The 115,343-nt window shown below is 46.6% G+C and carries 75 protein-coding genes (2 of these 75 only partly in view); 45 read left to right on the forward strand and 30 right to left on the reverse strand.

Annotated features, from left to right (window positions below):
- Positions 1-2,654, forward strand: the 3' portion of a protein-coding gene (locus tag H6F73_RS16685; protein ID WP_190759897.1) for a DNA-directed RNA polymerase subunit beta'. It extends 1,405 nt beyond the left edge of the window; the window shows 2,654 of its 4,059 coding nt (coding positions 1,406-4,059); its start codon lies beyond the left edge, outside the window; the stop codon is at positions 2,652-2,654.
- Positions 2,655-2,803: 149 nt separating this feature from the next.
- Here the strand turns inward: H6F73_RS16685 and H6F73_RS16690 are convergent, their stop codons facing one another.
- Positions 2,804-4,336 carry an ATP-binding protein gene (locus H6F73_RS16690; RefSeq protein WP_190759898.1) on the reverse strand — a complete coding sequence of 511 codons (1,533 nt, stop codon included), beginning with the start codon at positions 4,334-4,336 and terminating at the stop codon, positions 2,804-2,806.
- Between the two features lie 26 nt (positions 4,337-4,362).
- Complete coding sequence (locus tag H6F73_RS16695) at positions 4,363-9,696, reverse strand: ATP-binding sensor histidine kinase (protein WP_190759899.1); 5,334 nt, start codon at positions 9,694-9,696, stop codon at positions 4,363-4,365.
- A gap of 280 nt (positions 9,697-9,976) precedes the next feature.
- Here H6F73_RS16695 and H6F73_RS16700 point away from each other — a divergent pair, with 280 nt between their 5' ends.
- Entirely contained in the window at positions 9,977-10,198 is a 222-nt protein-coding gene (locus H6F73_RS16700; protein ID WP_190759900.1) for a hypothetical protein, read from the forward strand.
- Here the strand turns inward: H6F73_RS16700 and H6F73_RS16705 are convergent.
- Entirely contained in the window at positions 10,191-11,393 is a 1,203-nt protein-coding gene (locus H6F73_RS16705) for an HhoA/HhoB/HtrA family serine endopeptidase (protein ID WP_190760056.1), read from the reverse strand. The two genes, H6F73_RS16700 and H6F73_RS16705, sit on opposite strands and share 8 nt — an antisense overlap.
- Positions 11,394-11,644: 251 nt before the next feature.
- Here H6F73_RS16705 and H6F73_RS16710 point away from each other — a divergent pair, with 251 nt between their 5' ends.
- Positions 11,645-12,079, forward strand: a complete 435-nt coding sequence (locus H6F73_RS16710; protein WP_190759901.1) for a metal-sensitive transcriptional regulator — start codon at positions 11,645-11,647, stop codon at positions 12,077-12,079.
- 47 nt (positions 12,080-12,126) lie between these two features.
- Here the strand turns inward: H6F73_RS16710 and H6F73_RS16715 are convergent, their stop codons facing one another.
- The gene (locus tag H6F73_RS16715; RefSeq protein ID WP_190759902.1) at positions 12,127-14,064 is read right to left on the reverse strand and encodes a CHAT domain-containing protein; all 1,938 of its coding nucleotides are present in this window, start codon (positions 14,062-14,064) and stop codon (positions 12,127-12,129) included.
- Positions 13,994-15,724, reverse strand: a complete 1,731-nt coding sequence (locus H6F73_RS26070; protein WP_347239555.1) for an S-layer homology domain-containing protein — start codon at positions 15,722-15,724, stop codon at positions 13,994-13,996. Before H6F73_RS26070 ends, H6F73_RS16715 begins: the two co-directional genes overlap by 71 nt.
- A gap of 591 nt (positions 15,725-16,315) precedes the next feature.
- On the opposite strand from H6F73_RS26070, the gene H6F73_RS16725 reads away from it, so the two are divergent.
- Positions 16,316-16,594: a hypothetical protein gene (locus tag H6F73_RS16725; protein ID WP_190759903.1), complete on the forward strand. Its 279-nt coding sequence runs from the start codon at positions 16,316-16,318 to the stop codon at positions 16,592-16,594.
- A gap of 244 nt (positions 16,595-16,838) precedes the next feature.
- Here the strand turns inward: H6F73_RS16725 and H6F73_RS16730 are convergent, their stop codons facing one another.
- Together H6F73_RS16730 and H6F73_RS16735 are read right to left on the reverse strand one after the other, a co-directional pair.
- Positions 16,839-17,477: a glycoside hydrolase family protein gene (locus H6F73_RS16730; protein ID WP_347239556.1), complete on the reverse strand. Its 639-nt coding sequence runs from the start codon at positions 17,475-17,477 to the stop codon at positions 16,839-16,841.
- A 94-nt stretch (positions 17,478-17,571) separates the two neighbouring features.
- Complete coding sequence (locus tag H6F73_RS16735) at positions 17,572-18,231, reverse strand: SDR family oxidoreductase (protein WP_190759904.1); 660 nt, start codon at positions 18,229-18,231, stop codon at positions 17,572-17,574.
- A gap of 350 nt (positions 18,232-18,581) precedes the next feature.
- On the opposite strand from H6F73_RS16735, the gene H6F73_RS16740 reads away from it, so the two are divergent.
- On the forward strand, positions 18,582-19,325 hold the full coding sequence (locus tag H6F73_RS16740) for a DUF1997 domain-containing protein (protein ID WP_190759905.1): 744 nt from the start codon (positions 18,582-18,584) through the stop codon (positions 19,323-19,325).
- Between the two features lie 226 nt (positions 19,326-19,551).
- Here H6F73_RS16740 and H6F73_RS16745 read toward each other — a convergent pair whose 3' ends face one another.
- A complete protein-coding gene (locus tag H6F73_RS16745; protein WP_190759906.1) occupies positions 19,552-20,022 on the reverse strand; it encodes a DUF4079 domain-containing protein in 471 nt (156 codons plus the stop codon).
- A gap of 665 nt (positions 20,023-20,687) precedes the next feature.
- On the opposite strand from H6F73_RS16745, the gene H6F73_RS16750 reads away from it, so the two are divergent.
- From H6F73_RS16750 to phaC, 4 genes are all read left to right on the forward strand, one after another.
- A complete protein-coding gene (locus H6F73_RS16750; protein ID WP_190759907.1) occupies positions 20,688-21,734 on the forward strand; it encodes a hemerythrin domain-containing protein in 1,047 nt (348 codons plus the stop codon).
- 233 nt (positions 21,735-21,967) lie between these two features.
- Entirely contained in the window at positions 21,968-22,333 is a 366-nt protein-coding gene (locus tag H6F73_RS16755; RefSeq protein ID WP_190759908.1) for a cupin domain-containing protein, read from the forward strand.
- A gap of 260 nt (positions 22,334-22,593) precedes the next feature.
- On the forward strand, positions 22,594-23,268 hold the full coding sequence (gene phaE / locus H6F73_RS16760; protein ID WP_190759909.1) for a class III poly(R)-hydroxyalkanoic acid synthase subunit PhaE: 675 nt from the start codon (positions 22,594-22,596) through the stop codon (positions 23,266-23,268).
- A gap of 98 nt (positions 23,269-23,366) precedes the next feature.
- A complete protein-coding gene (gene phaC / locus H6F73_RS16765) occupies positions 23,367-24,437 on the forward strand; it encodes a class III poly(R)-hydroxyalkanoic acid synthase subunit PhaC (RefSeq protein ID WP_190759910.1) in 1,071 nt (356 codons plus the stop codon).
- Between the two features lie 11 nt (positions 24,438-24,448).
- On the opposite strand, the gene H6F73_RS16770 is transcribed toward phaC, so the two are convergent.
- The gene (locus H6F73_RS16770) at positions 24,449-24,985 is read right to left on the reverse strand and encodes a vitamin K epoxide reductase family protein (RefSeq protein ID WP_190759911.1); all 537 of its coding nucleotides are present in this window, start codon (positions 24,983-24,985) and stop codon (positions 24,449-24,451) included.
- Positions 24,986-25,351: 366 nt separating this feature from the next.
- On the opposite strand from H6F73_RS16770, the gene H6F73_RS16775 reads away from it, so the two are divergent.
- Positions 25,352-25,765, forward strand: coding sequence for a response regulator (locus tag H6F73_RS16775; RefSeq protein WP_190759912.1), 414 nt, complete (start codon positions 25,352-25,354; stop codon positions 25,763-25,765).
- Between the two features lie 4 nt (positions 25,766-25,769).
- On the opposite strand, the gene H6F73_RS16780 is transcribed toward H6F73_RS16775, so the two are convergent.
- Complete coding sequence (locus H6F73_RS16780) at positions 25,770-26,966, reverse strand: HAMP domain-containing sensor histidine kinase (RefSeq protein ID WP_242072516.1); 1,197 nt, start codon at positions 26,964-26,966, stop codon at positions 25,770-25,772.
- Between the two features lie 528 nt (positions 26,967-27,494).
- Positions 27,495-27,758 carry a hypothetical protein gene (locus H6F73_RS16785; protein ID WP_190759914.1) on the reverse strand — a complete coding sequence of 88 codons (264 nt, stop codon included), beginning with the start codon at positions 27,756-27,758 and terminating at the stop codon, positions 27,495-27,497.
- A 385-nt stretch (positions 27,759-28,143) separates the two neighbouring features.
- Here H6F73_RS16785 and phaA point away from each other — a divergent pair, with 385 nt between their 5' ends.
- The 9 genes from phaA to H6F73_RS16830 all read left to right on the forward strand — a co-directional run bounded on the left by phaA (position 28,144) and on the right by H6F73_RS16830 (position 41,290).
- The gene (gene phaA / locus H6F73_RS16790) at positions 28,144-29,337 is read left to right on the forward strand and encodes an acetyl-CoA acetyltransferase PhaA (protein WP_190759915.1); all 1,194 of its coding nucleotides are present in this window, start codon (positions 28,144-28,146) and stop codon (positions 29,335-29,337) included.
- Between the two features lie 109 nt (positions 29,338-29,446).
- Positions 29,447-30,169, forward strand: a complete 723-nt coding sequence (gene phaB, locus H6F73_RS16795) for an acetoacetyl-CoA reductase PhaB (RefSeq protein ID WP_190759916.1) — start codon at positions 29,447-29,449, stop codon at positions 30,167-30,169.
- A 71-nt stretch (positions 30,170-30,240) separates the two neighbouring features.
- Positions 30,241-31,095 (forward strand): alpha/beta fold hydrolase, encoded by an 855-nt coding sequence (locus H6F73_RS16800; protein WP_190759917.1) that lies wholly within the window; start codon positions 30,241-30,243, stop codon positions 31,093-31,095.
- A gap of 168 nt (positions 31,096-31,263) precedes the next feature.
- The gene (locus tag H6F73_RS16805; RefSeq protein WP_190759918.1) at positions 31,264-32,208 is read left to right on the forward strand and encodes an SDR family oxidoreductase; all 945 of its coding nucleotides are present in this window, start codon (positions 31,264-31,266) and stop codon (positions 32,206-32,208) included.
- A gap of 218 nt (positions 32,209-32,426) precedes the next feature.
- On the forward strand, positions 32,427-33,443 hold the full coding sequence (locus H6F73_RS16810) for an SDR family oxidoreductase (protein ID WP_190759919.1): 1,017 nt from the start codon (positions 32,427-32,429) through the stop codon (positions 33,441-33,443).
- A gap of 118 nt (positions 33,444-33,561) precedes the next feature.
- Positions 33,562-34,959 carry an ankyrin repeat domain-containing protein gene (locus H6F73_RS16815; RefSeq protein WP_190759920.1) on the forward strand — a complete coding sequence of 466 codons (1,398 nt, stop codon included), beginning with the start codon at positions 33,562-33,564 and terminating at the stop codon, positions 34,957-34,959.
- A 358-nt stretch (positions 34,960-35,317) separates the two neighbouring features.
- Positions 35,318-37,246, forward strand: coding sequence for a sugar phosphate nucleotidyltransferase (locus H6F73_RS27295; protein ID WP_190759921.1), 1,929 nt, complete (start codon positions 35,318-35,320; stop codon positions 37,244-37,246).
- Positions 37,247-37,676: 430 nt separating this feature from the next.
- Positions 37,677-39,248, forward strand: coding sequence for an N-acetylmuramoyl-L-alanine amidase (locus H6F73_RS16825; RefSeq protein WP_190759922.1), 1,572 nt, complete (start codon positions 37,677-37,679; stop codon positions 39,246-39,248).
- A 677-nt stretch (positions 39,249-39,925) separates the two neighbouring features.
- The gene (locus H6F73_RS16830) at positions 39,926-41,290 is read left to right on the forward strand and encodes a tetratricopeptide repeat protein (protein ID WP_190759923.1); all 1,365 of its coding nucleotides are present in this window, start codon (positions 39,926-39,928) and stop codon (positions 41,288-41,290) included.
- A gap of 70 nt (positions 41,291-41,360) precedes the next feature.
- On the opposite strand, the gene H6F73_RS16835 is transcribed toward H6F73_RS16830, so the two are convergent.
- Positions 41,361-42,263 (reverse strand): 2OG-Fe(II) oxygenase, encoded by a 903-nt coding sequence (locus tag H6F73_RS16835; RefSeq protein ID WP_190759924.1) that lies wholly within the window; start codon positions 42,261-42,263, stop codon positions 41,361-41,363.
- 91 nt (positions 42,264-42,354) lie between these two features.
- Positions 42,355-43,923, reverse strand: a complete 1,569-nt coding sequence (purH, locus tag H6F73_RS16840) for a bifunctional phosphoribosylaminoimidazolecarboxamide formyltransferase/IMP cyclohydrolase (RefSeq protein WP_190759925.1) — start codon at positions 43,921-43,923, stop codon at positions 42,355-42,357.
- 727 nt (positions 43,924-44,650) lie between these two features.
- Between purH and H6F73_RS16845 the strand changes: the two genes are divergently transcribed.
- Positions 44,651-47,659, forward strand: a complete 3,009-nt coding sequence (locus tag H6F73_RS16845) for a DUF4347 domain-containing protein (RefSeq protein WP_190759926.1) — start codon at positions 44,651-44,653, stop codon at positions 47,657-47,659.
- A gap of 57 nt (positions 47,660-47,716) precedes the next feature.
- Here the strand turns inward: H6F73_RS16845 and H6F73_RS16850 are convergent, their stop codons facing one another.
- Positions 47,717-50,422: a DUF3536 domain-containing protein gene (locus H6F73_RS16850; RefSeq protein WP_190759927.1), complete on the reverse strand. Its 2,706-nt coding sequence runs from the start codon at positions 50,420-50,422 to the stop codon at positions 47,717-47,719.
- A 649-nt stretch (positions 50,423-51,071) separates the two neighbouring features.
- Here H6F73_RS16850 and cax point away from each other — a divergent pair.
- The 5 genes from cax (at position 51,072) to H6F73_RS16875 (ending at position 60,305) form a co-directional block, all read left to right on the forward strand.
- The gene (gene cax / locus H6F73_RS16855; RefSeq protein WP_190759928.1) at positions 51,072-52,190 is read left to right on the forward strand and encodes a calcium/proton exchanger; all 1,119 of its coding nucleotides are present in this window, start codon (positions 51,072-51,074) and stop codon (positions 52,188-52,190) included.
- A gap of 184 nt (positions 52,191-52,374) precedes the next feature.
- Entirely contained in the window at positions 52,375-53,895 is a 1,521-nt protein-coding gene (locus tag H6F73_RS27300; protein WP_190759929.1) for an RDD family protein, read from the forward strand.
- A gap of 698 nt (positions 53,896-54,593) precedes the next feature.
- Entirely contained in the window at positions 54,594-56,675 is a 2,082-nt protein-coding gene (locus tag H6F73_RS16865) for a protein kinase (protein ID WP_190759930.1), read from the forward strand.
- Complete coding sequence (locus tag H6F73_RS16870; RefSeq protein ID WP_190759931.1) at positions 56,660-56,857, forward strand: hypothetical protein; 198 nt, start codon at positions 56,660-56,662, stop codon at positions 56,855-56,857. Before H6F73_RS16865 ends, H6F73_RS16870 begins: the two co-directional genes overlap by 16 nt.
- Positions 56,858-58,151: 1,294 nt before the next feature.
- Entirely contained in the window at positions 58,152-60,305 is a 2,154-nt protein-coding gene (locus H6F73_RS16875) for an FG-GAP-like repeat-containing protein (RefSeq protein ID WP_190759932.1), read from the forward strand.
- Positions 60,306-60,818: 513 nt separating this feature from the next.
- On the opposite strand, the gene H6F73_RS16880 is transcribed toward H6F73_RS16875, so the two are convergent.
- Positions 60,819-64,835 (reverse strand): EAL domain-containing protein, encoded by a 4,017-nt coding sequence (locus tag H6F73_RS16880; protein ID WP_190759933.1) that lies wholly within the window; start codon positions 64,833-64,835, stop codon positions 60,819-60,821.
- Positions 64,836-65,260: 425 nt separating this feature from the next.
- On the opposite strand from H6F73_RS16880, the gene H6F73_RS16885 reads away from it, so the two are divergent.
- From H6F73_RS16885 to H6F73_RS16900, 4 genes are all read left to right on the forward strand, one after another.
- Positions 65,261-66,730, forward strand: a complete 1,470-nt coding sequence (locus tag H6F73_RS16885; protein WP_190759934.1) for an isochorismate synthase — start codon at positions 65,261-65,263, stop codon at positions 66,728-66,730.
- A gap of 430 nt (positions 66,731-67,160) precedes the next feature.
- Positions 67,161-68,927, forward strand: a complete 1,767-nt coding sequence (gene menD / locus H6F73_RS16890) for a 2-succinyl-5-enolpyruvyl-6-hydroxy-3-cyclohexene-1-carboxylic-acid synthase (RefSeq protein WP_190759935.1) — start codon at positions 67,161-67,163, stop codon at positions 68,925-68,927.
- Between the two features lie 450 nt (positions 68,928-69,377).
- On the forward strand, positions 69,378-71,264 hold the full coding sequence (gene ftsH2 / locus H6F73_RS16895) for an ATP-dependent zinc metalloprotease FtsH2 (protein WP_190759936.1): 1,887 nt from the start codon (positions 69,378-69,380) through the stop codon (positions 71,262-71,264).
- 329 nt (positions 71,265-71,593) lie between these two features.
- Complete coding sequence (locus tag H6F73_RS16900; RefSeq protein ID WP_190759937.1) at positions 71,594-72,670, forward strand: M28 family peptidase; 1,077 nt, start codon at positions 71,594-71,596, stop codon at positions 72,668-72,670.
- Between the two features lie 51 nt (positions 72,671-72,721).
- On the opposite strand, the gene H6F73_RS16905 is transcribed toward H6F73_RS16900, so the two are convergent.
- Both H6F73_RS16905 and H6F73_RS16910 read right to left on the reverse strand, forming a co-directional pair.
- Positions 72,722-74,182: a hypothetical protein gene (locus tag H6F73_RS16905; protein WP_190759938.1), complete on the reverse strand. Its 1,461-nt coding sequence runs from the start codon at positions 74,180-74,182 to the stop codon at positions 72,722-72,724.
- A gap of 20 nt (positions 74,183-74,202) precedes the next feature.
- Positions 74,203-74,655, reverse strand: a complete 453-nt coding sequence (locus tag H6F73_RS16910) for a hypothetical protein (RefSeq protein WP_190759939.1) — start codon at positions 74,653-74,655, stop codon at positions 74,203-74,205.
- A 58-nt stretch (positions 74,656-74,713) separates the two neighbouring features.
- Here H6F73_RS16910 and H6F73_RS16915 point away from each other — a divergent pair, with 58 nt between their 5' ends.
- The 6 genes from H6F73_RS16915 (at position 74,714) to H6F73_RS16935 (ending at position 83,184) form a co-directional block, all read left to right on the forward strand.
- Positions 74,714-78,991 (forward strand): caspase family protein, encoded by a 4,278-nt coding sequence (locus H6F73_RS16915; RefSeq protein ID WP_190759940.1) that lies wholly within the window; start codon positions 74,714-74,716, stop codon positions 78,989-78,991.
- A gap of 54 nt (positions 78,992-79,045) precedes the next feature.
- Positions 79,046-79,357, forward strand: coding sequence for a PDZ domain-containing protein (locus H6F73_RS16920; protein WP_190759941.1), 312 nt, complete (start codon positions 79,046-79,048; stop codon positions 79,355-79,357).
- Positions 79,358-79,601: 244 nt separating this feature from the next.
- The gene (locus H6F73_RS27055) at positions 79,602-79,736 is read left to right on the forward strand and encodes a hypothetical protein (protein WP_277882621.1); all 135 of its coding nucleotides are present in this window, start codon (positions 79,602-79,604) and stop codon (positions 79,734-79,736) included.
- A 12-nt stretch (positions 79,737-79,748) separates the two neighbouring features.
- On the forward strand, positions 79,749-80,045 hold the full coding sequence (locus H6F73_RS16925; RefSeq protein ID WP_190759942.1) for a hypothetical protein: 297 nt from the start codon (positions 79,749-79,751) through the stop codon (positions 80,043-80,045).
- An 829-nt stretch (positions 80,046-80,874) separates the two neighbouring features.
- Positions 80,875-82,191 (forward strand): response regulator, encoded by a 1,317-nt coding sequence (locus H6F73_RS16930; protein ID WP_190759943.1) that lies wholly within the window; start codon positions 80,875-80,877, stop codon positions 82,189-82,191.
- Between the two features lie 633 nt (positions 82,192-82,824).
- A complete protein-coding gene (locus H6F73_RS16935) occupies positions 82,825-83,184 on the forward strand; it encodes a hypothetical protein (protein WP_190759944.1) in 360 nt (119 codons plus the stop codon).
- Positions 83,185-83,392: 208 nt separating this feature from the next.
- Here the strand turns inward: H6F73_RS16935 and H6F73_RS16940 are convergent, their stop codons facing one another.
- The 3 genes from H6F73_RS16940 to H6F73_RS16950 form a co-directional block, all read right to left on the reverse strand.
- Complete coding sequence (locus H6F73_RS16940) at positions 83,393-84,376, reverse strand: aldo/keto reductase (protein WP_190759945.1); 984 nt, start codon at positions 84,374-84,376, stop codon at positions 83,393-83,395.
- 257 nt (positions 84,377-84,633) lie between these two features.
- Positions 84,634-85,590, reverse strand: coding sequence for an SMP-30/gluconolactonase/LRE family protein (locus tag H6F73_RS16945; RefSeq protein WP_347239557.1), 957 nt, complete (start codon positions 85,588-85,590; stop codon positions 84,634-84,636).
- A 124-nt stretch (positions 85,591-85,714) separates the two neighbouring features.
- On the reverse strand, positions 85,715-86,080 hold the full coding sequence (locus tag H6F73_RS16950) for a hypothetical protein (RefSeq protein WP_190759947.1): 366 nt from the start codon (positions 86,078-86,080) through the stop codon (positions 85,715-85,717).
- Between the two features lie 312 nt (positions 86,081-86,392).
- On the opposite strand from H6F73_RS16950, the gene H6F73_RS16955 reads away from it, so the two are divergent.
- Entirely contained in the window at positions 86,393-86,920 is a 528-nt protein-coding gene (locus H6F73_RS16955) for a 2TM domain-containing protein (RefSeq protein WP_190759948.1), read from the forward strand.
- Between the two features lie 104 nt (positions 86,921-87,024).
- On the opposite strand, the gene recJ is transcribed toward H6F73_RS16955, so the two are convergent.
- The gene (recJ, locus tag H6F73_RS16960) at positions 87,025-89,451 is read right to left on the reverse strand and encodes a single-stranded-DNA-specific exonuclease RecJ (protein WP_190759949.1); all 2,427 of its coding nucleotides are present in this window, start codon (positions 89,449-89,451) and stop codon (positions 87,025-87,027) included.
- Between the two features lie 232 nt (positions 89,452-89,683).
- On the opposite strand from recJ, the gene H6F73_RS16965 reads away from it, so the two are divergent.
- Both H6F73_RS16965 and H6F73_RS16970 read left to right on the forward strand, forming a co-directional pair.
- Positions 89,684-90,979, forward strand: coding sequence for a chemotaxis protein (locus tag H6F73_RS16965; RefSeq protein WP_190759950.1), 1,296 nt, complete (start codon positions 89,684-89,686; stop codon positions 90,977-90,979).
- A 20-nt stretch (positions 90,980-90,999) separates the two neighbouring features.
- A complete protein-coding gene (locus tag H6F73_RS16970) occupies positions 91,000-91,215 on the forward strand; it encodes a hypothetical protein (RefSeq protein WP_190759951.1) in 216 nt (71 codons plus the stop codon).
- On the opposite strand, the gene H6F73_RS16975 is transcribed toward H6F73_RS16970, so the two are convergent.
- The 6 genes from H6F73_RS16975 to H6F73_RS17000 all read right to left on the reverse strand — a co-directional run bounded on the left by H6F73_RS16975 (position 91,216) and on the right by H6F73_RS17000 (position 98,896).
- Entirely contained in the window at positions 91,216-93,051 is a 1,836-nt protein-coding gene (locus H6F73_RS16975; protein ID WP_190759952.1) for an APC family permease, read from the reverse strand.
- A gap of 286 nt (positions 93,052-93,337) precedes the next feature.
- A complete protein-coding gene (locus H6F73_RS16980; RefSeq protein ID WP_190759953.1) occupies positions 93,338-94,948 on the reverse strand; it encodes an NAD(P)H-quinone oxidoreductase subunit 4 in 1,611 nt (536 codons plus the stop codon).
- A gap of 151 nt (positions 94,949-95,099) precedes the next feature.
- Positions 95,100-97,187: an NAD(P)H-quinone oxidoreductase subunit 5 gene (locus tag H6F73_RS16985; protein ID WP_190759954.1), complete on the reverse strand. Its 2,088-nt coding sequence runs from the start codon at positions 97,185-97,187 to the stop codon at positions 95,100-95,102.
- 244 nt (positions 97,188-97,431) lie between these two features.
- Positions 97,432-97,686 carry a hypothetical protein gene (locus H6F73_RS16990; protein WP_190759955.1) on the reverse strand — a complete coding sequence of 85 codons (255 nt, stop codon included), beginning with the start codon at positions 97,684-97,686 and terminating at the stop codon, positions 97,432-97,434.
- 5 nt (positions 97,687-97,691) lie between these two features.
- The gene (locus H6F73_RS16995) at positions 97,692-98,081 is read right to left on the reverse strand and encodes a thioredoxin family protein (protein WP_190759956.1); all 390 of its coding nucleotides are present in this window, start codon (positions 98,079-98,081) and stop codon (positions 97,692-97,694) included.
- Between the two features lie 101 nt (positions 98,082-98,182).
- The gene (locus H6F73_RS17000; protein WP_190759957.1) at positions 98,183-98,896 is read right to left on the reverse strand and encodes an NnrU family protein; all 714 of its coding nucleotides are present in this window, start codon (positions 98,894-98,896) and stop codon (positions 98,183-98,185) included.
- Positions 98,897-99,271: 375 nt separating this feature from the next.
- On the opposite strand from H6F73_RS17000, the gene H6F73_RS17005 reads away from it, so the two are divergent.
- The 5 genes from H6F73_RS17005 (at position 99,272) to H6F73_RS17025 (ending at position 105,074) form a co-directional block, all read left to right on the forward strand.
- Entirely contained in the window at positions 99,272-100,276 is a 1,005-nt protein-coding gene (locus H6F73_RS17005; protein ID WP_190759958.1) for a LysR family transcriptional regulator, read from the forward strand.
- A gap of 115 nt (positions 100,277-100,391) precedes the next feature.
- Complete coding sequence (locus H6F73_RS17010) at positions 100,392-101,843, forward strand: serine/threonine-protein kinase (RefSeq protein ID WP_190759959.1); 1,452 nt, start codon at positions 100,392-100,394, stop codon at positions 101,841-101,843.
- 28 nt (positions 101,844-101,871) lie between these two features.
- Entirely contained in the window at positions 101,872-102,855 is a 984-nt protein-coding gene (locus H6F73_RS17015) for a substrate-binding domain-containing protein (protein WP_190759960.1), read from the forward strand.
- Positions 102,856-103,056: 201 nt separating this feature from the next.
- Positions 103,057-103,959 carry an alpha/beta fold hydrolase gene (locus tag H6F73_RS17020; RefSeq protein WP_190759961.1) on the forward strand — a complete coding sequence of 301 codons (903 nt, stop codon included), beginning with the start codon at positions 103,057-103,059 and terminating at the stop codon, positions 103,957-103,959.
- A gap of 101 nt (positions 103,960-104,060) precedes the next feature.
- Positions 104,061-105,074, forward strand: a complete 1,014-nt coding sequence (locus H6F73_RS17025) for a GDP-mannose 4,6-dehydratase (protein WP_190759962.1) — start codon at positions 104,061-104,063, stop codon at positions 105,072-105,074.
- A 42-nt stretch (positions 105,075-105,116) separates the two neighbouring features.
- Here H6F73_RS17025 and H6F73_RS17030 read toward each other — a convergent pair whose 3' ends face one another.
- The gene (locus tag H6F73_RS17030) at positions 105,117-105,902 is read right to left on the reverse strand and encodes a circadian clock KaiB family protein (protein WP_190759963.1); all 786 of its coding nucleotides are present in this window, start codon (positions 105,900-105,902) and stop codon (positions 105,117-105,119) included.
- Between the two features lie 161 nt (positions 105,903-106,063).
- Complete coding sequence (locus tag H6F73_RS17035; protein WP_190759964.1) at positions 106,064-107,416, reverse strand: type IV pilus twitching motility protein PilT; 1,353 nt, start codon at positions 107,414-107,416, stop codon at positions 106,064-106,066.
- A 1,647-nt stretch (positions 107,417-109,063) separates the two neighbouring features.
- Here H6F73_RS17035 and H6F73_RS17040 point away from each other — a divergent pair.
- Positions 109,064-109,930 (forward strand): sulfotransferase, encoded by an 867-nt coding sequence (locus H6F73_RS17040; RefSeq protein ID WP_190759965.1) that lies wholly within the window; start codon positions 109,064-109,066, stop codon positions 109,928-109,930.
- Here the strand turns inward: H6F73_RS17040 and H6F73_RS17045 are convergent.
- Positions 109,913-110,584, reverse strand: coding sequence for a Fe2+-dependent dioxygenase (locus H6F73_RS17045; protein WP_190759966.1), 672 nt, complete (start codon positions 110,582-110,584; stop codon positions 109,913-109,915). The two genes, H6F73_RS17040 and H6F73_RS17045, sit on opposite strands and share 18 nt — an antisense overlap.
- 41 nt (positions 110,585-110,625) lie before the next feature.
- Between H6F73_RS17045 and H6F73_RS17050 the strand changes: the two genes are divergently transcribed.
- On the forward strand, positions 110,626-115,343 hold the 5' portion of the coding sequence (locus H6F73_RS17050; protein WP_190759967.1) for a DUF4347 domain-containing protein. Its footprint extends 2,443 nt past the window's final position; only the first 4,718 of its 7,161 coding nucleotides appear in the window; the start codon lies at positions 110,626-110,628; its stop codon lies beyond the right edge, outside the window.

Below are 115,343 nucleotides of genomic sequence, written 5' to 3' on the forward strand. Positions count from 1 at the left end.
GCAACACCACCCGCATCGCCCAGCGCGGCGGCTTAATCTGGATTCTGGCCGGCGAAGTTTACAACTTGCCACCAGGGGCCGAACCCATCGTCAAAAACGGCGACCGGATTCAGCCAGGGAGCGTTTTGGCAGAAACCAAACTGATTAGCGAACACGGCGGCGTTGTGCGCTTGGGTGGGGAAGACACTTCCGGCGAACATCCGCGCGAAGTGGAAATTATCACCGCTTCTGTCCTGCTCGACCGGGCCACTGTCCGGGAGGAAAGCTATCAGGGCCGGGAACACTATGTTATTGAAACCACCAATAACCAGCAGTTTTCGCTGAAAGCCACCCCAGGCACAAAGGTGCAAAATAATCAAGTGGTCGCTGAGTTGATGGACGGTCGCTATCACACCCAAACCGGCGGGATCATCAAATATGCCGGCGTGGAAGTGGCCAAGCGTGGTAAAGCCAAGCAAGGTTACGAAGTCGTTAAAGGCGGCACCCTGTTGTGGATTCCCGAAGAATGTCATGAAGTGAACAAAGACATTTCTTTGCTGCTGGTTGAAGATGGCCAGTATGTAGAAGCCGGCACAGAAGTTGTCAAAGATATCTTCTGCCAAAACAACGGGGTCGTGGAAGTTACCCAGAAAAACGATATCCTGCGGGAAATTGTCGTCAAGCCCGGTGAACTCCACATGGTAGATGATCCGGAAGAAGTGCTCAGTGCCGATGCCACTTTGGCGAATCCAGGCCAAGAAGTTATAAAAGGTCTGACGGTGCCAGAGTTACGCTACATCGAGTATGTGGAAACCCCAGAAGGCCCAGCCCTCCTGCTGCGTCCGGTGACTGAGTTCCACGTGCCCGATGAGCCGGCTGTTCCTTCCCAAGAATCGCGCAAAGACCAAGACGGTTCCGCAATTGAGTTGCGTGCCGTACAGCGTCTGCCTTATAAGGATGGGGAGCGGGTTAAATCCGTTGAAGGTTTGGAGTTGCTGCGAACCCAGCTTGTGCTGGAAATTGGCAAAGACGCCCCTCAACTGGCAGCCGATATTGAGCTGGTGCCAGATGCGAATGACCCGTCTGTGATGCGGCTGCAATTGGTGATTTTAGAATCGCTGATCATTCGCCGGGATATGGCGGCAGACGCCCTGCAAGGCAGTACCCACACTCGGCTCTTGGTGGAAGATGGCCAGCGCATTGCCCCGGGTGCCGTTGTAGCCCGAACTGAAATTCAGTGTAAAGAAGCTGGTTTGGTTCGCGGGATTCGCGAGGGTGCGGAAGCAATTCGCCGGATTCTGGTGGTGCGGGATGCTGATTTGCTCACCCTAGAAGTCCCAGAACTCTCACCCACTGTTAAAGTCGGCACTTTGCTCGTTGCCGGTAAGGATGAGATCGCGCCCGGAGTCGGACTTGAAGAGTCTGGCCAAGTGCTGTCGATCATCAAAGATCAATCTTCACCGGCAGAGGGAGATGCCGAATCCAAGCTGCAAAAACCAACCAGCAAAGTCGTGATGCGGATCGCCCGCCCCTATCGCGTTTCTTCGGGTGCAGTGCTGCACGTTGAGGATGGCAGTTTGGTGCAACGGGGTGACTTGTTGGTGCTGCTGGTGTTTGAGCGTACAAAGACGGGGGACATTATCCAAGGTTTGCCCCGGATTGAGGAACTGCTGGAAGCCCGGAAGCCCAAGGAAGCTTGTGTTCTGGCTAAACGACCGGGGACAGCTCAGGTTGAGTATGGTGACGATGACTCGGTTGAAGTCAAGGTCATTGAGTCCGATGGGGTGATTACAGAGTACGTGATGGGTCCGGGACAGAATGTGATGGTGTCTGATGGCCAGGAAGTCAAAGCCGGCGAACCACTTTCAGATGGGCCTTCAAATCCCCATGAAATTCTGGAGGTTTTCTTTAATATCAACCGGGAAACGATGGGCGCGTATGATGCGGCGTTGAGTAGTTTCCAAGCCTGCCAGACATTTTTGGTGAATGAGGTGCAGTCTGTATATCAATCTCAAGGGATTGATATTTCTGACAAGCACATTGAGGTGATCGTTCGTCAGATGACTTCTAAGGTTCGGATGGATGACGGCGGCGATACAACGATGCTGCCCGGTGAACTGGTGGAGTTGCGTCAGGTTGAGCAGGTGAATGAGGCAATGTCCATCACCGGCGGTGCACCGGCTCAGTACACGCCGGTGTTGCTGGGGATTACGAAGGCATCGCTGAATACGGATAGCTTTATCTCGGCGGCTTCTTTCCAAGAAACCACACGGGTGCTTACAGAAGCGGCGATTGAAGGTAAGTCTGACTGGTTGCGTGGACTCAAGGAAAACGTGATCATCGGGCGTCTGATTCCTGCCGGCACCGGCTTCAATGCCTACGAGGACTTGATGAACAGTCAAGCCGATATGGATATGGGTTATGACTCTGCCGGTGTTCTGGATGAGGATGACGATCTTAAGGATGTCGTTCTCGATGACCGCAGCGCCCGTACCTTTAGCAGTAATGGCATCTTTGGCGACCGGACTGAGGAATTGCCTGAACGTCCCCCTCGTGCTGCCGGTATCGGCTTTGACTTGGCCGGCGCTGACGCTTTCTCTCCCATCCTCGAAGATGATGTCTTGATAGATGATGAGGAAGAAGAAGACGATGACGACGACGACGACGACTTTTAAATAAGTCAAGGGTGAAGGGCAAGAAATTGCTCTTCGCTTTTTCATTTAAAAAGTGAACAGTAAAGAGGCAAAGATTAACCTTCTTTACTGTTCACTTTTTTTTATTTACAGTTGTATAGTAAAGGGATGAATTGCGCCAGGTAAGTTCGCTAGAGAATGGCGCTTGCAAGATCCGTTGGTTTAAAACTTATCTGCATCTCAATAATAAACTGGGTTCCCTGCTCTGGCGTAGAAATACAATGCAATTGAGCGCCATGTTTTTCTAACAAAATTTTTCGGCTAATTGACAACCCCATGCCTGTCCCTTTTCCAATCGGCTTGGTTGTAAAGAAGGGGGTAAAAAGTTTAGCGCGAACTTCCTCAGTCATGCCAATGCCATTATCAGCAATTGTGATGCGAATGCGTGAGCCGGCAGCTATCCCGTCAGACAAATTATGCGAGATGACTTCAGTGCGAATCAAAATCAGGGGTTGAAAAATTTGATTCTTCTCTTGGTTTACCCGTTCTTCTAAGGCATCTATAGCATTGGCGATCAAGTTCATAAACACCTGATTAAGCTGGCCGGCATAACAAGACACCAGCGGCAAGGCACCATAGTCTTTGATGACGTTAATAGCCGGACGATCTGACTTAGCTTTAAGCCGGTGTTGCAATATCATCAAGGTGCTATTAATACCTTCGTGGATATCGACCGTCTTGCTTTCAGTTTCATCCAAGCGCGAAAAATTTCGCAGAGACTGCACAATATTGCAGATCCGTTCGATCCCTAACTGCATAGAAGAAAGCAGTTTAGGTAAATCATCTATAACAAATGGCAAGTCTGCATCTTCCATCTCATGGAGAATTTCTGGTTCGGGTTGCGGATAATGCCGGTGGTAGAGATTCAACAGATGGATGAGTTCCTTACTATAATCATTGGCGTGGGCGAGATTGCCGTAAATAAAGTTCAACGGATTGTTAATTTCATGCGCTACACCGGCAATGAGTTGACCCAAACTAGACATTTTTTCACTTTGCACAAGCTGAAGTTGCGCTTCTTGCAGCTCTTTTAAAGAATGCTCTAAGGCAATCGTTTTTTCGCGTTCTTTTTCCTGGCTGCTTCGCAGTGCTATTTCTACTTGCTCACGTCGCTCTATTTCAGACTGTAACTTTTGACTCAAAGAAAAACTTCTTAACGCAGTCAACACGGTCGTATATAGCTTTGATGTCGTTAATTCAGTCTTGGTTTTATAGTCGTTGATATCATAGTTAATAATTATGTTTTTTTCAGGTACTTGTCCCGGTTGACCTGTGCGTAAAATAATTCGCACTAATTGATTATTAAGGACTTCCCGGATATATTGAACCAACTCTAAGCCCGCATCATCAGTTTCCATAATGACATCAAGCAGAATAATGGCAACATCCGGATGTTCTTGAAGTAATTGTTTAGCTTCCCGAGCGGAGTAAGCACTAATAAAATTCAAATGCTTGCTTTCAAAAGCAAACTTTTTCAATGCAATGGTCGTAGCCGTGTGAACTTGAATTTCATCATCTATAATTAAAACTTTCCAACTTTCTTTTGGTTGTTTTTCCTCCTCTTCATCTGCAAAAAATAATTCATAATTTGATTCGTCTTCAAAAGTTAATAAATCTTGATCAGGAGATTGTTTAATTATAAAATTGCCAGTTACGTTTGCCATTGCTTTTCTCCCTTAAAATTCAATGCTCACTTTGAGTAACCAAACGCTTCTTTTGGATCTATCTGCATGGGCAACTTAATCACAAATTGCGTGCCTTTACCCACCTCACTTTGACACTCAATTTCACCTTTAAGTTTTTGTGTCACTAAATTGTAAACAAGATGTAATCCCAATCCGCTCCCTCCTTGAGAGCGTTTAGTTGTAAAGAATGGCTCATAAACTTTGCTTAAATTTTCAGCAGGAATCCCTTGACCATCGTCAGAGTATTTTAGGATTAAGTGCTCGTCTTCTTGCTGAAAATGAATCTGAATTTTGCCCTCACTATCTCCTTTATACGCATGAGTCAAAGAGTTGATCAGCAAGTTAGTCACGATTTGCGAAAACGCACCTGGATAAGAATCTAGACTAATATTAGTGTCACCTAAAACCTCTATCAGATGTTTGGTATGTCGCAATTTTGGCTTTAATTGCAACAAAATTTCATCTAGATAATCTTTGACATGAAAAATTCGCCGTTCTTCGCTTGACTGATCGACTGCCACCTGTTTGAAACTTTGAATCAATGCCGCCGCCCGCTGTAAATTAATCAGCAGGGTGTTGCTACTTTGGATCGCTATATCCAAGAATTCTTCTAGCTCAGAGCGCTTCATTTTGCCGCTCTTATAAATAGAACAGAATTCTGTGGTATGTTCTGCCAAAGCTGAAGCAACGGTGACTCCTACGCCAACAGGTGTATTAATTTCATGGGCAACGCCGGCGACTAATCCTCCTAGCGAGGCCATTTTTTCCGCTTCCACCAGTTTACTTTGAGCCGCTTTTAAGTTATCTAGGGCATCCGATAATTCTTGAGTGCGATCGCCAACTAATTGCTCTAAGTTTTGATTAAACTCCTGTAAGTTTTTGTACAGTTGGGCATTTTCAATGGAAATTGCAATTTGGGCAGATAAGAGTTTTAACAACTCTAACCTATTGGTGGTGAAAGCCCCTTCTGTCAGGTTATTCTCTAGGTAAAGAATGCCGGTGAGCTTGCCTTGGTGCAGTAGAGGCGTGCAGAGAATTGATTTCGGTTGAGTCGCAACCACATAAGGATCGCGAGTAAATTGTCCCTCTTGAGTCGCGTTATTTAAAACAACGTTTTCCTGGGTACGGATGACATAGTTGGCGATCGCACCGACAAGTTTAGAAGTGTTCCCAGAAGCCGCTGTTGCATTGAGAGGAAGTGATCGCAGCACACTTACCTCCTCTTCTTTAACCGAACCTTCCGCCTCGATAACCCAGCTTCCAGCTTTTTGCAAAATCAAAAAGCCTTTTTCAGCTCCAGCATTTTCGATGGCAATTTTCATCAACCGTGTTAGCAACTTGCTCAAAACAATTTCACCTGAAATTGCTTGTGCTGCTTTCATTACTGTTGTCAAATCTAGTGTAGCTTCTAAGTTAGTAGTAGTGGTCGTAGGCTGAGCAGTTGTTTGAGTAACTTTTGTTTTATTCGCACTTTGGTTTGAAGTCCTCATGATTAATTGGGGATATTTCTTTTCTAAATTCTCTACTTTGCGTTTAGCCCCCCAAAGTTGATACCCATAGTGAGCCTTGGTGAGGTAGAGTTGGGCAAACTCCTCTTTGCCTTTCACTAACCAGAATTTAGCTGCGAGTTCTGCCCCCAGGGCTTCATTCTGAGTAAAATTGTGTTCTCTAGCTGAAGCAATCGCCCGATCATACATATCCATTGCTTCTAAATCTTGGCCTGAAATTCGGGCGATCTCTGCCGCCACCAGCCAAAATTTGTGTGCAAAATTTTCTGGGCAGTTATCTGCCCAAGTTTTCATTTGTTTCTGATTTGCTTCTAGTTGCTTTAAGTAATCTTTTTGCTCCGATTCAGAGCCGGCTGAAAAGAGAGCTGTTAAGATAAGCGAACGATAAAAATTATGGTGAGCGCTTGAAATGTGCCCCATTAGATAATCAATGATTTCCGACGCTTGCTCAGAGGCTTGCTTTGCCTCAATGTACTGTTCATCAAGATAAAAAATCTGCGCTTTTAAAACATAAAACTCGCAGAGAGCGGCCATGCTCTTCCGGTTGTTAAAATTTTCTAAATACTGTTCTTCACTAACTTCATCTTGTAAATCCATCAAATTTAAAATGGCTAATTTATTGGCATTAATGATATCAATTGACCACAAATTTTGGGTTTGATGACAGAAATGAAGCGAGTTAGAAATATCTTCCAATAAGCTGTTTAAATTTATTCCTTGGAAGAAATAAGTAATGGTTTGAAACATTCTGTTGTAGCCCGTCCATTGCAAATTGCCAGATTGCAAGCCAATTTTATACCCTTCGTTATTAATCTCGGCAGTCGTTTTGATTGGTTTAATCCAGCAGTTTAAGTAATTGGCAAAGATAACGCTATCTTGGCAGTTTTGCGACAGGTTATTTGAATTTTCGCTGAGGGTGAGAGCGAGCCGGCCAAACTCATAAGCCGAGTGGTAATCTCCTAAAATTGAATTCAGAATAATTCCATAACATGAGTAGCAGTAAGACCCTCCCGCTACAAATCCATATTTTAGAGAAATGTTAATGGCTTTGATCACAGTCAGTTTCCATAGTTCTTGAGACGAAAAAAATGTCAATGGACCCATGTTGCCTAATAGCTTCAAGGCCATCTTTTTTGACGGATCTTTCATCTTTTCGGCATTAATTAATGAAGAAATTTCTCTACTTTCTAAATTAGCCTTAGCTTCAGCAAGTTCGGCATTTACCGCCCCTGCTAAGTTGTCTTCAGCTAAGTCTATTTCTAGCAAACGAAGTGCTTGTAACCCCGTTTGAATTGCTTCTTCATATTTAGTCAGTAAGGTGTACTGTACGATCAGAATGTTGTAAACTTCGGCTTTTTCTAGATTTGATTTGGACTGAGCCAAAGCAACTTCGATTAAAATCTTAGAATCTGCAAAATTTCCGTTTAAATACTCCACATCGGCCAGTTCCTTGTGCAAGGTAAAAGCCAGTTCGTAGTAGTCCTGCCAAATATTGCCCGGTAAAATTTCCAGCCCGGTTCTTAAGTAGTTTCTGGCAGCGGCATAAGCCGTTGCATCTTTGGCTTTCCTCGCGGCAGTTACATTTAAAAGAGTCAGCTCAACTTTTTCTCGATCATCAGCAATTAACTTCCGCCCGGAATTTAAATGATCAACGATTTCAAAAATTCTTTCTGCTTGTCGATCTGGAGAAATATTTGCTAATAATAACCGGCCTATTTTGAGGTGAACGGCTGTTTGTAGGTTTGAATCAATCAAAGCATAACCCGACTGCTGCACCCGGTCATGCAAAAACTTATAAGTTGTAATTACAAGTTGTGAATCAATGATCTCTTCTTCTGTTACACCCAATTCAGAAGTTGCAAGAATTAATCCATCTTGGATTGCCGGCAATAGCTCTTCAAAAGTTTGACCCGGAGACTTTTCATTAATAATTGCGAGAGTATTTAAATCAAAACTATTGCCAACGCAAGCGGCTAAGCGTAAAACTTGTTGAGTTGCTTTTGGCATTTTTCTCAATTTGCCGATCATCAATTCGACGACATTATCGGTAATATCTAATGCTTCAATTTCTGAAAGGTTCCATTCCCAGGTTCTTTTTGCAAAATTGAAATTAAGAAGATTTTCTTGATAAAGCGTTTTAAGAAATTGATTAACAAAAAAAGGATTACCTTGGGTTTTACTGACGACTAACTCGGCTAAGGGCATCACTGAGTCTCTGTCTTTGTGTACGGTATCCGCAATCAAGTTACCGATTTGCTGAAGGTGCAAGGGAGTTAAGATAATTTGGTCGATCTTTGCACCTTGCTTTTGCAGTTCATCCAGAGTCATGGTTAACGGATGAGCGGGGTTAACTTCGTTATCTCGATAAGCACCCATTAGAAATAGATATTTTGTTTCCTCATCTGTCATCATGACTTGGAGCAGTTTTAGAGTGGCGGAGTCAGCCCATTGCAAATCGTCTAGAAAAATGACTAAGGGATGCTCAACAGAGCAAAACACGCGAATAAATTTTTGAAAAACTAAGTTAAAACGGTTTTGTGATTCTGTCGCTCCTAATTCTTGTACAGATGGCTGCTTGCCAACGATGAGTTCTACTTCGGGAATAACATCGATAATGATTTTACCGTTTGCTCCAAAAGCAGCTAGAAGCTTTTCTTTCCAGGCATTGAGTTGGGTTTCATTTTCTGTGAGGAGTTGCTTGACGAGTGACTTGAATGCTTTGACAACAGCCGCATAAGGAATATTGCGTTGAAATTGGTCGAATTTGCCGGCAATGAAATAACCCTTTGCTTTAGTAATTGGTTTATAAACTTCTTGTACTAAAGCGGATTTGCCTATGCCAGAGTAACCTGACACTAACATCATTTCTGTTGTGCCATTGCTAACGCGATCAAAGGCGACTAATAAAGCTTCAACTTCTTGCTCCCTTCCATAGAGTTTTTGCGGAATATGAAACTTATCTGTAATATCTTTTTTGGCGATCTCAAACTCTGCAATTCTTCCCTCAGTTTGTAATTGCTGTAAGCATTCTTCTAAGTCAGCAATGATTCCCCAGGCACTTTGATATCTTGCTTCTGCCGTTTTAGCTAACAGCTTCATCACAATATGAGAAACCGCTAGGGGAATTGTGCGGTTAATTTCATGGGGCGGTACTGCTTGTTTAGCAATGTGACAGTGGATTAATTCCATTGGATCGCTGCAATCGAAGGGCAGTTGTCCAGTCAGTAGTTCGTAAAAAGTGACTCCTAATGAGTAAAAGTCTGTGCGGTAATCGATTTCGCGGTTCATTCTGCCGGTTTGTTCCGGTGAGATATAGGCCAGGGTGCCTTCCAAAACATTGGGGTTTTTAATAGTTGGATTCTCGCGGGTTAAGACCGTAGAGATGCCAAAATCTATAATTTGAATCAGACCGATAACTGGGTTAATAATAATATTGCTGGGATTAATGTCTTTATGGATAATATTATGTTGATGAATTTTACCTAATGCTTTGGTTATTTCAATGGCTGTCGATAAAAAAATCTTTAAAGGAAGGTTTTTATGGTCTATCCATTTTTTCAAAGATTCTCCATTGCAATCCTCGAAAACGATTACTAAAGTGTTTTGATATTTTTCTAAGCTGTAGGCTTTCGGAACGCTGTCTACGTTGAGGTTGCAGGTAATTTCGTATTCTTGTTTATATCTGACTAGGGAAGCCGGTGTTGGATAATCTTGCTTGAGAAACTTAAGAATAATCGGTTGATTGTCTAACTTTCTCAAGCCCCGATAAACCAAAGAATTATTACTCTCATGAACAGTATTAAGAATTTCGTAGCCGGCTAAATTAATCATTGTTCAAGTCTTCCTTCAGTATTAATACTGAATTTTTATCTGAGATTGTTACCACTAAAACAATTTATTCCAATCATTAGATTACTCTACTTTTTTATCAAAATTTATTATTGTTAAGATAAATTTACCTATAGTTAACATTTCGTTAAAATTAGTTGTAATAATTTTTAATGAAGACTAAGTGTAAGTACAGGTTCTAGAGAAAAATTCCAGGATGTCAAGGAAGCTACCACTGATTTATGATAAAAAAATGCCTCTTGTTGTTAAGAAGCTTTCTCCAATGAATTCAAATTTTATGGGTTATAGCGCTTCTGGGTCGCATTTATGCCTGATGTTGGGACGCCAAGTCAGGGATCTAAGCATTGCGCCCCAACTTTGCGCCCCAAAAGATGTATTGCCTCGAATTGAAAATCGCTCAGTTATTAACAAGAGATTTTCTACCAAAGGCGAAAAGTCAGAAGCATTTCATAACTTTAGGGATGGGAAACCGGCAATTATCTAGCATTGCTTTCCAGTTGTGCTGTCCGCACCGCTAAGGGGGGCAGGGTTTGGTTGCCACGCCGCACTTCAAACTGCAATTGCTGGCCCACCTTGCTATTTTCAACAATATTCTGCAACTCTTCTGCACTAGAGACCGTTTGGTTATTAACCTCAGTAATTACATCCCCGATGCGAATATCGGCAGCCGCAGCCGGCGTATTTGGCAGCACTCCCATCACTAAAACGCCATTAATTTCTGGCACAGTGAATGGAGAATTTGGAGCCTGATTATTTTCTCTGGCAATTTGTGGGGTTAGCGTCACCATTTGAACGCCCACATAAGGATGGGCGACTTTTTCACCTTTTACCAATTGGGCGGAAACTGTTTTGGCTTTATCAATAGGAATGGCAAAGCCAATTCCATTGGCACCGGCACGAATGGCGGTATTAATCCCAATAACTTCTCCTCGCTCGTTGAGAAGTGGCCCACCAGAGTTTCCGGGGTTAATCGCAGCATCGGTTTGAATGAAGTCCAGGCGCTTATCCGGAATGCCGGCCTGAGCGCTAGAGCGTTTCAGGGTGCTGACAATTCCCAAGGTGACGGTGTTATCCAATCCCAAGGGGTTGCCGAGTGCGATCGCCCAATCTCCCACCTGCACCTGAGTAGAATCTCCCAAGGGGGCAACCGGCAAATTGCCTCCATTGACTTTAACCACTGCCAAATCCGTGACTTCATCGGTACCGCGCACTTGCCCTTCTAAGGTGCGCCCATCCTTGAGTGTTACGGTTACTTTATCGGCATTGTCAACCACATGGGCATTCGTCAAAATCACGCCACTACTATCAATGATGAAGCCCGATCCCTGTCCACGCAGATGCTGTTCGCGGGGCAGTTGTTGCGCTAAGTCGTCGCCAAAAAACCGGCGGAAGAAGGGATCATCAAACAAGGGATCGACGTTACGGGTGACGGTGCGTTCTGTATCGATTCTCACCACAGCAGGACCCACCAAATTAACTGCGGCGGTAACAAAGCTACCACCCTTGGTTGCAGGAGCGTTTGAACCCTGAAGGGCGACGGGTGATCCCTGCAAGGGAGCCGGTGCCGCCACAGATGGCAGCACTTGTAGCGTACTCACGGTTAAAATGGCTCCTAACAAGAGGGCCACCACTGGGCTGAGGGTGTGCCCCAAAGCGCGAAAAAACTTGAAAAATCCCATAGTCTTAATTGCCATCGGCCTAAATTTGTTGCAAATTTTCGTGATAATTTTTTCATCACGAAAAGTATTGCTACAGCTATTCTGACAATTCTGTGACCCCCAAGGCTGACGGATTTCAACCCCAATGCAGGATCGGGGAAAGTCGCACAGGGATATCACCCAGTTCGCAGTAACGCTTTAACTTTTTCTCTAACTCAGAACTTGGTTTTGCCCCTAGGCTAGAATCTTATTTACTATGCAGCTCAAAACGAATGATTGGAACTAACTCGTTAACTGATAAAACCTTGTCCTTAGCCGGCAAAGATGAACTGGGCCGGCTTCAGGAGAAAGACGACCTCTACAGCGCTCACACTCATGGGGATGGCCATACCGCTCACCATCACGTTCACACTGAAGAATCCCTGCGACGCCTTGTGAACCGGCTTTCTCGCATTGAAGGACATATCCGGGGCATTAAGACAATGGTGCAGGAAAGCAAACCCTGTCCAGATGTCTTAGTTCAGGTTGCCGCAGTTCGGGGGGCGCTTGATCGCGTGGCCCGGATCATTTTAGATGAGCATTTAACCGAATGTATTGCACGAGCCGCAAAAGAGGGAAATATTGATGATGAAATTGAGGAATTAAAAGCAGCGCTAGACCGATTTTTGCCTCGTGAAAAGAAAAAAGATTCGGGAACAAAAAACTAGAAAAGGTAAAAGGAAAAAGTGAATCATTTTTTCCCTTTTTCCTTCTGTTAGTTCCAATTACCAATTAATGTAAACGCAGACCAGAAATAGGGATGCGATACATTCACACTTTTCGTTGCCACACCGCTGGGTAGAGTAAGAACTTGCTGGTCTGAACCCCGCAACTGACCTGCCTCAACTTGAACGGTTCCTTTCAACATAGCCAATTGTGCTTGCCGAAGCGCCTCTGCCTTATTCGCTGTTAGTTTCAACTGTTTATAAAACTCATTCATTAGGGCGAGTGTGCCGGCATCACTGACGTACCAAAGACTTGCTAAAGCCGATTTGATGCCGGCTTGAACGGTTAATCCTGCAAAACCCAATTCCGCCTGTTCATCTCCCAAGGCAGTTCGACAAGCACTCAAAACCAGCAGTTCCACCGGCGTTGTGGAAGCGGCATTCCAACCTAATTCTTGGGCGATTTGTGGCAATTCATTCATCCGGAGTTTCTCATTCCAAAACTGGATATAAGAATTACTGACATTTCCCGGTTGGAATTCTCCGTGAGTGGCGAGGTGAATAATCTGGAAATGTTGCTGCCTGTTTAGTAATTTAAAGTTTTCGAGAGTAAACGCTTCATTAAGCAACTTTTGACCGCTCCACTTTCCCCCCTCTCCAACAATTTCAGATAACTCCACCGGCACTGCCGGCAAAGGATTTTGCTCAGTAAATTCTGAAGCCCCCATAGCTAAAACCTGCGCGTCCTTCAAGTTGATATAACGACTGTCCGTTAGGCCAAAGCTAGGAATTAAAGCAACTCCATATTTTTCAATGAGAAACTGTTTGCCATCGTGCAAAGCTGCGATTGGCGTTGAGCGCAAACCAGCATCCATCGCAAATACAATAATATCGATATTGTTCGCTTGTAATTCAGGCTCAATCGGAGCGATGATCCACTGATAAAGTTGTTGAGCAGATTTTAAGTAACTGGTGCTGCGGATATTTCTGGAATTGGTAACTTGAGAACGGAACTCTTGCAGAACTTTTTCAAGAGTAGGTCGCTTTGCTTCGGGGGTGAATTTCCGAGCAAATGGTTCATTAACTTGTTCAGTAGCCGCTGTTAGGCATTGCGGAAAAATTGTTAAAGTATCCAACCCTTTTTCGCCGGCAAAAACATAATTGATGGCAGGCTTTTTACCCGTGGCTTGATGGATATTACACAGTGCTTTTGCGATCTCATCAATTGTCGGCGCTTTTCCATAAAGCCCTGTGCCAAGTTGGTTGCCAAAATCTACCGCTTGTACTTCTTCAAATGCCTGGACTGCCTGATCCGTCTGTCCACCTTCTACGATCGCCTCAAAACCGCCTCTGTCAACTTCTTTTCCTGCGGTTACTGACGATGAGCTAGATGAGCTAGACGAACTAGATGAGCCAGACGAACCCGATGAGCCAGACGTTTCTGAAGACTCAGCGGTTGGATTAGTTCTTTGTGAGGGATCTGTAGATGAGTTAAATCTTGGGGGAGTATTAGGACCTCCTGGAGGATTGGGACCGCTATTAGGACCTCCTGGAGGATTGGGACCGCTATTAGGACCTCCTGGAGGATTGGGACCGCTATTAGGACCTCCTGGAGGATTAGGACCGCTATTAGGACCTCCTGGAGGATTGGGACCGCTATTAGGACCTCCTGGAGGATTAGGACCGCTATTAGGACCTCCTGGAGGATTAGGACCGCTATTAGGAGTTTCTGGAGGATTAGGACCGCTATTAGGAGTTTCTGGGGGATCAGGAAAGACGTTAGTCGTATCAGGGAGATTCGGAAAGCCATCGGACTGGTTTCCACTTTGGGTGAGAGCCGGACCGGCAGCAACTAAAACAAAGAGCAAAGCTAAACAAAAATTCCGTAAAAACTTGAATTTTTTCATAGAATTTAACCTATTTAAAATAAAATCCATAACCGATACCGAGGATAAATCTCGCCCCATCACCGGCATTGTTCGTAACATCCGTAACTGCCGGCGTAATGACTAAAGGCACGTTCTGGAACGGAACAAAAGAAACGCCTAGGGTTAAATCCTGCCCCGTCCACTCAGCAATTGCATTCACCGGCTGAGCCACTCGCACTGCAACACTGCCGAACACACCGATTGTATCGCTATTGTCATTAATATCAAACTCAGAGCGAAATTGCCCATTCCCGATACCCGCAGAAAGATATAGCCGGCTAAAGGGTTTTTCCGTACTATCTTGAAGACGAAACATTTTACTAGCGACACCATAAACACTGCTGCCGGCATCCGTCAAACCCCAAACAATCGCATTTTGCCACCCAATTGCCACCGCAAAATCATCGGGAAGGGCACGGTGCAATTTGAAACTTACGCCTCCGCGATCCCCAAAACTATCTGAAAGATTAAAAATAGCAACCCCAACATCCAAACCTACCGCTTTTTGAGCGTTCCCTAATCCGAACCCAACAGCAATTCCCCCATCAGATTCATCTGTAAACCGAGTTCGCGCCTGAAAACCGGCACCAACACCAACGCTTCTCCAAGATTTGCCATAAGCAGATGGGGTAACAGAAGTTGTCCCAGGAGATGCTAGTAATCGCTGTCGCTGCGAAGTTTGGGGAACTGGACGAAGGGGTATTCTTTCTGGTACAAATTGTTCTCGTCCCGGTACAATTGGCTGTGGTGTTAAATTCGGCGCTTCACCGCCACTGCTAGAGGCGATGGGCGGAGGCGGCGTTTGTGGGGGTTCGTAACCCACAATATACTGAGATGCCCTGTCAGAAACGCTCAGTTGCGGAACTGCGCCGTTGCTTACCAATGCTTGATAAATAAAAGCTGCTGCATCCGCCCGTGTGGCAACTTGATTGGGGTTGAGATTTTGCACATTAGGGTAATTGACAATTAGTTGATTTTCTGTGGCAACGGCGATACTATTTTGGGCGTAGTTTGGAATACTAGAAGCATCTTGAAACGAGCCGGTTAAAATTGTTGTTGTCTCACCCGTTTTTGCTAGATTCAATCCATTTGCTAGCGAGACTAATACTTCAACGCGAGGAATATTTTGATCCGGCGCAAACACATTATTGGGGTAGCCTTCTAAAAATCCAATGCTGTAGGCTTCCTGAATTGCATCATAAGCCCAATAAGTCGCCGGCACATCGGTAAATTGAATCGGGCTACGAACCGAATTTCTAGCAAAAGCTGTTCGGATCAGTGCAGCAAACTGCGCCCGCGTCACCGGCGCTTCAGGGCGAAATGTACCATCAGGAAACCCGCGAATGATATCCTGAGCGGCAAGGATTTCGATAAAACTTTGTGCCCAGTGATCCCGCACATCTGAAAATGTCAAATCTTGCGCCAACAACTCCGGTGTTTGAGCAACTTGTGGGGCAGTGAGTGCCGGCATCAATAACTCAGCGCGACTGGTTGCAAAGACTTGCGGCAACTCCTGCTTCAAAAGGCGGGAGTTAGAAATAACCGGCTTAAAAGAAGTGACTTTTTTGACTGCTTCTGCAAAAGATGCCGGTTGAGAAGCAATGAGTGAATTTTGTAATGAAATAGAGGCTGCCGGTTGCGCTGGCGAAACAATCTCTTCATCAAGCAAAGCAGGTGGTTCAGGGGTTGCCGGCTGTGCGTGGCTGGTTTGAGAACTCACAACAACCGCAGTAGCGCCCATTAGACTCAAGATTATAAGCTTAGAAACCAAAATTTGTGGCATTGGCGATTTATATAATAAAACCCATGAAACAGCTCAAAGGTAGGCAACCGTCAGAGTAGGCTCACCTGATGGGATCACGCTCTGCTTGAGCCTGCTTGAGGCTCTGGTCTTATTATTGAATTTCAGCTTATTGTTTAGTGGATTTTTAACTAATCTTTTAATTTTTGGCTCAATCTGGATTCCATAGCTTTTTCAAAAGAAAAGTTTCAACTCTCGTTAACCTTAAAACCATACTGCGAAGCCTGTCTGAAAGCTCTCTTAGGGGTGCACAAACGCGGAAAGTGCCAATGCCGGCTCACAACCTCGCTTTACATTTCTTCATATTTTTCATGCATCAAGTGCAATTGCCACCGGCACCTTAAAAAAAATGATCTGGATCACATGGGTTTAAAGTCACTTATCACCCACCCGCCATACAATTATCACCCTTCCTCCTAGGAATAAATCACTTTCTGCTAAACAAAAGCCCCCGATACTATGAAACAGGATGCAGTGTATAAACTTAAAACACCAGGAGAGAATTAAAATATGAAAACTTGGAACGTTTGCTATCACAACTGGTTAATTTTAGCAATGCCTTTAGAAGGCGGATGGGCGATCAAGTGCTTGCCACCAGCGAGACACAAAACCAGCACAAATTGGCAAGCCTACAAAACTATTGAAGAGGGAATGGCCAGCGCGAAAGAATACATTGACCGGGCGATTGCGCTTTATGTTCTAGCAGACACACTTTTGGAGCTGTGCGAAACCGGCAAGATCCAAGAGAATGAATGTCACGGCTTACTGCTATCTCTTGGCTATTGTTAAGTGATAGTGACTTCAATCTCGCATAATTTGCCTGCTAGTTGTTAATCTTTCGGTTAATTACTTTTAATGTGTATTCAAAGGTTATTTAGGTGTGAATGGATGTACGCTTTTGTGAGTCGGCTTTTTATTCCGATTTTAGAAGAGATAGACTTTATTATTAAGTTAGTATTTATACGGAAGCAGTAAAATTTTGTCCCCTTATTCAGCGGGGGACACCGGCATTCGCCAGCATCTCAACAAACGTTCAGCTTGCCGTCCGCAGCTCCTCTTGCAACATTTCTTGATAAACTGCCGGTAAAGAGCCGGTCATCGAATTGTCTTCGATTCCGTAGCCCAAACTCGTCCAAGTGCCAGAAAGCAATTTCAACACCTCTTGTAATCTTCCTTGGCGCAGCAGTTCGGGAATGTCCGTTCCCCAAGCCTCAAAGTCACTCAGCCAAGCGTAAACCACCGCATCTTGAAACTCTGGCTCAAAACTGTAGGAGTGCCAAAACAAAAACTGCGACGGATCAGGATGGTAGCGTTGTGCCATTTCATGCCACGTCGTTGTCAGCATCTGATAGCGACCGGCAGCCGTGGTGCAATTATTCACATTCGGGCCATTGACAATCCTCACACAGCGGTCAGGATGATCGCTCAAATCACCTGCATCCTCGCCGCCATACAGAACAGAATAAGGTCTGGAAACATTAGACTCACTGGCCGAGATCGTTCGCATCAGCGCCCGCACATAGGGATCGCCGCCGCGCATTGCCAGCGGTTGGGGCTTAACAACATAGTCAAAACCCGATTGCGGCCACCGATCCCCCGGCCAGTGCGATAGCAAAAAAACCAAACCGGCAGCAGCGGCACTGCCGGCAATAATACGCTTGAGTCTGGTCACGTTACTTGTCAGTTCCAAAACTCACCCTCGTGCGTCACCCGCACACTTACTCAACAAAGGGTAACTCCAGTGGCTGACCGGCAGTTTCCGCAAATCAAGCAACGCTGGCAAATAGCTGCTCAAAGGATTTCTCAGGAGCCTCTGCTGCTGCAACGATTTCTACAATTTTATTACGGGATGCCGGTTGAAACAACGCTTCAACACACACCTGCGCCACCTTTGTCCGGGGAATTCTGCCATCAAACTGGGTATCCGCTGAAGACATCTTCACCGGCAAATCATTATCCTCATTCTGAAGACCACCAGGCCGCACAATTGTGTAAGTCAGCCCACTACTCTGGATATACTCTTCCGCGCGTTTTTTCCACACCAAAATTAGCCAAAACAAATTCAGCGGATGGAAAAACTGGGAGGTACAGAGGGAAGACACCAAAACAAAATGCTGGATTCCCTTTGTTTTAGCAAGATCCACTAGATTTTTCGTACCTTCAAAGTCCACCTTGTAAGGGCCGGTGGGATCGAAACCAGGACTTGCGCCGGTGGCACACAACACGACCGTACTGTCGCCAATCGCAGCGCTGAGGCTGTCTGCGTTCAGAACATCCCCAGTCACGAATTCCACCTCTGCCGGCAAAATTTCTCTAGCAGCCTCTACATTCCGAACCAAAGCCCGGACGGGAATTTGGCGTTTGACTAGCTCTTTGACGATCCGGCGACCTGTTTGGCCGGTAGCTCCTGCTACAAATGCTTTCATAAGTAATTGTTAGTTGTTAGTGGTTAATCGCAACGGGTGAACGCTAAAGTAAAAATCTCTCCTTTTCTTTCTCTGGATAGGGGGGCCATACTCTTGTTTAAAGATATATGTATTGATAGAGATCACAAACCAGGCCGTAATTCAAGCACAAGAGAGCTTTCTAGAACCATCTATGGTGATTGAAACAGGAATTTCTCAGTACAGCCTCTACTGTTGGTTAGAAATCGCTCAAAACTCGGGCAAAATTACGGATTTCGCTTCCGGGCACAGAAATCTAAAGTAGGAAACAACTGTCGCCTCACAGCATTCTCAATCTAAGCAAACCGCAGTCATCTCAAGGATAGGGTGTCATGCAGTCGCAAGCCAGTCAACCTCAAATGTTTCAAGCTCCCGATGCCATTTTAGCTCCAGCCTCCATCGCAGTTAGCGAGCAATCAGAAGCCACTTCAGCGGAAGCGGCGGAACCGATCTGGTTTCGTACACGCTTTGTTGGCAGCATGGTCATGTATGCCGGCGCTCAAACCGTTGCCAACTATTTTGACGCCCACCAAGATTGGTTTCGCCGGTGCGCTCATCCGATGAAAGCAGATCCCATTGGAGAGAGCGGTTATGCTTTGACAGTCGGGCGATTTGGGGCGCTTGGCTATCAGGTAGAGCCGAAAGTGGGTCTTGACTTGTTACCGCAGCAAGACGGCGTTTACCTGATCAAGACGATCCCTGTGCCGAATTATACCCCTCCAGGCTATGAAGTTGACTTTCAAGCCGCCCAAACGTTCGTAGAAGTCCCCGCCGATCTTTCCGATGCCACACAAGGACAAGCCGGCAAACTCAGCACTGCCATGACTCGCGTGGAGTGGAAGTTAGACTTAGCCGTTGGCGTGTGCTTGCCCAAGTTTATCCGGGCGTTGCCCCAGTCCACGATTCAAAATAATGGGGATCGGTTGTTAGCCCAAATCGTTAAACAAGTGTCCCGCTGCTTAACCCATAAAGTGCAGGAAGATTTTCACGCGTCTTTAGGCAAGCCGGCGTTGGAATTCTTTAAGAAACAATCTTCTCAGAAGCGGAATGTGGCCACTTGCGAACAGTGTCATTAGGGCATTGGGCATGGGGCAAGGCTTCGCCAACCTAAAGGTATGGGCATGGGGAATGGCGCATTGGATCAGAATTCACTAGGGCATAGGGAATGGCTGCGCCAACCTAAAGGTACGGGAATAGCGCATTGGATCAGAATTCACCCTCTCCCTTCTCCTATGCCCCATGCCCCATGCCCCATGCCCCATGCCCTATGCCCTATGCCCCATTCCCCATTCCCCATTCCCATTACATTTTGCTGATAATCCTTTGAACAATATCCATGCCGGTTACAGCCTGCCACCCAAACAAACCCAGCAGCGCTAAATTCAGAACGATGTGGGTGTATCGCGCCCAATTTTGTCCTTTTTGCATATAAGGCGACAGGGACGCAGCAACGGCAATGAGTCCTGTCATGCCCAAACCGGCCAGTAAGTGAGGCCCGACAAACAGCTTACCGTTATTGATATAAGTCACGCCCATGCCAATTAGTGTGGTGACAACCATCGCCCCTAAGAGCAACGAACCGACTTGGTAGTGCTTGACATTGAACTTACCTTTAATTAGCTCTTTCTTTTTCTCACCGTCTGCGTTGCGAGTGCGCCGGACTAGCACACCCAAATACAGGGCGTAAAGAGAAGCCGCGAACAGCACCCACATCACGATGGGGTGGATAAATTGGCTCCAAACTTTAACTTCTGCCGGGATTTCCAAGCTCATAGGATTCGGACAATTTTTTAAGGAACTTTATAAAAATTATCATAATCGCTCTCACTTTAGGTGTAGTTGCCATTGCTACTAATCGTGGGCGGACGTGAGCCGGCCCTGAATAGAGTGCCGGCACCGACACCACCGACTCCCTCTTCGCGCTCGCACTTAATTTGCCACAGCAGCATCAGCAGGACAGCCGGTAGAGCGATAATTTCGATTGAACCTGAGTTGAGTAGAATGAGGAGTTTTTCTTCGGGAATCGAACGATCTCTTCCCCTAGAACTTCCAGAAGCAAATCAGTCTACGCCACATCTTTGATCCCCAAATCACTCGTGTACTCACTTTCCTTGACAGGAGTAGTCGAAATATCTAACTTTGGTTGGGTGGACGAAAATTAAATCCGCTGCAAAATTAAAGTATTCAAGTTTTTTTTACCGCTTGAAAAATAACCCAATGAAACTCTGACTTGTTGGCGCTCACGCCTCAGAGCGGAATCGTTGACGAGCATAATTTCCATGAGTAAGGTAATTTTGTTCGAGCCGATTCTCGACGTAAAGTGTGAACAATGCCTCTTGGAGTTCTATGAAAAATATTTGGGACACTCGTTTTGAGCTAATTTAGCTCAGCACAGATTTAAATATCAATCAGATTATTTTCTTGAAGGAGAACTCAACATGGCTACAACGATAGATGATACAAAGCGGCTGGCAATTGGCGAAAGATTGGCAGACCTCTTAGCATTTCAAAAATTTGTGATCTCTAACGATCAAAAACTATTGGCGGACTGCCCTTACGAAGATATTCGTGAACGTCTCCAAAATATGCTTGAGGATGACCAAAAAAACCTAGGCATTGTAGAGACTGTAATCGTTCAATACGGCATCCAGTCTGAGTCGAATGATGCAACCAAGAAATTTCTTCAGCAGTTTGAGCAGATGATGGCCGGCGAGGGGTTGTCTTACTACCAGCGGCTGATTCAGCATGAACTGCTCAAACATGGTCAAGCCATGAGTGGAATCGTTATCCACAAAGCCGCGCAGGTAGTGGGGGCTGATATTGAAGTCGCAATTGGGCCTTTAAATACCGTCAATTTTGAGGGTCGCGCTCATCAAGAACAACTCAAAGGAATGCTTGAATTGGTGGGTGTCCGCGAAATGACCGGCAAAGATCCAGATCAAGGACTCTGGGCGCGGGTGCAAGACGCGATCGCTGCATTTTCAGGTGTTGCCGGCAGCGTCATGACCCAAAATACTGACAAAGAGGATATGAATATCCAGACCCTTATCCGTCTGGATCACAATAAGGTGAATACTATCTTCACCGAAATTGGAGCGACGAAAGATCCTCAAAAGCTCCAAGAGTATTTCGCACAACTCTACAAAGATTTGTTAGCACACGCTCAAGCTGAAGAAGAAATCGTCTATCCAAGAGTTCGCTCCTTCTATGGCGACGATAATACTCAAGAGCTATTCGATGAGCAAAAAGAAATGAAGCGGATGCTAGACGAAATCAAGTCTATTGATACCGCTTCAGCCGACGAATTCCGCTCAAAAGTAAAACAGCTCATGGAGGCTGTTGGCGATCACATTCGTCAGGAAGAAAGCACGATGTTCGCAGCAATCGATAAAAATTGCAACGACTCGCAAAAAGAGCAAATGGCAACTGAATTCAAGGCCGCTAAAAAGAAAATTCAGGAAGAAATGGCAGCCTCTATGAAATAAGACCAAGCATTTTGATGGACTGAGGGCTGAGAAAGCTATTGTTGAGCGTTAACTAACAATGCTCAAGCAAAGTTTCAAGCATTTGCTAGAACAGTAAAAAAGCTGAGATCAGTTTTAACAGCCCAAAATTTCAGTTTATTCAAGAAAAGCTTTCTGGGTTCCATGTTAAGCTTAAACCCGGTAGTTTATGAAACTATCGGGTTTTACCTCGTTAGAATGATCATTGTTTTTTTATGCCACAACTCATTGAACAACCAGTCCGTATTGAAGCAGCCGGTAACAAACCCAAACTGATTGACGAGTACATCGGTCGGGTTAACACTGAAACCGAAGCACTTAGCATCGCTCTCATGCGTTCTCCGAGCGGGTGGGTTGAACCGGGGCAACGCCCGGAGTTTGATGAATTTACTATAGTTCTTAAAGGCACGCTTAGCGTCGAGTTTGAAGGCGGAAAAATGGAGGTGCGTGCAGGACAGGCTGTGATTACGAAAAAAGGAGAGTGGGTGCGTTACAGCACACCGACTGAAGAAGGAGCAGAATACATTGCTGTTTGCCTGCCGGCATTTTCGCCCGATACTGTCTGTCGGGATTCAATTTAAAGGTTTACTCCTATTATGTTGGTTAACGAGTTATTTACCGTTACCAACATATAATGGCAAAAGATTTAAAAAAAAAGGCTTTGAAACGATTGCCGGCTTAAACAAATGATTGTCACAATCAATAAATTAAATCGAATTTAGCTATCCAAAGCCAAACAAGCCCTCAGACTGATGGCTCCTTTAAGGCTCAAGGATAATAATTGGTTAAACCAAGAAATAATCTATTATTCGAGATTTTCTATTTTGGTAGAAAGATAAACATGAATAGCTCAGATGTAAAGACGACTCCAGATCAGGCCGAGTTGTGGCAAATTTACCTGAAGGGAATGCAAAAATTAGCTCAGCTTTGGGCAGAATCAATAGAGGAATCATTAAAGATTGCCGGCAAAACGATGGTTGGCGAACACTCAGCATTTCTCGAAATAACTGAACTCTATTGGAGCATCTATGAAAAAACCTTTGGCAGCGCTCTGCAAAGCCCAAACTTCGGGTACAGCCGTGAGTTTAACAACAAACTGCTAAAGGGTTTTGATGCTTGGATACAATTTACTAAGGCAACTTTTGATTATCAAGGGGAGCTGGTTGAGGTTTGGATGAAAGCCTTTGAGGAGTTGATGCGGGAATTAGCATCTTCCGAGGAAACGGGTAAAACCGTTCAAAACTGGCAGCAGCTTTTGCAAGTCTGGAGTCGCGTATTTGACCGAGTATTTGCACAGAAATTTGGTTCAGAAGATGCTGTTGCACTCCAGGGGAAGTTCTTAAACGCAGCCATGAGCTATAAATTCCAGCAGCAACAGCTCATGGAAGTATTTTTGAAAATGTATAACTTGCCGACTCGAAGCGAAGTAGACGAGATTCATCGCAACATTTATGAGTTGCGTAAGGAAATTAAAAGCCTTAACAAAGCTTTGGGAGAATCCCAGGCTAAAGGTTGAATGATCAAAAACTACTTCGTCTTAACTTTGTAATTCTCTTCAGTGTATTTTTCTACTTCTATAATCAGAGTAAACCAGCGATTGAATGACTATCCGCTATGACTGCAAAATACCAAGTTAGCGATTGGGATCTAACCCAAAAGCTGGGCAGAGGCATGGAGATTTTAAACCGGCTGCGCGAGGAGGACATTCAGGTTGGGTTGACTCCCAAAGAAGAAGTCTACCGAGAGGACAAGGTGGTGCTTTACCGCTTTATGCCAAAGGTGGAATCTTCGCTTAATATTCCCATCCTGATTAGTTACGCTTTACTTAATCGTCCCTCTATTGTTGATTTACAGGAAGGGCGATCTCTCGTTGCGAACCTACTCAACCTTGGCTTGGATATTTATCTCATCGACTGGGGTTATCCGAGTCGAGCAGATCGTTGGCTGACCCTCGACGACTACATCAATGGTTATATCAATAACTGTGTGGACGTAGTCCGCGCTCGCCACCAGTTAGAGGCAATTAATTTGTTGGGGATTTGTCAGGGAGGAACCTTCAGTCTTTGCTACAGTTCCCTTTACCCAGACAAGGTGAAAAACCTGATTGTTATGGTGACTCCAGTTGATTTTCATATCAATGAGGGACTTCTCAATGTTTGGGGTGGATGCAGTCTGGGTTCACAAGCTCTAGACGTGGATCTTATGGTGGATACGCTGGGCAATATTCCGGGTGACTTCTTGAACTTAGAGTTTATACTGCTGAAGCCTTTTCAGTTAGGGATTCAGAAGTATATAGACCTTCTAGAAACCATCGACTCTGAAGACAAGCTGCTCAACTTTCTGCGGATGGAAAAGTGGATTTTTGATAGTCCTGACCAAGCTGGGGAAGCCTACCGGCAGTTTATGAAAGATTTCTACCAGCAAAACAAACTCATTAAAGGTCAGGTCGAAATCGGGAAGAAGCGAGTCGATTTGGGTAATATTCGCATACCAATTTTGAATATCTACGCCGAGCAGGATCACCTAGTTCCTTCAGCATCCTCCTTAGCTCTTGAAAAATATATTGGTAGTGAAGATTACACCGTGCGCTCCTTCCCAGTTGGCCACATCGGGATGTACGTGAGTAGTAAGGTGCAGCGAGACCTGCCTCCAACGATCGCCGATTGGCTTAAAGTGCGAACCTAAAACAGTATTTGTTATTGTTTGATACTTGCTTCCTTGTTCTCGTTGCGGCGTCCGAACAGGGTGCGAACAGCAGTAAAAACTTCGGGCGCTGCGAGGACGATGGATGCCAACGAGGCAACCGTCGCAACTTGGCAATACTCACAAAACGCTTTGTTCTCGCTCCATTCTTCACGCGCTAACTCGGCAGAAACAACTCCATCTAGCACGAGCTTAACGCCCATTGCGATAGGGAGAAGGGGGTTGCGCCTAGCGCGATCAAGACCACCCGCCGCAGCCAACCAGGCCGTGAGGGCGTAGTTAACCACCATGATTGGCCCATCTGGTGAGTTAAACCGGCTGTAAGCGTAATTAGAAGCGTCAACGCGATCAGCATCGAAAAGCTTTTGTCCTGGAGGATCGGGTAGGTGACTGACGACGCCGGTTTGGTAGAGCGTAACGAGTTGTCCCATTGAACCTCCGAGCATAGACAAGCCGATAATTGCTCGCCGGCGCGTCATGTCGGGGTTCTTTCCTTTACGCAATTCCTCACTCAGTTGTATTGGCTCCATAAGGCGCAATCCTCTATAACGTATGGGTTGGCGAGGCAGCAAGAAAAGCGGGGGTTTTCGAGGTAGTGCGTCAACGAGTTCGCCCTGCGCTTGCTGCAGCTCAATTTCCTACTATTTTGGAGAATCCTGTTAAATGCGTACACTTACGCAGGAGGTAGTTTTAAAACGCTCTATTAAAAATATGTGTATTTATTAATACAAGCCGGCTTAAAAATATCTCCTTTTTCTTCTAACTAGTTTCGATAGGCTTAACCTTAGACTTCCCTAAGGTAAGAGGTTAGTCAGCTAGCAAACAACTATTATGTATGAGATGGCAAAATTACAGAATTCTGATCCGCATTTTCACTCAAACAGAGGGTTAATTTTATGGTGCCGCTTCAAAATAAACGTCAAGCTGTACGCATTTTAGCTGTGGATGATATAGAGGATAATTTGTCTCTACTAGAGGCGATTTTAAGGGAAGAAGGCTATGAGGTTGATACCGCTACAAATGGCAAATTAGCCTTAGCTAAGATAGAAGCATCTCTACCCGATTTAGTATTGATGGATGCCATGATGCCAGGAATGGATGGTTATGAAGTAATTCGGCGCATTCGAGAAAATAAAAAGCTTCCCTTTATTCCTGTTCTTCTAATCACGGCGTATGAAGATGCTAATGCAGCGCTCGGATTAGATTTAGGGGCTAATGATTTCATCCGTAAACCGATTGAGTATGAGGAATTAATGGCAAGAATTAAAGCTTCGCTGCGGATGAAATCGATGCTAAATTCTCCTCAATAGTTGATTATGGCATTGCACTTTGTGATGCAGAAATTTTGACTTGTAGCGGCAAGATGACCGTGAAGGTAGAGCCAACTCCAACCTGTGAAACCAGTTCTATTTCTCCTTGCATTAGTTTGACTAACTGTGAAACAATTGCCAACCCTAAGCCTGTACTATCGGGAACTTGAGTGTCGCTATTGCCGGCTCGAAAGAAAGGGTCAAAGATCCGTGACTGATCTTCTAGTGCAATCCCCACCCCAGTGTCACGAACTGCAATAGACCACTGGTGATCAGATGGCATCTGGCACGTTAATTGAACAGTTCCCGATGGTGTATAGCGAATCGCATTGCTCAGAAGATTCGTGACAATTTGCTGCAATCGCAAAGGATCTGTCAGCACTTTTTCGGGAGCTTGTTCGCAATTAACGACTAGCTGTAGATCTTTCGCAGCAGCCAAAGGCTCCAACATTTTAAACACATCGTCGATTAAAGCCCGCACATCTGTTGGTTCAGGGTTCAGTTTCATCTTCCCTGCTTCATACCGGGAGATTTCTAATGTATCGTTAATCAGCCGCAGTAACTGTCTACCATTGCGTACCACCCGCTCAATGTGTTCGAGATGGGGAACGCTGTCCTGAACTTCAGGGGTGCTTCGTGAAGAGCGCAAAATCAGTTCCGAGTAGCCAATAATCGAATTGAGCGGGTTTTTCAGTTCATGCGCTAGTTGAGAGACATTCTCCTGATTTTCTTTTACCAAACGAGTGAGTTCTTGGTTCGTTAGTTCTGCCTGACTTTGTAGCTGCTGAAGTTCCCGTAGTCGTTCCTCAACATAACTTTTAAAACACTGGGCAATCGCTTCGTCTATTGTGGCGTTAATTACATCATAAACTCGTATTACTTCCCGAACTGTACTGTCTAGTAAGTCTGTCTCTAAAGCCGAGAAAATTACTTGGCGCAATAGACGATACTCCCGCGCAATTTCTGTTGGAGCAAAACCCTGTGCAGCCCGCAGAACGCCATGTTCCAAGCTGTTCTGCACGATTGATTGAATATTGCTGTCCTGGGATTGGGAAAGCACGGTTGTCATCGCTCTGAGAACGTCGGGAACATGATTTTGTATAGCTGAGTAAGGTAAATTGTTGGAACTCGAAATCTGCCTATCGATACGAACTGCTTCAACCCAGGTTTTGGTAATTTTATCTATTTTTTCAGCAAGCATTTGACTAAAATTCATGTTTGATTAGGTGCAGAGGGAGTAGGTGAGAAGACCCTCTTGGCATCATTTTAGGTTAGCGCTTGCTCAATTTACCAAACTATGTGACTTCTTGCTAGAGCATAACTTCCAGTTCAGTTTCTATCACTTTGGATTAGAGCAAAGTTGTCGAAGTCTAGAAATTATCTTTTTTTGTATTCAACGTCACAAAGCTGCTTAATCTTATGTCCTTTCTCAAGGTAGATGAGCCGGCCAAATCGATTAATATTAATTCCCTTCTTTAGGTAGATGAGCCGGCAAAACGGACAAGTTATAGTTTAAACAATTGCTTTTTTTTGAGGTTAAGAAAATTAAAGTTAAATAAAAAAATATTTCATTTAACAGGGTTTTACCCTAAGAAATCTCTCAAAAACATTAGAGGGTTTTCTTAATAAACCAGAAAAATGTTTGTAAAGCCAAAAATTTAATAATGACTTTACAAACTGCATATAGGAAAACTGAAGACAACTCTAGCAGCCACCCAGTTCTTTTTAGTTATCGCTTCCGTAGGATATTGAAGTAGCTTTCCCAAAATTGTTTCTGGGCTTCAATTGACAGACGAGCTACCAAAGCCTGGAACTCCAGAGAACTCGTCATCACCTGTTCCTGAAATTTTAAGGTGTTATCGAATGTATCGCGAAAGTTTTCCATGTTGAAACTTTGCATATTTGGTAGGGTAGATGACCAGCTATTTAAAATTTCTCTCTGGATCTCGCTCAACTGTCTTAAGAACTGGTCGAAATTACTTGTCAAAACCATTGCATTTCTCCTTTGCTTGTCTTATTTGATACAAATTGGCTTGTCTACTGTTTGGCAAACTTTGTAATTAATCATTCTAGTGAATTAAGGAGATAATTTCAATGAGATTAAGAATCTTAATTAAACATCTATTTTTTGCAAAAGCCGCCTTCTAAATTTTTATTGGAAATACAGAAGATTATGAGATATATTCTGTAAATGCATAATGATTATTAAAAAATTACTGAATAAATTTTAGGAAAATTATAAATACGATAAAGTCAGAGCAAGCTCTTATAAATGGTGAATATTTTGTGATAGTCCCAATGAAATTCACTTTCACAAGCCTCTTGCTTTAAGTTGGTAGGGCTTGAAGACACAACACTCTAAAAAACGGTGAAGAAGTATGCAAGAAGCTTATATTGTCTCAACAGTACGCACGCCGCTCGGTCGGTTTGGAGGAGTGCTTGCCGGCTTTTCTCCAGTAGACTTAGGTGCCCATGTCATGCGAGCAGCCTGGGAAAAAACAGGACTATCCAGGGACGCTTTAGATTTGTACATCTTTGGCAACGTACTCAGGGCGGGGCATGGGCAGTCCTTACCGCGTCAGGCAGCTTTCAAGGCTGGAATTCCAGAGACGGTGAACGGGTATGCTGTGGATATGGTTTGCTCGTCGGGAATGATGAGTGTGATGAACGCTGCCACAACAATCCGCGCTGGTGAAGCCGAACTCGTACTTGCTGGGGGAATGGAATCGATGTCCCAAACCGGCTTTTTCCTATCACATCGAGCGAGATGGGGTTACAAATTTTTGCTGGGTTCTCCAGAGCAACTCACCGATATCTTGCTCTACGATGGTCTCACCGATCCCACCACGGCTGAAGGGATGGGAGAGCAAGCTGAGCGGCTGGCAGAGGCTTACGATGTTAAGCGAACTGACTTGGACAACGTTGCGCTCTACTCACAGCAACGAGCAGCGATCGCAACCGAAAAAGGCTGGCTGAAGAAAGAAATCGCTCCAATCGAGATTGAAGGGAAAAAAGGGTTGCAAATCGTAGACAAAGACGAGGGAATCCGTCCCGAACTTACCTTAGAAAGTCTTGCGAAACTCAAACCGGCTTTCCGAGAAAATGGAGTGTTCACTGCCGGCAATAGCAGTCAAATATCAGACGGAGCAGCCGCTCTCGTTTTAGCAAGCGCTAGCGCCGTAGAACGTTACAACCTCAAACCTCTAGCGCGGGTGATTGGAGGAACCTGGGTCGGTGGAGAAGCTTGGCGTTTTCCCGAAGTTCCTATCCTGGCAGTCAACAAGCTTTTAGACAAGCTCAAAATGAAAGTAAGCGATTTTGACTTGTTCGAGAATAACGAAGCGTTTGCGCTGAGTAGTGTTTTATTTAATCGCGTGCTGGGCATTCCTTACGAAAAGCTGAATGTCTATGGCGGTGCGATCGCGCTAGGGCATCCCATCGGGGCTTCTGGGGCACGAATTATCGTCACCCTGCTTAATGCCTTGCAGGAGCGAAATGGGCATCGAGGGATAGCAGCCGTTTGTCATGGAACTGGTGGCGGAACTGCGATCGCGCTGGAGCGACTTAGCTAATTTCAAGCTTTAAATAGCAATTGTGAAAAGGAGATTTCAATATGCCGGCAGATTGTTTTTTTGATAATTCAGAAATCTCTAATTCTGAACAGAGGGAAGAGTGTAGCTCATGGCTTCTTTAAAACTGGAAGATAAAGTCATTTTAGTAACCGGCGGGAATCGCGGAATCGGAGCGGCCATTGTTGCTTTGTTGCAGGAATTAGGCAGCAAGGTCGCCTACACCTACCGCAGTAATTGCGATGCTCAACAGGGAGCTTTGGCAATTCAAGCCGATGTCACCGACAAAGCAGCAATGGAAGCAGTGGCAGAACAAGTTGAAGAGAAACTAGGGCCAATTTATGGCGTGGTGGCGAATGCTGGAATTACCAGCGACAACTTTTTTCCCAAACTAACAACTGAAGACTGGGATGCCGTGATCGACACGAATTTGAAAGGAGTTTACAACACCCTCACTCCCGTGATCCCCAAGATGTACGAGCGCACAGAAGGCTCTGTTGTTTGTATCTCCTCGATTTCAGGTGAGCGGGGAAACCTTGGTCAAACCAACTACGCGGCATCTAAGGCAGCAGTGATTGGTTTCGCCAAGTCCCTCGCGAGAGAGGCGGCGCGATACGGGGTACGAATCAACGCGGTTTCACCGGGATTCATTGAAACTGATATGGTCAAGTCAGTTCCAGACAAAGTCAAAGAGCGCATTGTATCCGAGATTCCTTTTCGTCGCTTCGGTAAACCGGAAGAAGTTGCCTGGGCAGTCGCTTTCTTACTTTCGCCGGTTGCTAGTAGCTACATAACCGGCGAAGTTCTGAGAGTCAACGGTGCCCATTACACATGAGGGTTAAATTTCAGCCAGTGCCGGCGACGATCCCCACGCTAATTACATTTAGATAATGATAGGAGCTAATTATGAACATCGAAGTTGAAGAACGGCGAATTAATGTAAATGGTTTAACCACCCGCTACTTTAAAGCCGGCAATGAGGGTCTACCGTTAGTGCTGCTACATGGAGATAGCGCCAGCGCTTTGGATTGGTCTTGGGTGCTTCCCAAACTGGGAACAACTCACACTGTCTACGCACCGGACTTTCCAGGTTTCGGCGACAGTGCTAAACCCAACCGCGAGTATTCCCTGGAGTTTCTCAAGCAGTTCCTGATTGATTTTATGGAGGCGCTGGGAATTGAGCGGGCAGTGGTAGCCGGCAATTCACTCGGAGGTCAGATTGCCCTACGCTTTGCCCTGTCGCGTCCCGAACAAGTCGCAGCTTTGGTGCTGGTAGACAGTTCTGGACTGGGTTACTCAGTCACCCCCCTTTTGACTCAGTTCGCAATCCCTGTGTATGGGGATCTGGCGATTACTGGGTGCAAAACGCCTCCGGGCGCTAAGATGCGGTCTTGGTTACGGGCAACGCTGTTTTTCGCTCACCCTTTGCGGGTTCCTGATGTGTGGATAGCGGAACAAGAGCGGATGGCCCAGATGGGTGGTTTTCTGGAAGCTACTCTGTCCTCACTGCGTGCCCAGGTGAATGTATTTGGACAGTACCAGGTGTTGCTCGACTCGCTAGGGCAGTTGCAGATGCCAACGCTTGTGATCTGGGGGACGGAGGATCGGGTTTTCCCAAAAGAGCAAGCACAGGATGCAGTGAGCCGGTTAAAGCAAGGACATCTCGCCTTGCTCCCCGACTGCGGTCACTTACCTCATGTCGAGCGGCCAGAACTTTTTAGTGCCGAGCTGAGCAAGTTTCTCAATCAAGTTGTTGCTTAGACATCTCTTCCTCGCTGTCAACCTTGCGACTGATGTAGGTAAGTTTACTGTCAAGTAATTATTAAGAGAAGTAAACTTTCTAGATGTCTAGCAAACTCAACGTTTCTAGATTGACTCTACTTGGCATAGCGAAAGAATTTGTAATCAGAACTTTAAGGAGTAACATCGATGCAACTGAAGCCAATTAATCAGCAAGTTGTTGCCGTCGTTGGGGCTTCCAGCGGCATCGGACGTGAGGCAGCCCTTCAATTTGCTAAGCAAGGGGCAAAGTTAGTGGTCTCGGCTCGCAGTGAATCGAAGCTAGCGTCTTTGGTAGATGAGATTCAGGGCTTTGGCGCTGAGGCAACCGCTATCGTTGCCGATGTCACCGTATTCGAGCAGGTCAAGGCGATCGCAGACCGTACGGTTGAAGTTTATGGCCGGCTCGATACGTGGGTGCATTGCCCTGCCGTTGGACTCTTTGCCACATTCGACAACACCACACCGGAAGAATTTAAGCGAGTCATTGATGTTGGCCTCATGGGACAGGTATACGGTGCAATGGCGGCACTACCCCATCTCAAGCGTGAGGGACGGGGAGCGCTGATCCACATTTCTTCAATGGAAGGCTTGCGAAGTCTCCCCTACCAAAGTGCCTACTCCGCAGCAAAACACGGGATCGAGGGATTCATCGAAGCGATGCGCGTGGAGCTGCAACATGAGGGTCTACCCATTAGCGTCACGAGTGTAAAACCGGCAGTCATCAATACACCCTTTTGGAATAATGGTCTCACGAAGCTAGGCGTTAAGCCGTCAGGGATACCGCCTTACTACGACCCCAGGTTGGTGGCTGATGCGATCCTCCACGTCGCCGAACATCCAACTCGTGACTTCTTGGTGGGGGATGCCGCGAGACTTCTAGATGCACTACAGCGGATCTCGCCCGAACTGGCCGATTCCTTGTTGCTGCTCATCGGCTTCCAGGCTCAGCGCACCAACGTGGCGAAGTCCCCAGATGATCGCAATAATTTTTACGAGCCTTTTCCAACCGATGCCAGAGTTGATGGAGACTTCACCAATCTAGTGATACCGAGCCTTAGCGACTGGCTGGCGAAGAATTTTTCTCTCCTGTGAGGCGCAGTAAGCGAAGCTAACGCGTAAACGAATTGTGTTGCAAGGTTAGCTTTCCTTTCAACACAATTCCTTAGAAAGCAAGCGTAACAATTATTTTTTTTTCCGACAAATCATCTGTTATTCGACAGATGTATTGATTGAAAAGTTGAGTTTGTAGATTTCAACTAAACGATTCAGGCGTGAATAATTTTGAATAAAAACTTTAAGGAGTAGCATTGATGCAACTGAAGCCAATTAATCAGCAGGTTGTTGCCGTCGTTGGGGCTTCCAGCGGTATCGGACGTGAAACAGCCCTTCAATTTGCCAAGCGCGGGGCGAAGTTGGTTGTTTCAGGTCGTAGTGAATCAAAGCTCGCACCCTTGGTAGATGAGATTCGCGGCTTTGGCGCTGAGGTAACCCCTGTCATTGCTGATGTAACCGTATTTGAGCAGGTTAAAGCGATCGCAGACCGAACCGTGGAGGTGTATGGCCGGCTCGATACGTGGGTGCATTGCCCTGCGATCGCCGTCTATGCCGCTTTCGATAAAACAAAACCCGAAGAATTTCAGCGCGTTATTGATGTCGGCCTCATGGGGCAGGTATATGGCGCGATGGCAGCCCTACCCCATCTTAAGCGTGAAGGGCGGGGGGCGCTGATTCATCTCTCTTCAGTTTTAGGCCGGCGAAGTGTGCCGCTTCAAAGTTCCTACTGTACGGCAAAGCACGGGATGGAAGGATTCATCGAATCCCTGCGCGTGGAACTGCAACATGAGGGCATCCCCATCAGCGTCACAAGTGTCAAACCCGCCGCAGTCAACACACCTCTCTACAACAATGCCCTCACGCGGTTAGGCGTCAAACCGGCAAGCCTCCCACCCTTTTACGAACCCAGTTTAGTCGCTGACGCAATCCTCTATGTTGCCGAACATCCCACCCGCGACTTCCTGGTTGGGGATGCGGGGAGAATGATAGATGTACTCCAGCGGCTTTCTCCATCTCTGGTAGATTTCATATTGGAGCGCGTTGCCTTCCAACTACAGCGCACTAACCAGCCGAAGTCTGAAGATGGGCCAAACAATCTCTACGAGCCTATCCCATCCCATGACAGAATTGAGGGAGACTTTAGAAACTTAGTGATACCCAGCCTTACTGATTGGTTGGATAAGAATCCAGCGCTTAAGTGGGGGGCACTCGTCAGTACCGTTGCCTTAGCGTTTCTGGCGGCACAAGCCTTCAAAAATGGGGGACAAATTTAGCTTAAGCAGCATTCATCACCTTTACCGTTAACAAACTTAGGAGATAACCGGCTCCTTCTTCTCAAAGGTACGATTTAGCGATAAGTTGACATTATTCCCGATGCAACGAACCCCAATCATGCCCTCGAAGAAGGACATTTTATTAATCCAGGCTGCGAGAAGTGGCGATATCGCCCAACTGCAAACCACACTCGCTCAGGGTGCTGATGTTAATGCAACGAATCAAGATGGCACCTCTGCTTTAATGTTTGCCGCCCGGTATGGCTACACCGAAATTGTTCGGCTGCTACTGGATGCCGGCGCGGATGTCAATTTGGCCAGAAAACGTTTTGGGATTACGGCGTTAATGTTAGCCGCCGCTAATCAGAGAGTTGACACAGTGCGCCTTTTGGTATCTAGAAACGCAGAGGTGAATGCTAAAAATGATGATGGCAGCACAGCGTTAATGGCGGCAGCACTTAAAGGAAGTCTTGAGTGTGTGCGAATCTTGTTGGATGCCGGCGCAGAAATTAATGTCAAAGATAAGGATGATGATACTGCGCTGAAACTGGCTCTCAAGTCTCCTAACGCTGCCGTGGTGCAACTTTTGCTCGAACACGGGGCAGATGGGAATATAACTGTAGAGGACGGTAAAACGGCTGTCATGCAGGCAGTTGAGGGCGGAAACTTGGCAGTTGTAGAGGCTTTTTTAACTGCCGGCGCTGATATCAATGCCCAAGATGAAGAAGGCGAGACAGCATTAACTTTAGCCGCCGATAGCGGTAATACCGGCATCGCCCAAGCCTTACTGAATGCCGGCGCTGATGTGAATGCCAAAAATCCGGATGGATGGACAGCATTAATGGCAGCAGCGGCGGGGGGTTATGCAGAGACTGTCACTGCCTTGCTGAATGCCGGCGCAGATATCAATGCCAAAAATAATGATGGGGAAACCGCTTTACACTTAGCGGCTGTCGAAGGTCATGCCGGCGTTGTAGAACGGCTTGTCAGCCAAGGTGCAGATATATTAGCAAAAAACCGGCTGGGTGACACAGCTTTAATGGTTGCAGTCTTGCACAATCACAGCAAAACAGTAGAAATTTTGCTTCAAGGCGAGAAAGGGCAAGTGCAGTCTCTTCTGAAAGCAAGGAACTCCGGGGAAACCGCTTTAACTTTAGCTGCAAGTGCCGGCCATGTGGAAACCGTGCAAGTATTGCTCAAGGCCGGTGTTCATCCTAACACACGTTCAGAGGATGGAAAAACAGCGCTGATGAAAGCAGCTGATCGTGGTAAGGCTGAAGTCATTCAAGCCTTATTAGCAGCCGGTGCAGATGTGAATCTTTTGGATAATGCCGGCGCATCAGCCTTAATATGGGCAGCACATCGCGGGCATGAGGGGGCTGTTAAGCAATTGCTAGATGCCGGTGTGGATATCAATGTAAAAAACCGGGGGGGTTACACCGCTTCTATGATTGCGGATTTCAATGGTTATAAAAATGTAGTGAAGTTGCTAAAAGCTGCCGGTGCCCAAGAGTGAGATAAATTAGGGGAGGTAAAAGGTTTTTTGGGCTTGTTGCAAAAACTAGGAAGGGAATATTTAACCACAGATTCCGCAGGTGCAACCCGAATGTGCTGCGCTTGTCATTCAAGTTCCACCTGCGTCCACAGATCAACACAGATAAATGCAGATAAAGCTGATGGTTTATTTGTGGTTAAAATTATTTTTTTTGACTGTAATTAAATGCAGATAAATGCAGATAAAGCGCGTTTTTCATCTGTGTTCATCTGTGTGCATCTGTGGTTAAAAAAATCTTATCTTTCTTAATTATTACACTCGCCAAAAAATCCCCAAATCCCAACGTCACCGCCAACAGACGGCTAGAAAGTGAAAATAAATGAAAATATTTGTACCGGGACGACTTTGCCTATTTGGCGAACACAGCGATTGGGCAGGAGTTTATCGCTCAATTAATCCCGATTTAGAAAAGGGATACGCCCTGGTTGCCGGCACAAATCAGGGACTTTATGCAAAAGTTAAACCTCATCCAACCCAGCTTATTCTTCGCGTCTCTCTCAGTGATGGCAGCCGACAAGAAATCCAACTTTCGATGGATGAGAAAACCCTGCTGGCTGAAGCTGAAAAGGGCGAGTTTTTCAGTTATGCTGCCGGTGTGGCTTATCAATTTCTCACCCAGTATGGAGTTTTTGGGCTTGAGATTGATAATTATTTAACAGATTTGCCGGCTCAGAAAGGTTTGGCATCTAGTGCTGCGATTTGCGTGCTTGTGGCGCGGGCGTTTAATCGCGTTTACAAATTAAAAATGACAGTTCGTCAAGAAATGGAGCTTGCTTATTTGGGTGAGATTTTGACATCTTCTCGCTGTGGGCGAATGGATCAAGCTTGTGCTTATGGAAACCAACCCATTTTAATGATTTTTGATGGTGATCGCACGGATGTTATTAAGTTAAAACTACAGAAAAATTTATATTTTGTCATTGTTGATTTGGGTGCCGGCAAAAATACGAAGGAAATATTAAGTCAGCTCAATCAAGGTTATCCGTTTGCTGACAATGAAGTGCAGCAGAATGTTCAAAAATATCTCGGTACGATTAATTCGGAAATTACACAGGAAGCAGTTGAAGCGCTACAAAAAGGCGATGCTGAAAAAATTGGGGCGTTAATGAAACGGGCACAGGCAGAATTTGATCAACATTTAATCCCTGCTTGTCCATCCGAATTAACTGCGCCGGTTTTGCACCAACTTCTGAATTACGAACCCATTCAACCTTATATTTTAGGGGGGAAAGGGGTTGGCTCGCAAGGCGATGGTTCCGCACAGTTTATTGTAGAAAATGAGAAAAGTCAAAAGCAAGTTATTGAAATTATTGAGCGAGATTTTCCCCAAATGCAATCCTTAAAACTCACACTTCAGGCAGAGAAAAAAGTTCGCAAGGCGGTGATACCGGCTGCCGGTTTTGGAACTCGGTTATTTCCCGCTACGAAGGCGATAAAGAAGGAACTTTTTCCGATTATCGACAAAGATGGCAGGGCGAAGCCGGTGATTTTGGCAATAGTTGAAGAAGCCCTTAGTGCCGGCATCGAAGAAGTGGGGATTGTGGTGCAAACCGGCGATCGCGAATTGTTTGAGGATTTCTTTAAAAATCCGCCGGCACCTGCACTATTTAAGAAGCTCTCGCAGCAGAATCAGGAATACTGCGAATATTTAGAAGATTTAGGGCAAAGAATTACAATTGTGACACAAGACGTTCAAGAAGGCTACGGTCATGCGGTATTTTGTGCCAGAGAATGGGTGGGAGATGAACCCTTTTTGCTGATGTTGGGCGATCACGTTTATTCATCGGAGACTGAGACTTCTTGCGCCCGTCAAATTATCGAAATATACGAGCAAGTTGAGCAAAGTGTTTTGGGTTTAACGGTGATGCCGGCAGAAATAATTTCCAAAGCAGGTTGCGTTGCCGGTTTCTGGCAAGAACCCCAGTCTATCCTTTCAATCACGCAACTTTCTGAAAAGCCCACAATTGATTACGCACGCCAACATCTCCGTGTTGACGGAATGCCAGAGGATCAGTTCCTGTGCGCCTTCGGATTATACGTCCTCACGCCAAAAATCTTTGACAGCTTAGAAGAGAACATTAATAACAACTTGCGGGATAAGGGTGAATTTCAGCTAACATCCGGGGTAGAAAGATTACGGCAGGATGAAGGAATCACCGGCTACCTTGTCAGAGGTAAATGTTTTGACACGGGATTACCAGAAACTTACTGGCAAACGCTGATTGATTTTAGAAAATCTGAAGGCTAATTAAAGCATCCTGAATATTCCATCCTGATGAGTATGACTCATATTGGTATTCAGGTTGCAGCCCTTGGAGTTAAACACATATATTGTCAGCAAGCGATCCCATCTAAAACTACAACATAGATCGCCGGCACAGTTAACCTCCTGCCAGAGGGGCGCTTAGGGGCATCTGATAGCGCGTTCAGTTGTTGCCAGGGTGCAGCAGAAAATTGCAGTGATCGCACGCGCAAATCATCCCAATTCGCATTCACTGAGACAACACGCGTTCTCGCTGTCCCACTTTAAGACTACAGAGGGATAACCTCACTGAATGCAACTTGGTAGGAAGGATCACTCCAGGGTTAATGCAGGTTGTTGAAACAATTAGCAACCAATTTTCTGCACCCGTCGCGTTCAAAACTCAATTTAAGGCTGTGCCAATTATTTACTGAATATGAGGAATCCCACCCCAGGTTCAAACTTGCAACGTCCCCGCAACTTTCTATTTGAAAAAACGCTCAGGCTGGGTTGGGTACTGCCCAGCTTTTTAGGGGTTTTTCTGCTAACATCGCCCGTCCAAGCTAACGAGCAATCTTGGCAAATTGATGTTGAGCAAAACCAGGCTTCTGTGGATCGGCAGACAGCGCAAACGCTCACATCCCAAAACGCAGAACAACCGCCCAGTGAGCCACTTACCGTCGCGGTTGCTGGACAAACTCAGCTTCAGAATGTCGAGGTAAAGCCAGAAGGGTTGATTATTCGCACCAGTGGTAGAAGTCCAAATGTTGAGGTCAAGCGAAGTCAAAATCGCACGTTGACAACCATTGATATCGCCGGCACGACACTCTCGCCCCAGTTGCAAAACCGCAATATTACAGTAAATAATCATGGCATCAGCAACCTGCAAATCATCCAACTCAAAAGCTCACCGCCGGTTGCCCGCGTGATTTTAAATATGAACTCCTATAGCCCAGATGTGCAGGCATCTGCCAAGTCGGGCGGTGTGGTGGTGTGGCCCAGAGGAGGAGCAGCGCCCAGCATTGAAGCGTCTGCTCAACTGGCTACAATTCAATCGATTCAGTTAGAAAATAACGGCACGCAAGTTTCTGTTAAAGCTGATCGATCCGTTACCTATACGACGGGTTGGGATAGAGCAACTGCAGCTTACAAGATCACCATTCCCTCAGCGCAGCTGGCTCAGCAAATCACGAATGTTCAGCCACCAGCCGGCAGCCTTGCATTATGGGTGCGCGTTTTGCAGGAAGATTCGCAAACCGTTAGCATCCTTGTGCAACCAGGTGCAGGCGTGCAGGTTGCCGGAGTAACTCAGCCTAGCGGCCAATCCCTATCCTTGCAACTGCAACGCACGCAAGCGGTTCTTGTGCCGCCACTGCCGGATGAAGAACCTGTGCCGGTGCGACCGCCAACTCCCGTACCGCCTAGAAACCCGACTCAGCCGGCACCCTCACGTCCGGTTCCCAAGGGGCGAGTGGTGGTAGCGATCGATCCGGGACATGGGGGACGTGATCCCGGTGCAGTGGGAATTCGAGGTTTGCGGGAAAAGGATGTTGTCATAGACATTTCCAGGCAGGTGACGCAATTGTTAGAAGAACAGGGCGTGCAAGCGATTATGACAAGAACAGATGACCGGGAAGTTAGCCTAGAAGCGCGTGTGCAGATGGCTGAACGGGTGAATGCCTCCTTGTTTGTGAGTATTCACGCTAATGCAATTAATATGAGCCGGCCTGATGTGAATGGCATCGAAACTTACTATTACAGCAGCGGTTTAGGCTTATCTCGCGCGATTCACAAAAGCATTCTTCAGACTACAGGTTCACGAGATCGGGGGGTGAGACAGGCGAGATTTTATGTACTAAGAAGAAGTTCTATGCCGGCAACTTTACTTGAAGTCGGGTTTGTCACCGGCGCGGAAGATGCTGCTAGGCTATCCAATGCTGGTTACCGTACTCAAATGGCACAAGCGATCGCACGGGGCATTCTCCAGTACATTCAACAAGGTCGTTGACAGCCGATATCGTAGGGGCGTTAACGCAGCGTCCCCTTTGGGGATAGCATGAGCACAAAAAATCTCTGATGTGAGCAAAAGATTTACACGCTCATGCTTCACCCTTGCTCATATTTCGTCCTTACAGTAGATAAGGATTTAAATATTTTCCTAAAATAGAATACCTTTTGCGCTCATGCTTCTGCCTTACAGTGGATGAGCGCTTAAATATTTTGCTAAGATTACCAAGATTCTATTCCAATTATCCAAAAAACGGTTTAACCCTTCCTCAATTCCTCTGACGTAACAAATCATGGGATGATGAGGGATGGGAGGATTTTTGGACAGCCGTGCAAAACTTTCAAGGTGTATGATAAAGCGTGTACATACAAAATTTTCAGTTTAACCCCACCAAAATTAAAGCCAACCTAGTCTTTAGTAGATCACCTTAAGCCGGTACTGATTGATCATCAGGAGTCGGAGGTGAAGGAGTGGAGTCCTACCCCTGAGCGATATGTGGGAGATGCACCGGAAGAGGTAGATGAAAATTTGATTTTGAGGAAACTTTATGAGATATTGATGTTTAGTGTTCTGATCTCCATCAAGATTTAGTGACACTAGCAGCAGGGATTGTGAAGAATTTTGAGAACTTAGGAACTGAGAACTTGACAGAGTTACTTTTGTAAGGAGCAATAAGTATGTTAAACCTTCAGCAACTTTCGAGAAAAATCATTAACGCACTAAAAGTAAGTTTATTATTCATAGTTTTTTTAGGACTATTTTCGCTGAATTTTGGTGTTGCTTACGCTCAAAGTTTGAGCATTTCTGATATACACTTTTTTTCTGATAATGCTGTATTCAAAGCTGAATTTAACATAGAGTCACTGCTCACAATTAATGAAGTCGTTGAAGCTAACCTCTATGAATATAAAATGGATAACTCCAAAAACTTACCTCCTGAAAGTCTGCTTTTAAATGCTGGGTTAGATCAATCACGTAATGGAAATTTTTCTGAAGCGATCAGAATTTATACAAAAGCTCTTCAATTAAAATCTAATTTTGATAAAGCTCTTGTTAGTCGAGCTTTTGCTCGTTCTCAGGTAGGAGAACTAGAAAAAGCATTACAAGATTATAATACAGCTTTGAAATTTTCACCGAATTTAGTAGAAGCTTATATCGGAAGAGGAAATATTTATTTTAAGCAGGGTGACAACCAAACTGCTCTTAAAAATTTTAATTTAGCAGTTAAAATTAATGACAATTATGATGATGCTCATTTGAGCAGAGGCTCGGTTTATTTAACAATAGGTAAATACAAAGAAGCCGTTAAAGATTTTTCTGAAGCTATTAGCTTGAACCCAAAGTATTTAGACGCTTATAGTCAACGAGGATTTGCAAAATTTTACTTCAAAGATTATGAAGGGGTAATAAAAGATTCTACTGAAGCAATAAAGTTAGACGATAAAAAACAAGAATATTTTGCTTACAATAATAGAGGCTTGGCTTACTTTTATTTAAATAAACCCAAGGAAGCCCTAGAAGATTTTAAACGTTGCCTGAAGATAAAGCCTGATTTTTCTTCTGCTTACTACGAGCAAGGCTTGGTTTTGAAAGATTTAGGAAAGTATAATGAGGCAGTTTCCTCTTTTGCTCAATTTCTACACGACAACCCGGATAATTATGAAGCATTGTATTGGCGAGGATTTGCCTTAAATAAAGTAGGAAAGTACGAAGAAGCAGTTTCATCTTTTGACAAAGCTTTAAACTATAAATCTGATGATTACATAGTTTGGTCAAACAGAGGACTTGCTTTAGCTAAATTAAAAAAATACGAAGAAGCAGTTTCTTCTTATAATAAAGCTTTAAAATATAAACCTGATGATTCTGAATCGGTGTATTACAAAGCCTGCATCTATGGAGTACAAGGATACTCATCATTAGCAGTGGAAAATTTGAAGAAAGCCATTACACTCAATCCACAATACAAAGATAAAGCTAAGACTGATAAAGTTTTTGATTCAATTCGAGAACAGCCTGAATTTCAGAATTTGCTTCAATCTTAGTATTTTTTGAGAAGTTGGGGAGAGGAAGTAGCAAAAAACCAAGCTTATACTTCCTCCTACAATTAACTCTTCACCGGCGAATCCAGCCATTAATCGTAAACCGGCTATCGGTAAACGCTTGGGAAGGACAACTCACCGGCAGCACTTCGTGCATATACCGGCTTAGGAAAAACACAACACTATTGTTGCGCGGTTCAATGGTTTTAAAAGACTCTGCTTTCACATAATAATTATTCTCAACTCTGCTGTCATAAATCACCAACTCGCCTCCTGAAAAAGGCTTGGGTTCCCGATAAAAATAGTAAACATAGGTGAGAAATCGGGTTGCCGTATCTGGACTGCCACTATCGTTATGAACTTTGTAAAAATTTCCATCATTGTGAGCCGTTAGCTGTGCCTCAATTTGCGATACGGTAAATGCCGGCAGCGAAAGTTTGCTCAAGACATCGGGCAAAACTGTGTGAATTCGTTTAATAATGAGTTCAGAAAACTCAGGAAACGAGTGCAGCACCCAAGAACGCCGATAATCTGCCGCGCCGGTTGAGGTGCTTGTCGGCACAAATTCTGACTCTTTTTGGAAAACAAATTTAAGCAGTTTTTCCTGTTCTGCCGGCGTGATAAAGTTATCAAGTTGCACGCACTCAGACGGGAGAAAATTTGAAGCAACTGGACGCGCCGGTGGCACTTCTGGGGGAGCCGGCGCAGGTGTTTTCTGCTGCACAAAAATGGGCGGTTCTGTGACAACCCCAATCAAATGATCGCTGGGAAAACACAAAGCCGAATGCCCTTCATCTACGGGAATTTGAAACAATATTGCAGAAGTTTGATTCTGGGAGCGATTGACCAGAACTTTTAATAAACTCTCCAACAGCGGGGAGTCGGATTTAAGCCATAAAATATACTCGTGTCCGCCACTTAAAAGCAGTTTAACTTTGACATCCATAGACTCAGATCGCGGGTAATCAGATTCCATAACCGTTGTCAATTGTTAGTTGTCAGTGGGTAAGGGCGAGTTTTGTAACTAGATTGCCTAGAGAAATAAACTCGCCCCTACCGCTGATGAATTAATGCAAAAAGTGACGCACCCCTGTCAACACCATCACCAAGCCTAATTCATTAGCAGCTTTGATAGAATCACTGTCTCGCAAGCTGCCTCCAGGCTGGGCAATTGCCGAAATACCGGCAGCGGCTGCTGTGCGTACGGAATCATCAAAGGGGAAAAAGCCATCACTGGCAAGAACACCATTCGTTGCTTTTTCACCGGCTTGTTCTAGGGCAATTTTAACCGAACCCACGCGATTCATCTGGCCGGCACCCACACCCACAGTAGTGCGCTGGCGAGTCACGACAATTGCGTTAGATTTGACGTGTTTGGAAATCTTCCAAGCAAAGAGCATTTCTGCAAGTTGGTCTGGCGTCGGTTGCAAATCCGTCACAACTTGCCATTGTGAAGGGTCTTCGACAGCATCATCAGAAGCCTGCACCAAAAACCCGCCGGCTATGGCTTTGAGCGTTTCCTGAGGGCCACTGTGCAAGTCTGGCAGCAGTAAAACTCGCACCTTAGACTTGGATTTAAGAATTTCCTCGGCGTCTGGATCGCAAGCCGGTGCCACTACGCATTCTAAAAAGGTTTGCGTGAGTGCAGTGGCGGTACGGGCATCAATAGGCCGGTTCAGGGCGACAATACCACCGAAAGCAGAGACACAATCGGCACTGAACGCCTTTTCATACGCCTCGACTAAACTGTTTCCTAAAGCAACGCCGCAGGGATTGGTGTGTTTGAGAATGGCGGCGGCTGGGTCACTTTCCGGGCCGGCAAATTCAGCGATGATGCGCCGTGCCGCTTCTAAATCCACTAAATTGTTGTAACTGAGTTCTTTTCCCTGAACTTTGATGGCAGATGCCCAGCCGGTTGGGGTTGTTCCCACTTGATACCAGGCTGCCGGTTGATGGGGATTTTCGCCATAGCGCAGGGATTGCAACTGCCGGCCTGAAATTGAGAACTCTTGCGGCAACGGGGATTTCTCCGCTTCTTCTTTGCTTTCCTGCTGCCCAGTTAAATAAGCGGAGATAGCCCGGTCGTAGGCGGCTGTGTGTTCAAATGCTTTTAATGCACATTTTTGTCTAAATGTCAAAGAAGCTTCGGAATTATTCTGCCGCAATTCTTGCAAGTATTCGTTATATTGAGCGGGATCGCACAGAACCGTCAGATAGTTAAAATTTTTCGCAGAGGCTCGCAGCAGAGTTGGGCCACCAATATCGATTTGCTCGATGGCTTCCGGCAAGGTGACACCGGCTTTGGCAATTGTTTGCTCAAAGGGGTAAAGATTGACGACAACCAAATCGATTCCTCTGATGTCGTTCGCTTGCAGATCGGCGACATCTTCAGGGAAGTCCCGACGTGCGAGAATGCCGCCGTGAATTCGCGGGTGTAGGGTTTTGACGCGTCCCCCTAAAATTTCGGGAGAGCCGGTGTAGTCAGAAACTTTCGTAACCGGCACTCCAGCGTTTTTAAGGGCAACTGCCGTCCCGCCACTGCTGATCAGGTCAAATTGAAATTCTTCTACCAAACAGCGAGCGAGATCGATTAAGCCGGTTTTGTCAGATGTACTCAGCAGTGCTAGACGTGCCATCGTTGAGAATCCTTTGAAAAATCAGTGAGCAACCATGCCTTTCTAAGAATAGATCCAAGCTTGTTGGTTGTGTTAAAGCTTGTCCTTGCTTTGGTTGCTCACTGCCGGCATTCAGTAAATTCTCTGAGCCGGCAGGTTAAGCTGGCACTCCATCAAACCCTAAATTTTTCTATCCTACCTCTCAAAATTCGGGCAACGTCAGCAGTTCAGTTAATATTTCCGTAGATTCTCGGTATTCAGCTTTAATAGTTTGCCTTATAGTCTCACTAGGATCTTTATACAACTTGCCGACGCTCTCGGTGGCAATATATATAATAATCCTCTGTGATTTGTCAAGGATTATCAGCCTGCACAGTTTGGAGTGTTAATCTTGTCAGCTAGAAATCTGACAACGGATTGACAAGTTCTAAATATAAATATATGAAGCGTGAAGAATTGAGACTTAAAGATATCTCAATTCTCTATTTTCCCCGGCTTTTTTTAGAATTGCCTGGGAAAATTTTCTGTGGCAATTTGCAGATAACTGATGGAACTTCTGACCCCCAATGTGTTTTATCCGTACAGCCCTAAACAGTTCCTCAAAATAGTGAATTTTTGTGTCTAACTAGAGGCGAATTTTACCGACCAGCGTCTACAGTTGGAATCAAAGACTGCGTGACATTACTGTGGTAAGCGCAGACAGGTTTTTGTCATGGAGCTAGAAAATTACTATTTAGGAGTGTAGCTTATGCCGGCAATGATTGAGTCTAAAAACCAGCCCTCTGCCAGCAGAGCAAAGGGATCAGCCAGTAATATTATTTTCATCGACTCTGCGGTTGAGAAGATAGAAAGCCTGATTGCCGGCGTTAGAGCCGGCACACAAGTGATTATCCTGGATAACTTACGCTCTGGAGTCGAGCAAATAGCTGAGGTTCTGGCAAGCCAAACCGGCATATCGGAAATCCACATTGTCAGCCACGGCAGTCCGGGATTGTTGCAACTGGGCAACACCGTGTTGAGTTGGGACACCCTCAATGCTTATAGCAGCTCATTGCAAAGGTGGGCAAAGGCTTTAACGGGTGATGCCGGCATTTTGCTATATGGTTGCAGCGTCGCAGCCGGCAACATAGGTGAAGCATTTATACAACGACTTTCTGAACTTACAGGTGCAGTAGTCGCCGGTTCTGCTACTCCCACCGGCAGTGCGGAAAAAGGCGGCAATTGGGAACTCGAATACACCACCGGCCAACTTAAGGCATCACTCGCATTTGAAACAGAAGTGATGGCTAACTACAATGGGTTATTGGCCGATGAGCCAACCGAGGCTCCCTGGCTGAGCCAGTTTGGAACGATAAGTGATGAAGAATCCTCTGGCGTGGCAGTCGGTAGCGATGGGGGTGTGTATATATCGGGATACACCTGGGGCGAGTACGATTTGTACCGTCAGAGCCGAGTTGGCGATGCTTGGGTGGCTAAATACGACTCTTTGGGCAACGCGCAGTGGGTCAAGCAGTTGGGAGATGGCTTTGCCAATGGCGTTGCCACCGATAGCAATGGCAATTTTTATGTATCCGGACAAACCGATGTCTTTCAATCGTCAACAAACATCACATTGAGTGATGCTTTGTTAGCCAAGTATGACAGCAATGGCAACGAGTTGTGGAGACAGGTGTGGGAAGGAGTGCGAGATGCGGCCTTTACAGATGTTGCGGTTGATAGCGCCGGCAATGTGTTCACCTCAGGATACAACCAAGATTTTGGTGTCGAAAGATCTATGGTTGCCAAGTACGACACTCAGGGCAACCAACTGTGGTTGAAGCCGGTTGAAGGCGCTTATCGAGATATGTTCTTAGCCGTTGCAGTTGATAACGCCGGCAATGTCTTGGCATCGGGACGCACCGGGGCTTTGGACGGTGTGGGCAGCCCTGGGTTCTATGATGGCATAGTCGCCAAGTACGACACTCAGGGTAACCAGTTGTGGGTTAAAAGCTGGGGGACTACAGGTAATGACTCAAGCACGGACGTTGCCACTGATAGTGCCGGCAATATCTACGTTACAGGCTACGCAAATGCTGCTCTTGGCGAACTCGGAGATATAGACCTAGACATTTGGGTTGCTAAATATGACACGAATGGCACCCAGTTGTGGAGCAAGCAATTGGGCGCAATTGGTGATGACAACGCCCAAATTTCTGTCGATAGTAGCTCAGGCAATGTTTATCTATCGGGAACCACACGAGGCAATTTAGAAGGGACAAATGCCGGGGGAACTGACGCCTGGGCCGCAATCTACGATCCTAACGGCAATCAGTTGTGGATAGAACAGCTAGGAACTGCAAGCGATGATGCATCTTCGGGCATTGTTGCTGGTAGTGATAACAAGCTTTACCTGAGTGGCCACACAAAAGGCAGTTTGGGCGCAAATAATGCTGGTGCCTTCGATCCTTGGGTGACTAAACTCATCGCTCAACCCATCTCTGCGCCCAATAACGCACCCACGCTGAACCTCAACACCGGCCTGACTTTGGATGAGGGAACGACTTCTGCCATCACTTCGGCACAGCTTCAAGTCAGTGATCCCGACAGCGATCCCATTTCCTACACCCTCACAACCGTGCCAACTTCTGGCACCCTAACACTCAACGGCACAGCTTTGAGTGTGAGCAGTACCTTCACCCAAGCCGATGTTGATGCCGGCTTACTAACTTATACCCATGCCGGAAGCGAAACAACTTCCGACAGCTTCAGCTTTAGCATCACCGATGGCAAAGGTGGCAACATCGACTCTACTGCTTTTGCCATTACCGTATCAGCCGAACCAACTCCAGGACCAACTCCAGGACCAACCCCAGGACCAACCCCAGGACCAACCCCAGGACCCACTCCAGGACCAACTCCATCACCGGGTGAAGGCAATGAGACCCCCACCGGCACTGATGGCAACGACACGCTTACCGGCACTGATGCAAATGACAGTCTTTCTGGCATGGGTGGCAATGATATTGTCATTGGCGCTGTCGGCAATGACAACTTAACCGGCAACGATGGTAACGATTTGCTGTTCGGTAATGCCGGCAGTGATAACCTTGATGGCGGCAATGGTGACGACATCCTCTTTGGCGGCAAGGACAGCGACATCCTTTCTGGTATGGCCGATCAGGATATCCTGATGGGTGACATCGGCGACGACAACTTAGCCGGCAACGATGGCAACGATTTACTGTTCGGCAATGCCGGCAGTGATAACCTTGATGGCGGTGCTGGCAGCGATACCGTCTTCGGCGGTAAAGACGCTGATACGCTTTCTGGCAATACTGAAGAAGATATCTTGTTTGGTGACATCGGCAATGATTCGCTCAACGGCGGTGCCGGCAACGATCTGCTCTTTGGCAACACCGGCGCTGACTATCTTGATGGGGCATCCGGCAACGATACGCTGCTTGCCGGCAAGGAGAATGACATTGTTGTTGGTGGCGATGGAGACGATCTGCTCAGCGGCGATCTGGGAAATGACACCCTGACTGGAAATGCCGGCACTGATCGTTTTGTCTTGATCTCAGGTGCCGGCGTTGACACGATTACTGATTTTGAAGATGGCATTGATTTGATTGCCTTAACCGGCAGCCTGACTTTTGAGAGTCTCACGATTTCTCAAAGCAACAATGCCACTTTAATTACTGCCGGTGAGGAACTGCTAGCTTCTTTAAATGGCATCCAAGCCAACCTGATTGGAGTTGGGGATTTCACCTCTATTTAAGAACATAAAGGAATTAAGAAGGAAAGAATTTTTTCTTCTTAATTCCTTTTGACTGTTTTAGGACAGCCGGCTCAATTGGGTACTCACATCCACTACTAACATTTGACCCAACTGAAGCAGCCGGCGCAGTTGCCCAAGGTCAGTTATCTGTTCTGTTTGCAGCCAGTTGAAGTACAGTTCTTGCGCCCGATCAATCTCTAAGCCGAGATTCATTTGCCGGCCTAGTTCAATCATGCGCTCAATGCGTTGAAAATCTGCCTCAACTGTTGCACTCGCCCCATTTTGCAGCAACTCCCGCAAAGAGCGCAACACTAGCTGCTCCAAAGTTTGCTTAACTTCCGGCAGATTTAACCGGCAGCGCAGGTGGTTGGCTTCCGTGGCGATTGCCTCTAGTTCTGCTAAATGACTCAGCCCCAGATGCCCCTCACTACTTGGCACCTCACTAATCTCGTGATATAAAGCCTTGGCTTCTGTGAGACAGCGATGGCCTAAAGCAATCTCCGCAGCAACCTGCAACTCTTGGGGAACCGGCAACTCATCCCGGTGGAAACCCATCATCACGCCATAATTATCCCGGTAAACCTGGGTATAAAGCTGGTCTAGCCGCATCAGGGTTTCCTGACTTAGCAGGCGCATAATCCGGTGCCGTTCCTCGGCAAACAAATCGCGCAGGCTAAAAGATTTCCCATCAAAATACTGATTCATTCCCAGAATCACATGAGCGGAACTTGCTTCTTGCAATGCACCAAATAGTTGCTCCTTCATCTGAGTGTAAGCCCGCCGGCCTGCGAAGGGCTGAATGCAGCAGTGGAAATCCCAGCCGCCCAAGTGTAAGACCGCAAACACCAGTTGTACACTTTCCTGGGTAATCTCTGAGATCAGTTGCAACTGACCGACTGCAAGTGTCAGCGATCCCATGCGCTGCAATTGGTAATCTTGCTGGTGAGTGGTGTAGCAATAAACCCGGTGGTGCTGGGGATAGGCGGTAAATAACCCGCTGATGGCGTAGTGCGCCGCCACTTGTTCCAAACTAATTTGGGCAGTCAGAACTAAATGCCGGTAGACAGCCGCACCATCTTTAAAAAACTCAACATTACTCGGTGCAAAAGCCAGCATTTCGACAAACTGCTGTTCTAATTGCACACCGGCAATATCGCCGGCAAGTTCAATCGCACGGGCGGCATAGCGGAGAATTTGCACGCCTTCTGGACGCGATAGTTCTTCAAAGAACCAACCACAACTGGTGTACATCAACAGCGTGTGGCGCTGCATTTCTAACAGTCGCAGGGCGTCCACTTGTTCTGCCGGCGCAAGCGGGTGCGAATGGTGACGCGCCAGGAACCGCTCAACATTCTCCAAGCTGCGATCCCGAATCACTTGAATATACTCATCCCGCGCTAACCAGGGATCGCGGAAGAACCGGCGACCGGCTTCTTCATAAACCTCAGAAAGCCGGTCTCGCAACCAATCTAGCGCCACGCGCAACGGACGACGCCATTTCTGGTTCCACAACCCGCCACCGCCGCAACCGCAGTCATCCTGCCACCGGCTAACACCGTGAGAGCAACTCCACGCCGTCACCGGCTTCAGTTCCACTTCCCAAGCTGGAGGGTTCAGACTGAGGTAATGGGCGAAGTTCGTCACCGTCCAACTGCGCCGGGGAAATTCCTCAATGAAGGCGTAGGCGAGGCATTTTTCAGTTCCTCCCTTGTGGTGGCCAAAGGTTTCTCCATCGGTGGCCACTGAAATCATCTGACTAGGCCGGTGATCCCCATGTATCGCTTGACCCAGACGTGCGGCTAAGTGATGAGAATTGCTCAGTACATCATTAAAGCCCATATCCCGCGAGATCGGCCCATCGTAGAAAAAGATATCGATGTAGGGAGTCGAGTCCGAGGTTTGGGTATCTAGGGATTCAGCACCATTCTCACCGGCTGCCGGTGCACTGCTTGGTTTCAAATAACAGCGATAAGGACGGGTGGGATCAATTTGACCGCCTCCAACCTCGTGCCATTGCGTCACCGGCTGTTCATCTCTGGGCAGCATCCGGCAGCGTTGCGCTTGGGAAGGTGCCAGAACAATAAATTTGATCCCCTCAGCAACTAAGACTTCTAAAGTTGCATAATCAACTGCTGTTTCAGCCAGCCACATTCCTTCGGGATCACGGCCAAATCGGGATCGGAAGTCTTCTTTACCCCAGCGAATTTGGGTATATTTATCCCGTTCATTTGCCAAAGGCATAATGATGTGGTTATAAACTTGAGCGATCGCATTGCCATGACCGTTTAAACGTTCACTGCTTTTGCGATCAGCTTCTAAAATTCGTTGATAAACTTCTGCGTCATGGCGTTCCAGCCACGTCATCAACGTTGGGCCGATGTTAAAGCTCAAATACTCGTAGTTATTCACGATCCCCACGATTTCGCCCCGGTCATTCAAGATTCGCGCAAAGGCATTGGGACGGTAGCATTCGTGGTGAATTCGCTCGTTCCAGTCGTGGAAAGGTGCCGCACCGGCTTGCAGTTCAATCGCGTCTAAGTAAGGATTTTCGCGGGGTGGCTGGTAGAAATGACCGTGAACCGTGACATAAACACCTGTCGCCGTTTGTTGGGGATCGTTCTCTGGTGCGTCATTATGCGTTACCAGTTGGTTTAGTTCAGCAACAGTGGCGGATAAACTACTGGTTGCTGCTTCTTGCTCACTCAAAGAATTGACTGAAGCAGCAGCGCGTCCCAAAGACGCAGCCTCAGAAGGAGAAGCCATGCCATTACACCTAATTTAAAGGACAAAAATTGCCACACAACTCAGACAAACAGACTGCTTAACTGCAGCTTTAGCTCAATCTGAACTGACTGGAGTTGGGGATCGAAAGGATTTGTGAAATTTACAACAAGTTGACGGGTCAGAAAGCCTCAGATAGTAGATATCTGGGTCGTTTGTGCCATTTGAGAAGCGGATAAATTTCTCCTGAGTTAATGGCGAAAAGTGCCAGGAAGCGCTGCTGATACAACAGCCCAAAACGCTTTATCTTCGATTGAACCTTCACGCCGATTTTATTGAAAAAAAAGATAAATGCTTCATCACCAGATTTTAGCACTCTATTATTGTTAGCCTGGTTTTGTTAAAAATATCTATATTTCCTTAAGAAGATTTATGTTTTGTTAAGAAAATGCTCAATTTTATTCACTTTGGCTGATTGCAATCGCTGGAAATTGTGCAGTTAAGGGCATGGGGCATGGGGCATGGGGGATTGGGCACTCAGGACTGAGAACTCAGGACTCAGGACTCAGGACTGAGAACTCAACACTCAGCACTCCCTAGCCACTATCCTAGAGTCTGATTGCCACGATTCAGAATGAAACCAATCGTTATCAACTGCTGACATAGCATACTGAAAACCTGTTTGACTTAAATGCTCAACACAAAAAATGTCTTATCAGCCTTGTTGCTGTTTGTCCCGATTTCCATTGCCGCCCATTTCCTAGACTGGGGATCGTCGGTTATCTTCATCACCTCGGCGCTGGCGATCATTCCTCTCGCCGCGTGGATGGGGACTGCCACTGAAGAAATTGCCGTTGTTCTTGGCCCCACTTTGGGCGGTCTGTTAAACGCCACCTTTGGCAATGCCACTGAATTGATTATTGGCGTTGTCGCCCTCAAAGCGGGACTGATCAATGTTGTCAAAGCCAGTATCACCGGCTCGATTATGGGCAACTTACTCTTGGTGATGGGCCTTTCCATGCTATTAGGTGGCCTTCGTTTTAAAGAGCAGACCTTTCAGCCTATTGTGGCCCGATCCAACGCCTCTGCGATGAATCTGGCTGTGATTGCCATGCTGCTGCCAACCGCGATGGGTGCAACGGTTCCCGGCATTCCGGAAGCGACGCTGCAGCGCCTCTCCGTCGCCGTCGCTGTGGTGTTAATTTTGGTCTATGGCCTAACGCTGCTGTTTTCGATGAAAACTCACACCTATCTCTATGATGTGGGTTTGGCAGAGATGGACCCGGCAGATTTAGCTGAAGCCAACCTAGCACCCGATGACCCTAAAGGAGAGGTGAACCTGCCGCTTTGGATTGGGGTACTCTTAGCGGCTACCCTAGTCGTTGCGGTTGAGTCTGAATTGCTGGTTGCCTCCCTCGAAGAAGCGACTTCCGCGCTGGGACTGACGGCGCTGTTTACCGGCGTTATCCTGGTTCCGATTATTGGCAATGCTGCCGAACACGCCACAGCGGTTACGGTGGCGATGAAAAATAAAATGGATCTGTCTGTCTCTGTGGCAGTGGGATCGAGTTTGCAAATTGCCTTGTTTGTTGCGCCGGTGTTGGTGTTAGCCGGCTGGATATTTGACCAACCGATGGATCTGTACTTCAACCCGTTTGAACTGGTGGCGGTGGCAGTGGCGGTGTTGATTGCTAACTCGGTGAGTTCCGATGGCCGGTCTGATTGGCTGGAAGGCACCCTGTTGCTAGCTGCCTATGCAGTTTTGGCACTCGCGTTCTATTTCCATCCGGTCATTGAAGGAATCGGTTAAGCTAAGGTTCTAGATCCCCCGAACTGCTGTGATTAATCAGGTGAAGGGGGATCTGCGGGGTGGTTCTTTTAAAGAAGCCGGCCAGCCAATTTAACCGGCTTTTTTGAAAGCGATCTGACAAAAGGATCAAAGACTTTGCCAGAGCATTTCAATATAAAAAAATACAGATATTCCCCTGGCATCTATGAGTTACTGCATTAATCCCAATTGCCCAAAGCCTCAAAATCCTGAAAACTTGCTTTTTTGCCAAAGCTGTGGTTCTGATTTGCTTTTAAACGGGCATTATCGGGTCATGAGTATTTTGGGTGAAGGGGGTTTTGCTAAAACTTATGAAGTGAGTGATTGCGGCACGCCGAAAGTGCTAAAAGTGCTTTTTCTTCATCAGGAAAAGGCGATTTCACTGTTTCAGCAAGAGGCGCGAGTTTTGAGCCGGCTGCACCATCCTGGGATTCCGAGAGTCGAACCCGATGGCTATTTTACTTTTTACCCCAAAAATAGCGACCAGCCTGTATATTGCCTGGTGATGGAAAAAATAGCGGGGTTGGATTTAGAAGAGTGGATGAATGAGAGAAATCATCAACCGATTTCTGAAGCCTTGGCTATTAATTGGTTAAAAGAACTGGCAGAAATTTTAGACCGGGTTCACCAGCAAAATTATTTTCATCGAGATATCAAGCCGGCCAATATTATGCTGCGATCTGCTACGGATTCCCTGAATACAGGGCGTCAGGAATTGGCATTAATTGATTTTGGCACGGCGAGAGAAATTACCGCTACAGTTCTTGGAGGCCGGCACAATGGCACGCAAATCTTTTCAGCCGGCTATTCACCAATTGAACAAGTGAATGGTCAAGCGGTGCCTCAATCAGATTTTTTTGCATTAGGACGCACCTTTGTTTATTTACTCACTGGCTTGCCTCCGAGTGATCTGCCGGTGGATGCCGATACAGGCAATTTAATCTGGCGAGATCGGGCAAATATCTCGCAGCCAATGGCCGATTTGATTGATAATTTGATGGGGTTGTTTCCGGTTAACCGGCCTCAAAATGCCCAAATTATTTTACAGCGTTTAGCAGAAATAGAAGGCACTTTAAATCCAGTTCAGTACCCTTCGGCTAAGGTTAAATCTGCTAGTGGCAGTCAGAGTATTCAACCAGCAAATTATTCTGCTGCCGGCTTTTGGCGGCGTTTTTCTGCTTATCTAATTGATAGCACTGCTGTCACTGTTGGGGGAGCTGTTATTGGCAGTTTTTTAATTAATCATGTCTATAACCTAATTCAGGAGCCTTGGCAAGCTTTAAGCGTATTTTTAGGAGCAATGGTGCTAAGCGCATTGGGAACGTTTGGCAGTTTTTTCGGCTTGCTAATTGCAGCGCTGGCAATTGTGGGATCGGGAAGGTCTTTAGGGGGAGTGGATTCAGTTTTGCTCGCTGTCGTTTTAATAGGAATCGGGTTGAAATGGCTTTATTTTACGGTGCTTGAATGTTCTCCACTTCAAGCTACATTGGGAAAAAGACGATTAAAACTGGTTGTCACAGATTCTCAAGGAAAACAAATTTCTTGGGGACGAGCGAATCGGCGTTATTGGAGTAAAACAATTTCTGGGTCGATTTTATGTATTGGATTTATAATGGCCGGCTTTAATCGAAAAAAGCAAGCGCTGCACGATATCATTGCTGACACTCTCGTTTCAAAAAAGATATAAAAATCTTAACAGACGTTGGCGCTGTGGTTGACAGTCAAGGAAAAGGCATAGCCAAGTTTGGGGTATTAAATACAAGGAAAATCCCGAACAAAAAGCTTAAACAGCGGGAAGGTGAACTTACGTCTCAGAATTGACAGATATTTTATAAGCAGATAACTGGGAAAAAGTTAATTTTGTGGTTTTTTTAGAGATTTTCTACCGCTAAAGCAGAAAAATAAGCTTTAAGTCTTAAAATTAAAATACGGTCTAGGGAGTGAAGACTGTTGCAGGAAGCATAGGGTGGAAAATTTTAGAATTCTTGGGAAAAAAGGGCTGGAAATGTTACTTTCATCACCGGCTCGAAAAATGCTATAGTAGATATGCATAAAACGCCTTGTTTTTGTCCCCTAAAAGTATCGAATAGAGCTAAGGAAGGGTCGGCAGGGCATTTAAGCATCAAATAGGCTTGCCGGTGATCATCGAAACAATACAGTGAATTGTTAAAAAATTCGGTAAAACAAAAACAAGCAAAATGCACCGGCAAGCGCTGCAACACCTACCGCAATCTGCAAGCTGAACAAGCGTCAGGGGGATTTCTGCCTACCTATCGCCTACCATACTGATAGTGACTGCTTGGCGTGACCCTTCAGTGATCCCGCCAGTCTCGCAAGTTATAGTGTTCTTGAGCCTGTCCTCTGAATCTGGGTGAGCTAGCTTCCGTGAGTTTTTGCCTCAATCCCAAATGCCCCAATCCCTCCGATCTGTCGAACAATCACAGAGACGTTTGTCGTCACTGCGGCTCAGAGTTGGTCGTGCGAGGCCGTTACCGGATCGTTCGACCACTTGGAGGCGGAGGCTTTGGCAAAACCTTTGAAGTTGATGATCAAGGCAGTTTAAAAGTCTTAAAAATTCTTTACAAAAGTCATCCCAAAGCCGTAGAACTGTTTCAGCAAGAAGCTACGGTTTTGAGCCGGTTGCAACATCCAGGAATCCCCACAGTAGAACCGGGTGGCTACTTCACGTTTTTGCCCCACAATTTCAAAGAGCCATTGCACTGCTTAGTGATGGAAAAAATTCAGGGGTTAAATCTTGAAGAGTGGATGAAAGAACGCGAAAGTAAACCGCTTAGCCAAGAAGAAGCCCTGGACTGTTTAAAAAAAATTGCAGAAATCCTGGATAAAGTCCACCAGCAACAATTTTTTCACCGGGATATTAAACCGCTCAACATCATGCGCCGGCCTAACAGTCAGCTGGTGTTAATTGACTTTGGGGCTGCCAGAGAAGTCACCTCAACGTATCTTGCAAAAGTCGGGCAAGGCCAAAACGTGACAGGCATTGTTTCCCCAGGCTATACGCCACCTGAACAAGTGAATGGCAAAGCCGTCCCCCAATCAGATTTCTACGCCTTGGGTCGCACCTTTGTCTATTTAATGACCGGCAGCCCCCCCACCGCATTTCCAGAAAACCCCCGCACAGGTAAGTTAATTTGGCGAGAAAAAGCCCCACAAATTCAACCAGAATTTGCCGATGTAATTGACTACCTGATGGCTCCATTTCCGGGCAACCGGCCTCAAAATGCCCAAATGATTTTACAGTGTTTGGCAGACATAGAGCCGGGGAGTTCATACAATCCACAAACAGGCTTTTCCAAACCTCGTCTTTACGGCGGCAACAGCAATTTGCTGGGGCGTTCTACCTCACGGCAAATATCTACTTCCAAACAAGGCTCCACAACCTCTAAAACCCGCCAAAAACAAAAAGCCGGTCAATATAAAAAACTATTAATTCGCACCGGCGCACTCGCATTACTGTTCCTTGCCGGCACCCAACTTTTTAGTTATTGGCGCTACGGAAACTTCCCCGCCAACCCGATCCGGGTGCTTGCCAGCATCCCCAGCAGCCGGTTTCTGAAAAAAACCCTCAGTAGCCAAGTTGGTCATGTCAACGCCATCACCATCAGTCCCGTTCCAGTGGGATCGAAAAAGGCAAACAACTTTATCTTCGCCACTGCCAGTTACGGAACGCTCAGGCTTTGGGAGGAAAACACCGGCAAATTGGGGCACGCCTTCTTTGATGCTCATTCTAATGCGATTGGCGCACTTGCCATGACCCCCGATGGCAAACTCCTTGCCAGTGGCAGTAACGACAAAACGATCCGGCTATGGAATCTTGAGAAACACTTCCGGATGCTCACGATCCCAGCTCATGCCGGCTCGGTCAATGCCTTAGCGATTAGTCCAAATGGGCAAACCCTCGTCAGCGCCAGTGACGACAAGACGATCAGACTGTGGCGGTTATCAACGGGCCAGCGGATACTCACGATCCCAGCTCATGCCGGCCCTGTCAATGCCCTAGCCATCAGCCCAAGTGGTGAAATTATTGCTAGTGGCAGCGATGACAACACCGTTAAGCTGTGGGATCTCGGCACCGGCAAACTGCTCAGATCCCTTGTGGGACATAAAGGATCGGTTCACGCACTTGCCATTAGTCCAGATGGCAAAACCCTCGTCAGTGGCAGCGATGACAACACCGTTAAGCTGTGGGATCTCGGCACCGGCAAGCTACGCAGGACTTTGGAAGGACATTCTAGTAGGGTTCGGTCGCTTGCAATCAGCCCGAATGGAAAAACCCTCGTCAGTGCCGGTGACACGATCAAGCTGTGGAATCTCAAAACCGGCAAACACTTAGAAACTTTATTAGGACACTCTAAGTATGTCAGTTCGGTTGCGATCACGCCCGATGGCAAAACCTTAATCAGTGGCAGCCGTGATCAAACGGTTAAAATTTGGCAGATGCCCTAGAAATTACGGAAGAACAGAGAAGCAATGCCGGCATCGTCGCTTTCAGCTTATCGGATTGTCCGCGTGCCGGTACAACACTGAGTATTCCTCACCCCATTTCCCCCAGTAGACAAACTTATTTGCCTCCCAGCTTACCTGCGTATCTGCCGGCAGCCCTTCAACTACCGATAGGAAGTGGCTAAAAGTCCTTGTATGTAAGTGTTACAGCTCAATCATATTGTTTTCTGGTAAGGGTTCTTATATTCCTTCACCTATTTTTTGCTGTCAGGATCTTGCCACTGCTCTATCTAAGAGAATATACTGAATCAACCTTAAGAGGGATGCACACTCACTTAAGTATCTTCACGGCTGAGACAAAGCAATTGCCTCATGAACCGTCTTCAAGTGGCATAACGCTCGATAGGCTGAAGGATGTCAGTGTTCGCTCAGTGCTAATACTTAGTGAGTGCCGGTTTTCCCAGTAGAGTCGGGTTTCTCGTTGGGAAATTGTCTAGCCGGCTCTCATCAGCTACAAAAAAGCATCACCCTCAATTGCTGTTCAACTTCTGTTTAAGCTCGGTTTAGTTCTTGACATTTGATATTCAACAGCCTAGAGCTAGATAAATTTTTGGATTTTTGGGTTTTGATGAAATCATTATTCGTCTGAAGACAACAGAGCAATGATTGGTCTCATCAAGGTTGAAAACACTTTTGCTCGCTCGATAAAAGGGTTGTCAACCTCAAGGTTCAAAAGGATAGAGAACGGCTTTCGGAAAATAAAAAGCACTTACGGGTGGCCCCGATTCGGTCAGAAAAACTCGCAGGCTGGATTAAATAGGCCGTGCTTGCTAATTTTTGAGAACAATCAAATCGAGTGAATTAAAATACAGCCGTTGCTCTCTTTCTTTTGGGAAGCAACTTCTGTTGGTCGAAAATATTTTATCGGTTTGATGCCAAAAATCAAGCTTGAGGAGAAAGTTAGCTTAGATTCTTTTCCTTGAGCTGAATTTTTAATAATCCCCTAGATTTTTCTCAGGTTTGTATTTGTCCCAGAAGGGCTGATTTGACTCAGTAATCCTTTAGGTTGTGCCAATAATTGCCGCCCCTAGGAATTTTAATGCTGAGGTTTGGGTGAGAGTGGCGACAAATGAATTAAACCAAAAAACTTGAAGTTGAAAAACTTTCGTTTGCCGCAGAAGAGAGCTAATACATTCTCGCCCTGCTAGAACCCTACGAATGAGAAACAAGCGCAAAAAGTAACAAATTGCAGATAAAATGCTCAACCTTGACCGACTTGCTGACGAAGTTGATAAGTAAGCAACACAATCACGGAGCAACGCATCATGAAGTAAATCTTTAGAGAAAAAGCTGCCAAATTGGCAACACCGTCTTGTTCAAACAGCTTTTGATGTTTTTATCAAAATCGATTTCGCTCAAATCGATTTTATAGATGGTTCCGGAATGACTAGGTAAACGCTCCAAATAGGATAACTTTAAATGGCAAACTTCACTGAACAAACCGGCAGCAATAATCCCTTTAACGGTGTAAATGTGGGATATTTTGCGACCCCCACCTTTGCCGATATTGACAGCGACGGCGATTTAGACGCCTTTGTTGGGTCAGAGGACGGCAACACGTACTACTTCCAGAATACAGGCACCGCCAGCGCCCTAGCCTTTGCTGACCCCGTCACCAACGCCTTCAACCTCACGGATGTGAGGTATTTGGCGTCCCCCACCTTTGCTGATATTGACAGCGACGGCGATTTAGACGCCTTTGTTGGGGAATATCTCGGCAACACGCTCTACTACCAGAATACAGGCACCGCCAGCGCTCCAGCCTTTGCTGACCCCGTCACCAACGCCTTCAACCTCACGGATGTGGGGCGTTTTCCGGACCCCACCTTTGCTGATATTGACAGCGACGGTGATTTAGACGCCTTTGTTGGGTCAGATGACGGCAACACGTACTACTACCAGAATACCGGCACCGCCAGCGCCCCAGCTTTGGCCGCTCCCCAAATCAACCCATTCAACCTCACAAATGTGGGGTTTAGTGCGTCCCCCACCTTTGCCGATATTGACGGCGACAGCGATTTAGACGCCTTTATTGGGAATAACGAGGGCAACACGTACTACTACCAGAATACAGGTACCACCAACGCCCCAGCCTTTGCCGCCCCCCAAATCAACGCTTTCAACCTTACGGATGTGGGGGATTATGCGTCCCCCACCTTTGCCGATATTGACGACGACGGCGATTTAGACGCCTTTATTGGGAATAACGAGGGCATTATCCGCTATTACCAAAACAGTACGCCGGTAGTGCCGATAGTGCCGATAGTGAGTATCGCCGCCGGCACTTCTGCGGCAGAAGGTGGCGCAACGGGCACCTTTATCCTCAGCCTCAATGAGGCTGCACCGGATGGCGGTATCACCGTCGCTTACACAGTAGGGGGAAGCGCCACCAATGGCAGTGACTACACAGCATTAACCGGCACCGCCACCTTTGCTTCTGGAGCAACCACTGCCACCATCAATGTGGTTGCCACCAACGATGCGATTATCGACCCCAATGAAAGCGTTACCATTACCCTCAGCGACGGTGCCAGCTACGACGTAGCCACAACCCCAGCCGACACGGCAACCGTCACCATTGCAGACAACGACATTGCCTACGCCATCGTTGCCAACACCGCTACAGTCGCAGAAGGCAACACCGGCACCAGAGCCATTACCTACACCATCACCCGCACCGGGCGCACCGATGTCGCCAGCAGCGTCAATATCGGCTTCGGCGGTAGCGCCACCAACAACAGTGATTACACCCTAGCCCAAGTTGCCGGCACCGGCATCACCAATACTGGCAATACGGTTAACTTTGCCAGTGGTGCAACATCTGCCACCGTCACCCTCAACGTTGTCGGTGATACAGTGGTTGAAAGCAACGAAACGATTCAAGTTTCACTAACGCCCAACACCACCCCAGGCGGTTTTCAAGCAACAGTTCCCAACACTACCCCGGCCACAACCACAATTACCAATGATGACGCCGCCGGCCTGCTGCGTACAGGCACCGCAGGTAACGACACGCTCTACGGTCAAGGCGGCAATGATACCTTGCAAGGATTGGCCGGCAATGACAACCTCCAGAGCGGTGGCGGCAAGGATCTGGTACTTGGCGGCACAGGTCGAGATTCCCTCATGGGTGGAGCCGGTGATGATTCCCTTGACGGCGGTGACGACAATGACACCCTGCTGGGCGGTGACAGCAATGACAGCCTGCTGGGCGGCAACAACAATGATTCCCTCTTAGGTGGCGCTGGTAACGACTGGTTAGACGGTGGAGCGAACAACGACACCCTCACGGGCGGAACAGGTAGCGACACCCTCACGGGCGGCACTGGTCAAGACTTCTTTGTCTTTGCCTCCGGAAACAGAGCTGACACCTTACTTGACTTCACCACCACAGGCAGCAATCAAGACACTATTGGCTTAGCCGGCGGTTTGAGATTTGAGCAGCTCACCATTACCTCAGCCGCTAATCCTGCCAATACCATTATCAAGATCACCGATAGCGATGAAATTCTAGCGACTTTAATCGCAGTGCAAGCTAACTCTCTCAACAGTTCTCATTTCCTGAGCATTTAAATTCCCTGGAATCCTTCAGGGTTCCGGCATTCTCTCTGGCGTCTAAACACGCAATGCCATACAGGCAAGTTCCTCAGCCTGGTCAAATTCATCTAATAGCCACAACGGGTTGCCAACCGGCAAATCTATCAACGCAGGGCTGGATTACTATAAAAACACAGGAATGTTTGGCTCTCAGCCGGTCTAATTTCTTTCTCACTAGGGCAGTATTGGCGAAAATAGGGTTAATTTTACCTGACTGAAGCTAAGAAGTGATTGCCAAGCAAACTGAAGTTACTCTAAGCGGGTAACTTCAGTTTGATTTGTTTTGCTTGCTCTGCTCTCACCTGATCTGCTGATCTGCCGGCATAATTCATTTAACGAGCCGGCGCAACATCATAAATTAGGCGTTATTTAATTTTATTTGTAGATGCTTTGAATAAAAAAAGAAATTCCGATTTGATAAGTCTAAACGTATCTTTTATAACCCCAATTAAGTCAAGTTTTTATTCTCTAAAGGGTTTATGCCGGTTATCAGCCCTTAGGAATTTTACGATTGATTGTGGTAATAAAATCAGTTGCTTCACCGGCAGTTAAAGGTTTCGAGAATAAATACCCCTGCATTTCTTGGCAGTGGAGACTTCGCAACAACTCTTTTTGGGCGTCTGTTTCTACGCCTTCCGCCACCATAGAGAGATTCAGGGCGTGAGCGAGGCCGAGAATCGCCTTGACAATTGCCCTGTCATGGGGATTGCTAGTAATGTCCTGCACAAAAGCGCGATCAATTTTGAGCGTGTGGAAGGGGAAGTTTTTCAAACCACTGAGGGAAGCGTAGCCTACGCCAAAATCATCCATAGACAGGCAGATTCCCATTGCTTTGAGTTCGCCTAGGGTATCGCTTGTGAAATCTGCATCGAGCATGGCTGTCGTTTCAGTAATTTCTAACTCCAAGTATTGAGGTTCCAAACCTGTCTGTTTTAAAACCTGCGCCACCATTGCGACTAAACCTGGTTGCTGAAACTGTCGGGTTGAAAGATTAACCGTCACGCGCATTGCCGGCAAACCGGCATCCTGCCAAGCTTTATTTTGAGCGCAAGCTGTTTGCAAAACCCACTTCCCCAACGGGACAATCAAACCGTTCTCCTCAGCTAAGGGAATAAACGCTTCCGGCGTCATGAGGCCGCGTTCTGGGTGCTGCCAGCGCACGAGGGCTTCCATACAGGTAATTTTGCCAGTATTAATGTTTAACTGTGGCTGGTAGTGGATGAGAAATTCTCCACGCTCAAAGGCAAGGTGCAAGCTATTATCTAAAACCAGTAAAGCAGAGGCTTCTGCATTCATACTGGGGGTGAATATCTGGTAATTATTTCGGCCTCGTTCTTTGGCTTGATACAAAGCTGTATCTGCATTTTTGATTAACGTTTCGCCATCTTCCCCATCATTTGGATAAAGGGCAATGCCAATGCTGCTGGTAATGTATAAGTGATGCCCTTCAATTTCAAATGCCGGCTGTAGGGAATCGATAATTCTTTGAGCAATATGAAGGGCGTCCTCTAGGCAATTAAGGTGAGGCAAGAGCGTGATAAATTCATCTCCCCCCCAGCGAACAATCGTATCCCCTTCACGCAGACAGCTTTTCAACCGTTGGGCGGCATTTTTCAACAATTGATCACCGACTGCATGACCCAAGGTGTCATTAATAATTTTAAAGCGGTCGAGATCGAGAAAGATGATCGCTAGTTTATGCCGGCGATTTGCGGCTGTTTCCAGCGCTAAAGTTAGTTGGAGATCCAATAGCTGCCGGTTGGGTAAGCCGGTGAGCCGGTCATGAAGCGCTTGGTGCCGGATTGTTTCTTCTTGCTGATGGCGTTGGAGTGCGCCGCCGATACTTGCTGCGATCGCTACCAAAATAGATTCTTCACTCTTAGACCAGCCGCGCTCCCTGTGGCAATCGTCGAAGCCGACATAGCCCCAGCATTCATTATTGACCGAAATCGGCACCATGAGAATTGAGACAATGCCATCTGCCTCTAAACGTTCTCGTTCGCCGGCAGGAAAGTCTACCGCATTGCCACTCATCGGTTGATTGGCTGAGAGCGAATCATACCACCGGCACAGATTGCTGTAAGCAAGATTTTGCCAGTGAGGTTTGTTGAGCATTGGCTCGATCAAGTCTCGCACCCATTCAAAGCGCATACTCAGTGCCGGCTCACCTGTAACGGGATGGGGGTGGTTTTGGCAAATATAAACCCGATCTACGCCGGCAGCTATTCCCAGCGTTGCTAAAGCTTTGATGATCGCTGAACCGTGGTTGGTATCTGTAAGCAAATAATTCATCGCTTCAGCAACGCCTTGAAGCAAATTGTCGCGTTTAAGCAATTCTGCTTCGGCTTGCTTGCGCTGGGTGATGTCTACAACCGTGCCTTCATATCCCAGCAGTGTGCCGCCGGTGTCTCGAATGGCGCGAGCGTTTTCAGAAATCCAGATCGTGCTGCCGTCTTTGCGATAAATTTCTGACTCAAAATCTAAGACAGCATCTCGCTCTTGTAAAAGCCGGCTGAACTGTAATCGCCGGTCAGGATTGACGTACAGTTGATGCTGGATGTCCGTCAGGGTCGCCATCAACTCTGCCGGTGAGTCATAGCCATAGATGCGAGCCAGCATTGAGTTTGCCGTCAGGTAACGCCCTTCCGGTGTTGTCTGAAAAATCCCTTCAACCGCATTTTCAAAAATGCTGCGATACTTTTCTTCTGCTTGTTTTAATGCTTCTTCGGCCCGTTTGCGTTCTGTGATGTCTTCTTGGACACAAACCCAATACTTTTTCCCAGACATCTCCAAAGCGCTAATGTGAGCGTAAGTTGTGAAAAGTGTTTTATCTTTTTTAAGGTTATTAAATTCTCCCAACCATGAGCCTTGTTTGTTCAACTGCTCGATGATTTTAACCGTGAGTCTGGCATTTTCCGAGAGGGGGTAAACATTAAGAGTGGAAAAGTGTTTTCCTTGTAATTCACCGCGTTCATATCCAAACATGGCATCGAAGGCAGGATTGGTAAAAGTAATCATGCCATTTTCATCGGCGACGCTGACGCCTTCTGCCATGCTTTCTAGAACTTGGGCTTGAGCTTTGAGCGCTTCTTCGGTTTGTTTGCGTTCGCTGATATCAGTGATAAAGCCTTCGAGTGCCAGAACGTTACCCATATTGTCAAATACGCCACTACCTTTTTCCCACAACCATTTTTCTAACCCTGATTTAGTGCGAATGCGATATTCAACCACATAAGGTTCCTTTTTAGCAATTGCTGTTTCAATTGCTTGAAGAACTTTTGGTAAATCTTCAGGATGGGTGAGATCGCTATAGGAAATCAGCCGGCTTTTCCCGGCAAGTTCTTCCCTGTGATATTCAATTAGGTTGAAGACACCCTCAGAGAGGTAGCTCATCGACCATTCAGAATCGCTGGCGCAGGAGAAAACGAAACCGGGTAATGAATTGATGAGGTGAGCCAATTTTCGCTGGCTTTCTCTGAGGGCGTCTTCGGCTTGCTTGCGCTGCATCAGGGTGCCCAACTGTGCGGCAACGGCAGACACCAGTTCTACCATGCGCCGATCTGCTGGGCAAGATTCAAACATGAAGAAAACGAGCACTGCCAGGACTTGATCATTGGCGATGATCGGAACGCCCAAGCCGGCTTTCAGTCCCCAACTCATTGCCAACTGAGCACGCAGAAAAATTGATTCAGATTCAATTGAAACATCCTGATGCCATGCTGCCTGTTTTGAAAGCCACACGCGTCCCGGTAAACCGATACCTTTGGGAAACTGCAAGCCTTGGCTAATTTGGATAAACATCAGAAGCTCGTCGGTGCTGATGTAGTAAGCTGGGCTGCAATACAGGGCGTCTGTGTCTGGGCTGGGAATCCACGCTTCGCCATAATTCCAGCCGGTGGCTTCGCAGCAGTAGCGCAGGGCAATGCCGAGGGCGGTTTGAAAGTCTTCGGCTGCGGCAATTGCCAAGGCGATGTTTTGCAACAGTTGGGCTTGCGCTTCTACTCGCCGGTACTCTGTAAAGTCTTGACACAAGCCGATAATTTGAGTGATTGTGCCGTCTTGGCCGAACACCGGCGAGAGTCGAGTAACGAGGTGACGGATGTTGGTACAGATGTTGCCGGTAGAGTCTGTACGCGTTTCCAAGATTGCCTCATATTCAATTGACTGACGTTGCTCAACACAGTCTGTCAGGTGTTTTGCGGTTGTGCCGGCGATCCCTTCTGGCAGGCATTCTTGCAAGCGCAAACCGACGGGATCTTCGGGGGTCACCAACAGCATTTGTCTGCAAGCAGGATTAGTGGCAACAAAGCGAAATTCGGGGGCTTCCACTCTATCTGTATCCTCACAACAGGTTGATGCTGCCTCAGCCGGCTGAACATCCACAATAAACAGACCGTCTAACGAGTGTTGTAAGACAGCCCATAATGGGTTTGCGTGTTCCTTAAGAACACCCTCGTTATTCCTGTGTTGACCCACAGCTTGCCCCGCTACTTGTGTGTGGGACATTTCGGTGCTGATACTTGTTCAAAACGCGATAAGTGTTTAACCGGGTCTCTAGACTCTAACTCAACCGGCCTGTGCTTTTCAGCAGCCATTTACACAGAATCGCGAATTAACTGGGCACTTAGGCGAGAGGGGGAGGGGGAGAAAGAACAACGACTATCGGTAATCTTATTCTGGGAAGGGATTAGAGAGAGAGGGGGAAAAGTCTGGTTAGGGTTATAGACGGCTTGGGAAACGGGTGTCACAGCAAATCCGCCAAGCTTTTACACAAAGAACCGCTCAAAGCTACGCAGGATTAAGCAAAATTGGCTTTTTCACGGTTCCCAAAATGTCCTAGAGTGAAAGGGCAGTGTTACCTCTAGCTTCCCTGAATTATTAATTTATATTTCGCAACTCAACTTCAAAAAAAATCTAACAATCGCGCTTCCATGCCAGTCATACCGCATCCCGCTCATCTGTTTCAAGACTCCAAGGCTCTGTATCAGTTCCTTTTTGCTTGTCAGCAGAAATCCATTGAGAAAAATCAGACACAAATTGTTAGTATTTCCCTGGAAGTCCCACCCCTTGATCCCCTGGCAGTTCTTCACGAGATTAATCAACCAGACAAAATTCATTTTTACTTTGAGAAAGGGCGGGCGCGAGAAGCCATTCGCCCAATTTTGCGCGACGGGAAATTCACTGCCAATGGCGATGCCATTGCAGCCATCGACGCAGCCCTGCATTTTACCGCAGAAGGGCCAAATCGATTTTCCCGCGCTCAAGAATTTATTCGCACTTGCTTAACGAACACGATTACTGCCGGTGCGCTACACTTGCCTTTTGCTGGGCCTCACTTCTTTTGTAGCTTCACATTTTTCGAGCGCAACCGGCCTGAAGATTCCTCTTTCCCCGCTGCAACTGTGTTTTTACCGCGCTGGCAAGTTGCCCGCCGCAACAATCGCTGCGTAATTGTGGCAAATTTAGCGTTGGATGCCAAGGCGAATTTAAAAACATTATCGGCTCACTTACACAACCAATTGCAAAAGATTATTATTTTAACAAACTATGAATTGGTTGACTGTTATGATAAAAACGGAAATTTCATAGAACAATCTATCAAGCATGAAGATCGCTTCAAAAATTCGGTTGTGGCGGCTTTAAATTCGATTCAAAGCGAGCAGTTTAATAAAATTGTTCTGGCTCATACCATTGATGTCATTTCAAAAACCCCGCTGAATTTGATTCATTCTCTGAATAAGTTGCGAAAAAATCACCCAGATTGCTATATTTTTTCCACCGGCAATGGAAAAGGTCAAAACTTCATCGGAGCCAGTCCAGAACGCTTAGGAAGTATTCAGAATAACGTCCTAGCAACAGACGCCTTAGCCGGCTCAGCGCCACGAGGCAAAACCGCAGCAGAAGATGCTAACTTAGCAAACGCTTTACTCAACAGCGAAAAAGAGCGACGCGAACATCAAGTCGTGTTAGATTTTATCGTTCAGCGCCTGTCTCGCCTTGGATTAAAACCCAAGCTGTCACCACCGGCACGCCTGTTGCAACTTTCCAATATTCAGCATTTATGGACACCTATCCAAGCGCAAGTGCCGGCGGATGTTTCTCTGCTCGATATTGTCGCCGAACTCCATCCCACCCCAGCCGTTGCCGGTGCACCCAGAGATATTGCCTGCGAAGAAATTCGCCGCTATGAAACCTTTGAGCGTTCCCTCTACGCCGCCCCCTTAGGCTGGATAGATCATCAAGGCAACGGTGAATTTATCGTCGGTATTCGCTCAGCCACAATAGAAGGCAATCGCGCCAAACTTTATGCCGGTGCCGGCATTGTTTCTGGTTCAGATCCAGAGAAAGAACTGAGTGAAATTAAATTAAAACTTCAAGCGCTTTTAAAAGCATTGATTTAGAAGAGGGCATGGGGCATTGGGCATGGGGCATGGGGCATTGGGAATTAAGCTTTTGTTGTGGTAATTCACCACAATCGAAAAACCATCCGCGCACATCTGCGTATGCCTAACGGCACGCTGCGCTATCATCTGCGTGCATCTGCGTTTAAGAAATCCAAATTTATCAAGTTTTACAATACTGAGTTCCCAGAATAAAACACATCAAATCGTTAAAACCATCCGCGCACATCTGCGTTTATCTGCGTGCATCTGCGGTTAAAAAATCCAAGTTCATCAACTTTTACAATACTAATAACCACAAACCCTTTTCCCAAAAATAAACGCATCAAATTGTTAAAATCATCCGCGCACATCTGCGTTTATCTGCGTGCATCTGCGGTTAAAAAATCCAAATTCATCAATTTTTAAAATACTAATAAGCACAAACCAAATGATTGACTTCCGTAACACAAACACCGTCTGGGCTTCCATCTTAGTAGAGACACTTCACCGGCTCGGATTAACCACAGCCATCATTTGCCCCGGTTCGCGCTCAACGCCTCTCGCAATTGCCTTCGCGCAACATCAACAAATCGAAGCCATTCCCGTTCTTGATGAACGATCAGCCGGCTTCTTTGCTTTAGGAATCGCTAAAAAATTAGGATTGCCAGTCGTGCTTGTTTGCACATCTGGGACTGCCGGCGCTAATTTTTACCCCGCTGTTATCGAAGCCAAAGAAAGCCGATTACCCTTATTAATTTTAACCGCAGATCGGCCTGCTCAATTGCGAGATTGTCATTCAGGACAGACAATTGATCAGGTAAAACTATACGGTCATTATCCGAACTGGCAAGCAGAGTTAGCCACTCCTTCCTTAGAATTAGGAATGCTGAATTACTTGCGACAAACAGTGATTCAGGCTTGGGAAAGAGCGATTTTTCCGGCTGCCGGCGCGGTTCATCTAAATCTTCCCTTTCGCGATCCGCTTGCGCCAATTTTACAACCCGAAGCTGAAGCATTAAAATCTCAATTCCAGCCTGAAATCTTCTTTGCTAACTTTCCCTCATTACCAAGCATTCAAAATTATCCACTCAGCATTCAGCATTCAGCACTCAGCACTTTCAAACAGTGGCAGGAATGCGACAGAGGGATTATTATTGCCGGCACCGCACAACCCCAGCAGCCGAAAGAATATTGTGAGGCAATCGCGCAGCTTTCTAAGTTCTTAAAATGGCCGGTTCTTGCTGAGGGACTATCACCTTTGAGAAATTATGCTGCAATTAATCCTTATTTGATTTCAACTTATGATTTAATTTTGAGAAACCGGCAGCTAGCAGAACAATTGCAGCCGGCAATGGTGATTCAGATCGGTGAGTTACCCACCAGTAAAGAATTGCGGACTTGGTTAGAAACGATTCAACCCTGCCGGTGGGTGATAGATTCTAGTCACCACAACCTTGATCCGTTGCACGGTAGAACCATTCACCTACATACATCTGTAGAAAATGTTGCCGCTATTCTCCCTGTCACCCATGAAAATGTTGAGTCTTTACAGGAAGGCGAATATCTTAAACTTTGGTGTGATACTGAAGTTAAAGTTAGAGCAACTGTTGATAAAGAGATAGGGGAAATAGAAGATTTAATCGAACCGAAAGCGGCTTGGTTACTGTCTCAAGTTTTGCCGCCGGCAACGCCTTTGTTCATTGCCAACAGTATGCCGGTGCGGGATATTGAATTTCTCTGGAAACCTAATAATTCGGGAATTCAGCCTTATTTCAATCGCGGTGCTAATGGTATTGATGGCACATTGTCCACTGCGTTGGGTATGGCACATCGCAATCAAAGCAGTGTGATGCTAACTGGTGATTTGGCTTTATTGCATGATACGAATGGTTTTTTGTTAAATAATCATTTTGTTGGGCATTTGACAATTATTTTAATTAATAATAATGGAGGTGGCATTTTTGAAATGTTGCCGATTTCTAAGTTTGATCCTCCTTTTGAATCGTTTTTTGCAACTCCGCAAAATATTGATTTTTCTCGAATTTGCTGTACCTATAATGTAGAGTACGAATTAATTGTGTCGTGGTTACAGTTACAGGAACGATTAAGGTTTTTACCCGAAAAAGGGGTTCGATTGTTAGAAGTTAGGACAAGTCGAAAGGCTGATGCGAAGTGGCGGCAGGATCATTTAGGTCAATTTTCAGCTTTTGTTTGAGGCGGTAGGTTTTGGGGATTTTTTTTAACCGCAGATGAACGCAGATGAACGCAGATGAATACAGATGGGTTAAGGGTTGGTGTCACAGATCCTTTGAATGCAGATGGGTTAAGGGTTGGTGTGATAGGAGATTTTTATTTTGTTTTAACCTGCAAGGATTGTTTTTAATTTAAAGCATCTACATTCTATTTTAAATAGGTTTTATAGAAGGTAGTTTTTAATTGAAACCTTGAATTTAAAATGCAAAGTGGTTTCAGGCTTGCTCCAATTATGATAATTACGTTAAATTTGATTAAGATTTAAGGGAGATGTTGCTTTCCTTCGTTTATGCCTAACCCCGCATAACTCAGGATACGCGGGCCATTAGGCAAAAATTTGCTTAATTATCGACCGCAGCACCCAATCTTCGGGAAATACCTGTTTTGAACTCATATCTAGAGGCCACCATCTATGAAATCTTCTTGGAGAATCATCTTATTGTGGGCGTTGCCGGCTTTAGTGATTGGTTTCTTCCTGTGGCAAGGGGTTTTTGCCTCTACGGCCATCGATACGGGTAGAAACGCGGCTAACACCCGTATGACTTACGGACGCTTTTTAGAATACTTGGATGCAGATCGTGTAACTAAAGTGGATCTGTACGATGGTGGCCGCACGGCGATCGTCGATGCGATCGATCCGGATTTGGACAACCGAACTCAACATTTGCGGGTCGATCTACCGGCTAATGCGCCACAATTAATCGCCCGACTCAGAGAAAGCGATATCGACTTTGACACCCACCCGATTCGCAACGATGGCGCAGTTTGGGGACTTTTGGGTAATTTAGTCTTTCCCATTCTGTTAATGGCCGGCCTATTTTTCCTCTTCCGCCGCTCAAATAATGTCCCCGGTGGGCCAGGACAGGCGATGAATTTTGGCAAATCACGGGCGCGGTTCCAGATGGAAGCGAAAACCGGCGTGATGTTCGATGATGTGGCCGGCATTGAAGAAGCCAAAGAAGAACTCCAAGAAGTTGTGACCTTTTTGAAGAAGCCAGAACGCTTCACAGCCGTTGGCGCAAAGATTCCTAAAGGTGTGCTGTTAATTGGGCCTCCCGGAACCGGCAAAACCATGCTAGCCAAGGCAATTGCTGGGGAAGCCGGTGTGCCGTTCTTCAGCATCTCCGGTTCAGAATTTGTGGAAATGTTCGTTGGCGTGGGTGCTTCCCGCGTCCGCGACTTGTTTAAAAAAGCGAAAGAAAACGCCCCTTGTATCATCTTTATTGATGAAATTGACGCAGTAGGCCGGCAACGGGGTGCAGGAATTGGGGGTGGCAACGATGAACGCGAACAAACCCTCAACCAGTTGCTCACAGAAATGGACGGGTTTGAAGGCAACACCGGCATTATTATTATTGCCGCAACGAACCGTCCTGACGTGCTCGATTCTGCCTTACTACGTCCAGGCCGGTTTGACCGGCAGGTATCGGTAGACACCCCGGATATTAAAGGCCGGTTGGAAATTCTCAACGTTCACGCCCGCAACAAGAAACTCGCAACCGAAGTTTCCCTCGATGCGATCGCTCGTCGGACTCCTGGTTTCACCGGCGCTGACTTGGCAAACTTGCTTAACGAAGCTGCTATCTTGACCGCACGCCGGCGCAAAGAAGCGATTACCATGTTGGAAATTGATGATGCCGTAGACCGGGTGGTTGCCGGTATGGAAGGCACTCCCTTGGTAGACAGCAAGAGCAAACGGTTGATTGCTTATCATGAAATCGGTCATGCGATCATCGGCACAGTGCTTAAAGATCATGATCCGGTTCAAAAAGTTACTTTGGTTCCTCGCGGTCAAGCCCGTGGTTTAACCTGGTTTATGCCCGGAGAAGACCAAAGTTTAGTATCTCGTTCTCAGCTAAAAGCCCGGATCACCGGCGCTTTGGGCGGACGTGCTGCGGAAGAAGTGATTTTTGGCGATTCTGAAATAACGACAGGTGCCGGTAACGACTTGCAACAAGTGACCGGCATGGCGCGTCAAATGGTGACTCGCTTCGGGATGTCGGAACTAGGACCCTTGGCTTTAGAAAGTCAACAAAGCGAAGTTTTCTTAGGCCGCGACTTTACAGCCCGTTCAGAATATTCTGAAGAAATTGCCTCCCGCATTGATGTTCAAGTCCGCTCGATTGTAGATAAATGCTACCAAGATGCGAAGCGGATTATGCGGGAAAACCGAGTTGTCATTGACCGGCTTGTAGAGTTGTTAGTTGAAAAAGAAACCATTGAAGGCGAAGAATTCCGGCAAATTGTTGCTGAGTACACAGAGGTTCCTGAAAAAGAACAGTATGTGCCGCAACTCTAGAGTGCTGAGAGTTCTCTAAAACTCTGTGATGGGGGTGGTGCCGGTGCATCATCCCCATTTTTATATAAAGCCGGTTGCTAAACTCCCTAATTGCTAATAAACCTCTCAAAAAAACCAAAAATCAAGCGCATCAAAGCCGTAACCCTATCTGCGTTAATCTGCGTCCATCTGCGGTTAAAAAAATCAAGCGCATCAAAGCCGTAACCCTATCTGCGTTAATCTGCGTCCATCTGCGGTTAAAAAAAACAAAAATCAAGCGCATTAAACCCTTAATCCAGTTAAAACCCCCTATAAAACCTAAAATATAAAATGGCACGAGGTGGCGCAGGATGAGAAAACGAATTTGGTTAGGACTATTGATGATTTTGGCCGTTGCAACCGTCACCGGCTGGAATTGGTATTCTCAGCAGATGCAATCAGCGCCGCCGGCAGAGGTGACAGCAGCCGGGGAAAGCCGATCATGGGGGCAGAATGGTAATGACACAATCGCAAATATCACCAGCAAAGCCGCTGCAGAGTCACCAGTTAACGCGCCGGCTGTCCCTGAAGAACAGTTGCTCTCACATATTAAAGCGTTAGATTTTGAACGTTATACACAGTATGACCGGCAGCGCGTTAGAGACTATATTTCCCAATCTCTCACAGCATGGGGATGGACGCCCCAGTTACAAGAATTTGACGCAGGGATAAATTTGTGGGCGCAACGTGCGGGAACGGATAAAGATGCCGGTGCAATTTTGGTGGCAGCGCATTACGACACGGTTCCCGGTTCTCCCGGCGCAGATGATAATGCAACGGGTGTGGCGACGGTGTTAGAAGTTGCCCGGTTGTTGGGTGCTCGCAAAACCCCACGCGCCTTATGGGTAGCATTTTTTGATGAGGAAGAGTTGGGGTTGCGGGGAAGTCTTGCTTTTAATGCCGGCAACTTGCCCTTAATAGACTTACGCGGCGTGATTGTGATGGATATGATTGGTTTTGCCTGTCATACATCTGGATGCCAGCAGTACCCCAAGGGGCTGCCGATCGCACCACCGGGCGATAAGGGAGATTTTCTGGCGGTGGTAGGCGATACGGAACACTTGCCGCTACTCAAAACTTTTGAGAAAAGTGCAAATCCTCATGTGCCCCCAGTTGTAACGCTGCCGGTGCCGCTTAAAGGGATGATGATACCAGACGTGCTGCGGAGTGATCATGCGCCTTTTTGGTATAGCGGTATTGGTGCAGTATTGGTGACGGATACGGCAAATTTGCGAACCCCTCACTATCACCAAGCCAGTGATCAGTTGGCTACGTTGGATCGGGATTTCTTCACCGGCAGTGCTCAGCTAGTGGTGAATGCAACAACTGGACTGTTAGAAAGTACAGAAAGTTTGGCAAGTGCGCCGGCTGCCGGTTCTTCAAATTAGCTAGGGTGTGGGATACACGCAGCCTAGGCTGGATTAGGATTTCTTTTTAGCTTAGCGCCGGCGATTTAACCTCTGCCAACATGGAATAATTATGAACATAAATAAAAGGACAAAGAAGAGCCATACTGTCAAGCTGTAGATTACGGAGATACGCAGTGGTAGCCATTTGTCAGTAATACCGGGTTTGGAGAGAAAATCACTGCCTGGTAGTTCACGAGCCATTTCAATACTTTTTTGGCTTGGAGGGGTTGTAAATTGACTGGAAATACCGGCAACCATTGAGCCGGCAGCAAAGGCAACCCCATAAATTCCGACGACCTCTTGAAAGCTGCGATCACGGGTTGATCGCTCAACTTCAACTTCAGTGCGAATCAAGTTAACTGCCGTTTCTAGAAGTTTTAATCCTGCTGTGAGATTTTCAGAATCTTTTTGCACTTGTCCGAGGTATTTCTCTTGAGCAGAACGGCAAAATTTTTCCAACAATTTTAAGTCCGCCGGCATCTTTTCTGTTTCTAGCTTTTCCTGCATCTTCACAAGCCGGCTTCCATAGTTCTGCAAGTTAACTTCAATCGTGCTTGCTTGATAATTCAGGTAAGTTAAGTTAATTCCATATCTCGAAAAAAGATCCTGTGCTTCTTCTAAGTTTTTCTGAATTTTCTCTAGAGAATATTTATAAAAATGACTCTTACTATGAAATTGCTGGACGTATTTCTGGATTTCGATAAAATCATTTTTAAGGGTGTGTTTTAGCAACCGGCTTTGATTGTAAGCGTACATAATTTTATGCCGATAGCAGAACAAGTGCATCCAATCTTCAATAAAATCAGCCGATTTATCTAAAGATGCTCTATCAGGATAGAGAATAATAATCACATGATGATTGTCTTTTATGCAGCTTTCTGACAAAATATTTGTAGAAGCGCCTTCTGAAATATTCAAACGATAACGCCACAGTTCAAAAATAGCTCCTCCAAGAAAATCACCCGTTCCTTGTAGGTTGCTTTTCCAATCAGCACCGGGTATTAAGGCTTGATAACATTTTTGGGCAACATCTTCAATAGGTTGAGCCGGGTAAAACTTTTCATCTGCCGGCAATTCACTGAAAATCATCCAAGTTTGACCGAGCGTTGCAACTTCTTTCTTTAGCTGCTCATCAATGGTGTCTTTAAGAATTTCTAGGCATTCAACTGGATAGCGGAACGTTTCATATTTTAGCGAACAGTCGAGTAATAGCCCGTAAGTGTCACTGAGACGCACGGGATAGTAATATCCCTCAAAGTCCGGGAGTGGGGTATCCTGAAGAATATCTTCAGTTTTATTTTCTCCTAAAAGTTCGACATATTCAGCTTCAAATTGGCTGTCATTCTCAAGAATTGAATAAGTAATGGTTGTCGGCAGTTTTTTAGCGAAATGTTTTTTATTCGCTGCAATTTCCTTACCCGGATCTTGTCCCAACCCATCTCGCAAGTCATAAGTGTATAAATCGAGCGTTGGATAAATGAGATAGGTCATAAGGGAGTTGAAATATTATATTAATGTAATTTCTCTAGGAACTGGCTAATTCGTTCTAAAAAGCTTAATTTATTAGCCGATTCCGGGTTTTTCAAAATATAAGGAACGAGATCGTTGAGCCGTTCATTATTTTGAGAGTTACCTCTTCCTGTGGGCTTTGGGCCTCGCTGTTCGCGCTTTTCATCGGCAGGTAATTCTTGTTTCAGTTCTTCTTTGGTTGGCAGAAGTTCGGGTGGGATGTCTCCCAAGGCATCGAGCTGATTTTTGGCTGTTTGATACAGGTATTTTAAGCTTGCGTTCGCCTCAATTGCCGGCATCAATTCTTGCACAATCGACTCCCATCGTTTCGGGTGCCTAGCCCATTTTTGACCGGCTTTCTTCAAGGCTTCTTCTTCTTCGGGACTGAGGGGAAGTTCTAAGTTTTGTAACGCTAGCATCAGGGCTAGCTGGGTGTTAAGAGCCGGTGTCACCATAAAACCAGTTGCGTGATTTATACTACGTTTATACTTCAATTCTAGCAGTTGCCAAGTTATGAGCCGACACGCTTTGGTGGTGGGAATTAATCAATATACCTATTTAGGAAACCTCGAAAAACCGGAAAACGATGCGGAAGCAATCGCTCAAAAGCTAACCCTGTATGGTCATTTTGACACCATTATACGACTGCCAGAAAAGAATGGGAAGATCGATCCAGACAGGGAAGTGAAGGCAAATGAACTGAGAGACGCGATCCAAAATTTGTTCAAACCGGCATCGGGAACCCCACCAGAGACAGCATTGCTATTTTTCGCCGGCCACGGTTTGCTAAACCCCAGCTACAGCCATCCATATGGCTTTTTAGCAGCGAGTGATAGTGACGGTGATTCAGCCTGGGGTGTCGAGCTTGCATGGTTGCAGGACATATTACAAGACCCTCTTGCTGCGCGGCAGCAGATTGTCTGGCTAGATTGCTGCCATAGTGGGTGCTTGACTGATCAGAAAACGGTTCTAAAACTCAATGAAAAAGCTCTGAAAAAAGCCGATCCGGGTAATTTGGATAAAGGGCGTTCTCGGTGCTTCCTTGCAGCTTGCCTGTCTGACCAAAATGCCTTTGGAGAAGTGAGGGGCAATCACGGTGTTTTCACCGGCACATTACTCCGCGAACTAGATCGGCTGCGAGAAACTGAAGGACAGGTAACAAATTATACCCTCACCGCTGCGATTCAAAGCTTGAAAGGGCAATCGCAGCAGCCTCTTTCCTTGAATGAGGATGAGATTTTGATCATTCCTCCGACGATCCAGCGTCCTTCTGGTCAGAGAGTTTTAGCCGTATGTCCTTACAAAGGGTTGGAATATTTTACGCAGAAAGATGCCAAATATTTTTATGGACGGGAAAATCTGACGACTCAATTACTTGAAGCTGTTTATACCAGTAGTTTTCTTTCAATTTCAGGAGTCTCTGGCAGTGGTAAATCCTCCGTTGTTAGAGCCGGCCTACTGCATCGGCTCAAAACTGGGGAGTCAGGCTATCCGAATACTGATAAATGGCACATTTATGAGCCGTTTACACCGGGTAAAAATCCGATTCAAAATTTAGAAACCCTAGTCGGAACAAAAGCTGAACAATTAAAGAATTTAATTTTGGCAAGTCCAGCGCCGCGAGTGCTGCTGGTGGTCGATCAATTTGAGGAATTGTTGACTCAATGTGAAGATGTTGCTCAACAGCAGCAGTTTATCAATTGTCTGCTCGATGCAGTCGAACAAACCGGCAATAAACTTCGGTTGGTTTTGGTTATGCGCTATGACTTTTCAGGGAAGTGGGCTGAGGTTTCTTCGCGCTTCGCCGCCAAAAATGCTGAGAATCAAATCTTTGTCAAGGAAATGACGACTCAGGAATTAGCAGAGGCGATTCAGAAGCCGGCAGATCGAGTGAATTTGGGAATCGAATCTGGCTTAGTCACCCAAATCATCAAGGATGTGCAGAACTTGCAGGGAAATTTACCCCTGTTGGAGTATGCCCTCACAGAATTGTGGCAACACTGGAAACAGCAGGAGACTTTAAATTTATTGCGGCGCACAACCTATGACAGCCTAGGAGGTGTAGCGGGGGCGCTGGAAAAACGAGCCAATCATTTTTTTGAAACCCAGCTTTCTGAACCCGAACGGGAAGTTGCCAAGCGGATGTTTTTGCAGCTAACGCATATCGCTGCTGAGAGTGCTTTCGACACCCGCCGGCAAGTACCTAAAACAGAATTAATTGCCTTGGACTCGCTAGCAGAGCCGGTACTGGAAAAGTTGGAAAAGGAAAAGTTAGTGATTCCCCTGGAAAATGGGGGAGTGCAGTTTATTCACGAGACGCTAATTCGCAATTGGTCGGTGTTGCGCGATTGGGTGGAGAAAAACCGAGAAGCATCGATTAAAATTCGACCGATTGAGGAAGCAGCGAAAGAGTGGGAAGCGAGAGGGAAGCCGGCAGATTTGTTGCTGCGGGGTGTAAAGTTGGCGGAGGCGGAAAGTTTTCTGCAAACATACGCGGATACCGTGCCTTTGTTGAATCTGGCTTCAGCGTTTATCCAAGCAAGTCAAGCAGAACGCGATCGCCTTGCCAAAGAAGCAGAAGAAAGCCGGCGGCGAGAATTGAGAAGGGCGAGGAGAACGACGGCAGGGGCGATGGCGGCTTTATTCGTGGTGAGTGGCGTTGCGTTTTTTGCCAATATTCAACGGCAGGAAGCGGTCAAGCAAGCCACGATTGCCACCCTGCGGGAAAAAGCTGCCCGTTCGGATAAACTGCGGTCTGTGCAGCCGGTGGAATCGCTGGTGCTGGCAATTCAGGCAACGGGTGATAGTCAAGCGAAATTGCAGCACGTACTCTCACCCGTTCAGTCGAGTTTGCTGGCAGGGATTCAAATCCCCGCCGAACAAAATCGCTTCCAAGGGCATCAGATTGCGGTCACTTCAGTCGCCTTTAGCCCGGATGGAGAATCCATCGTCTCCGGCAGTCAAGACGAAACAGTGCGATTGTGGAACCGCAAAGGTGAAGCGATTGGCACTCCCTTTGTCGGGCATCAGAGTAGGGTCGCTTCAGTCGCCTTTAGCCCGGATGGAGAATTTATCGTCTCTGGCAGTGACGACGAAACAGTGCGATTGTGGAACCGCAAAGGCCAAGCGATTGGTACTTCCTTTGTCGGGCATCGGGGTGGGGTCACTTCAGTCGCCTTTAGCCCAGATGGAGAATACATCGTCTCCGGCAGTCAAGACAAAACAGTGCGATTGTGGAACCGCAAAGGCCAAGCGATTGGCACCCCCTTTATTGGGCATCAGGATTCGGTCACTTCAGTCGCCTTTAGCCCGGATGGAGAATTTATCGTCTCTGGCAGTTCTGACAACACAGTGCGATTGTGGAACCGCAAAGGCCAAGCAATTGGCACCCCCTTTGTCGGGCATCAATTTGAGGTCTTTTCCGTCGCCTTTAGCCCGGATGGAGAATCCATCGTCTCCGGCAGTTTGGACAAAACAGTGAGGTTGTGGAACCGCAAAGGTGAACCCATTGGCACTCCCTTTGTCGGGCATCAGAGTCTGGTTACTTCAGTCGCCTTTAGCCCGGATGGAGAATACATCGTCTCCGGCAGTTTTGACAACACAGTGCGATTGTGGAACCGCAAAGGCCAAGCAATTGGCACTCCCTTTGTCGGGCATCAGAATCCGGTCACTTCAGTCGCCTTTAGCCCGGATGGAGAATCCATCGTCTCCGGCAGTTTGGACGAAACAGTGCGATTGTGGAACCGCAAAGGCCAAGCGATTGGTACTTCCTTTGTCGGGCATCAGAATCCGGTCACTTCAGTCGCCTTTAGCCCAGATGGAGAATACATCGTCTCCGGCAGTCAAGACAAAACAGTGCGATTGTGGAACCGCAAAGGCCAAGCGATTGGCACCCCCTTTATTGGGCATCAGGATTCGGTCACTTCAGTCGCCTTTAGCCCGGATGGAGAATACATCGTCTCCGGCAGTTCTGACAACACAGTGCGATTGTGGAACCGCAAAGGCCAAGCAATTGGCACCCCCTTTGTCGGGCATCAGAGTCCGGTCAATTCAGTCGCCTTTAGCCCGGATGGAGAATACATCGTCTCTGGCAGTGAAGACAAAACAGTGAGGTTGTGGAACCGCAAAGGCGAAACAATTGGCACCCCCTTTGTTGGGCATCAGAGTCCGGTTCGGTCAGTCGCCTTTAGCCCGGATGGAGAATTTATCGTCTCCGGCAATTGGGACAAAACAGTGAGGTTGTGGAACCGCAAAGGTGAACCCATTGGCACTCCCTTTGTCGGGCATCAGAGTGAGGTCGCTTCAGTCGCCTTTAGCCCGGATGGAGAATACATCGTCTCCGGCAGTTCTGACAACACAGTGCGATTGTGGAACCGCAAAGGTGAAGCGATTGGCACTCCCTTTGTCGGGCATCAGAATCCGGTCAATTCAGTCGCCTTTAGCCCGGATGGAGAATACATCGTCTCCGGCAGTTTGGACGACACAGTGCGGTTGTGGAACCGCAAAGGCGAAGCAATTGGCACCCCCTTTGTCGGGCATGTGGAGTCGGTCTTTTCCGTCGCCTTTAGCCCGGATGGAGAATCCATCGTCTCCGGCAGTCAGTACGGCACAATGCGGTTGTGGCCAGTTGGCTGGCAAGCTTTGCTGCCAATAGCGTGCAACCGGCTGCGCGATCACCCTGTTTTGCAAAACCCTGAAACAGAGGAAGCGAAGGGAGCAAAAGCAACTTGTGAAAAATACGTTTGGTCTAAAGAAGATCAAAATAAAAATACCACTTCTGCACCCGATTGATTTGCCACTCCCCAGGAAATTGAAACCGCAAAACGTCCCTACTTGGGTCTAAAAATGCTGACGCTGACACCGGCACGTCAACAAGAGATTAACCAAGATTCAAAGAGTGGCATTCGCATCACAACCGGCCAAGGTGTTTTAATTTCCAGTGTTGGTGCTGATTCGCCGACAGCTTTAGCAGGACTGCGGGCCGGAGATATCATTTTGAAGATAAATAATCAGCCTCTTCTGAAACAAGAAACCCTGCTAAAGATCATTCAAAATAGCTTTGTTGGTAGCACATTGCAAATCGAATTAAATCGCAACGGTCAAATGCTGAATCTTGCGGTGCGAGTTGGAAGGCTGCCGGATTTCTCTAAGCCGTAATCCTGCAAAAATCATCAATCGCGTATCAAAACAGGATTTGGTATCAGTCCTCTGAAGATGACTTTCGCTATTAGCCTAGGATTTGAATCCCAGGCGGGTCATCGGTTAAGCGCTCAGCCCGCGAGGGACTTAAGTCCCTCGCTAATAGCAAAAGTCAGTTAAAACTGACTAATACAACATTTGATTTTGCGATACTGTTTTTGTTAATTGCAAATCTCTGATTCATCCGGAGAATTGGGTTAAAATGTCTACGACTCAAGGCGTAATCATTGAGGGAGCCTCTATACAAGTCCACTGGTTTCACAACCGGCAGTCCCATCAAAGCGTAGAGTTTAAATTCAAACGTCAATATCCAAAAACGACGTATAAAAATCAGTGAGGTTAATCTATTATGATGAAGATTCGCTGCATTACAAATAGCGGGGCAGCCTTACCTGAAATTTACCTTGACTCAAGAGTGAATCGAAGCAAAGAAACCGTCTTTCGCTTAACAGTTGGTAAAGAATATGTGGTTTATGCACTCCATGAAGCCGGTGGCGCTGTCTGGTACTATATCTGCGATGATCATTATATGTATTATCCCCAGGAACACGCCGCGCCTTTGTTTGAGATTGTTGACAACCGGCTTTCTCACTATTGGCGGTTTCACCTTTGGTCTAATGGGCTGCTAGAAGTTGCTTTTAAATAGTGATTTGCTGACCGTTATTTTTACGACAAACTAAGCGATCAAAATGGATAGCGAAGCGTGTATAAAGCCCAGAAAATCGGCATCCGATGAAGAAGAAACCCCACTCGGACTTTAAACAGGGATGCACGGCTGAACACAGATTTGTAATGTTTTGTATATCCGTAAATTCTATTTTGGGCCTGGGGTGCGGTCGCGTTTTGGTTCTCGCCGGCAACTGGTAGAGTTTAGGGTGCCGGCTTGTTGTAGTCAAGCTTTAAAATGAAGTATAGGATGTGTGAATTGCTTGAGCTTGAATATTATTCAAAGGTTTAGGTCAGGAACTCTACATTATATTGAGTAGATAAATTATAGATAAGTGAGAAATGGTGTATAGAGAAATGCCGGCAATCGGTGGGAAAATCGATTAATAACAGCTGGGACTTTCTCGCGCGTTAGGGGAAGTCAGCGAGAGTGAAGGAGATGCCGGTACTTGCCTCATAAAAGTAGAGGATTTATATCACCACTTTGCAAAGCATCTGCAATTAAACTGGATCTATGGGGAAGCAACACCGGCCCTACCGGCGATGGCCATGCCGGCAGTCCGATCAGTGTCCTTTCTAGCTGAACAGTCGCCTCTCCTAGAATGTGTCAGGCGAGGATATATCAAAGGCGTCCAAACAAAACGGAAACGTCTTGCCCAACTTGATGAAAGCTCTCAGTTGTTTCTCAATAAATAGAGTTTATTAGTAAAGGAATTTAACCTTCAAAAAAATCGCCAATTTCTTCAAAGAAGGTGGGGTAATTTCACATCTACAAGCGCACTATAATTCGAGACAGGAGCCATTATTCAATGTTATCTAGTCACAACCATGAAATTATTTTAGTCATTGATGATAGTCCGACTAATCTAGAAATCTTACAGAGCACTTTGGAGTCGGCAGGGTATAAAGTTATGGTAGAAATGGATGGTTTAACGGGACTTGAACAAGCCAAAAGCTATCCGCCTGATTTGATTTTGCTGGATGTAATGATGCCTGGAATGGATGGCTTTGAAACTTGCCGGCAGTTGCAAGCTGACCCCTTGACAAAAAACATTCCGGTGATTTTCATGACAGGGCTAGCCGATCCAGGTGACAAAGTGAAGGGATTGCAGTTAGGTGCGGTGGACTATATTATAAAACCGTTTCGCAAAGAAGAAGCACTGGCACGGATTCAAACTCACTTAAAAATTCGCCGCTTAAGCTTAGAACTTGAACAACAGAAACACCAACTGGAGGAATTAGTTCAAAAACGCACGGCTGAATTAACTGAGACGTTAAACGAATTAAAAAGAACACAGTTGCAGTTAATTCAAAATGAAAAGCTCTCTACAATCGGTCAATTAGTTGCCGGCATCGCTCATGAAATTAATAACCCTGTTGGGTGTATCACCGGCAATCTAGATCAAGCTAGGGTTGCTGTTGAGGATGCACTTGATTATATTCGTCTTTTTCAAGCTAAGTTCCCTAACCCAGGCCCAGAAATTGAACAAAAAGCTGAAGAGATTGATTTAGAATATGTTTTAGAAGATTTACCTAAAATGTTTTTATCTATGAAAGCTGGAATCCAGCGAATTTGTGATATTAGCACCTCATTAAGAACGTTTTCACGGGCTGATGTAGATTTCAAAATCTCAGTGAATATCCATGAAGGACTTGACAGTACCTTAATGATTTTGCAGCATCGCTTGAAGGCTCAAGCGCAGCATCCGGCGATTCAAATTATAAAAAATTATGGGGAACTTCCTAAAATTGAGTGTTATTTAGGGCAACTCAATCAGGTATTTATGAATATTTTAGCAAATGCGATTGACGCATTGGAAGAAGCAAGTCGAGGACGTAGCTATGAAGCGCTAAAAACGAATCCCAATGTGATCGCCGTTACAACTGAAATGAAGGATGAACAGCAGATTGTAATCCGGATTGCAGATAATGGAATGGGGATGACGGAAGAGGTTAAGCAACGCATCTTTGACCCTCTATTCACGACTAAACCCGTGGGAAAAGGAACGGGTTTGGGATTGGCAATCGTTCATCAAATTATTGTGCAAAAGCACGGAGGAACCATCGACGTAAATTCTGAACAGGGAAAAGGTACGGAGTTTATTATGAAAATTCCCATTGCCTAAGATAGCCTTTTAATTCTTCTTTAAAGCTGGCAAGTCATAGTGCCGGCTAAAACCTAGAGGAACGCAACTAGACAAACTCAAAGAAAAAAGGATAATAAGCCGGCTTTTGTTTCAATACACTTAATTTCAAAAAATATCCGTGTCCAATTCTACCAAACTCTTAAGTAATCTGACTTAACCGGCACTTGACACAAGCAAGCCGGTGGCGGAAACTGCCAAGATTTCTCGATTGAACTCAGATTAAAATTACTTGTATCTGATTTTCACCGGCTACTTGCTAGTACGATGTATTTCCCATATTTTCTAGAATCCTTTTACCGTATATCTTCTAGCCCCCCAGATTAAGGCGCTAGGGGAAGTTTTCCCCTAAATTCGCCTCATTTTGAGCTATCTGATAATTATGGACTGTCAACTAAAAAGGAACTCATCAGTAGGGTTGCGAAATTAAAACCAATATTGTTTTCCCCCTTGCCCCTACCTAAAGGTTGACGCAGCCTTGCCTCTAGCTAACGGTTGGCGCAGCCTTACCCCCGCTTAAACCACAAGCCAATGCAGCCGGCACAACTAAATGCACAAAAATCACTTATGCTTGTATTTAAATGGTAATATTGTATGCATTAAGCAGAAGTTTGCATGAAAAGAATAGAACTGTTAGATTCACTGTTTCAATTTAACCAACCCTTAAGCGAAATTTTATCGCTTTTAAGCGCCTTTGGCCGGGTGAGCAAAAGCGAATTACTCATCCTGAAGCGTCAACATATTGCAGGGGTTTTAAAGCGATATGTATCCGATAAACTTTCAGCGACAGAAGTGGAAGATTGGGCCAATGCGATAGAAAGCCGTGAGGATATCGGTTACGATCCAAGCTGTGAGGATCTACTAGGCGAAATCATTTATGAGCTGGCTAACCCAGGGTTAACGAACTCACTTTCAAAAGCGATGGCTAAAAATTGGATTGAGCAACTCTCTCAGACATCGGTCGCCTCAAAGTAAGCTGATAAACATTAAATTTGCACCCTTGTCATGAGGGAACCGTAGGGGCGAAAGAGCGTGTGCGCCCGCAGCAAGGGAGATGGAGAGAAGAATAAAAAACTTTTGTGGATCACATAAATGGCAAGTTAAATGCTCATTTCCTGAGGCACACTTTCAGATTTATTTCGGAAAAGTGTAATTTCATCGGGTTAGAAATGGCAGTTTTAATTTAAGTCCAAGCTCTAAAAAAAGTATTCTCTTGCCATGCAATTGCAGTACGTTGTTCAATGGCTGTCATTTCTGCCTCACTTAATGGCTTAAACGCTTGCGCCACTTTCACATTAGATTCCAATTGTTCAACAGTCTCAGCGGCTATCACGCAACAATGTACGCCGGCAACCGAGAGGCTATACCCCATCGCTTGCTGCATCCCATCTAAGACATTATTTTTAAATAACCGTCCGTAAGCCGGCACTTTCATAGCAATGACGCCAACATTTTTCTCACGCGCCACCGGCATCACTGTGGGTATAAATGGACGCGGGTGATGTGTATCGGCTGCATTGACGCAAATTAGGGTGGTGTCAAAGGGATACCGGCGCAACCCTTCAGCAATGATATCGGGTTCGTGGTGGCCGCTGATGCCGGCAAAGCGAATTAATTTTTGTGCTTTTGCTTCTTCGACTGCTTTAATTGCGCCGGTTTTGCTGAAAATTTGCTCAATTTCTCCCGGTAAGGAGACGTGATGCAATTGCCAAGCATCTAAATGATCGGTTTTTAAACGCTTCAGCGATCGCTCTAAATGTCGCCACGCGCCATCCCGATCTCGTGCATGAGTTTTGCTTGCCAGATAGATTTTATCTCGATATGCCGGCAGCACTTTTCCTAAATAATCTTCACTTGGGCCGTACTCTGCTGCTGTGTCAAAATAGCGAATACCGAGTTCAAGTGCGCGTTCAAGAATTGCGACTGCTGCTGCCTCTTGTCCTTCTTTAGAAAGCGGTGTTTGGCCGGCACATCCTAAGCCAAAAATGGGGAGGCTAATGCCGGTTTTGCCTAACACTCTTTCTGGCATGGATGCGGGTGTCATAGCAATGCTTGAGGGTGCAGATGTGCTGGTTTGGTTCCGCGCTAATGCACTGCATCCTACAACTGTGCCGGCTGCTGCAACACTTGTGACTAAGAATTTGCGTCGCGTTGTTTTGCGTTTCATGCTCACTTGCTCAGCAAAAAAATGCTTTACTTGGCAGGTTAGCACGAAGGGTTTGATTTGGGCATCTATCTTTAGTTGTATGGGTTTTGGATTGGGATTTTTTTAACCGCAGATGCACGCAGATGCACGCAGATGTTGGCGATAGTTTGTCGTTTGGTATATGGGGATAAACGCGGATAAGGTTGAGAGTTTGAGGGAAGTGATTGTGAGGATTAAGATTTTTGTCAGCGGTTAGCTGGTTAGTAGGTTAATTGGGATTAGTTATTTGTTCTGAAATTAGGGCGCATCCCGGCAATTTTTAGGCGGATGCGGTAAAGGCTTTTCCCTGCTGTGATATACAGTGTTTTGCCGTCGCTGTCTCCCCAGGCTAGGTTTGTAGTCGCTTCTGGGACTTCTATTGTGCCTAGGAGATTACCTGCCGGCGAGAATACCGAAACGCCTCCAGAGCCGGTGCTATAAATATTACCCTGAATATCTGTTTTCATTCCGTCTGGAACGCCTTTTTTATTCGGATCTTTCAGTTCTGCAAAGATGCGTCCATTTGTTAAGGTTCCATCGGAATTTACATCAAAAACTCGAATGTGACTTTCTTGGGAATCGTTGATATAAAGTTTGTTCTCGTTTGGGGAAAAGGTGATTCCGTTTGGACGCATGAAATCTTTAACGAGCAGGGTTAATTTACCATCTGGGGCAAGCCGATAAACTCCATAAAACCCTAATTCTTCTTGCTCTTTTTTGATGCCATAAGGGGGATCTGTAAAGTAAATGCTGCCATCTGATTTGACGGCCAGATCATTCGGGCTGTTCAACGATTTGCCTTCGTATTTATCAGCTAGAGTTACAATTTTTCCGTCTGTTTCAGTGCGTGAGACGCGACGGTTACTGTGTTCAGCCGTAATTAAACGTCCCTCCCGATCTAGGGTGTTGCCATTGGCTTTTCCAGAAGGCCGGCGAAAAACTTTTGCTTTTTGATTTTCTTGCCATTGATAGATAGTATCGCCGTTTATATCACTGAAGAGTAAAAAGCCTTCGGGATGCCAAACCGGCCCTTCGATAAATTCAAATCCTTCAGCGATTTTTTCTACTTGAGTTTTTTCATCTTTAATAGCTTCTAGACTCTTTTGATTCGGCTGACTTCCGGCTTGTGCGATGTTGACTGCAAAGTTTTTTTCCGCTTTTCCTGAATTAGGCAATTGTTCTGAGTTACTTAACACTTCCCCGGAACTTTCTGATTTGCAAGACGCTGTTGTCAACAGAGTAAACAACAGGCCAGAAAATATAATCTTGAAAAAAGGTAGTTGTTTGTAAAAAGTTTGATTCATGGCTTAATTTGTTAATTTATCCCAATTTCGTATCCAATCTAACTTGATTAATTTTTTCCTGCCAAACTTCGTTATCATCCAGCGTAAAAATTATGCGTTTGTAAGGTTCATCGTTTAATTCTAAAGTTAAATAATTTTTATCTTTGGTGACATACCAAAATTCTTTACCCTGTTTGGTGTAATAGGTGCCGGCTTTGATCACGCCTGGGAGAAACGTACCGGGGGCGCGGAGTTCTGCCCAATTACTCAGAGGTTCTTCATTAGTTACTTGTTCAATATGCTCAAGCGGTATCTCAAAGGTTTTATTAAGCGTAAACGCCCATAGCTGCTCATACCACTCTAGTTCGATGTATAATCGGTTGTTAACAATGCTTAAATTCATTGTCTGTTTCCTCAGTCCCAAGACGGAAATCTAGATTGCTTAAGCGCCTGATGCTTTTAGGCTAGCACAACCGGCCTCAACGTTTGCTGGCTAACTCAACAGGCAACTCATAAAAATGTTATTCATTTGCAAAATAGTTGGATGGTTCCATTTTCTGAAAACAGCAGCATTGCTAAGGTTTCCTGACGCTAATCTCAATTCGTAAGAACCGGATCGGATATCCCCACTGCCGGCAGAAAAAGAGCTTTGGCAAAATATAAATAGTACCCTTCCCCTCAAACTCATCTGTATACTCTCAACCAGGCAAAGCTCATGATTTTTTCTGATAATCTTAAACAACCCGATAAGCCGGCTACTACCGCCCCAATTACCCGCGCTTATAGTCAAGATGATGTTCAGCAAATTCTCCATTTAGCATTGACGCGCCAAGAACAAGGCGGCGAAATGTCTCGCGCACAGCTATTGGAAATTGCCCATGATTTAAATATCTCCTCAGAAAATCTCCAAGCGGCAGAAATTGAGTGGAATAACCGGCAGGGAGAGTTGCAAAGTCGGCAAGTATTTGATGCGTACCGGCACAGTAAATTGCAGCAAAATTTTGTCAAATTTTCAATCGTCAACTCTTTTTTCGTGCTATTGAATTTAGTCTCAAGTCACGAACTTTCGTGGTCGCTTTACATTGTACTGGCTTGGGGGCTGGGATTGGCGTTACAAGGTTGGAAAACTTATCAAACGGAAGGCGAAGAGTATGAGCAAGCCTTCCAGCGGTGGCGCGTCAAGAAACAATTGGGGCAGTCCTTTAATACGTTAATGACTAAATGGCTTAAGCCCAGCCTTTAGAAGTTGCCGGTGAAAAATTAAAATTTGTAGGTTGCCGGTTTTAAGGGACTTCTTGCAGATATTAATTTTTTAACCGCAGATAAACGCAAATAATTCCAAGAACTTTACGCCCATTTTAATTGGGCTAATTTCTGGGCGGGATAAACATACCAGCGATGCAACCTTTCTAATTCCTTATCCAGGGAGAGAGTCTGAGGAAATTCCGGGCAGGGATAGCCTAATTCTCGTAAGCCGGCAACCACTGTGCAAGGGGCAACCCACCATTGCTGACTTAGTTGCAGCAAGTTTATCGGCTTGTCTGGGAAGTTTTTTAGGTAATTTTGTAAATGTGCTTTTAACTCTGGCGCGGTAGGCATTTGTGGCACTTGATCGCACACATAAACCTGCTGCGGTTTTCCAATTGCTAACAACCACTGCAAATGACTCCCAGAAGGCGGCAGCGTCCATAATATAAAAGCATCACAAATATGCCGAGGACGATCATACTCAATTTCACAATTGGCTAAATCTGCCGGCATCTCTGGCTTACCGGCACCATAAATCAAAACTCTCCCGTGCAATTGCGACAATAATTGATTAAAATCGTCAGCTTTCACCCATTCGGGCACAATTTGAATTGCCGGCGCTTTCGGGTAAAGAAGGGTAAGTGTTGGTTTATTAGAATAGCTAGAATTAGGGGATTTAAGAATTTTTCTTACTCTCCCACTCTCTTCCCCACTATTATCGGGAAGTCGCACACCGGCTAACTCTAATTCAACAGTCGAGTTGCCATTCCAGTTATTTTCTTTTAATTGAAAAGCGACATCAACTCGCGTCGGCAAGGGAAAGTAATCTCCCCAGCGCCACGCAACTGCTTTAATTCGTGCCGGCGGCTGGCAAGTTAACGCATCGGCTTCTTGCACAAGGGTGACTTTAATATGTCCTTTGCCAATCGGTTTTTGCTCAACCACGCGCACATTTGGCGTCCAAAAAACAGGTTCTCGATTGTCAATACCGCAGGGTTGCAGGGCATCAATTTGCTGATAAAGGTCTAAATTAATTTGATGCAAATTAACAAGAGTATCGATTTGCACCAGTGGTTTCAGGTGTGCGGGATCTAGGCATTTGTGAGCAAATTTACTAAGACGTTCCCGCAGCGCTTCTACATTGCCGGCTGCCATCGAAAAGCCGCCGGCTGCCCGATGTCCGCCATATTTTCCTAATAAATCATCGCAAAACTGTAGCGCTTCAAATATATTAAATTCTGGAATACTTCGTGCTGAACCTCGGATGTGTTCTTCGCTTTCAAAAGTTCCGATAAACACCGGCACTCCGTAACGTTCCACTAACCGCGAGGCAACAATCCCAATCACGCCGTGATGCCAGTTTGGTTGCACAACCACTAAAACACGATCTTGCTGTAAATCTACATCGCTGTTTTCAATATATGCAATCGCTTCTTGTTCAATTTGGGCACAAAGTTGCTGCCGGCGCTCGTTAATTTGCTCGCACTGCATTGCTCTTTCAAGTGCTAACCCCATGTCATCTGTTGTGAGCAATTCAATCACAATTTGGGGATCGCCAATTCGTCCCACTGCATTAATTCTAGGGCCAAGACGAAACCCAATATCTTCAGGTTTTAAAGTTTTTGAATCTTTAATCGGTGCTTGAGAACTTTCTCCCCCCTTCCCCCTGGCAGAAACACCGGCAACTTGAATTAATGCCTGCACACCGGCTAATTTCGAGTTTGGTAATTGTCGCAATCCCAGTTTTACCCACCGCCGGTTGACGCCGGTTAAAGGTGCTAAATCAGCAATCGTGCCGAGTGTCATCAATTCTCGCAGGGGATGAATTAATCCGTGAGTTTTGTCAAGTTTTTGGGCAAGGGTAATCGCGAGAATATAAGCAACCCCAACACCGGCAACACCTCGATAGGGAGAATCTTCTCGAATCAGTTTAGGATTCAAAATTGCATTTGCCGGCGGCAATTTTTCGGGGATGTCGTGGTGATCGGTGATAATAATTTTTAAGCCAAGCTGACGCGCTCTATCTACAGGATCGTAAGCAGAAATGCCGTTATCTACGGTTAAAATGAGCTGGACGCCATCGCTGTGAAATTCTTCAACAATGCGCCGGTTGATGCCGTAACCTTCTTGCATCCGGCTGGGAATGGCGTAATCTACGCTCGCGCCTAACCACCGCAATGCTCTAATTAATAAGGCGGTGCTCGTCATGCCATCGGCGTCATAGTCACCGCAGATTGCGATTTTATGTTGGGATGCGATCGCTTCTTGCAACAACTCCACACTCATTGCTAAGTCGGGAAATTCATCGACTGGGGAGGGTAACAGCAAGGAGTCTGGGTTTAAATACGCTTGTGCTTGCGCCGGCGTCTCAATGCCTCGATCAATCAACACCTGTGCCAGTACCGAGGATAAGCCGGTTGCCGCTGCCAGTTGTGCCGCTAATTCTGGCTTTTGGGGGAAAATCTGCCACCGCTGATTGGGTAGCCGGTTATTCCGAGGAGGCTGATGGCTTAGTTCGTCTAACACAGCAGTTTTAATTCCAGTACATTTAGCCAATCATAGTGGCTAGTGGCGAGTTTGGGTTGCCGGTGCCGGCATCACCCCTAAGAAAGCGACTGTAACTCAGGCTGCCGGTGGAAACTCCAACCCTAAAACGAGAAAATCAACCTCGCTCGATTACACCCAAAACTGGAAAATGATGATTTAGGTTAAGCTTTTTATCATCTACAATCAACAATTATCAAGGGCATCAGGGTGAATGATCGATCTAAGTCAGCTCGCTCCCGATTCTACCATCGGCCACCTTCCCACCCACCACTTTCTAGTGAGTCTCTCGACACCTGGGAAGCTTGTCGCAAAAACATTTGCCTATCAACCGGATATCCCTGGCGTCATCATTACCAGTAACCTGCGGATGGTGGGGATGATTTCTCGGCGCAAGTTTCAAGAATGGATGAGTCAACCCTATAACGTTGATCTTTATATGCAGCGCCCGATTCAAGTGCTGTTAGATTCTGTCAAAACTCCCCCTCTACAGCTCAATGACACTTGCGGAATTGATGAGGCTGCTCGAATTGCGCTCAATCGCTCTGAAGATTTAGTTTATGAACCGATTGTAGTGCTGTGTGATGACAAAAGTTATCGCTTACTAGATATGCAGGTGCTTCTGCTAGGCTTGTCGCAAATGTTAACGCTTTCAAATGAGATTATCCGATTGCAAAAAATTGAAAATTTAGAATATCTTTCCAGGCTCCAGCGAGAACAAGATAAAGGAAAAGGATATACGCAATTATTAGAATTTAATTTGTTGGAAATTCAAAAACAAAATCAGAAGTTAACTTTTCAGCAATCCAAGTTGATCAAACAATCTAAAAAAATTGCCCAGCTCAATCAGCAATTTGTTGAAATCGGCAAACTGCTTTCTATCGAAGGTAGAAATGCTTTTTATGCCACCTTTACAGGAGTGAATGCGATTTGCCGCAACACCGATCAAATTGTTGATATTGGCAGAGCCTTAGCAAAAGAGCTAGAAACTGTTAATACGGCTTCTGTACAGATTTCCAAAGTCAGCCAGCAAGTCCGTTACTTGGCGGTACAGGCGGCGGTTGTCGCCAATCGCGCAGGCGGGCAATTTAATGAATTCAGTAAGGTAACTTCTGAAATTGGCAAATTAGTCACTCAAACATTTGATGCAGGACGTCAGGTGGATCAACTGGCGAATCGGTTTAAACGGCGGGTTCAAGAACTCACCGAATCTGCGAGACAAGGTGCGACTGTGGCAAAATCCTTAGTTCAAAAAATTGAACGAGCAGAAGGGGCACTTTCAGAATTAGAAGAACTGGTTAAACATCCAAATTCTTATATTACTTCAGCCACTCCAGAAAAGGGCATCATTGAAGAAATAACAGAAGCGCAGTCTTTAATGCAAAAAATTGAGCAAGCCGAAGGAGCGTTAACCGAAATAGAAGACGTGGTAAAACAGCAGGAGCTTTTACGCTTAATTCAAAAAATTGACGGAGTTTTGAGCCGGCATCGTCAAAAGTTACTTCAGTAACCGAATAAAACTTTTGTTAGATGAAACTTCTCGCAAAATTCACAAAAACCCCGGTTCAATCGCATCCAACCGTCAACTTTACCCGTGTATACCTGACGGCAGGCTGCGGTAAAATCTATGGTTTTAAACCCAATTTCAACTTTGGTAGCAAATCTGTATTTTCATCACCGGCTTATCCCCATCACGTTGCCGGCAAAATCCAGGCAACCCCAAAGCCGCCTGGATTTCTTAGCTGATTACAGATAAAATCGCACGGTAGAGACAATCACACCGCTGCGGTTAGCACGCAAGGCTGCTCTTAAGAAAAAAGCTGTTTGATTGTGCAAAAGCTCCTCCCACCAATTACGGGGGACAAATGTGGGAAGAATCACTGTGGAAAAAACGTCTGGATGGCAATCTTCAAATTTATGGACAAATTCGACAATCGGCGAAATTGCACTGCGGTAAGGCGAATCCAAAATGATCAGTGGAATATTAGTTTGTAGGAGTTTCCAGTCTTCCAACAGTTCCTCTCGCTGTGTCGTCCCAACATCAACATGAATCGCCACAATCTCATCAGCAATGCTACAGGCATATTCCAAGGCTTCTAACGAGCCGCGATGTACATTTCCTACTAACACAATCGCTGGATTAAAAGCGATAGCACCTTTCGGTCTAGGGTTAGGAATAGGCCGCAACTGACGCGACCGCAGACGCCTTGCCACGTATCCATAGTGACGCCGAATTGCTAAAAATAAGCCCATAACGATTGGAATTGCCACCACCACAACCCAAGCGCCTAAAAGGAACTTTGTGAGTACAATCACGCCGAGAACAACTGCCGTTGTTAAAGCGCCTAAACTGTTCATCACAGCACTGAATTGCCAACCGGCAGACCGCTCTTTAAACCAGTGAACAACCATGCCGGCTTGTGAGAGGGTAAAAGACGTGAACACGCCAACTGCATACAGGGGAATGATTGCGCTGGTATTTCCTCTGAAAATTAGAACTAAAATGCCGGCACAAACGCTCAGTAAAATGATGCCATTAGAGTACACCAAGCGATCGCCTAAAAGGGCTAATTGCCGAGGTAAAAATCCATCACGGGCGAGGAAATAACATAACCGAGGAAAGTCAGCGAAGCTAGTATTTGCTGCCAATAGTAAGATCAGCAGCGTTGTAGTTTGCAAGAAGTAATATAGCGGCCCACGGCCCAAAATCTCGCGACTCAATAGAGAAACCGCTGTTTCTCCCTCGTGCGGGACAATATGATAAGCGTGGGCAAGATAAGTAATGCCTAGAAACATGAATGCCAAAAGCACGCCCATGTAGCCCAAAGTAATGCGGGCATTTTTCCACTCTGGGGGTTTAAAGGCTAAGATGCCATCTGAGATTGCTTCTACGCCGGTGAGTGCGGCACAGCCGGCTGAAAATGCTCGCAAAACTAAAAATAAACTAATGCCTTCCGTTGCTTGAATGACAGTCTCGGTATTCGTAATTCGGCCCGTAAATTGGTTAAACAAACCTACAAGAATGAGTAATCCAATAGAGACGACAAAGGTGTAAGTGGGAATTACAAATAATTGGCCTGATGCCCTGACACCTCGTAGATTGGCGACCATTAGTAAGAAAATGAAAATCAGACACAGTAATTCTGTGTAAGGTTTCAACGTAGGAAATGCTGAGGTGAGGGCAGCCGTGCCGGCAGAGATACTGACGGTTACCGTCAAGATATAATCAATCATCAGTGAGCCGGCGGCAATCAATCCTGGCACCAGTCCTAAATTTTCCCGCGCCACGATGTAAGAACCACCGCCTTTGGGATAGGCGCGAATCGTTTGCTGGTAGGACAGCACCACTACCACAAGCAGCAGCACGATCGCACCGGCAATGGGCAAAGACCAAGTCAGCGCTGCACTGCCAGCTGCGATCAGCACCAAAAGAATCTCCTCAGTCGCATAAGCCACGGAGGAAAGCGCATCCGAGGCAAGCACCGCCAAGCCGGCAGCGTTACTCAAGCGTTCTTCCTCAGAAGCACTCGTCGGTAAAGGATCGCCGACTAACCATCGTTTGAGTTGAAAGTAGAAGGACATAAACAATGCACCGTTCTAAGCAATAGGCTGTACGCTATAATATCTCCCCTTGCCCATCACGGATTGTCTATTATTTAGGACGAAAAATTTTTTGCTATAAAAACTTGCAGGTCTTTAAAACATCCAACTTTTTTTTGGTAGGAGAATTTCTCTCTGTAAAAACGTGCCGAGATTTAAAACATTCAACCCGCCTAAGCTTTGGGAATAGAGGGAACGAATCAAATAAAAAAAGCTCCTCAGAATAACTGAGAAGCCGGCAAACAAACACAATATATTGGGTGAAATTCTAACTTCCGCCAATCACCGGGGCAACAAGCACCGGCAGATCCGCTAAGGGTGCCGGTTGTAGCGCCACCGGCTTAGAATGCGGCTTCTGCGCTAGCGTTGGCACCGAATCTCTCAGTCGCGCCGTTAGCTGCACGATCGTTGCATCATAAACCTGAGTCAGAATCTTGGGATATAAACCAATCCCAATAATCGGCACCAACAGAGAAGCAATGATAAACACTTCTCGCGGTTCCGCATCCACCAAAACCTCGTGGCTGACGAGTTCTTTATTTTCTGGGCCGTAGAAAATCTCACGCAGCATCGACAGCAAGTAAATCGGAGTTAGAATCACCCCAACCGCTGCCAAAAATACCACGATCACCTTAAACGTTGAGCTATAGGCATCACTGGTTGCAAAGCCTACAAATACCATCAACTCCGCCACAAAACCGCTCATCCCTGGCAGTGCTAAAGACGCCAGAGAACAAGCCGTCCACATCGCGAAAACCTTCCGCATCTTCTGCCCAACGCCCCCCATTTCATCTAGCATCAGGGTGTGCGTTCGGTCATAGGTGGCTCCCACCATAAAGAAGAGACTTGCCCCAATTAGCCCGTGGGAAACCATTTGCAGCATTGCCCCACTCGTTCCTAGGTCGGTAAAAGAACCTAGCCCAATCAGAACAAACCCCATGTGGGAAATCGAAGAGTAAGCAATCTTGCGTTTTAAGTTTCGCTGGGCAAAGGAAGTCAGGGCGGCATAGATAATATTGACAACCCCCAGAATCACCAGCACCGGCGCAAACACCGCATGAGCATCTGGAAGCATCCCGGCATTCATGCGAAACAGCGCATAACCGCCCATTTTCAACAGAATGCCGGCAAGCAACATATGTGCCGGTGCCGTCGCCTCCCCGTGGGCGTCAGGCAGCCAAGTGTGCAGCGGAAAAATTGGCAGCTTTACCCCGTAGGCGATTAAGAAGCCCCCATAAAGCCACAACTGCAGGTTCATGGCGTAATCTTTGTTGGCAATCGCCCGCATATCAAACGTTACGGTATCCCCGTAAAACGCCATCGTTAAGGCTGCCAACAGGATAAACAGCGAACCCCCCGCCGTGTAGAGAATAAACTTCGTTGCCGCATATTGCCGCTTCTTGCCGCCCCAAATCGCCAGAATTAGGTAAACCGGCACCAATTCCAGTTCCCAAACTAGGAAAAACAGCAGCATATCCTGAACGGCAAACACCGCAATCTGGCCCCCATACATGGCCAGCATCAGGAAATAAAACAGCTTCGGCTTCAGCGTCACCGGCCAAGCGGCGAGAATTGCCAGGGTTGTAATAAAGGCAGTCAACAAAATCAGCGGCATTGACAGCCCATCGGCACCCACCGACCAATTCAAATCGAGTTGCGGCACCCAAGCATAGCTTTCTACCAGTTGCAACTCAGGATTGCTCAAATCGTACTGGCTGTAGAAAGCGTAAACCGTTACGGCTAAATCAATCAGCCCCACAATCAGGGCGTACCATCTCACCGTTTTACCATCTTTGTCCGGGATCACGGGAAGCAGCAGCGCTGCCGTGATTGGAAACAAGATGATAAATGTGAGCCAGGGAAAATCAGCTAAATTCATAATTGCAAATTGTTAATTGGCAATTGAGCAATGAGCCAGAATGCGGCAATATCCACATCCTTAGCTTGCCTCCGCGAAGCGGTGGGATTGGGAATCGGGCATTGGTTGGATTGTTTACCATGCCCTATGCCCAATTCCCCATGCCCGACTATCAACTTACTCCAAAGACAATCACGATTCCTAAAACAGCCCCAAATACTATCAGGGCGTAGAATTGAGCGCGGCCCGTTTCAAAGTATTTCAGCCCTTCGCCACTCAATACTGTAATTAAACCTGTGAGGTTCACAGCACCATCAACAACTCGATAGTCCACTTCCATCACTTGCCGCGCTAACCGGCGGCTACCTTTGACGAAGAGGAAATCGTAGATGTTATCGAAATACCACTTGTTGAGCGACAGCTTGTAGAGTGGTTGGATTGTTTTGGCGATTGCTGCGGGGTCAATCTTGCGACTCAGATACATCAGAGAAGCGAGGGTGATGCCAATCAAAGCAATCCCGACAGAACTGCCGCCCATGATCAGGAATTCGTTTAAATTGAATTCCTCTGCGTGTTCGAGTGCCGGTGTTCCATGCAATGCTTCCACAGCCGCCATGACGGTTGGGGGATGGATAAACTCCTCAAAGTAATTTGCAAAGGGAGTTCCCAGCAAACCAATCAGGACAGAAGGCACTGCCAACGCCATCAGGGGGAACGTCATCGTTAGCGGTGACTCGTGAGGAAATTCACTATGACCGTGATGGGCATGAGGGTCGCTGTCATGTTCCAATTCCTTGGGGTTCATCGCTCCTGGCCCAAAAGCCGGCTGCAGTTCTTTGCCGCTTTCTGCAAGCAACTGGTTGCGAATCTGCTGATCATTACCCCGGAATTTCCCTTCAAATGTCGAGAAATACATCCGGAACATATAGAAGGCGGTAATGCCGGCAGTCACCCAGCCAACGCCCCACAGAAATGGATTTACGGCAAAGGTAGAACCTAAGATTTCATCCTTAGACCAGAAGCCGGCAAATGGCGGAATCCCGCAGATCGCCAAGGTTCCAATCAAAAAGGTGGTGGCTGTCACCGGCATATGTTTCCGCAAACCTCCCATCAGGCGCATATCCTGCGCCAAGACGGCATCATGACCCACAACGCCTTCCATGCCGTGAATTACTGAGCCAGAGCACAGGAACAGCATGGCTTTGAAGTAAGCGTGGGTCATTAGGTGAAACAAGCCGGCTCCATAAGCTCCCACTCCCATTGCCATCACCATATAGCCGAGCTGGGAGATGGTTGAGTAAGCTAAGCCTTTTTTAATGTCGTTTTGAGTAATCGCAATCGTCGCCCCTAAAAAGGCTGTGAAAGCGCCGGTGTAAGCGATTACATCCATTGCCACCGGCACGCCTTCAAACACTGGGTACATCCGGGCGATCAAAAAGACGCCGGCTGCAACCATTGTTGCGGCGTGAATCAAGGCTGAAATGGGTGTTGGGCCTTCCATTGCGTCTGGCAGCCAGACTTGCAGGGGAAATTGCGCTGATTTGGCGACCGGCCCTAAAAAGACCAGAATTGCAAATAAGGCAGCCAAACCACCACTTAAGGCACCAGACTGCACCAAATCTTGCAATCGTGCACCGATCTCGTTGAATTCAAAGCTGCCGGTGCTCCAATAGAGTGCCAGAATTCCCAGCAGCAAACCAAAGTCACCCACGCGGTTTGTGACAAACGCCTTCTGGCAAGCATCCGCCGCCGCTTTTCGGTCATACCAGAACCCGATCAGCAGGTATGAACACATACCGACCAGTTCCCAGAAAATATAAACTTGTACCAGATTTGGGCTAACCACCAGACCCAACATCGAGGAGCTAAACAAGCTCAGGTATGCGTAGAAGCGCACATACCCCGGATCGTGAGCCATGTAGCCATCTGTATAAACCATTACCAAAAAGGCTACGGTTGTCACGATGACCAACATCAGAGAGGTCAGGGGGTCAATCGTGTAGCCCATCCGCAGGTGGAAATCTCCCGCTGCAGCCCATTCCAAGGTATAGAGATAGGGTTCATGACCTTGAATTTGACTCCAGAGCAGCGCAAAGGAAAAAACCATTGCTGCTCCTAGCAAGGAGACTATAAACACAGCATTCAACTGCCGCAGACGGTTGGTTAACCCATTAAAAGAAATTAAGCCCAGGCCAACCACCATTGCCCCTAATAGAGGCAGGACTGGAATCACCCAGGCATACTGATAGATTGGTTCCATCACTGAACGCCTACTTTAAGTTTCTTTACTCATTTGGCAGAATTGTTTACATTGTGACATACGGTGCGCGGCTACGACTGGGGATTATAATGATTTAAAATTCAGTCAAATAGACAGTCGCTTAACATTTTTGTTTGACTACTGCAAGTAAAAAGATCACTTTTAAAAATTGGCATAGGGCAATCTTGTAGTGACTTACCATAAGCGAGGGGATGATATGCTACTCCCCACCGGCATAGCTTAGTTAGTCCGAAATGGTGAAATAGAAGATTGCATGGGATAGGCTGTTCACCACATTTCTCCCCCTCTTCCCTAGTCCCATGCCCGATGCCCCTACCTTTAGGTAGGCGAAGCCTTGACCCATGCCCCATGCCCCTACCTTTAGGTAGGCGAAGCCTTGACCCATGCCCCATGCCCCATGCCCCATGCCCCTCCATAGAAAAACCCCACCAAGACTTTGCTCCAAGTGGGGTTGTTGAAACTCGACGAGATCAGACACTTTTTCTAGGCAGAATAAGGATGGCGCTCCTGTGCCGGCTGCAGACAAAGGGTTTTAGAATGTTTTGCGTAGTTGAGGGCGATCGCTTCTAGCGCCATCCGCAGATCGTCTCGTCCGTTAAAACCATCGAGTCGATGCCGCACTTTGCCTTCTTCAAACAGGATCAACGTCGGCAAAGTCGTAAGTCGGTAAGTGTTTGCTACTTTTAAACTTTCGTCAGCATTAAATCCAACAATTTTGAGGTGATCGCCCCACTCTGCCTGATAGCGCATCAAGATGGGGTTAATCATTCGGCACAGGCCGCACCAGGGTGCCCAAAAATGAACTAAAACAGGAGTGGAAGATTCTAAAACTTCTTGTGTAAACGCCCGCTCACTAATAGTTGACAGCAGCATGATTCCTCAAGATTTATTTCTGTTTACTATCGGCTTTGGGATCATGCTACCGCTAATTGGGATCATCTGGACAACTGAATTCGTAACGTTTGCGGCGAATTTTACCAGCCGGCACTGGCTGTTACTCGGATTAACAGGGGATGCGCCCACCATAGCAGCAGGATGAAGCCGGTGACGCCTAGGTACGACGGACGGACAAACTCCCGCCACTCAAAGGTTTGCCGGCCTTGGAGAATCGCTAAAAAGGGGGTAATCGAAGTGCGAGATTTAACGGCTTCAAACGCGTCTCCGTAACGACTGGCAAGCCGGCGATCCCCATGCCACACTCCAAAGATATGGTGCAGGATCAAACCGATGGAAGTGACGAGGGTAAAAGAGGTGCCGATCCAGAGTGTGTGGGCAATACACCAAATGATCTGTCCTACCATCTGGGGGTGCCTGGTGACGCGGATGATGCCGGTTTCGTAGAGGTGAACTTGGGGCTTAGTCACCGCTGCGATTTCTAAGAGGTTAAAGGTTGCTGGGTAGAGAAAAAAGAAAGAAATTGCCGAGAGTACCCATACTGCCGGCTGCACTCCTCTGACTCCCTGCACCTGCCACAACTGCCAGCCGTCATATCGATGATTAAAGAAATAGACAATTAGCACCACGGCTAAAGGCAAGCTCACCAGGGCGAACAAGACGCGGTAAAGCCTCGCCCCTAGGCGTTTTTCTCCCCAAGGACGCAAGCCGGCTAAACCGCTGTGAGCGATCGCAAAACCCAGCAGCAGTCCCAGCATGATCAAATGGCTCGTCGTTAGCCCATTAAAAGACATCGCACTCACTCAATCGAAAAAATAAAATACAATCAGCACGACTTACAGGTTGGGGTCAGTTGGTTAATTCCTGATACATTCAGAAGAGTCCAGTTGTACCCACTTCTAGATATTGTGCAAGTCAGGTAAATCTTAGTACAACTGGTCAAGGTTGCAGTTGAAAGATTCTGGATATCTTCTTCTGAGCCACTAATTTCTTTGTGCTTGGACTTTGACCCCCATCGTCACAAACGATTTAAAGGGACGTGTACCCTGTTGTGCTACTGTCGTTGTGTTAGAAGCACCAAAACATACTGGGCCACTTAATCACTCAGTCCGCATCCGTTGAATCGGTTGGCTGCCTCAAGGCTCCTTTCCCCTTTCAGGTTTAGCGATATGTCCGACCTTCCTTTCACGTTAGATCAGTTACGCATCCTCAAAGCAATCGCCGCTGAGGGCAGTTTTAAACGGGCCGCTGATAGCTTATATGTCTCACAGCCGGCTGTCAGTCTGCAAGTGCAAAATTTAGAGCGGCAGTTGGATGTACCATTGTTTGATCGGGGGGGCCGGCGTGCCCAACTGACAGAAGCAGGGCACCTACTTCTCAGCTACGGGGAAAAGATTTTGACGCTTTGCCAGGAAACCTGTCGAGCGATTGAGGATCTGCAAAACCTTCAAGGCGGCACCCTGATTGTTGGCGCTTCTCAGACAACAGGGACTTATCTTCTGCCTCGCATGATTGGGATGTTCCGGCAACGCTATCCCGATGTGGCGGTACAATTGCACGTTCACTCAACTCGGCGCACCGCGTGGAGTGTGGCCAATGGTCAAATTGATTTGGCCATCGTCGGCGGTGAAATTCCCCCAGAATTGCAAGAATCTTTAGAAGTTGTGCCTTATGCCGATGATGAACTGGCCCTGATTTTGCCGGTTTTTCACCCGCTTACTAAAATTGATCCGATTCAAAAAGAAGACCTTTACAAATTGCAGTTTATCACCCTTGACTCGCAATCAACGATTCGCAAGGTGATCGATCAGGTTCTCTCTCGCTGCGGAATCGATACGCGCCGGCTCAAAATCGAGATGGAATTGAACTCGATTGAAGCAATTAAAAATGCCGTGCAAGCCGGCTTAGGTGCTGCGTTTGTCTCGATTTCTGCGATTGAGAAGGAGTTGCAGATGGGCGTGATCCACCGTGCTCCCATTGAGGAAGTGGTGGTGAAACGGATGCTGTCAGTTATTTATAATCCGAACCGCTATCGCTCAAAAGCCGCAGAGGCATTTAGCCGCGAAATATTACCCCAATTTGCCACGCAAGGGCTGGAAAAGCATCTGATACCGACTCTGCCGGTGGAATCAAATGCTTTAGAGACAGCTTCCCCTAACTCAACAGGAAGTTAATCTGGGTTTTTGATCGGGTTTTCCTGTCCCAAATCCTCAGTTATTTGTCCCCAAGCTTTCGCCCTTGACTTTTGACCGATAACCGATGATCGCTGAACTCTGACTTCTGACGGCTATGGAAATTCTCTGCACCCGCACCGGCTGTCCCCGTCCCGTCAACTCTTTTGCCGATCTCGATGACAGCAACATTCTCAAAACAGTGCAGCAGAAGTTCTGCACCAGCTGCGGGATGCCGCTGATTTTAATTGGGCGGTATCTGCCGGTGAAACTCCTGGGTAAGGGAGGATTTGGCGCAGCGTTTCTTGCTCGCGATCGCTATACCCCGGCGATGCGTCAGTGTGTGGTCAAACAGTTTCAACCGGCAGGCGATCTGACTCCCCAACAAATGCAAATCGCCCAAGGTTTATTTGAGCGCGAGGCGGTGGTTTTAGAGGAATTGGGCAACCGGCATCCCCAAATCCCGGATCTGTTTGCATTCTTTCCCCTGGAAGTCCCCGGCTTGCAACCGGGCAAACCAGACCAGTTTTTTTATCTGGTACAAGAATTTATTGATGGGCAAAATTTAGAGGAGGAACTGGCGCAGAAAGGGCAGTTCTCTGAAGCAGAGATTTTGGAAGTGCTGGGAGAAATCCTCAAGGTGCTGAAATTTGTCCACGAACACCATTCCATCCACCGAGATATCAAGCCGGCGAATATTATGCGTGCTCGCAATGGCCGGCTTTTTTTGTTAGATTTCGGTGCCGTCAAGCAAGTGGCGCAGGCAGCAGGGGGAGATCCCGGACATCAGCGCAGCACCGGCATCTATTCGATGGGGTTCGCACCGCCAGAACAAATGGCCGGCAGCACGGTTTTTCCTTCCACTGATCTGTACGCCTTGGCAGTGACTTGCATTACATTGCTCACAGGCAAGTCGGCAATGGAGTTATTTGATTCCTACAGCAATGAGTTGAACTGGAGAGGATATGCACGGGTTAGTGATCATCTCGCAACGATTTTAGATCGGATGCTGCTATCTGCTCCCAGCCGGCGCTTCCAGTCAGCCGACGAGGTGATTGCCGCCCTTTCTCCCCAACAACCCCAACCGGCACCCTCTCTTAACCCACCGCCGTCAATGCCGCCGACTTCTCTACCCACCCAGATCACAGCCCCCCGCCCAGCACCCGCAACACCGCCGGCTCAGCAGTCCCCACCAGCCCCCCTACAACGCCCAACAAAGCCTTCCTTCTCAACCTTTGAGCTGTTAGGAGGAGCTGCATTTACCGGCTTTCAGGGGGCTTTACTGGCGATTGCCATTAGTAGTGCACTCGGAATTTCTGGAGTAAGTTATCTTATTTGGTTGGGAATCTTGGCGAGTGTGATCTTTGCCCAAGCCCGCCGTGTGATTGAGGGCAAGGATTTACCAATTATTGCGATTGTGACGCTGGCGATTGTGTTGGGCGTTTCCCAGTTACAAGGTGGATTTGGCCTTCAGGGCGTAGTGGCAATTGCCGCCTTGGCCGGCTTATCTGCAGTCGCCCTCACCGCACTGTTTCGCCTAATTTACAAGTTACTTTCCAGTATTTTTTAAGCCGGTGGGGGAGTAGGGCAATCTATCCATGTCTCAAAATAAGGAAACCACTGTTCTCGTTTTGTCCCTCCTAATCACCGCTGGATTATTGGGGGCAGGTTTCTGGTGGTTGCTCAACCACTTTGCGGTTAATAAAAATCGTGCAATTAACCATCAATCGGCTGCGGTTAGATCATCGAGTGCTGAAACATTTGCTCAAGTGCAGAACGTGCCTAGCGGACTTTTCAGCTATGGTGGCAGCACGACTTGGGCACCGATTCGGCGAGATTTAGATTCCGCGATTCAAACGGTTTGGCCTCAGTTTCGCTTGCGCTACACCCACCCTTACAATACGATTCCGAGTTCGGGTACAGGGCTGCGGATGCTGTTAGACAATCAACTGTCCTTCGCTCACTCCTCTCGCCCGGTTCAAGATAAGGAATACCAACAGGCGCAACAACGGGGTTTTATGCTGAAAGAGGTGCCGGTGGCGATTGATGGCAGGGCGGTTGCCGTAAACCCAAGTTTGAATATACCCGGTTTAACCGTAGACCAAGTCAATGATATTGACAGCGGCAAGATTACCAATTGGAGCCAAGTGGGCGGCCCTGACTTGAAAATTACGCGCTACGCGGTACAGGGTGATGCCGCTGGCCGGTTTGAATTAGTGCCCACTCCAACAGACGCTTTACGGAAGGTTGCTACTGATCCTGGGGGAATTTTTCAAGCCTCAGCCCCTTTGGTTGTCTCGCAGTGTAAGATCAAGGCGCTGCCGGTGGGCCGTAATCTCAATCAGCTCATTGCTCCGTATAAGGAGCCTTTTATTCCCCTTGATCAGTGCCCAGCTAAGCGCAACCAAGTGAATACGGCTGTATTTCAGAGTGGTGAGTATCCGATTACCCGTCGCCTGTTAGTTGTGATTAAACAGAACGGTCAAATTGATCAACAAGCCGGTGAAGCCTATGCTAATTTACTGCTAACGCCTCAAGGTCAAGAGCTGATTGAAAAGGCTGGATTTGTGAGAATCCGCTAAGTTTTTCAATTTTAAAAAGCGGTTTAGGCCGGCATCTATAGCAAATTGACCCATTGAAAGCAAGACTATCTTGATTAATTTGCTTCAATGTGATAGAGCTTCAGCGTATTTAATTTGATTAATCAGTTGCTTTCGCGGTTCTGGTTTGCCGAAAGAACAATACTATGATCAAAGAAGTTTAAGAAACTTCATAAAACGACTGTGACAACACAACAGCTAACACCGGCATCAACGTTTGAAAGGCTCACTTGGACTTGGCAGGGCCACAAAATCCAATACACTGTGATGGGCGTGGGTCGCCCCCTGGTGTTGATTCATGGCTTTGGAGCCTCAATTGGCCACTGGCGTAACAACATTCCCGCACTCGCTGCCGGCGGCTACCGAGTATTTGCCTTGGATCTCTTAGGATTTGGTGCTTCAGATAAGCCGGCACTCGATTATTCCCTGGAACTGTGGCAAGAAATGCTGAAGGATTTCTGGGAATCACAAATTCAGGAACCGGCAGTATTTGTGGGCAATTCCATTGGTGCACTGCTGAGTTTGATGGTGGTTGCCAATCATCCAGAAATTGCCGCCGCCGGCATTTTGATCAACTGTGCCGGGGGATTGAATCATCGACCTCATGAACTGAATTTGCCCTTGCGAACCGTGATGGGCATCTTTACCAAATTAGTCACTTCGCCGGTTATAGGGCCGTTCTTATTTAACCGCATCCGCCAGAAAAACCGTCTGCGTCGCACACTGCAACAAGTTTATTGCAACCATGACGCCGTTACCGACGAGCTGATCGATTTGATTTATGAACCTTCCTGCGATCCAGGTGCTCAGCGTGTGTTTGCCTCAATTCTCGCAGCGCCTCCCGGCCCGGAACCATCAGAATTGTTGCCACAAGTCAAGCATCCGTTGCTTGTTTTATGGGGAGCAAATGACCCTTGGACACCAATTGCCGGTGGACGCATTTATGAAGAATTGAGCCAAACTCAACCGATAGAATTTGTCTCTATTCCCAACACCGGCCATTGTCCCCATGATGAACGACCAGAGATTGTGAATTCGTTCATTTTGAACTGGCTAGCTCAGCAAACGGGAAACTCTGCCTCTTAAAAGGATGCCGGTTGAATGTCGGTGAAAAGGCAAAAGGCAGAATCGTTGTCTTTTGCCTTCACAATATCTATTGAACGAAGACTTTATAGAGGATCAGCAATATGAAAAAAGCGCTAATTTGTGGGATATCGGGTCAGGATGGGGCATATCTAGCCAAGTTACTTCTGGAGAAAGGTTATATTGTCTGCGGCACTTCACGGGATGCCCAAATGTCTTCTTTTGGGAATTTGGTGCGCTTGGGCATTCGGGAACAGGTGAAATTAGAGTCAATGTCTCTAACTGATTTCCGCAGTGTCTTGCAGGTACTAAGGAAAATTCAGCCGGATGAAGTTTACAATCTGGCAGGGCAGAGTTCGGTGGGGCTGTCTTTTGAGCAGCCGGTGGAGACGCTGGAAAGTATTACCACCGGCACCCTAAATTTACTAGAGGCGCTTCGCTTCACCGGCGCACCGATTAAAATTTACAATGCCGGCTCCAGTGAGTGTTTTGGAGATACTGGCGATGCTTCAGCTAACGAAACCACTCCCTTTCGTCCCCGCAGCCCCTATGCTGTGGCAAAGGCAGCAGCGTTTTGGGAAGTGGCGAACTATCGCGAAGCTTACGGTTTATTTGCCTGTTCCGGCATTTTGTTTAACCATGAGTCTCCCCTGCGGCCTGGGCGCTTCGTTACGCAAAAGATTGTTGCCGGTGCTTGCGCGATCGCTCAAGGAAGTCAACAGAAGTTGCATTTGGGTGATATTTCAGTTCGGCGGGACTGGGGTTGGGCACCGGAATATGTTGAAGCGATGTATTTAATGTTGCAACAAGAAAAGCCTGATGATTATGTGATTGCAACAGGTGAAAGTAATAAGTTAGAAGACTTTGTAGCGGCAGCTTTTGCTTGTGTGGGCTTAGATTGGCATGATTATGTCGTCATTGATGCCGGTTTTTACCGGCCTACAGATATTGCAGTCGGCAGAGGTCATCCAGCGAAGGCGCGGGAACAGCTAGGTTGGCAAGCGAAATACAAGATGCAGGATGTAGTGCGAATGATGGTAGAAGCAAAGCAGGCAAATTTGGTAAAAGCGGAGTCATACTCTGGCTTAACTGCCACCTCCAGCAAACCTACAAATTAACGGCTTTACCGGCACCTTTCCCCAAGCTTTGTTTGTGGTCGCCTAATTATCCAAGGTGCCTAGAACTCGCAGAATTTCGCCGGCATTCTCTAACTCACCCACAATGCGCCGGACAGGTCGCGGCCACACTTTAACCAGAGTCGGCGTTGCAGAGACTTGATCGGCTTCTGCTTGCTCTGGATGTTTAAAAATATCAATCACTTTCAGCGTGTAAGGACAGCTGATCGCTCGCTCTAAAAGCTGGTGCAGCCGCTCCAAAGTGCGTTCAGTTGCAGCAGTATTTTTACCAACAAATAGGCGCAAAATATAACCTTTCGTTTCTACTCGCTCAGGTGCGAAGATCACCGGCTCTGCAGAGGCAGGAACATCAATGCCGGTGCGTTCAACACGGATCACCAGGTCGTGATCTTCCCAAAGCTGAGGAAACTGTGACCGATAGGTTGCCAATACCATTGGATTGCATAATTGCTCTAGCCAAGGTGCAGCTTGCCAAACCAAATCACCTGTATTAAAAACTGCACTCAGCAGTGCTTTATGCCGTAAAACCGGCGCATGAGCCTCCGCAGAAATTCTTAGCTGCTGGGTGTAAGGATCAATCCAGCGGTCAATTGTTGCCGTATATCCCGGCACCAAAAAATGGGGTGGCTCTGGCAAACCCAGTCTTTCCTGAAGCGCTGCACACAAATGCAGGTGCCAACGGCTGTGCTTACTTGGATCAATGCAATAAATCAAATCTCCCCCAGGTGTAAACAAGGCAATGCCTTTAAACACTTGGGGGAGAGAAGTTGCTGAGTTCTTAGTCTCTTGAAACTTCGCTCTATAATTCATAACAACAGAACTCAGAACTTAAAATATTGGGGAGCAGCTCAATTTTCTAGCTAATCTGGGGTGAAGGATGAAACAGGAAGTGTAAATTCTTCTATGTTTTATCCTTCTCTTCTTGATCCCTAACTCATTTTTGCCCAGATATCTAAATTCTTCATCCTTCTTTAGATACGTCCTCGCAGGAATTGTGCCATTTCATTCGGAGTAGGCGACATTTCCAAGGCAATTTCCTCAGTAATGCGACCTTCTTGATAAAGGTTAAGTAGTGCCTTGTTCATGGTGATCATGCCATCGAACTCGGACTTGAGCATCACTTGGTTGATTTCCTCCATTTCACCTTTGATAATGTATTCTCTAATCGCATCCGTGGCGACCATAATGTCGTGATAGGCAGCCCGTTTGCCGTCTGTGGTTTTGCACAAACCTTGAGCGATAATTGCCACGAGAGATTCTGCCAAAGACACCCGCATTGCCGGCTGTTCTGCAGGAGGGAACATCCCCATAATCCGCTCAATGGTTTTAATGGCGCTGTTGGTGTGCAGGGTTCCTGCCACTAAGTGACCCGTTGAAGCGGCTTTCAGGGCAATATTAATCGTTTCTTGATCTCGAATTTCCCCCACCAGCATCATATCCGGGTCTTCCCGCAAAGCGGCTTTCAGGGCGTTTTTAAATTCTAGGGTGTGCCGGCCTACTTCTCGGTGCTTGATCAAGCATTTTTGGCTGACATGGACAAATTCAACTGGGTCTTCAATGGTGATGATATGTTTAGCCATGTTCTTATTGATGTAATCCATCATGGCTGCCATTGTGGTGGACTTACCCGAACCTGTTGGCCCTGTCACCAAAAGTAACCCTTTATGATAGTGGCACAGATCCTTGAACACCGGCGGCAACTTCAGCTGCTCCATTGTCAGAATCTGCGATCCGATCAAGCGCAACACCATCGCTGGGCCGGCTAAACTATCAAAAATATTAATCCGGATGCGGACAAAGCCTAAATCTGCTGCGCCGTCAAAGTCTAGGTGCTCTTGAAACTGCCGGATTTCCTCATCCGTCAGCACTTCCTGTAGCCAACCCATAAACGTATCTAAATCGGTTACGGGCCACTCGGTGGGTACGATGTCGCCCCGACTACGGAAACGAGGGGCTTCATTGACGCCTAAGTGAATATCAGAACACCCTTTTTCGTTAGCGACCCCGACCATTGCTCTTAAAGTTGGCTGCGCCCCACCGGATGCTGAGAATTTCGGAGTTGCCGGTGCTGCCGCCGCTGGTGGGCGAGTTTGTTGAGCCTGGCTAGTGGCTGCTGGAGGTGCTGCCGGCGGAGGGGCTACCGGCGGAGGTGCTGCCGGCATTGTCATTGTTTGTGAAGACTGCCGCTGAGTCGTGCCGGCTGCTGCCGTCCCTGTTGTCATACTAGCCGGAGGTGCTGGGGGCCGGCCAGGTGGCGGTGGCATCGGAGGAACGCGGGGTACACCAGGAGGGGGTGGAACGGGGGGACGATTAGATTGTGTCATTGGGCGCTACTTCTGATTGATGAATAAAGCTTTGAGATGCAAACTACTGAGTCGAGTTTGGCCAAGGCGATAGCCTGAATATAAGAGTCTATAGATGCCGGCGTGTTTACCCCCAGCGGGTTGGTCTCCCTAAGTGAGTAAACTGAATCACTCCTACGCTGAAAGGGTTAGTTCAATGTTCTGCCTTTGCTAATGTCCGCGCATAGGTTTTACAGAAGTTTATTCTTTAGCCTTCCCAAGTTTCTGCTCTCTGTATCACTTCAGCTAAAAAACTGGAGAACCTTTTATCTCCTCCCTTATTGATCCCTGGCACTCAGGCTATCCAGGATGAGAGTCTGAAAGTTTAGTGTCGCGCCGGCTTGGTTTTTATTTTTATAATTGATTAAACAAAACTAGCAATAAGCCACCTTCTTTAGTTTAAAGCTCTATTTGCAGAATACAAGCAGCCTTTTCACTCATTCAATAAGTATTAATACTGAATTATTTTTCTTTAGGGACTAAATTATGCTGATTTTCACCTAAATCTGTCTCCCGAGGGTTTTTATTGCTTCCAGGCTGTATTAGATGAGTTTTAGAGAAACATCTGCATAAATATTTATTCGGCAGTAAAAGCTTTTATGCCGGCACAATTTTTTCTATAAAAAATAGGATAAAATTTGTATTTTTATAGAAAACTTACATTCCCTAAGTTTAAAAATTAATTAATCTATTTAATAAAAATCACTTAAAATACACCCTTCTTTTCTCCATCTAAAACGAAATTTTAAGGTTTTTGTAAATATTAATTTTATTGAAAGCTTCAATTCTTGTTTGTCTATATTAATGCTTTAATTTATATTAATTCCCTGTTTGTTGCTAGTTTAATGTCCTATTGCCTTAATCTAGCTTTAGGAAGATGCCGGCCTTTTTTTAATTAAGTTGGTATAGCAGAGGATGCCGGCTTTGAAGCGCCCACTATTACACCGAATAGTCCCCGTCACCGCACTATCATTGCGAAAGCTTAACATTCAAGCTTTTTAGCATAATGTTGAAAACCCTGGTTCTGGGAAGTGGAGATGAAACAATCTCTCACCCAGCCAGGGTTTTTGCGATCTTGATGGGTGGGATTGAATGCCCGTGATACAGACCTGGAAAAAACAAAATACTTAATTCTTTAGTATATCCAATATTTTTTTTAAAATCAATCCTCGCCAGATAGATTTTTGTGGGATATTATAAAAATTAGAGTGCTAGAAAAAAATTAATCCATATTCTCTCGATAGAGATTTTTGTTTCAGAGGGACAGCTACCAAACTCAGCCTTAAAAACCTTTCCAACCTTGAAAATTACTTATTCTCGTCATTTTTAAGACTGCTTGCACTCCCAAAATATTAGCCTTACTTTCACTACTTATCAATCCACACAGCTATTTTTACTTTGATGCAACCCATCCGGATAGTTTCTTCATTTGAACGAATATTTACTCGGCTATTACGCTTCTTGCCCTAGTAGAACGCCTTAAGCCGCTCGCCTAAATCGCACAGGTGGCAAATTGTTGCTTATCCTTAATACTTAGTTTCGCCAGTGCGGGAAGTTTACAATGCTTTAACTATCGCGTTTGTTGAGATCCTTCCCATCTGTTCAACTTGCCCATTTTTGTTTTAGACAATGCCTGAAAAAATTCACTTTATTTCTGGACTGCCACGTTCAGGTTCCACATTACTAGCGGCAATATTGCGGCAAAACCCTCGATTTCACGCCGGCATGACTTCTCCTGTTGGGGCATTAGTTGAGCGGATGCTGGAAGCCATGAGCGAAAACAATGAATATTCGGTTTTTATCTCGCCAGAACAAAAACAAGCGCTAATTCAGGGGATTTTTTCAGCTTACTACCAAGCGCAAGCGGATAAAAGCGTTATTTTTGACACTAACCGGCTTTGGTGTGCGAAATTAAGCTTAATTGCGGAATTATTTCCCAATGCCAAAATTATTTGCTGCGTCAGAAACATTGCCTGGGTAATGGACAGCATTGAGCGCTTAATTCGCCAAAATGCTTTTGATATTTCTGGATTATTTGGCAACCCAACAGAACGGGCAACGGTTTACACAAGAACTGAAGCATTAAGCCAAGGTGGAAGATTGGTTGGTTTTGCTTATAATGCCCTCAAGGAAGCATTTTATAGCGAACATTCACATCGTATTTTATTAATTGATTACGATTTATTTACTCAAAAACCTGATAAAACAATTGCCTTAATTTATCAATTTATCGGAGAAGAAAATTTCAACCATGATTATGAAAACATTGAGTATGAAGCAGCAGAATTTGATGATAAACTCAAAACAAGAGGATTGCATAACATCCGAAAAAAAGTTGAATTTCAGCCGCGACAAACTATTTTGCCGCCAGACTTATATGAGCGATTTAATAACTTGTCATTTTGGGCAGAACCGAGTTATAGCAAAGCCAGCGTTATTGTAGCCAAACCCAAAGCAGATGCTCCCAAAACTCCCTCCTTAAACCTCAGCCCATAGACGGATTAAATTTGTAAAAGCTTTGCAGAGTGAATCAAACTCAGGGGTTTTTCCCTCTTTCGCAAAAATGCTTTGACGAGCCGTATCAATTTCAAATAAAATCTCACGCTGATGCGCGTCTCGAATCAAACTTTGTACCCAAGTAACGGCTGCCAATCTTATTCCTTGAGTGACGGTTTCAACACGATGCAAGGACGTTGAAGGATAGACTACCAAGGCACCGGCATCTAATTTAAAAGCTTGTTCTCCGTGAGGACTTTCTATCACCAACTCACCGCCAGTGTAACTTGATGCTGGACTCAAAAACAAAGTTACAGAAAGATCCGAGCGCATCACATAATTATGATCTCTCATAATCGCTTGATCAACATGAGTTCCATATTTCATTGCCGGCTCATACCGGCTAAACATAGCAGGACGTATAAATTTCGGTCGCGCGGCCATTTCAAAAGGTTGCGCTCGCCAGAGAGCTTGGATCACCACCTTATTAAGTTCTCGCGCCAAATTAGTATCAGCTTTTAATTGCAGGTTGTGCTTCAGTGGCGCTGCTACACCCGCTGTCAGTTTGCCATCGATAAACTCACCGTTTTCGAGTTGGGAAGTGATCCAATTTAACTCTTCGGGAGTTAACACATTTCCGATACAGCAAATCATCGTAGTAATTCAATCCATTCCAACAAAAAACAACCAATCCTATGAACACCGAAACTAACCTGGGACAGTCGCAAATTATTATTGTCGATCCAACCGTTAAAAATTATCAACAACTGCTCGCCGGCATTAACGCAGGTACACAAGTTGTTATTCTTGATGACACCCAAGATGGGGTCGAGCAAATTAGCGAAATTATCGCCGGCACCTCCAATCTAAGCGCGGTTCATATTATTTCACACGGCAGTCCGGGCAGTTTAAAGCTCGGAGCAACCCAACTCAACGGTGAAAACTTAGAAAGCTATTCCCATTTATTGCAACAGTGGCAATCGAATTTGGGTGAAACTGCCGATATTTTATTGTATGGGTGCGATGTCGCGGCAGATCCTTCTTTTATTGCACGACTGAGCGAAATCACCGGGGCAGATATTGCTGCTTCTGATAACAAAACCGGCAGTAGTGCAGTTGGCGGAGATTGGGATTTAGAAATCGCAACTGGCAGCATTGAAACGGCAACTCCCCTCTCTGCCGAAGCGATGGACGCTTACGAGTATGTCCTGGCAGACTTTGCGGTTACAGTTGCCAATGACGACGGAACCGGCAACACCGTCGGCACCTTAAGCTGGGCAATTTTGCAAGCGAATAACACGGCAGGGGATGACACCATCCTTTTGAACACCAATGTCATCACAGCCAACCCGCAAATCGCAATTGACAGCAATATCAACATTATTGGCAATAATAATATCGTCAGTGGGGATGCCAATAATAACGGGATTAATGATTTTGGTGATGTCCGTCCCTTCTTTGTGAGGTCGGGGGTTGTCAGCTTCTCCAATTTAAGTGTTACGGGTGGCCGAGCGCAAGGTGGAGATGGCGGTGGTGGTGCTGCCGGTATGGGGGGCGGACTATTTATTTATGGCGGAACGGTAACGCTCAGTAGTGTCAGCTTCTCCAACAACTCTGCAGTCGGCGGCTTTGGCGGCAAAGGTGGCACTGGCGGATTTTTCGGCAGCTTTAGCAGCGGCGGCGGCGGCTTTGGCGGCTTTGGCGGCACTGGCAGCTTTGGCAGTAATGGCACTGGCAACACTGGTGGCACTGGCGGCACTGGCGGATTTTTCGGCGGCACTGGCGGCACTGGCGGCACTGGCGGCAGCTATGGTGGCACTGGCGGCACTGGCGGCACTGGCGGCACTGGCGGCACTGGCGGCTTGTTTGCTGGCGGTGGCGGCGGCGGCAATGGCGGCAATGCCGACATTGCCGGCACTGGCGGCACTGGCGGCACTGGCGGCAATGGCGGCTTTGGCGGCGGCGGCGGCTTTGGCGGCGGCGGCGGCATTGCTGGCAATGGCGGCGTCTTTAGCGGCGGCGGCAATGGCGGCAATGGCGGCAATGGCGGTTATGGGGGCGGCGGCGGCGGCTTTGGCGGCAGCGACTTTGGCAGCTTTGGCGACTTTGGCGGTTATGGCGGCTTTGGCGGCGGCGCTGGCGGCTTTTACGGCGGCGGGGGTGCCGGCTTTGGGGGAGCGATATTTATTCGCACCGGCACGTTAAACCTCAACGTTACTACCTTCACCGACAACAGTGCCATAGGCGGCGGTAGCTTCGCCCCAGCCCCTGGCCAAGGTAAAGGCGGGGCCATTTTTGCGATGCAATCCCTTTCCAACAGCAACGGCAACAACCAGGGAATGCCCTCTAGCCTCCCCACCGTCAATGCTGTCGGCAGCCTGCCCAACTTCAGCGGCAACAACGCTGCCAACAACGCCAACCCCAACCCCACGACTTCTGGCGTTGCGGCAGATAACGAGGACGTTTATGGGGTGATTAATGTACAGCTTTTACCCACCGCCAGCATCAGCGCCGGCACTCCTGCAACAGAAGCCGGCACCCCCGGCATCTTTACCGTCACCCTCAGCAGTGCGGCATCGAGCGCCACTACCCTTAATTACACTGTTGCCGGCAGTGCAACCAACGGCACAGACTACACCGCTTTAACCGGAACTGTGACGATAGCTGCCGGTCAAACTTCTGCCACAATTGATGTCAGTGCCATTAACGACACCTCAGTTGAGTTCAACGAAAACATCAACCTCACCCTTGCTGCCGGCACCGGCTACAGCATCGCCGCCTCCCCGAATAACAGTGCCACGCTAACCATTGAAGATAACGATATCGGGTATGGCATCTTTTCTGTTGGCGGCGATGAAGGTTTATTCATCCTCCCAGAAGGCAACACCGGCGCAACCAACGCGCCCTACAGGATCTTTCGTAATGGACGCACTGATGTCGCCAGCAGCGTAGATCTGAACTTTGGGGGAACTGCCACCAACGGCAGCGACTACAACAACATCATTGTCACCGGCACCGGCATTACCTTAACCGGAAATACCATTAATTTTGCTGCCGGTGCAACAGAAGCAACCCTCACCCTCGACGTTTTAGGTGATGTTGTCGATGAAGATAACGAAAATCTCCAAATTTCCCTCACTCCCAGCACCACCCCTGCCGGTTTTCAAGCAGCAACCGATTTCAACTACTTGACTTCTGCCACGACAACCATCACAGATGATGACACAGCCGGCTTCACCATCACGAATGCCGATGTCATTCTCAACACCAGCGAAGCCGGGGGAACCGCAACCTTTACCGTTGCACTCAATACGCAACCCACTGCTGATGTCACCATTGCCTTCAGCAGTAGCAACAGTGCAGAAGGCACAGTTACTCCACTAATAACATTCAATTCCAGCAATTGGAACACCCCCCAAACCGTTACCCTCACCGGCGTTGATGATAATGTTGTCGATGGCAATATCGCCTATCAAATCACCGGCACCGTTTCCAGCACCGATGCCAAATACAGCGCATTAACCTTCCCATTAGTTTCAGCCAGCAACAGCGACAACGACATTGCCGGCGTCACAATTACCCAATCAGATGGCATCACCTCATCTGCCGAAGGTGGCGCAACAGACACTTACCAAATTGCCCTAAATACAATTCCCACCGGCAGCGTTGATATTACCGCCACCGCCGACACCCAAACCGAAATCAGCCTTGATGGCACCACATTTTCTAACAGCTTAACCTTCTCGCGTACCGACACCAGCGCTCAAACAATTACCGTGCGAGCCATCAATGATAGTGTCGTAGAAAATAACCATGCCGGCACCATCACCCACACTATCAGTAGCAGTGCCGCTACTGAATATCCCACCACACTCGTCATTAATCCCGTCACCGTCAATATCACCGACGCCAACCAACCCCCCACCGTTACTAATATCAGCAAACCCGGCAGTGAAGATACCGCAATTACCTTTACAGCGGCTGATTTCACCGGCGCATTTACGGATGCAAATAGCAACAGCTTAACCCGAATTCAAATTGCCTCCTTACCCAGCAGCGGCAGCCTGACATTAAATGGAGTTGCTGTCGCCGCAGGAGATGAAATTGAAGCTGCCAATCTCGGCAACCTTTCCTTCACTCCCAACCCCAACTTTAACGGCAATGTCAGCTTTGACTGGAATGGATTTGACGGCACCGCTTACGCAGCTACCAACGCCACAGTCAACCTCAATATCACACCCGTTAATGACGCACCCATCGTCACCAATATTGCCAAAGTCGCACAAGAAGACACAACCATTTCTTTCACCTCGGCTGACTTCACCGGCACCTTTAGTGATGTTGACGCCAACAGTCTCACCAAAATCCAAATTACCACCTTGCCGGCTAACGGCACCCTCAGCTTAAATGGCGTTGCCGTCACAGCCAATCAAGAAATTGAGTTTGCGGCTTTAGGCAATCTATCTTTCACCCCAACGGCTAATTTCACCGGCAGCACCAGTTTTAATTGGAATGGCTTTGATGGCACTACTTATGCAGTTGCCGGTGCAACCGTTAACCTGACACTCAATCCCATCAATGATCTGCCGGCACTCAGTAATATCAGCCTATCAGGCGATGAAGACAGTGCCATTACCTTCACAGCCGCTAACTTCACCAGCGCCTTTACGGATGCTGACGGCGACACCCTCACAAAAATCAAAATTACCGCACTGCCGGGTAATGGAAACCTCACCTTAAACGGAGTTTCTGTTGCAACCAATCAAGAAATCGCCGTTGCAGAAATAGCCGGTTTAACCTTCACTCCCAATCCCAATTTTAACGGCACCTTCAGCTTGGGTTGGAATGGCTTTGACGGCACAAGTTATTCCGCAACGAATGCACAAATCAACTTAACCGTTAACCCAATAAATGATTTGCCGGTTGTCAGTACAATTAGCAAAACCGGAAGTGCCGGCATCGCAATTGCCTTTGCTTCCGCTGACTTCCAAAGTGCCTTTGGAGATTTAGATAATAATCCGCTCAACAAGATTCAAATAACCTCACTTCCCGGTAATGGAAGTCTGACATTAAACGGAGTAGCGGTTACACCCAATCAAGAAATTGAAGCGGCGGCTTTAGCAAGCCTTGCCTTTACACCAAATGCTGGTTTCTCTGGAGTCATTACCTTTGGTTGGAATGGCTTTGATGGCACCGCTTATGCGGCTGCCGGCGCGAATGTTAGCTTAGCGGTTGATGTAATTAACACCGCGCCAACTTTAGGGAATATTGCTAAAGTCGGGAATGAAAATGCTGACATTGCCTTTACTGCCGCTGACTTTACCAGCCAGTTTATCGATGCGGATAATAATCCGCTAACTCTCGTTAAAATTACCTCGCTTCCTACTAACGGAACCCTCAAACTCAGCGGTGC

It is taken from the genome of Microcoleus sp. FACHB-68, assembly GCF_014695715.1.
In the GTDB taxonomy this organism is placed as follows: Bacteria; Cyanobacteriota; Cyanobacteriia; order Cyanobacteriales; family Oscillatoriaceae; genus FACHB-68.

Coding starts and splice junctions, on each gene's coding strand:
- H6F73_RS16690 (WP_190759898.1), bottom strand. CDS start 4,336: ATGGCAAACGTAACTGGCAATTTTATAATTAAACAATCTCCTGATCAA.
- H6F73_RS16695 (WP_190759899.1), bottom strand. CDS start 9,696: ATGATTAATTTAGCCGGCTACGAAATTCTTAATACTGTTCATGAGAGT.
- H6F73_RS16700 (WP_190759900.1), top strand. CDS start 9,977: ATGAATTCAAATTTTATGGGTTATAGCGCTTCTGGGTCGCATTTATGC.
- H6F73_RS16705 (WP_190760056.1), bottom strand. CDS start 11,393: ATGGGATTTTTCAAGTTTTTTCGCGCTTTGGGGCACACCCTCAGCCCA.
- H6F73_RS16710 (WP_190759901.1), top strand. CDS start 11,645: ATGATTGGAACTAACTCGTTAACTGATAAAACCTTGTCCTTAGCCGGC.
- H6F73_RS16715 (WP_190759902.1), bottom strand. CDS start 14,064: ATGTTACGAACAATGCCGGTGATGGGGCGAGATTTATCCTCGGTATCG.
- H6F73_RS16725 (WP_190759903.1), top strand. CDS start 16,316: ATGAAAACTTGGAACGTTTGCTATCACAACTGGTTAATTTTAGCAATG.
- H6F73_RS16735 (WP_190759904.1), bottom strand. CDS start 18,231: ATGAAAGCATTTGTAGCAGGAGCTACCGGCCAAACAGGTCGCCGGATC.
- H6F73_RS16740 (WP_190759905.1), top strand. CDS start 18,582: ATGCAGTCGCAAGCCAGTCAACCTCAAATGTTTCAAGCTCCCGATGCC.
- H6F73_RS16745 (WP_190759906.1), bottom strand. CDS start 20,022: ATGAGCTTGGAAATCCCGGCAGAAGTTAAAGTTTGGAGCCAATTTATC.
- H6F73_RS16750 (WP_190759907.1), top strand. CDS start 20,688: ATGGCTACAACGATAGATGATACAAAGCGGCTGGCAATTGGCGAAAGA.
- H6F73_RS16755 (WP_190759908.1), top strand. CDS start 21,968: ATGCCACAACTCATTGAACAACCAGTCCGTATTGAAGCAGCCGGTAAC.
- phaE (WP_190759909.1), top strand. CDS start 22,594: ATGAATAGCTCAGATGTAAAGACGACTCCAGATCAGGCCGAGTTGTGG.
- phaC (WP_190759910.1), top strand. CDS start 23,367: ATGACTGCAAAATACCAAGTTAGCGATTGGGATCTAACCCAAAAGCTG.
- H6F73_RS16770 (WP_190759911.1), bottom strand. CDS start 24,985: ATGGAGCCAATACAACTGAGTGAGGAATTGCGTAAAGGAAAGAACCCC.
- H6F73_RS16775 (WP_190759912.1), top strand. CDS start 25,352: ATGGTGCCGCTTCAAAATAAACGTCAAGCTGTACGCATTTTAGCTGTG.
- H6F73_RS16780 (WP_242072516.1), bottom strand. CDS start 26,966: ATGCTTGCTGAAAAAATAGATAAAATTACCAAAACCTGGGTTGAAGCA.
- H6F73_RS16785 (WP_190759914.1), bottom strand. CDS start 27,758: ATGGTTTTGACAAGTAATTTCGACCAGTTCTTAAGACAGTTGAGCGAG.
- phaA (WP_190759915.1), top strand. CDS start 28,144: ATGCAAGAAGCTTATATTGTCTCAACAGTACGCACGCCGCTCGGTCGG.
- phaB (WP_190759916.1), top strand. CDS start 29,447: ATGGCTTCTTTAAAACTGGAAGATAAAGTCATTTTAGTAACCGGCGGG.
- H6F73_RS16800 (WP_190759917.1), top strand. CDS start 30,241: ATGAACATCGAAGTTGAAGAACGGCGAATTAATGTAAATGGTTTAACC.
- H6F73_RS16805 (WP_190759918.1), top strand. CDS start 31,264: ATGCAACTGAAGCCAATTAATCAGCAAGTTGTTGCCGTCGTTGGGGCT.
- H6F73_RS16810 (WP_190759919.1), top strand. CDS start 32,427: ATGCAACTGAAGCCAATTAATCAGCAGGTTGTTGCCGTCGTTGGGGCT.
- H6F73_RS16815 (WP_190759920.1), top strand. CDS start 33,562: ATGCCCTCGAAGAAGGACATTTTATTAATCCAGGCTGCGAGAAGTGGC.
- H6F73_RS27295 (WP_190759921.1), top strand. CDS start 35,318: ATGAAAATATTTGTACCGGGACGACTTTGCCTATTTGGCGAACACAGC.
- H6F73_RS16825 (WP_190759922.1), top strand. CDS start 37,677: ATGAGGAATCCCACCCCAGGTTCAAACTTGCAACGTCCCCGCAACTTT.
- H6F73_RS16830 (WP_190759923.1), top strand. CDS start 39,926: ATGTTAAACCTTCAGCAACTTTCGAGAAAAATCATTAACGCACTAAAA.
- H6F73_RS16835 (WP_190759924.1), bottom strand. CDS start 42,263: ATGGAATCTGATTACCCGCGATCTGAGTCTATGGATGTCAAAGTTAAA.
- purH (WP_190759925.1), bottom strand. CDS start 43,923: ATGGCACGTCTAGCACTGCTGAGTACATCTGACAAAACCGGCTTAATC.
- H6F73_RS16845 (WP_190759926.1), top strand. CDS start 44,651: ATGCCGGCAATGATTGAGTCTAAAAACCAGCCCTCTGCCAGCAGAGCA.
- H6F73_RS16850 (WP_190759927.1), bottom strand. CDS start 50,422: ATGGCTTCTCCTTCTGAGGCTGCGTCTTTGGGACGCGCTGCTGCTTCA.
- cax (WP_190759928.1), top strand. CDS start 51,072: ATGCTCAACACAAAAAATGTCTTATCAGCCTTGTTGCTGTTTGTCCCG.
- H6F73_RS27300 (WP_190759929.1), top strand. CDS start 52,375: ATGAGTTACTGCATTAATCCCAATTGCCCAAAGCCTCAAAATCCTGAA.
- H6F73_RS16875 (WP_190759932.1), top strand. CDS start 58,152: ATGGCAAACTTCACTGAACAAACCGGCAGCAATAATCCCTTTAACGGT.
- H6F73_RS16880 (WP_190759933.1), bottom strand. CDS start 64,835: ATGTCCCACACACAAGTAGCGGGGCAAGCTGTGGGTCAACACAGGAAT.
- H6F73_RS16885 (WP_190759934.1), top strand. CDS start 65,261: ATGCCAGTCATACCGCATCCCGCTCATCTGTTTCAAGACTCCAAGGCT.
- menD (WP_190759935.1), top strand. CDS start 67,161: ATGATTGACTTCCGTAACACAAACACCGTCTGGGCTTCCATCTTAGTA.
- ftsH2 (WP_190759936.1), top strand. CDS start 69,378: ATGAAATCTTCTTGGAGAATCATCTTATTGTGGGCGTTGCCGGCTTTA.
- H6F73_RS16900 (WP_190759937.1), top strand. CDS start 71,594: ATGAGAAAACGAATTTGGTTAGGACTATTGATGATTTTGGCCGTTGCA.
- H6F73_RS16905 (WP_190759938.1), bottom strand. CDS start 74,182: ATGACCTATCTCATTTATCCAACGCTCGATTTATACACTTATGACTTG.
- H6F73_RS16910 (WP_190759939.1), bottom strand. CDS start 74,655: ATGGTGACACCGGCTCTTAACACCCAGCTAGCCCTGATGCTAGCGTTA.
- H6F73_RS16915 (WP_190759940.1), top strand. CDS start 74,714: ATGAGCCGACACGCTTTGGTGGTGGGAATTAATCAATATACCTATTTA.
- H6F73_RS16920 (WP_190759941.1), top strand. CDS start 79,046: ATGCTGACGCTGACACCGGCACGTCAACAAGAGATTAACCAAGATTCA.
- H6F73_RS27055 (WP_277882621.1), top strand. CDS start 79,602: ATGTCTACGACTCAAGGCGTAATCATTGAGGGAGCCTCTATACAAGTC.
- H6F73_RS16925 (WP_190759942.1), top strand. CDS start 79,749: ATGATGAAGATTCGCTGCATTACAAATAGCGGGGCAGCCTTACCTGAA.
- H6F73_RS16930 (WP_190759943.1), top strand. CDS start 80,875: ATGTTATCTAGTCACAACCATGAAATTATTTTAGTCATTGATGATAGT.
- H6F73_RS16935 (WP_190759944.1), top strand. CDS start 82,825: ATGAAAAGAATAGAACTGTTAGATTCACTGTTTCAATTTAACCAACCC.
- H6F73_RS16940 (WP_190759945.1), bottom strand. CDS start 84,376: ATGAAACGCAAAACAACGCGACGCAAATTCTTAGTCACAAGTGTTGCA.
- H6F73_RS16950 (WP_190759947.1), bottom strand. CDS start 86,080: ATGAATTTAAGCATTGTTAACAACCGATTATACATCGAACTAGAGTGG.
- H6F73_RS16955 (WP_190759948.1), top strand. CDS start 86,393: ATGATTTTTTCTGATAATCTTAAACAACCCGATAAGCCGGCTACTACC.
- H6F73_RS16965 (WP_190759950.1), top strand. CDS start 89,684: ATGATCGATCTAAGTCAGCTCGCTCCCGATTCTACCATCGGCCACCTT.
- H6F73_RS16970 (WP_190759951.1), top strand. CDS start 91,000: ATGAAACTTCTCGCAAAATTCACAAAAACCCCGGTTCAATCGCATCCA.
- H6F73_RS16975 (WP_190759952.1), bottom strand. CDS start 93,051: ATGTCCTTCTACTTTCAACTCAAACGATGGTTAGTCGGCGATCCTTTA.
- H6F73_RS16980 (WP_190759953.1), bottom strand. CDS start 94,948: ATGAATTTAGCTGATTTTCCCTGGCTCACATTTATCATCTTGTTTCCA.
- H6F73_RS16985 (WP_190759954.1), bottom strand. CDS start 97,187: ATGGAACCAATCTATCAGTATGCCTGGGTGATTCCAGTCCTGCCTCTA.
- H6F73_RS16995 (WP_190759956.1), bottom strand. CDS start 98,081: ATGCTGCTGTCAACTATTAGTGAGCGGGCGTTTACACAAGAAGTTTTA.
- H6F73_RS17000 (WP_190759957.1), bottom strand. CDS start 98,896: ATGTCTTTTAATGGGCTAACGACGAGCCATTTGATCATGCTGGGACTG.
- H6F73_RS17005 (WP_190759958.1), top strand. CDS start 99,272: ATGTCCGACCTTCCTTTCACGTTAGATCAGTTACGCATCCTCAAAGCA.
- H6F73_RS17010 (WP_190759959.1), top strand. CDS start 100,392: ATGGAAATTCTCTGCACCCGCACCGGCTGTCCCCGTCCCGTCAACTCT.
- H6F73_RS17015 (WP_190759960.1), top strand. CDS start 101,872: ATGTCTCAAAATAAGGAAACCACTGTTCTCGTTTTGTCCCTCCTAATC.
- H6F73_RS17025 (WP_190759962.1), top strand. CDS start 104,061: ATGAAAAAAGCGCTAATTTGTGGGATATCGGGTCAGGATGGGGCATAT.
- H6F73_RS17030 (WP_190759963.1), bottom strand. CDS start 105,902: ATGAATTATAGAGCGAAGTTTCAAGAGACTAAGAACTCAGCAACTTCT.
- H6F73_RS17035 (WP_190759964.1), bottom strand. CDS start 107,416: ATGACACAATCTAATCGTCCCCCCGTTCCACCCCCTCCTGGTGTACCC.
- H6F73_RS17040 (WP_190759965.1), top strand. CDS start 109,064: ATGCCTGAAAAAATTCACTTTATTTCTGGACTGCCACGTTCAGGTTCC.
- H6F73_RS17045 (WP_190759966.1), bottom strand. CDS start 110,584: ATGATTTGCTGTATCGGAAATGTGTTAACTCCCGAAGAGTTAAATTGG.